Genomic DNA, 94,445 nt, shown 5'->3' on the forward strand with positions numbered 1-94,445 from the left:
GGAACGAGAAAGCGTGATTTAAAGAAAGGTAAAATAAAAGAGCTAAGCAAATAGTAAAGTAAAGAGCTAATCTCTAATTATTCTCCTTTAAATTGAATAAAAGACTATCTATTTTCCGGTGCAATTCTTCAATTGTTCCGGAATTTTTAATCACTACATCAGATTTTATTTCTTTATCTCTGTCAGGCATCTGTTTGTCCATTATCTTCTTTATCATATCTTCATCAAGATTATCTCTTTTTTTAATTCTTTTAACTCTTTTTTCCATGTCAGAACAAACCAGCCATATTTTATCAAAATAGTTCTCGTTATCTCCTCCATTTTCAAAGAAAAGAGGTATGGCAACAAATAGTATTTCTAGCCCTTTCTTCCTATAATCTTCAATCATTTTTTTGGTGTCGGAAATAATTATATCGGTAGTTCCTTTTTCAAGAAGCTTTTTCTTATTTTCATCCTGATAGACTAGCTTTCTTATCTTTCCCCTGTCCATGCTACCATCTTTTAAAATATATTCTTCACCAAAAACATCTCTTATATAAGAAATTGCCTTACCATTTTTTGAAGTTATCTCATGTGCCATTAAATCGGTATCGATAACCTTATATCCTTTAGATATTAAATAATCTGTTACTGCTGTTTTCCCCGAGCCGATGCCGCCTGTAATAACTATGACAATCATTTTAAATCATACCAACTTTCGCCTATATTAATATCTGTCGTAAGCTTAACAGGTAGTTTTGCTACATTTTCCATTCTTTCTTTTAGAATTTTTTTAACCTCTTCTATCTCATCATCATATGTTTCAATTATTAGCTCATCGTGTATTTGCAAGATAAGCTTTGATTTTAGTCCTTTTTCCACTAAATCATTATATACTCTAATCATTGCATACTTAATTATATCGGCGGCGGAGCCCTGAATCGGTGTGTTCATTGCTAGTCTTTTCGCCTGCTCTCTTTCCATAAACTTTCTCGATGAAAACTCAGGTATTTGCCTTATTCTTCCATAGATAGTCCGTACCTCTCCATCTTTTTTCCCAATCTCAACTTGATTATCTAGATATTCTTTAACCTTTGGATATTTATTAAAATAATCTTTAATATAATTATCAGCTTCATATCTTGAAACATGAATATCTTCGCTTAAGCCAAAACCGCTCATACCATATATGATTCCAAAGTTTACAGCCTTTGCTCTAGATCTCTGAGATGAGTTTACATCTTCAATAGGAATGCCAAATACCTTTGAAGCAGTTATCCTATGAATATCCTTACCTTGATTAAATGCTTCGATCATATCCTCATCTCCTGATAATGCTGCCATTATTCTAAGCTCTATTTGAGAATAATCCGCACTGATAAGCGTCCTTCCAGAGCCTGCTACAAACGCCTTTCTGATAAGTCTTCCATAGTCATCTCTGAAAGGTATATTTTGCAAATTAGGCTCAGTGCAACTTAGCCTGCCTGTAGCAGCTACAGTTTGCTGAAAATGAGGATGGATTCTTCCGTCGCTAGCGATAAGTTTTATAAGTCCATCTATATATGTGCTTTTTAATTTCGTATATTTTCTATATTTTAAAATTAAAGAAATTATCTCGTGCTCATCTATTATTTTTTCAAGTATTGTAACGGCGGTTGAATATCCATTTTTCCCCTTGCTTTTTTGAGGGTATGGCAAATTCATTTCATCAAATAGAACTATTCCTAGCTGTTTTGGAGAGCTTATATTAAATTCCTTCCCTGCTAACCTGGTAATCCTTTTAGATAATTCGGAGATCTTAATTTCAAGCTCTTCACCTATATTAATAATTGTTTTTTCCTCAATTATAATTCCATTTAGCTCCATGTCTGAAAGAACCTTTATAAGAGGTAATTCGCAATTATAATATATGTCATTTAGTCCCCTATCATCTATTTCATTTCTCTGATTTTCATAAACCTTACTTATTGCAAAAAGTCGCTTTTTTATAATATTTTCGTCTGCTTCTTTATTTTCATCTTCATCAAATAAGGTGAGCTGTTTATTTAATTTTGTATTTTCTTCGTACTCAATTACTTCCCCACAGTAACTTAAAAACATCTTATCTAAATCATATCTGGTCCTATTTGGCTCAAGAATATATTCAGCTATTTCTGTATCATGGCTTATTATTAAATTATTTGCAATATCGCTTGCTATTGATTTAAGTGAAAAAAATTGCTCCTTAAGTCCATGTCCAATGATTTTGCAATCTAATTTTACTAGAGCTTCTAATATCTTTTTTAAACCATCTATACTATCAACTTTATATTGGCTTATGCACTCAATTTCAGGTTTGTAGAGATATAAATTTCTAACCTTAACACAGTTTAAATGATCATTATTTGATTCAATATAGATAATTATTGAGTCATCTTTTTTTAGTTTTTCCAGAAAATTATCTATTTTAATATTTTTTATCTTGGAAAATTCTGAATTTAATTTTTCGTCTTTATTATTTGTATTTTGAGATATTTTTTTTAAAAATGAATTAAACTCAAGTCTTTTATATATCTCTATTAATTTTTCATAATTAGGCTCAATATATTTAATTTCATTCCAATTTATCTCAATTGGTACATCTCTATTAATTGTAGCAAGCTCTCTGGTCATAAGGGCTTCTTTAACATTATCCCTTATATTTTCTCCAAGCTTACCCTTTATTAGATCTTTATTTTTTATGACTTCATCGAGATTCCCATATTCTTTTAATAATTGGATTCCCTTTTTTTCACCAACACCATATACACCAGGTAAATTATCGGAGCTATCTCCCATTAGACCTTTTAAATCTATAAATTGGCTAGGCGTGAGCCCATATCTTTCTTTCATCGCTGCTTTATCATATAAATCAAAATCCGTCATTCCTCGTTTGTTAATTATGACCTTGACATTATCATCAATAAGTTGCAATTCATCCTTGTCTCCTGTAATGACGACGGATTCTATATTATTTATGCTCGCCTCTTTTGTAACAGTTCCAATAATATCATCTGCTTCATAATTCTCCATTTCCATTATCTTGATATTCATAGCTAAAAGAATCTCATGAAGAACTGGTATCTCATCAATTAATTCTTGAGGAGTCTTCATTCTTCCAGCCTTGTACTCGCTATAAATATCATGTCTAAATGTTTTTTTGCCCACATCAAAGGCTACAACTATATAAGTTGGTTTAAAATCATTTAATATCTTTTCAAGCATATTTATAAAAGCAAAGATACCCTGCGTATGAAATCCGTCCTTTGTAACCATTGGTCTCATAGCAAAATATGAACGAAAGAGCAAGCTGTTTCCGTCTATAATAACTAATTTATCTTTATTCATTTTCCCCTCTATTTTTCTAAAAAGGAGCTTGCTGACTTCAAGCCGTAGGCAGGCTCCGCATTTCTTGCTGAATTAATTATTGCATATTGTAAAATATCCGTTGATAATGCAGCTAATGAATCAAAATCAGCTTCTACTTTTCCCGTTGTCATAACAAAAATCGTATCACCATCAAGTGAGCTATGTACCGGCTTTATTGCTCTTGCATATGCATCATGAAGTATGCTAGAAAGCTTATTAGCCTGCACCTTTGTAAGCTTTGCATTGGTAATCAAGCATGAGATGGTCGTGTTAAATATCATATCATCTTCATCACTAAATAATGAATCTCCATCTAATATCTTAATTTCATTTGGCTTATTATTATCAGGAATAGGAAGTATCCCCTCTCCATTTCTTCCTTCTATTCTAAGTATTTCATCTCTAATTTTGTTATCTTCTATATTAGCTATTTTTTTGTTTTCAGATTCATCACCATTATCATTTTCTACACTATTTATTTCTAAATTATCTTTTCCTAAATTGTCTTTTTCTATAATATTTTTTAGATCATCATTTTCAGAAATATCATTTTTTAAAAAGCTTTTTTCTAAATGTCCATTTCCTGAAATGTCGATATTAGCATTAGAATTATTGTTTATTCCTAAGATTCTTTCTTTATGTGCCATAATTGTGCTTAATATTTCGGTCTTATCCTCGCTTAAAGGACCTGCTATTATTTTATTATTATCATCATATATGTCTCCTACTGCGTTTACTGCTGTTATAGCACCTATTTGGAGATTGTCAATCTGACAGGCAAATGTACCAAGACCTGTTTTCATTGATCTTTCAATTCCATAAATTTTACCTACAGTTGTTCCTGTTCCTGCCCCGAAATTTCCCGATTTGAACTCGTTCATATATGCGTTTTCTACTGCCCTTTTTCCCATCTCAATATCAGGTCTTACAAATTTTGAACCAACATTTAAATCGAATAATGAGGCAGAACAAACGATAGGAACATTTATACCAGAAGCCTTTAATCCAATATTTTTCTCATCGAGATAATTCATAACTCCTGACGCTGATTCAAGTCCAAAAGCACTTCCTCCGGTAATTACCACGGCATTAATCTTTTGAACTGTATTTTCGCTTTTAAGTAAATCTGTTTCTCTAGTTGCCGGTGCACCGCCTCTTACATCAACTCCTGCAAGAGCACCTTCTTCTGAAATGATTACCGTACAACCAGTGCCAGCTTTTAAATCTTCTGCATTGCCTAACTTAAATCCCTCAATGTCTGATACATTAATAATTTGAAATTTCATAATAATCACCCTAATAGCAATAGATATTTTTTTACAGTTTATCACATATATCTTTTATATCAAAATTAGTTTAAATAATTATAAATAAAACCCGAAATACCGTCAGGTCACATAATTGACGCCCTATCTAAGAAAAGGGTGGGTACCTGCTGCTTTTTATTATCTGAAGTCCCAAATGGGCATTTCATAAATAAATAGACCCGCAGTCCCGTGCAATATGTGTAGGTTCAATTAATATTCCCAACAAATATTTCAGGTAATTATTTATATAATATTTATTTCTTTGCTAATTAGAGCTCGCAATTATAATATACGCTCTGAACATCATCATTATCTTCAAGCGTGTCTATAAGCTTGCTTAATGATTTTATATCATCATCAGACACGCTCGCTTCCATAGATGGTATATGTTCTATTTCTGCCTCTGCAATTTCATATCCTGCATCGGACATTGCCTTATGTACATCGCTGAAAACTGAAGGTTCTGTCCTTATCTCATAATTATCTTCATTTGAAATAACATCTTCTGCTCCCGCTTCAAGAGCATCCATCATTATGGTATCTTCATCAATTTCTGATTTTGCTTCAATAATTATAACACCTTTTCTTGAAAACATATAAGATACGCAACCTGGTGTGCCCAAATTCCCACCATTTTTATCAAATGTAGATCTAACAAAAGATGCTGTTCTATTTTTATTATCAGTCAAAGCATTGACTATTATTGCAACACCACTTGGACCATATCCTTCAAATGTAAGTTCTTCAAAAGATTCTCCCTCGAGTTCTCCTGAACCTTTCTTCACTGCCCTTTCTATATTTGCATTAGGCATACCAATTGATTTTGCCTTTTCAATTGCAACCCTAAGCGTAGAATTAAATTCAGGATCTCCACCATCCTTTGCAGCAACCATTATCTGCCTTGAATATTTTGTAAATATAGCTGCCCTCTTAGAATCCTGTGCTGATTTTCTATTTGCTATTGTACCATGTCTTCCCACTTAAAGACTCCCTTCATATTTAAATTTTTTATTATTATATTGATATTATATATTAATGCAAAAATAAGAACAAGATAAGCTAATTAGATATTGGATCCATTACTATCTAGATAGCTTTGAAGTATTATAATAGCAGATTGCTTATCAATAACTTCTTTCCTCTTTTTTCTGCTTAAATCTGCATCTATTAATACTCTCTCTGCTATAACAGTAGTAAAACGCTCATCTTCAAATATACATTTTACTTTGGATAATCCTGTGCTTCTTAATTTATTTTCTAGCATGGTCTTAAAATCATAGACTTTTTTTGTTTGCACGCTATCAGTTCCATTTAAATTTATATTTAGTCCTATTACAATAGTATCGCAGTCATATTCTTTTACAAAATCAATAATCTTTGTCGTATCTTTCCTTATTCCAACTCGATCAATGGTTGTAACGCCTTGTGCAATAATACGCAAAGGATCACTAATAGCTACGCCGATGGTTTTATCACCGACATCAAGCCCGATAATTCTCTTATTCATATTTATAACCTTTAGATTTTAAGATAATCTCTTAATATTTCTTCAAGTAAATCATCTCTATCAACTCTAAGTATCAAATTACGAGCATCGTTATGACTTGTTATATATGATGGATCTCCAGATGTCATATATCCTACTATCTGATCTATCGCATTATATCCTCTTTCTTCAAGAGCTTTATATATTTTATTAAGAACTTCCTTATTTGTCATCTTTGATTTTGAATTTTTAAAATATAAGGTATCTTTATCCACTTTACTGTCCTCCTATTAATTCTTCTATCTTAGAAAATACATCTTTTATCTTTGACCTATCTTTTGCTCCTGCCTGTGCAAGATTTGGCTTTCCTCCTCCGCCACCTCCAGCAATTTTAGCAGACTCCTTAAGCATCTTACCTGCATTATACCCTTGGCTTACAAGGTTATCTGCAACTGATAAAATAAATACAATTTTGCCATCATTAATTGTTGATAGTGCAATTATAGATGATTCAATTTTAGATTTAATATCATCACACAAATTTCTAAGCTGTTCTACTTCAATATCCTTAAACTCATATGTCATATATTTAATATTGTCACCAATGTTTTTGGCAGAAGATATTATTTCATCTATGGAAGTAGATAATTCAGATTTTTTAAATTCCCTTATTTCTTTTTCATAGTCCTTATTTTGTATAACCAGCTGGTTTATCCTATGCAATAAATCATTTTCTTTTACCTTAAGAGCATTAGATAATTCATAGATGAGATCTTCTTTCAGTTCAAGCTTTTCCCATACCTTGGTGCCGACAACGGCTTCTATTCTTCTAATGCCACTTGCAATTCCTGCTTCACTTACTATCTTAAATGCACCTATCATGCCGGTGTTATTTAAATGCGTTCCTCCGCAAAATTCGATGCTAAAATCTCCCATCTTAACAACTCTGACTATCTTCCCATATTTCTCACCAAATATTGCTGTTGCTCCTAATTTTCTTGCTTCTTCGATTTCCATTTCATTAGTTGTTATAGGTAGAAATTCATCAATTTTTTCATTAACTATTTTCTGTACTTCATCTATCTGGTCCTCTGTCATAGCTTCATAGTGATTAAAATCAAACCTAAAATATTCATCATCTACAAATGAACCTGCCTGAACTACATGGTCTCCTAAAACATTTTTCAAGGCTTTATGAAGAATATGCGTTGCACTGTGACCTCTTGCAATCTTATGCCTTCTATTTTTATCGACAATTAATTTTGATCTAGAACCAATCGAAATAGCTTTAGCTTCGTTATAATCTTCAGAATTAATAAGATGAATAATAATACCATTTTCTTTTATTACATCTGTAACTTTTAATTTTCTATCTCCTCTAATAATTAATCCTGTATCATTTACTTGACCACCGCTTGTAGCATAAAATGGGGTTTTGTCATAAATAAGCAATCTTACATTTGATGAATAATCACCTGAGAAAATTAATTTTGCTTCAGTAGTCGTTTCTTCATATCCAGTAAAAATAGTTTTGTCTAAATTACTATAGTCTGCAGATTCTTTCCACGCTTCATCCTCTGTAGATTTTCTATTATTTCTTGCGAGATTTTTCTGATTCGTCATGCACTTATTGAATCCTTCAATATCAACGCTTATAGCTTTATCTGATAGAATTTCTTCTGTCATTTCAACTGGGAAACCATATGTATCATATAATTTAAAAGCATATTCACCCTTAAGCATATTATCATTTGATTTTTTAATATCTTTTATATATTCATTTAAAATATTTAAACCGCTATCAAGCGTCTTATTAAATTTATCTTCTTCAATTCCTAGTATTTTCTTGATATATTCTCTTTTCTCCAGCAATTCAGGATAAGCATCTTTACTTACCTCAATTACGCTCGTAGCAAGTGTGCTCAAAAATTTACCATCGATGCCAAGTAGCTTTCCATGCCTATAAGCCCTTCTTATAAGTCTTCTAAGAACATAACCTCGGCCCTCGTTGCTAGGCAATATACCATCTGAAATCATAAATGTAACAGATCTAAGATGATCAGTAATTATTCTAACGCTCATATCTTCTGAAGGATTTCCATCTTCATATTTTATATTTGCTAGCTTGCATACTGCGTCTACAGTATGCTTTATGGTATCAATGTCAAAAATCGAATCAACTCCTTGCATTATGCAGGCAATTCTCTCTAGACCCATTCCAGTATCAATATTAGGATGAGCTAGATTTGAATATGAACCGTCAACTTCCTTAGAATATTGAGTAAATACATGATTCCAAAATTCAATATATCTATCACATTCGCAGCCCGGTTTGCAATTCTCATCATCACAGCCATATTCTGGACCTCTGTCATAATAAATTTCTGAGCATGGTCCACAAGGGCCTAGTCCTATCTCCCAAAAATTATCTTCTTTTCCAAGTCTGACAATTCTTTCTTCTGGCATTCCTAAAGTCTTCCAGATTTCAAAGGCTTCATCATCATCTTCATAAATAGTTGCCCAGAGCTTGTCCTTAGGCATATTAAGCTCTTTAGTAATGAACTCCCAGCCCCAGCTAAGGCTTTCTTTTTTGAAATAATCTCCAAAACTGAAATTACCAAGCATTTCAAAAAAAGTTCCATGTCTTGAAGTCTTTCCGACATTGTCTATATCGCCCGTCCTTATACATTTTTGACAGGTTGTCATTCTCTTGCTCGGAGGAGTTTCAGTTCCTGCAAAATAAGCTTTGAGAGGTGCCATTCCTGAGTTTATTATTAGCAAGCTTTTGTCATTCCTTGGAATTAATGACGCACTCTTTGCAGGATAATGTCCTTTTTCTGTGTAAAAATCTATAAACTTTTTTCTTATTTCATTAAGCCCTAATTTATCCATAAACCTCTCCTAATAGTTTTAAATCTATTTCAAAAAACTATCTTAAATTATACATCCGAATATCTTTCTTGTCTAATTTTTTGCAAATTAATAAGCTATATCCTTATAATATAGTAATTTCATTCTTTGATTATCTAATCTACTATCTCGATAGATTCTAATTGATTTTTGACATCATTCCTAATCTCTGCCAAAAATTCCTGTCTAAGCTCCATTTGCTCAATAGTTTCATCAGGCGTTAGACCTATCGACTTTGATTTTTTAGCAAGTTCATTAATTCTATCAATCTTTTTCTTATCCATAATTAAATATTAACACCCATATTGTTTCATTTCAATTATATTCACTATATATTTTAATAACTCGGCATTGCTCGGTCTTTTTTTATATCTTTCAAAAAGACTTCCTCTAATTTGATTTTTTATTATTGTCTTTTTCCATGCTTCTGTAATTGCGTGCCTTATGTCATATTCAATAGAATACTCCGACAATCCTTTTTCCTTTGCAATTTCAGGATATATATGTTTAGACATCGTGCAGTCAGATCCATACTTTAAAATAATAATTTCAATGGCATTTATCATATGTGAAAATCCTAGGTGAGAAGTGGAAAAATTTGATTTAAGTAGCAATTTGTTAACTTCATTTAAAATATTTATTTTTCTATCTTTTTCAATTAAATTGTATGTCATTTTTCTTAATTTCTCATAATCTTTAAATTTTATATCCTCTTTTTTATTCTCAAATTTAATACCTAAGTTAAAGCAAGTACAATACATGGAAATTCTCGCAAGTATTGTATTCTTTGTAACAGGCTTATAAATAAAATCATTCGCTCCATTATTAATTGCTACTTCTGAAATGAAATCATCTCTAATATCAGACATCATTATCACATATGGTCTATCTTCTTTATTTAAGTTATTTAAATCTCTTAGGACATCAAATCCCCCTTTTATTGGCATTGCGTCATCTAAAACCAAAATATCCGGTTTATACTTCTCAATCATTTCTTGAACAAATGCTCCATTATTAAGCTTAAATAATATATTACATTGTTCATTTTCACTTATCCATTCTGATAACATTTCTCTAATTAAATCACTATCATCTATCAAGCCAATGTTAACCTTTTTTATATTTAAAATATTCATAATATCCTCCTTATTATCTTTATATACTTTAGATACTTCGAAAAATATATGTTTATACGCATATCAAGTCTTTTAATTTATTATATGTAGCCATTCCTATGCCGTTAACATTCTTTAGATCTTCTATCTTTGTAAAATTATTATTATCACGATAATTTATTATCTTTTCCGCAGTGACCTCCCCAATGCCTGGCAATTTTAGTAATTCTTCTTTAGAAGCTGTATTGATATTCACGAGATTATTTCCATTAGAAATACTTTCTTTATCCATACTTTGAGAACTTCTTGAAGATGGTATAATTATCTTCTCACCATCTTTCACATATCTTGCCTGATTGATAGAATTAATATTTGCTTCCTCTTTTAATCCTCCAGCTTTATCAATTATTTCATATAACCTCACCCTTCCTTTCATCTTATATATTCCTGGATTCTTTATTTCACCGCTAATATCAATTACGATATTATCTTCTATTTTTTCTGTTTTAACATCTTTATTTTTATTATCATCAGCTATAACCTTTGTATTTGGCTTTGCTGTCCACTTTATAATCAAAGATGAAATTAAAATTATTGCTAATATAATTATCTTAAAAACAGTTTTTTTATCTATCTCATATTTAAGCAATAAGCCTCTAATTTTTTCCATAGTAATCGCCTCCTCGTATTTTTGTAAATACTATAAAAGGCTACTTAAATTTTCAAATTTATAAAAATGTTAAATATCTATAAATCCTTTCCATATTTACTTAAATATTAACAAAGAATATTTAAGTGTTTAAAATTTGTTGATTAATAAATATATAAAAATTTTTAAAATAAATAAAAAAAAGATGCATGAATTAATACATCTTTTTCAAAAATACATATATCTAGTGTGTATATAAAAAATAAGAACAATTCTTTAAACAATAATTAAAAAAAGTAATTATATTTATTCTTCGCTATCTTCAGTATAATCAAGTTCAAAGTCATTAATTTTTATTGTATCTCCTTCCTTTAAACCTAATTTTTTCAATTTCTTTATACCGCCAGCTCTCACTATATACTTATATAAATATCTTAACGAGCTTATGTCATTAAAATTTGTTGAATTAAATATCTTAGTTAATTGTTTGCCTTCTAAAACAAAGGTGCCATTTTCGTCAACAGAAGCATATAAGTTTTTATAATCACTATCTATATTGTATTTTTCAAAGTCATATAGAGGAATTTCTTTATTTTCTGTGTCAGAATTCTGCTCTTCAATTTTTTGTTCTTCAAGCTTATTTAAAGCAATGCCCATCAACTCTTTTATGCCCTTATTAGTAGCGGCCGAAATAGGGACAACAATTTTACCTTCTTTTTTGACTTCTTCAATAAATTCATTATAGTTTTTTAAAATATCACTATCTAAATCATCAAAGTTTATTAAATCTATCTTATTTGCTGCAATAATTTTAACTTTCTTTTCTAATTTATCATCATATTGTTTAAGTTCATTATTAATAATTCTATAATCTTTAAGTGGCGTACTTCCTTCACTACCAGCTGCATCTACGACATGAATTAAAATTTTTGTTCTTTCAATATGCTTTAAAAAGGTTAGCCCTAGACCTTGACCTTTATGAGCTCCCTCAATAATTCCCGCAATATCGGCTAAAACGAAACTATTATCAACAAAGTCTACTATTCCTAAATTAGGATCAATGGTTGTAAAATGATAATTAGCAATTTTAGGTCTTGCACTGGTTGCAACTGACAAGATTGTAGATTTTCCTACATTAGGTAAGCCAACGAGGCCTACATCAGAAATTAATTTTAATTCAAGAATTATCTCTCTTTCCTGTGCAAGTTCACCAGATTCAGCAAAATTAGGAGCTTGCCTTGTTGAACTTTTGAAATGGACATTGCCTTTTCCGCCTTTTCCACCTTTTGCTACAACTACAAAATCACCAATTGCATTTAAATCTTTAATAAGTAATCCTGTATCTTTATCAATAACCATAGTTCCAAGAGGAACCTTTATTATTAGACTTTTTCCTTTTTTACCATATTTTTTTCGCCTCATTCCATCAGAACCATTTTCAGCTTTGTATTTTCTCTTATATTTTAGATCCATAAGGGTTCTTAAGTTGTTGTCAGCAGCGATAATAACATCTCCACCATCACCGCCGTCACCGCCATCTGGGCCGCCATCTGGAACATAAGGCTCTCTTCTAAATGTAACAGCTCCATTTCCTCCCTTACCAGAGGAAACTATTATCTCAGCTTTATCTACAAACATTTTATTATAATCCTTTAATTTAAATTTTTATTTAAAAAACCCCTGCTTATGCAGGGGTCTAAGTATGTAAATTTATGCTTCCTTTGCAGGTTCATATACACTTACTTTTTTGCGTTTCTTGTCATATCTTTCAAATTTAACATTTCCATCTACCTTAGAAAAAAGTGTATCATCTCCGCCAATTCCTACATTATTTCCAGGATGGAATTTAGTTCCTCTCTGTCTTACAAGAATACTTCCTGCACTTACATATTCTCCTGCACCTACTTTCAGTCCAAGGCGTTTGGACTCGGAATCACGACCATTTTTGGTACTACCTACTCCTTTTTTACTTGACATATTCGTACACCTCCCGTCCTAAAAATAATTAATTAGTGCCATTAATCGCATCAATGATTTCTTGTTTTGTTGCCTTTTTGCTTATATTTATATTAGCATTTTCAGCAATAGCAAGTAACTCATCCTTTTTCATAGACATAGATACTTTAACATCATTGTCAGCAGTAGCTGATTCTGATTTATTAGTTTTAATTTCAGCTTTCTTATCTTCTGAAGATATATTATCTAAGCCAATGCTTAAAATCTTCACAGCAGTATATGGCTGCCTATGACCATTCTTTTTTCTATAGTCTTTTTTAGCCTTATACTTAAAAACTATTATCTTCTTGCCCTTGCCTTGTTCCATAACCTCAGCAGTAACCTTATATCCATCAAGATAAGGTTTTCCTACTTTTAGATTATCATCACAAATAGCAACGACCTTGTCAAAGGTTATCTCATCTCCAACCTTTGCATTGATCTTCTCTACTTGGAAAACATCGTCCTTTTGAACTCTATATTGTTTTCCACCTGTTTTAATAATTGCATACATATTAATAATTTCCTCCTCATACCAGACTCGCCACACGAGGTGTGTATTTCACTAATTTATATCACTTAAAACCTCGATATGAGCGGCTAACCATTGCATTTTAACATTAAATGCTTGAATTGTCAATATTTTTATTATTCTATTACAACTCCGTCTTCATCTACTTTTATTTCTTCTTTTTCATCTTTTTTGGGCTTTAATATATCTAAAAGCTTGGTTTTAATCTCTTTAAGAATTTCTTCATTGTCTGCTAGGAATGTTTTTACATTTTCTCTGCCCTGACCAATTCTCTGTCCATCATAGCTATACCATGAGCCTGCCTTATCGATTATCTCATTATCTACTGCAGCGTCCATAATATCTCCTGTCACACTAACTCCTTCGCCAAACATAATATCAAATTCAGTCTTGCGGAATGGTGGTGCAACTTTATTTTTAACAATTTTAACCTTTGTTCTATTTCCAAGGGTTTCATCACCACTTTTTATTGCTTCACCCTTTCTAACCTCAAGCCTCATAGTAGCATAAAACTTTAATGCTCTACCTCCTGTTGTAGTCTCAGGATTTCCATAACTTATGCCTATCTTTTCACGAAGCTGATTAATAAATATTACGCAGGTGTTAGATTTATTAACAGCTCCAGCGATTTTTCTAAGTGCTTGCGACATTAGCCTTGCCTGTAATCCGACATGGGAATCTCCCATCTCCCCCTGTATCTCAGCTCTTGGAACAAGGGCTGCAACCGAGTCGATAACAATAATATCTATTGCTCCGCTCCTTGAAAGCATCTCGCATATCTCTAAGGCCTGTTCTCCAGTGTCTGGCTGAGAAACTAAAAGTTCATCGACATCAACACCTAGACTTCTAGCATAAACAGGATCTAGGGCGTGCTCAGCATCTATAAAGGCAGCCTTTCCATTCATCTTCTGTGCCTCGGCAACTGCATGTAGTGCAAGCGTTGTCTTACCAGATGACTCAGGACCATATATCTCTATAATTCTACCTCTAGGATACCCTCCTACTCCTGTTGCCATGTCTAGGCTTATTGAACCTGTAGGAATAACTTCGACATTTGTCTTGATGCTATCATCTCCCATTCTCATGATAGCACCCTTTCCATATTGTTTTTCAATCATCTCCAAGGCTTCTTTGAGTGCCTTATCTTTATCACTAGTATCTATATTTAATTTATTAATCTTATTTGACTTGTTTGCCATCTTTCCTCCTAATCCATTGATTTTTCACTAAATCTAAATTTTTATAAAACGATTCTAGATTATACATAATAAAAACATTGAATATTTTACAAGATAAAACTATTTAAGATTTTACATATATATATTTTTTTAAAATAGTAGATTTTTATTTCAACTTACTAAACTTACCACTTAATTATATAGGTTTACGAATATATGTTCAATTATATTTAAGCATATATTTAGCAAATTTAGTTTAATTTTGAGATCTCTTCACTTAATATGTCATTTGCTAATTTTAACATCATAAGAGAAAAATATCTTCGATTCCATTTTCTATTGTTTCTTCTGGTCTTTACTTCTTTATATCCATGTTTTTCCCCATAGGAATAACCAATGTAAGCAGTTCCAGCATCGCCATCCTTAGATTCTTCAGCAATTCCAGTGATTGAAAGTGCCAAATCACTGCCAGAAACCTTTCTTACCCCCTCTGCCATCTCGACTGAAACCTCAGGGCTTACTACTCCATACTCTTTTATTGTTAAAGGAGATACACCAAGTTCATCCACCTTTGAATTATTACTATAGGTAATAAATGATTTTTCAAAAATAGAAGATGCTCCTGAAACATCTGTAATCATTCCTGAAAATAGACCGCCAGTGCAGGACTCTGCAGAAGAAATCTTCCAACCAAGGATTTTTAGTTTCTTTAGAACTACTTCATTTAATTCTTCATCTTCATAGCTATAAATAATGCCAGGTGCTAATTTTTCTATCTTAGATATTATGTCATCTACTGCAATTTTTGCTTCTTCCATATTATCTCTCTTTGAAGCAATTCTGATTGTACACTCGCCTTCTTTGGCATAAGTTGCAATGGTTGGATCGGTCTGTTTATCTATGATTGGCATTAAAACAGTCTCAAGATTGGACTCACCAATTCCTATAGTTCTTATTACCCTGTAGTACATCTTTTTATTACCATGAGCGAGCTTCATCAAATAATCTTTTAATCCATTATTGAAAATCCAATTCACCTCAATTGGAGGTCCAGGTAAGCTTACGATAATATTATTATTTTTTTTAATTGCAAAAGCAGGAGCTGTACCCGCCTCATTGAGAAAAATCTTTGCATTAATGGGCATATTAGCCTGTTTTAGGTTGTTAGAAGTCATATTCCTATCTTTGAACTTTCTAAGAAGAAACCTATATGCTTCTTCATTCCTTTCAATTCCAATTCCCAAAGAACTTGAAATTACTTCCTTTGTCAAATCATCCTGTGTAGGTCCAAGCCCTCCTGTCGTTATTATCAGCTCTGTTTCATCCATTGCCCTATATAGGGTTTCTCTAAGTCTTTTGGGATTATCTCCAACGACAAAATGAAATAAGACATCGTAGCCCATCAAGTTAAGATGTCTTGAAAGATATGCAGAGTTTGTATTAACTATTTGACCGAACAAAAGCTCAGTTCCTACTGAAATAATTGATGCTCTCATGGCAACCCTTTCCTAAGTCAATTATTGCAAGTATATTTTGAGAAGGTATTTATTTATTTTTAAATACTTTTCTATTTTTTATTATATATTCAAAGCCCGAATAGACTGTCATTATTAGTGACGCATATAAGAAAATATAAGCTATTATGGTAATTATAGTTGAAGATATTACATTCAAAAATAAAAGAGTAATTACGGCAATCATCTGTAAAACAGTCTTTATTTTCCCGCTTTTTGCTGCAGCTATAACAAGTCCGTCTGAAGCAGCAACAGTCCTCATTCCTGAAACTGTAAATTCTCTAGCTAGGATTATAATCAAAATCCAAGCTGGTATCATACCATTCTCAACCATAAGAGCAAAGGCTGAGTAAACTAAAATTTTATCTGCAAGTGGATCCATTATCTTGCCAAAATTTGTTACAAGTCCTCTTGACCTTGCAATTTTTCCATCAAGCAAATCTGTTAGTGAAGCAAGGCAAAATAATAAAATCGCAATCCAAAAATGCTTTTCTATAAAAGCTAGTACAAAAAGAGGAACTGCTAAAACTCTTGCCATAGTTAATTTATTAGGTAAATTCATATCTTTAATCCTCCACTTCACTTCCAATAAGATCATATTCCATAGCATCTTCAATTATTACTTTAATAATATCACCTATTCTATGTTCCCTGTCGCTTGTAATTGTAATTTCACAGTCCACCTCAGGTGCATCGCTTCTACTTCTTCCGATATATGTGAAAATTGGTTCGGATGATTCAATGCTTTCCGCAATACTGCCCCCATCAATTTCATCAATTATCACTTCCATTATTTGCCCAATTTTTTCTTTATTCTTTTTTAAGCTAATTTTCATCTGTTCATTCATAATAGATGCAAGCCTTTGGTCTTTTATATCATCATCTATTTTATTATCCAACTTAAAGGCTTCTGTTCCATCTTCATCAGAATATTTGAACACCCCAACCCTATCTAGCTTATTTTCTTTAATAAAGTCCATAAGCTCACTGAAATCTTCTGATGTTTCACCTGGGAAACCAACTAGCAAGGTGGTTCTAATGCACATATCTGGTATTATTTCTCTTATCATATCAATTGTATTTTTAATGCTCTTTGAACTCGATTTTCTATTCATAGACTTGAGAATATTATCCGATATATGCTGAATAGGAATATCTAGATAATTACATATCTTTGGTTCGCTTTTAATGGTTTCTATCAGTTCTCTGGTAATATTGTCATCATACATATACATAAGTCTAATCCATCGAATTCCATCTAGCTTGCAAAGTTCTTTAATTAGACTTACCAGTTTTATTTCTCCATACAAATCTCTTCCATATACCGACAGATCTTGAGCAATTAAAATAATCTCTTTTACTCCTTTAGAGGCTAAATCATGAGCTTCTCTAATGACATTTTCTAATTTTTTACTTCTATATGGACCTCTTATTACAGGTATAACACAAAAAGCACAGGTATTATTGCATCCCTCTGCTACCTTGAGAAATGCTGAATGCACACCTGTTTCTAAATTCCTTTTATTATATTCAAGAGAGGTGCTTGGCTCATCACCTACAATATCTATTTCTTCAAATTCTAAAGATTGCTCAGAGGTAAGTTTAGTGATTATATCGGGTAATTTATCATATTCATTAACCCCTGCGAAAAGATCAACCTCAGGAATCTCCTTCAGTAATTCATCGTGGTATCTCTTAGAAAGACAGCCACATACGATAAGCTTTTTATCTTCGCCCTTTATCTTCCCCATTTCAAGTATATGATTTATTGATTCTATCTTAGCATCTTCAATAAAACCGCAGGTATTTACGATCAAAATATCTGCATCTTCTGGAGAGTCAATCATTTCAAAGCCTTTTTCAATTAAAGATGCTAAAAGAACTTCAGAATCATATTCATTTTTAGCACAGCCAAGCGTATCAATATATACACTTTTATTCATTTATTTTCTCGCTTTCATCTTCAGCATAATCGTCACCATAATAATCTTCTCTACTTATTAAGACTTCACGACCTCTGCTACCGTCTTGAGGCCCAATTATGCCCATTTCTTCGATCTCATCTATTATCCTTGCAGCTCTGTTATAACCTATCCTAAATCTTCTTTGAAGCATTGATACAGAGGCTGTTTTTTTATTTAATATAAAATCTATTGCTTCACCGGTTAGCTCATCTTCTGAATCGTTTGAACTGCCTTTCTCAGGTGTTTCAATCTTCTCAATTACTTCCTCGTTGTAATTTGCAGATTCTTGATTTTTAACAAATTCAATTATTCCGAAAATTTCTTCATCGCTAACATAAGGGCTTTGAACTCTTATAGCGGAATTATAATCCCCTGGCTTGAATAGCATATCTCCATTACCTATTAATTGCTCAGCACCTGATGAATCAAGTATTGTTCTTGAATCAACCTGTGAAGAAACCATGAGTGCAACTCTCGATGGGATATTAGCCTTAATTACGCCGGTAATAACATCTACAGATGGTCTTTGTGTTGCAATAATAATATGCATACCTGCCGCCCTACCTTTTTGGGCAAGTCTAGCAACTGCAGTTTCAACTTGAGCTGAAGCAGTCATCATCAAATCAGCAAATTCATCTATGATAATCACAATCTGCGGAAGCTTAGTCTCTTCTAGATTGTTTTTCTCAATATGTTTGTTAAATGATTTTAAATCCCTAACCCTGCATTCCGCAAACTTATTATATCTTTTATCCATTTCATTAACTGCCCAGTTTAAAGCTGCTGCAGCTTTTTTCGGATCAGTAACTACAGGTATAAGCATATGAGGTATTCCATTATAATTGCTTAGTTCAACCACCTTAGGGTCAACCATTATCAATTTTACCTCATCAGGCTTAGCCTTATATAAGATGCTCATTATTATAGAATTTATAAATACGGATTTACCTGAGCCTGTAGCACCTGCAACTAGCATATGAGGCATATCCTTGAGATTTGCAACTATATTTTTACCAGATACATCTTTTCCTACAACAAAAGAAATCTTAGACTCCGCATTTTTAAATTCATCAGAATCTATTAACTCTCTAATCGTTACAGGCGAAGGCTGTTCATTTTCAATCTCTATTCCGACTGCTGCCTTTCCTGGTATAGGAGCCTCTATCCTTAAACTCTTTGCTCTCATATTGAGTGCAAGATCATCATGAAGCTTAACTATGCTATTTACCTTAACGCCAAGTGCAGGCTGAATTTCATATCTCGTTACTGAAGACCCCTGTATAACCTGAACAATGCCCGCGTCTACGCCAAAATTTCTAAGCGTATCTTCAAGCTTTTCAGCACTATCCCTTAACTGCCTTGATGTCATTCCTCTGCTATTACTTTTTGACCTTTTAAGCAGGTTAATTGATGGTAACTTATATTTAATATCCGATTTTATATCAGAATTAAGATTTTCAATTTCTTTTTCAATATTTTCTTCATCATCTAAAATCTCTGATTTTTTTCTAGAATTTTTATCTTCCTTTTTAAGCTTTCCCATTCCATCAAGTCCATATGATTTTGGAATATCAACATAACCATCTAAACCATAGGATACATCTCTATCGTTGATAATAGGTTCATCTTCGATTTCATCTTTTTTCAGTTCTAAATCTTCATCTTTACCAATTGAAGAATCATCTTCTACATATCCGATAATCTTCTGTTGTTTTATACTGAGCTTTTCTTTTTCCCTATAATCCTCATATTGATTCTCATCAGTAGGAAGAATAATTTCGTCAGAATTAGTCAGATTGATAATCTCATCGTTATCATCTTTTTTTATCTTTGACAAAATTTTAGAAAATCTATGCTCATTTGAAGTTCTAGATTCTTTAAAAGACGCCTTGCTTAATATCTCAGGAAAAGTTTTATTTGCTATTAAAATAAAAGAAATTATAAGAATTGTTAAGGTTAAAAGAATTAGACCCGCTTTTCCAATCAACTTAATAAAAATACCGGAAAGCTCCATTCCTAAAACACCGCCACTATCTCCAATTATCCCACTTTCATAGTAGTCATGAATATAATCAGTGTTGATATTTACTTCATCACTATTTATAAATCTAATTGAATTTAGCATACAGAGATTTATAAAGATTAGAATTGCAAAAATAATTGTCTTATAATTACAGCTTATTAATTTTTTTGTAAATAAGAGCAGGGAAATAATGATAAAAATAATTGATATTAGAACAGCAACAACTCCAAAGGTGCCTCTCAGTGCATCATGAATGAACTCACCAACTGAGCCAGCTATATTTAGATTAACTGTTAAAAATAAGAATATACCTATAGCAAGAATAATTATTGCCTTAATATCTTCTCTAATATTATTATCATGAATTTCTTTTTGAACTTTTTTATTATTTTTAGCCATTTTTTCCCTTCTTTGAATAATATCTTATATGATAAAAAATGGTCCAAGGCTATTCGCCGGGACCATTAATTAAGCCTTATTATTCAGCTGCGTTAACTACATCTTTGCCGTCGTAGTAACCGCAATTCGGACAAACTCTATGTGGAAGTTTTGCTTCGTGACACTGAGGACAAATTGAAAGTCCTGGAGCGTCCATCTTCATATTTGCAGACTTCCTGCTACTGGTTCTAGCTTTCGATGTTTTCCTCTTAGGTACTGCCATCGCCTACACCTCCTTACTTATCAAACTTCGCTTGCGGGCGAAGTATTATGTCAATTGCAACATTCTAAATTATAAACATTTATATTCTAATTGTCAATTATTTTAACAATTTGTTTTCTAAGTTCGTGTTCTTTTTCAAGGTCATTATCACTAATAGCATTATATAGATTTGTTGCCTTGATTTCAAAATCAAAATTTTCTTTTTTATTATATTTATTTATATTGGTCACTATATCGAGATTTTGTTTTATCCTATCTTCATTATTTTCATAATCTTTACTATTTCGCATCTCACGCAGTAACTCTCTACCCTTATCATTAAATCCAAGCACTCTAATGCAATCAGGAGTTGAATAATCGAAGCTATTAATTCCGAGAAGAATTTGAAAAATAAGCCTTGATATTCTTGTATATGTATACCTCTTGCTTTTGGTTAACTCAATCAATTCATCGAAAGTTCTTGCCTTGATAGCTGATTTTCTTAGTCTATTCCCTAGGCCCTCTCCGCCTTGAGGACTTTTATCTATCATATTCGCCTCTGTTTTTAATATTTCAAATCTAGCAATCTCAAATAGATTTTTTTCTCTTTCCTTTAAAAAATTTGAATAATCCGAAAGACTTATATTTCTAAATAATATCTCTTCAACCGATTTTGGTAGGGTTCCGCATTTATAACTGCCATTTTTAATTAAATTTCTAATCTCAGTCGCTGAACTTCCATTCCTTTTAATACATAGAGCTGGTCTATTATTCCAAAAGCTTAGATATTCCATTCCAAGTGTATCATTGGCTGAGTTTAGTACATTTTCAAGCCTCTTATCACCCGATAGCATATTAAATGCAAACTGCCTTGCCCTCGGGAAGGAATATCCCTTATTTCTAAAAGATTTTATAATGTCATTAATCTCTTTCTTATTCTCATTGACAAGCGATGATGCCTTTTTTATCAAGTTAATATCGCCAATCTCACTTCCAAAGGATATAGCATCGATTAAGTCCATGCTCTTAAAAATCTCAATTCCTGCCCTAGCATATACTCCTGCATTGTTAAGGCAATATTGAGTCGGAATTTCTAAAACCAAATCAGCACCATTTCTAAGTGCCATCTCAGTTCTTTTCCATTTGTCACAAATAGCAAGTTCTCCCCTTTGCACGAAGTTTCCACTTATAGCAATTACAACAACATCCGCAAGAAAGCTCTTTGCGGATGTTTCAATTTGATACTTATGCCCATCGTGAAATGGATTATATTCGGCAACTATCCCTATTGCCTTCATATTATTCTTCACTTACTCCTGAATCTTGAAGTCCGTCTGCAAGTCTTCTCATCTCTTGACGATTGCTATTTACTTCTTCATTTATTTCGCTGAGCATTTGATTCATTTTATCATTCATCGGCTGGAGAAATTCGCCTGCTATTTTTTGTATCTCACTCTGCATATCATATAGTTGCTTATCTATATATTCAAAAGTCTTGAGTTTGAGAAATCTATTCCTATTCTCAGATTCAGCTGTAAGAGCATCAGCTCTCTTCGATGCTTCTCTTTTAATTGCTGCATCTTCGACAAGAAATTCCGCCTGCTTTTTAGCTGATAAAATGATTTTATCATACTCCGCCTTGGCTTCTGCCATTATTCTATCCTGCTCAGTATTTATCCATCTTGCCTGCTGTAAATCCTTAGGCATATTAGCTCTTATATCAACTATTATTTGCTCGATTTCGTCAGAATCAACAACCGCCTTATCTGAAAATGGAACCTTTGATGCATTAGTAATTAAATCTTCAAGCTCATCTAATAATGATATTACCTTAATTGAAGCATCGCTCATGACCTGTCCTCCTATTATTTAAAATATATTTTGATATGTTCTTTAAAATCCTATCTATTTATCTCGATATTTCTGAATTAATTCCATCTCAGAATAATCCGGAAGCAGTCCCTTCGTATCACCGCCATATAGAGCTACTTCTTTTACAAGTGAAGAACTTATAAATGAATATCTAGGGTCCGTCATCAAAAATATAGTTTCTGCAAACTCACCATAAAGTCTTGCATTCATTTGTGCCATCTGGATTTCATAATTGAAATCAGATGTATTTCTAAGCCCTCTTACAACGCAGTCAAATTTTTCTTTCTTTACATAATCAGCAAGAAGTCCATCAAAAGTAGTAACCCTAACATTTGGAAATTCTTTTGTAACAATTGATACGATATTCTTTCTCTCTTCCAATGTGAAAAGTGCGGATTTAAGACCTCCAATTATGCCTACGGTCAGTTCATCAAACATATCCGATGCACGACTTATAATATCCATATGACCATTTGTTATGGGATCAAAAGATCCTGCATAAAGGGCTCTTTTATTCATTAAATTTCCGCCTCCTCGCATACATTTTAGCAAAGGATTGCAGTGATTGCAATATGTTTGAAGTATTTGAGATATATTTAGAATGCTTTATTTTTGATATTTATATATATCTACACCAATTGTGCCATATTTTTTTATCTTAAATCTTACAAAAGAACCATATTTTTCTTCTAAATTATATTTTTCTAAATGCTCAGCTACTATAATTGTGTCATTTTTAGCAAGATTATTTTCTTCTATAAGTTTAAAACTATCTTGATACCAACCTTCATTATATCCATCTTTATATGGAGGATCTAAAAAAATTATGTCAAGTTTTTCAGGTAGCATTTTTATGCACCTCTTAAAATCATAATTAAATACTTCACTTCTATCGATAGCCTTACATTCATTTATATTTTTCTTTAAAATATTCAAAACTCCCTTATTATATTCGTTAAAATAGCATTTTCTTGACCCTCTGCTAAGCGACTCTAGTCCAAGTGAACCTGAGCCGGCAAATAGGTCTAGCACTATTGCCTCATAAATATGATTATTTAAAATACTAAAGATTGCCTCTCTGACTTTTTCGGTTGTCGGTCTAATATTATTTGGAATTTCTATTTTTCTATATTTAAATTCGCCTGATACTATCTTCATAATAAATTTTATTATTTCTCCTTCTTAGTTAGATTTTAATCAGATAAATGATTAAATGATATAACTGTAATCACCATAAATATTTGAAAGGTAAAGATTTAATTGCTCTTTATCGATGCCTTTATAATCATTTTCCACTATATCTTTTGCATCTTTTAAACAGATGTCTGCTAAGTCCTGATATTGATACATATCGGATATAATATTGCTAGCTATGCCATGCTGAATTGTTCCAGTTATGTCACCAGGACCTCTCAATCTAAAATCTTCTTCGCTTATTTCAAATCCATCAGAAAATTTTACCATGGCATTTATTCTAGATATTGCATTTTCTGAATTACTATATCTTACAAGATAACAATAACTTTGTATTTCGCTTCTTCCAACCCTTCCTCTTAGCTGATGCAATTGAGCAAGTCCATATCTTTCAGCATTCTCAATAACCATTATAGTGGCATTAGGAACATCAATTCCTACTTCAATTACAACTGTTGAAACGAGAATATCTATATTTCCTATTGAAAATTCCTGCATAATTCTTTCTTTTTCTTTTCCGGCAAGCTTGCCATGGATAAGTGCTACTTTCCTATCTTTAAACCTAGCCTTCATCTCTCTATAAAGCTTTTCTGCAGGCTCTAGTTCAAAATCATTTTCATCAATTGCAGAAGCAATTATAAAAGCCTGATGACCTTTTTCCACCTCTTTAGCAACAGCCTTATAAGCAAGTTCTCTGTTGCTATTATCAACTGCCCTCGTTATTATCTCTTTTCTACCATAAGGTTTTGTCTTTATTATAGAAAAATCCATATCGCCAAAAACTGTAGAGGCTAATGTTCTTGGGATTGGAGTAGCCGACATAACGATAATATTAACTGTCTCATTTTTATCTACTAAATTTTTTCTCTGATTAACCCCAAATCTATGCTGTTCATCTGTTATCACAAGCGTTAATTTTTTAAATGAAATATCGTCTTGTATCAGTGCATGTGTACCAACTATTATATCAATGCTTCCATCTTTTAGTTTATCTAATGTTTCTTTTCTCTCCTTAGCACCTGTATTGCCAGTTAAGATTGCAGTTTTAATTCCAAATCTATCAAATTCTTTTTTAAAATTAATAAAATGTTGTTTGGATAAAACTTCTGTAGGAACCATAAAAGCCACCTGTCCACCAGATTTTATAACTTTGTAAATGGCAGCTTGAGATACTACAGTCTTTCCACTTCCGACATCACCTTGAATTAACCTGTTCATTGGTTTTTCTGAAATTAAGTCCTTCTCAATATCATTTATTGCTTTTATCTGATCTTTTGTTAGCTCAAAACCTATACTTTTTATAAAAGGTGAAATATCAATATCCATGATGCTAGAATCGATACCATTTTTTGAAATTTGCTCCCTGCTTTTTAAAATTGCAATCTGATATGAGAGCATCTCATTGTAAAAAAGCTTATATCTTGCAGCCTGATATGCCTTAATATTTTCAGGAAAATGAATATTTTTATATGCAAACTCATCTTTACAAAGCTTTCTTTTATTTCTAATACTTTCATCTATTAGCTCATTTTCAAAATTAAGATTTTTAAGGGTTTCTTTTACCCATCTTCTTAAATCATTATTTGTAATCCCTTTTACGCATCTATATACAGGTATTATTCCCCTAAGCTGGTTATTTTCCGATTTTGTAATTTCAGGATTTATAAAAGTCTTTTTACCATTTGATATTCTTATTTCACCAAAGATTAGATAATCAGTTGAAATATTAATATTTTTAAGCAAATATGGCATATTAAAAAATCTAAGGTAGTATATTCCCATGCTGTCCATAATCTTGCAGTCTAACATACTGCGTCCCTTAGAAATTCTTATCAATTTTTTGCTAATAATCTTGCCGGAAGCTAAAACTTGTTTCCCCATTATAAACTTATCAGAAGTAATTTTATTTCTTCTATCTTGATATTTGAAAGGTTTATAATTGAGTAAATCCCAGATAGTATGTATCCCAAGATTTTCAAGCTTTTCCTTTTTCTTGCTTCCTATACCTTTTAATTTTTTAATTGAGTCCGAGTAATTCAAAGCTTTTCTACCTCTATGAGCCCCTTATGCCATATAAGTTTAATATCTCTACTAGCTATATTATCAGAAATTATTCCTCTAATATTTGCAATTATTTTTATAGGAGGCTTAATTCCCATTTTTATAAATCTATCTATGATTTTATTAAATATATTTTCCGCTGATTTCTTTAAGCTTTTTCCAAAAATTGCAATATAATTTATTTCTATCAAAAGACCTTCGTCAGTAAATGATGTAAAAACTACGCCTGAAGAATCCTTTGTTTTCATAAAATCTTTATTTTTAAATATATTTCCATTCTTGGTGCAAGGAATTATTATCTTATCATTCTTAATCATTTCAAATAAGATAATTTTTTCTATGAGCTCTTCAGAAATATCAATTGAACCAAGTTCGTTAATAACAATAGATTCCATATTTTCACCTATAAATAAAAAGCCCTGAACACAATACTGCGTTCAGGACCAAAACAACTTTTATCTCCTAAATGGCACGGTCTACCTTGCCCGACCTTAGGCAGCTTGTGCAGACATTTGCCTTTCTAACTGTGCCGTTGTCATTAATTCTAACAGATTGAATATTTGCATTCCATTTTCTTCTCGAATGTCTATTAGAATGGGAAACAGAATTTCCAGATGTTTGCTGTTTTCCGCATATTTCACACTTTTGGGACATCACCGCACCTCCTTACACTCAAAATCTGTGTGTTTCAAACACTGTCGTAGTATAACACAATAGTCTTAAGAAATGCAAGAAATATTTAATCGAGACCTTTTAAAAGCTTATTTACCTTTATATTGATAAAAAAAAATAGTATAATTCAAAATAATTGATTTATAAAAAATTATTTTTACAAAGGATTTTATTCATATGAAAAAACATCATCATATTCAACATAAAGGCAGAATTATTCTTGCTATCATAATACTTATTTCCATTATATTTTTCATTTCATTTAAACTTGTAAAAAGGTTTGATATGGTGAATAAGCAGGTTTATCACAATTATTCTCTCGATCTATCAGCAAATATAGAGCACCTAAATTCTACTGAAGATATTTTAACCTATATAAGCGACTGGGCTGAAAGGCAAGGTGTACCTAGCCAAATGGATGAATATAAGAATCTTATCTTTCAAAAGCCTGCGACGAATGGTAAAGAAGCTCTTCCTCCTACGATAATATGTGTTGATATTGATTACCAGACTATAAATAATAATTTATCTGATATATCAACTGCCCAGTACATAGTTGCTGCTGCTAATGATAAGAATCTTACAGGCGGACCACTAACTGTAATATTTTTAAATAATGAAAATGACTCAAAGATAGGTGCGGAAAATCTTGACCCTAAATTTATCAAGCCTGAATCAAATATTTTTTATTTGACCTCTAATGATATTTCTTATTCTTCTCGTTCATCTTTTGCAAGATCTATTTCACAAATTGAAATAAATAACGAAAATAATGTTGAAAATCGTAATTGTGATACTATGATCAAGATTAAAATTGATGGGATTAATCCTTCAGCAAATATAATAAGCAAACACAAGGAACCATCCGTTATTTCCCAGCTTCAATCTATCTTGACAAGGCTCAGATCTAAATCTACTAATTTTCAGATAGCTAATATTTCAGTTGATGACAATGGTAATTTGAATCCTCGTTCTCTTGAATTTGATCTTTTAATCAACAAATACGATCTTGATTCTTATACAAAATGGCTTGACAATAAATCGAATAAATTCGTAAAGAAGTATAAAAAGGATTATCCTGATATATCTTATAAATATGAGGTTGTTTCCGATGTTAATTCCTTACCTAATACAGTTTTTAACTCTGAAAATATTAAATCTCTTTCAAATATTCTATATACGATAAAAAATGGTGATTACTCTTTCAATGACAACGAAGAAAATAATACAAAAAATCAGGACTTGCGTATATATGGGAAAAATTATATAAGCGGAATAGAAACAAAAGATTACTCAATTAAATTGAATATTTTGACAGAGGCATATGATAAGACCTATCTTGAGCAGATAAATACTGAAAATAGCACGGCTGCATCAATTTTTAATGCAAAATATACTATCGAAAAAGATATTCCTTCTTTTGAAAACAAAAATGAACTTCTTATAAAAATGCTTGCTAAGGCTTATACCAAGGTAAATCTATTTACAAATAGAAATGCAACCTTACCTGAGAAATGGGATGAGGAATTTACAACCTGCTCATATCTCCTTGAAAAAAATGATAACCTTAATATAATTCATCTTTCAATCTCAAGGAATGACGGTTTAAATATAACAAATGTCCTACTTAATTATCATAAATGGCCGACTGGAAAGTGGATATAAACTCACTCATTATTAATTAATTCTCTGATTTTTAATATGATATTTATGCTATAATTAATATCTAAATTTTCATTTTCTATATATTTACATATTTATATATTTTGCTTGGAGGTAGCATTTAGATGCGAAAAGAAATTGATACGAGATCTGAAAATGATAAAGAAATTGAAGAATTTCGTTCTTCAATTAGTGATAGTGATAAGAAGATAAGCCATAAGTCAACCGGACTTGATGGTTTTGTTGATATTTCCTCAAATAGCAAAGGACTTAAAAGAGAAGCAGAAGTCCCAGTAAATAATGATGGCATAGAAACTGGGATTCCCGATGAAGTTGCCGAAGAAATTATTAATAATTATAAAAATAAAAAATCAAATGAAGATACATTGCAAGAGCCAAAAAATGCTTCAAGCAAAGTTTCATATAAAGAAAAGTTTTTAATTTTTAAAAATAGTTTAAATAAAGATAAGTCTTCAAACATTAAAAATGATAAAAATTCAAATATAGAAGAAAAGTCTTCAAGCATAAACAATAATTCTAATAAAGAGAATTTTTCTAATTTAAATAATAACTCTAAGACAGCTAATTCTTCTAATTTTATAAAAGATCTAAAAGATAATTTAAAGAAAAAGAACGAAGCTATATATGCCTATCTTAGAAATCTTAATTCAAAAATAAATGATAAGAGAGGTTCTAAAGAAAAAAAATCAAATCCTAACTTAAAAAAAGCCTTTAAGTATATTTTGATTTTTATCTTATCTATATTTATATTGTTTTCTCTCTACTCATTTATAATCGTTACAACAGCCCCAAAAATTCATCCTGAAACGATATATAAATCGGTTGCTCAAACTACAAAAATCTACGATGATTCAGGAAATGAAGTAGATAAATTATATTATACACAAGACCGTACTCTTGTTAGCAGGAAGGATATTCCTGATAATCTCGTAAATGCGTACATCGCTTTGGAAGATAAGACTTTTTATAAGCATCATGGTTTTAACTGGACAAGAATGGTTGGTGCAGTCTTAAATGCACTCACAGGTTCAGATAATATCAGTGGTACCAGCACAATTACCCAGCAATTAGCTAGGAATGTTTATTTACCGGAAATAAAAAGTCAGCGAAGCATTAGACGAAAAATTCTTGAGATGTATTATGCAGACCAAATAGAAAAAGTCCTTAATAAAGACCAAATTATTGAAGCATATCTTAATACTATTTATCTTGGATTTGGTAATTATGGTATTCAAACTGCAGCCAAGTCATATTTTTCAAAAGATGTAAAGGATTTAAGTCTTATAGAATGTGCGTCCCTAGCTGCCCTTCCTCAGGCTCCTGACTCATATGCTTTGATTAAACACGCAGATGCAAATAATCTGCCAGATGATTCATCAAATATTATAACGAGAGATCCTGAGACTTATATAGCTAATGATATATCCAAAGGAAGAAGGAATACCTGTCTTAAATTAATGAAGAATCAAGGTTATATTGATGAAAAAGAATTTAAAGAAGTTTATGACAAGAATTTGATTGATTTTATAAATCCAAATATAACAACTTATTCCAATATATATACATATTTTTCTGATTATATGATTGATGAAATAATTCATGACTTAAAAGAAAAATATAAGATGTCTGAAAAAGATGCAAAAAGGATGATTTATACTGGTGGACTTAAAATTTATTCAACACTGGATTCAAAAGCACAGCAAGCGATTGCAAATGAATTTTCAAATGACAATAACTTCCCTGACCTTCAGTGGCTAAGAAAGGATCGAAATGGCAATATAATTTCAGATTCAGGAGAAATAATTTTATATAGCCACGATAATATAATTAATAAGGATAATAATATTGTTCTAGGCTCTGATGAGTTTACAATTAATAAAGATGGTTCTATCACTATAAAGCGTGGCAATAGGCTAAATATTTATACTACAAAGTCCGGAGGAGTTGTCGACTACAGCCTTGAATTAAAACATACATATATTCGCGAACACGGCGTCCTTTATACATATGCAGGAGGTTTTATAAATATCCCTGCTAAATATAAATCACTTGATGAAAATGATGACCTTCTAATATCAAAGGACTTCTTTATTGACAATAAAGATATTTATGTATCTGATTCGTCTCTTGTCATTACTCAAAATGCGTATACCTTACCTGCAAAGACAATACAGCCTCAAGCTGCAATGGCAATTGTTGAAGTTGGAACCGGTCAAATTAAGGCAATGATGGGTGGACGAGAAACACTTGGAAAACAGTTATACAATAGAGCTACAGGGTTAAGGCAACCTGGGTCATCTATAAAACCACTTGGTGTATATGGTGCTGCTTTACAAAAAAGCAAGGATTATGCAGATAAGGGTGAGACATGGCCATTTGTAAATTATAATACGGATAGTCAGGGAGCGAATTTTGGAAGTTATATGACTACAGGAACGCATATTATGGACCAAGCACAGAAAATCAACGGAAAAACTTGGCCTACAAATGCTGACAGGCGTTATCATGGAGCAGTCACTCTAAGGCGAGCAATTCAGCAATCGTTAAATGTTCCAGCAGTTAAAATCCAATTGCAGGTTGGAAATGAATATTCTGCCAATATAATTAAAAAATTTGGCATCACCTCTCTTGTTAGCGAGGGTGATACTAGTGATATGAATCCTGCAGCACTCGCACTTGGCGGAATGACTAAGGGTGTGTCCCCTCTTGAAATGGCTCAGGCTTATGCTGCTTTTCCAAATGGTGGCGTAAGGCAAAGCTCTATTTCATATACAAAGGTCGTGAATATAGATGGAAAAACAATCTTAAAGTCAAAGTCCAAATCATATAAGGTTCTTGACGAAGGTGTAGCTTGGATAATGACAGACCTACTTAAATCTGTTGTTTCAAATGGTATTGGCTCATCTGCAAGGCTTTCAGGCGTGAGCTCAGGTGGTAAAACTGGTACAACAAGTGATTCTTATGATGTGTGGTTTGACGGTTTTACGCCTAAATACGCAGGAGTTGTATGGATAGGAAGCGATGTTAATATTGCCCTTGCAGGAGGTTCGTATATGACAGCCAGATTATGGGGTAAAATAATGGGTCAAATACCTAAGGCATTGGAGGGAGAATATAAAAAACAACCTGATAGTGTAATATACTATGGCGGTGATTATTATTCAAAGGGTACAGAAAAAGGTGTCTATAGATATGTACCACCTAAGCCTAAGGAAGATGAGGAAGATAAGGATAAGGAAAAGAAAGAATCAAATTCAAGCCAATCTAATGATACAGAAAATCAAAATCCTTAATCAGTAAAAAGCGGTGAATTAACACCGCTTTTATTATCTCTAAGAATATTTTAAAATTAATGAATATTTTATAATTAATAAATTATGAGATTAGCATAAAATAAATTATTACTAGAATTCCTAGAGCAATCCTATACCAGCCGAATACTTTAAAATCGTGCTTTCTTATATATTCTATTAAGAACTTTATTACAAATATTGAAATTATAAAGGCAATTAACATTCCAATAATCAAAATAATTATTTCAGCTGTGCTAACAGTATATCCTTTTGCGAAAAATTTTACTATCTTTAATAAGCTAGCTCCTGCCATAACCGGAATAGCGAGTATAAATGTAAATTCCGCAGCGACCTTTCTTGAAACACCAAGCATTAGGCCCCCAAGAATTGTTGACCCTGACCTTGAAGTACCTGGTAGAACTGCTGATAATATTTGGAATATTCCTATCTCAAATGCCGTCTTATATGACAAATCTTCAAGCTTATCAACCTTTTTAACTTCTAAGCCATTTCTTTTATTTATATTTTCAATTATTATAAATGCTATTCCTATGATAATAAGCATTAATGATACGACAAACCAGTTATACAAGTGTTCATCAATCCAGTCATCAAATAATAATCCTATAACACCTGCAGGTACGCAGGCAATGATTGTCTTTCCCCAGAGAGATAATACCTTCTTTTTTATAATAAACTTAGGATTTCCTGATTTTGATTTTTTAAATGGCCAAATCTCATTCCAGTAGATTATTATAGCAGCAAAAATTGCTCCAAATTGAATTACAACCAAAAATAAATTCCAAAACTCCTTTGATACATCGAGTTTGATAAATTCATTGAGGAGAATCATATGTCCGGTGCTACTTATAGGTAACCATTCCGTAATTCCCTCTACAATTCCAAAAAAAATTGCCTTGATAATATTTAGCATTAATAACTACCTTTCTATACTTAAATAATTCTAATGATTTTTATTACTATATTAAATTAATATGTTTATTTGATAATTTTTATATTTTATATTTTTAATTCTAACAGATTATACCGCCACCGAGAACAATTTTCTCATCGTTATAAAAAACTGCTGATTGACCGGGCGTAATTGCTTTTTGCTTCTCTTTAAATATAATAAGTGCCTTATTTTTTCCCAAAATATGAACCCTGCATTTTTTTAACTCCTGATGGTATCTAGTTCTTACATTGGTATCAAAGACTGCCTCACTTGGCTTACCATTTATCCAGTTAATTTCATTAACATAAATATTAACCTTGAAAATATCATCTTTAGTGCCTAAATAAATCTTATTATCTTGTGCTGAGATCTCTTTAACAAAAAGAGGCTCTTTATATGAAATACCTAGTCCCTTTCTCTGCCCAATCGTATAATGAATAATACCCTTATGTTTTCCAAGAATTTCACCATTAGGTCCTATAAAATCACCACAATTAATTTTATTATAAGCTTTTTTCTCAATTACCTTAGTGTAATCACCATCTGGAACAAAACAAATATCTTGGCTTTCGTTCTTATAAGCCGTTGGTAAATGTGATAATTTGGCAAGCTCCCTTACCTCCTCCTTATCCATCTCTCCTAAAGGAAATAGTGTCTTTGATAAAATCTCTTCACTTATATTATATAAAAAATATGATTGGTCTTTTTTCTTATTATCTGCTTCTTTAAGATAATATCTACCATTATTCTTAACTACCTTTGCATAATGTCCTGTGGCAACATAATCACAGCCTATCTCCTTGGCTTTTTCATATAATAAACCGAATTTCAGATGCTTATTACAGTCAACGCATGGATTTGGCGTAAATCCATCAAGATATGAATTTACAAATTTTTCTACAACATAATTCTTAAATTCCGAGGTGAAATCAAATATCAAAAATGGAATATCTAGACTATTTGCTACATTTTTTGCTCCCCTAACTTCTTCGCTATTTATATCATTTGTATGAAGAAGCATGGTGGAACCAATACATTCGTAACCCTCTTTCATCAAAATGCTTCCCGCAACACTTGAGTCAACTCCTCCTGAAAGAGCTAAAAGTACCTTCCCTTTACTCATAATAAATCCTTATAATAAATCTATATGTAATATTTATATCAAAATTTTGCCCTAATTTATTCACTTATTTATTATACAATATATGTTATAATTCATGTTGAAAAAAATAGCTAAGGGGATGATTTTATGAAGAGAACAGCTTTAACAGATAGAACTTTACCACCATATACTAGAGGTGAAGAAATCTTTAACATGGTCACCCATGTCGTTGGTGCATCAATCGGTGTTGCTGTTCTTGTTCTTTGCATAATTAAAGGTGCCTTAAATCATAGTGGATATGACATTGGTTCTGGAATAGTTTACGGAATATCAATGATACTCTTATTTACGATGAGTTCTATATATCATGGATTATCAAGCAAGCACTCTACAGCGAAAAAAGTTTTTCAAATCATGGATCACTGCACTATTTTCATCCTTATAGCAGGAACATACACTCCAATACTTTTAAGTGGAATTATGAATTATGATCCAAAATGGGCGTGGATACTATTCGGCATTATCTGGGGAGTTACTATCATTGGCATTGTTTTAAATGCGATTGATATTAAAAGCTTTTCAAAATTTTCCATGTTTTTATACCTTATAATGGGCTGGTGCATAGTGTTTAAAATGAATCTTCTTCCTGCTGCACTAGGAAAAGGTGGTATAATTCTACTAGTGTCAGGAGGGGTATCATATACTATAGGCACAATTTTTTATGGACTTCAGAAAAAGGTTAGATATATGCACTCCATTTGGCATCTGTGGATAATTTTCGGTGCCATTCTCCATGCTCTTTGTATTCTCATATATGTTTTTTAGCCTTAAATCTTTTTGATATTTAATTATTTATAATTATTTATAATTTTTTTATATTTATTTTTTTATGATTATCACTTTATAGTTTCGAGCATTATCATATTTGTTTTACCTATGCCATGCTCTATATAGCCACCTGTAATAACTATGCGATCGCCCGTCCTTAGTCCAAGTCTATCAATCGCTATCTTATCTACAGGTTCAACATTTTCTTTAAAAAAAGTGTCATAAAACTCCTCGTCGCTTGACTTCATAATAGGCAGAACCCCCCAGCACATTGCGAGCTTTCTATATACTTTTTCATCTTTTGCTATGCCAACAACTTGCACAGGATTTCTGAATTTGCTAATTATTCTTGCGGTATTCCCACTTATTGAATTAATTATTATAGCACTTGACTTTGTATCTATAGCCATCTCACAAGCTGATTTTGATATAGCATCAAGGTTATTATTTATATTATATTTTGTTCTATTGAAAATCTCAGAATAGTTCATCATCTTCTCAGTCTCAAATATAATCTCTGACATGGCACGAACTGATAGCTCAGGATAGTTTCCAGCAGCAGTTTCTCCCGAAAGCATAACAGCAGTTGCTTCATCGAATATAGCATTTGCGACATCGGACGCTTCTGCTCTCGTAGGTCTTATATTAGTTATCATGGATTCTAGCATTTCAGTTGCTACTATAACCCTTTTGCCTAATCTTCTGCAAATTTTAAGTATCTTTTTTTGAACCGATGGTACCTTTGAATAATCAATTTCTACTCCGAGATCTCCTCTTGCAATCATTATCCCGTCCGCTACTTCGCAGATTTTTTTTATATTTTTTACCCCTTCACTATTTTCTATCTTTGCTATAATATCTATCGATTTTCCACCATTTTCATCCAAAAACTTTCTAAGGCTTTTTGCCTCATCTGCGTTTGACATAAATGATGCAGCTATAAAATCTACACCTTCTGAAATTCCAAATAAAATATCTTTTTTATCCTCTTCTCCAAGATATTCACCTGAGATAAGCTTACCTGGGAAGCTCATGCTTTTGTGATTTTTTATTTCTCCACCTGTGATTACCTCGCATATAGCTGATTTGTTTTTTATTTCTTTTATAAGAAAAACTACAAGCCCATTGTTTACAAGAATTTTATCTCCTGCTTTGAGATTATCAGTAAAACCTTTATATGATACAGAGACTTTTTCTTCATCCCCTATTATCTCATCTTCCGTAAATGTGTATACCTGCCCTTTTTGTAGATTTATGCTTCCATTTTTTAACTTGCCAATACGACACTCCGGTCCCTTCGTATCAAGCATGATTGGAATAGGAAGAATTTTTTTATCCCTAACCTCTTTTATTTTATCCATAGTAATCTTGTGCTCAGAATGATTACCATGAGAGAAATTAATCCTCGCAACATTCATCCCTTCGTCGCACAGCTTTGAAATCATTTCATATGAATCGCTTGCAGGCCCAATAGTACATATTATTTTAGTTTTTCTCATTTTTAATCTCCTATCATAAATCAGGCATTATCTGACCTGGTCTTTGCCCCCACACTTGCCTTTGTCCGGTTTCCGGAGGACTTACTTCTAAGCTGCGCCATGATCACTATTATCATCGTAATAGCTTACGTGGGTCCCTTTGCCCGCAACTGGCATGGACTTTCAACCACAGACATAACACCTGATACTTTATGAAAATATCATAAATTACTTATAATTTCAATTTAGTATTTAATATGCTTGTGTTAATATTAGCTTAAAAATAAGTCTATATTAAAAAATATATAAAGGATTGAACATATGAACATAATAGAAGAAAGGCTAACAAAACTTAGAAAACTGATGAAAGATAATGCTTTAGATTTTTACCTTATAACGATTTCAGATTATCATCAGAGTGAATTTATAAGTGATTATTTCAAGACCTTAAAATATATGAGCGGTTTTACCGGCTCAGCCGGAACCCTAATTGTTGCTAAAAATGAGGCATATCTATGGACTGATGGAAGATACTTCATTCAAGCTGAAAAAGAATTAGAAAACTCAAGCATAATTTTAATGAAATCAGGCGAAGATAATGTTCCTAGTATTTTTGACTTTATAATTATTAATTTAAAAAAAGGAATGAGGCTTGGATTTGACGGAAGAACTATTTCTGCAAAAAATGGTCTTATATATAAGATAATTGCTGATGAAAATGAAGCTGATATAGTAATAACAGATGATTTAGTAAGTATGATTTGGCTCTCTCGACCTGACTTTCCTCATTCTAAAGTATTTTCAAACGATCTATTAAAAAATAGCTATCCTTCTAATATAAAATTAAAAAAAATCCGCAAAATTCTAAAATCAAATAGAGCAGATTTACATTTGCTATCTGCCATTGATGACATCTGCTGGACCTTAAATATAAGAGGCAGTGATATTCCTTATTCACCACTTTGCCTCTGTCATGCTCTTATTGGGAGAGATTTTTATTATTTATACATAGATGAAGATAAATTAAGCTCAGATATTAAAGATTACCTATCTTCCTTAGGGATCGAAATTAGAGAATATAGCAAGATATATGAAGATATTAAACTTATTGATTCCGAAATAAGATTAATGCTCGATATGGAGAATATAAATTATCTGATGTATCAAAGTCTCTCAAAAAAAATTACAATTATTGATGAGATAAATCCTGAAGCCTACTTAAAATCTATAAAGAATAAAAAGGAAATTGAAAATATTAAAATTGCTCAGTTAAAAGATAGCATTGCTCATATAAAATTTATGAAATGGTTTAAAGAAAATATTGGAGGCAAAGAGTTAAGTGAAATATCTGTTATTGAAAAGCTAGAATCTATAAGAGCTTCTATGGGTGGTTATATTTCACCAAGCTTTGAACCAATAAGTGCTTCTTCATCAAATGGTGCAATCATTCATTACTCTCCATATGCTCAGGGAAATTCAGAGGTAAAACTTAACTCATTTTTGCTTATGGATACTGGTGCAAATTATTATGAGGGTACTACGGATATTACTAGGACTTATGCAACAGGTTCTTTATCTATAGAAATGAAGAATCATTTTACTCTGGTTGCCCTTAGCAATCTATATCTTGCAAATGCAATATTTCCATATGGATGCACGGGCATAAATTTAGATACCTTCGCAAGGAAACCTCTCTGGGATAGACAGATTGATTTTAAACATGGTACCGGTCATGGGCTAGGCAATCTATTAAATGTACACGAAGGGCCTATTGGAATAAGAACCCATTATATTGAAAATCAAACAGAAGTATTTGAAAATGGCATGATTGTGACAGACGAGCCTGGTATTTATATTGAAAACTATTATGGCATTAGACTTGAAAATGAATTGCTTGTCAAGAATTTTAAAAAAAATAATTTTGGGTCATTCTTAAATTTTGAAATTTTAACCTTAATACCTTTTGACCTCGATGCTATAAATCCTGATATTATGACTAAAGAAGAAAAAAATATGTTTAATGAGTATCACTATTTAGTATTTAAAAAAATAAAACCTCATCTTAATAATGATGAGGCTGAATGGCTTAAATATTATACAAGACCAATTTAATACTTGTCATCTATCTACACGCAGTGCAAATTTCTGATTTATCGGGCAATTTTATCTCTCTAAAACTCATTTTTAGAGCGTCAAAGGTTAATAATCTTCCTATAAGTAAATCTCCTATACCAAGCAAGTATTTTATAGCTTCCGTAGCTTCAATACTTCCAATTATTCCGGTAACAGTACCTAAAATGCCTAGCATGTCCGGTCTTTTCACCAAATCATCTTCCGGAATATTACCAAAGATGCACCTATAGCAAGGTCCAGCATTAGGTATATATGTCATTACTTGACCCTTGAACCCCATTACACCTGCGTGAACAAAGGGCTTTCCTAAATTGACACAGGTATCATTTATCAAGAATTTCGATTTAAAATTATCTGTGGCATCTATTATAAAATCATAATGCGAAAATATTTCATGAACATTTATTTCTGTAAGCCTTTCATCATATTTATCAATTATTATTTTGGAATTAATATCTTTTATTGATTTGCTTGCAGATTCAACCTTGGATTTACCTATATCCTTCTCATAGTGAAGAATCTGCCTTTGTAAATTTGATATTGAAACGATGTCATCATCTACCAATCCAATTCTTCCTATACCAGAACTAGCAAGGTATATCGCAGCAGGAGAGCCAAGTCCGCCGCAGCCAATAACTAAGACAGAAGAATTACCTAATTTTTCTTGCCCCTCTTCTCCTATTTCGCTTATTACAATCTGTCTGCTATATCTTTCTTTTATTTTACCATTCATCTTTTCTCTATTTTTACGAATTTGTATGATTTATTTTATTTATTAATTTTTTTATTATTCGCTTTAAAATTTATAATTATTAATTTATATTTAAATTAAATAACTCATATTTTGATTTTTCTAAACTCTTTTATAAGCACAGCAGGGTTTTCAACCTCCATTGCACTGCTCATTATAGCAATACCTTTAGATCCTGCCTTCATAACCGACTTGCAATTATGTGGAGTAATTCCTCCAAGTGCATATATCGGAAGGATTGAACTTTCACAAATTTTTTCTAAAGAATCTAAGCCCCTAGGTGACAAATCCTTTTTGCAATTTGTATTAAATACATGACCAAAGGTTATATAATCTGCATTATGTTTTTCAGCAATCTTAAGCTCCTCAAGAGAGTGGCATGATACGCCTAATATTTCAAGCCTATCATGTGCATTTAATTTTGAGATTGGCAGGTGGATTTTTCTATGGTTTAACTCTTTTGCTACATTAATAAAATTATGAATAATTATTTCGGTACAATATCCCCTGCATACATCAATTGCTTTGTCAGCAAGCGTTATATAATCATATGGATTTAGATCTTTTTCTCTCAAAATAATAGCATTTACTCCGCAGTTAGCTAATCTCTCTATTCTGCTATAAAAATTTTCACTGCATAATTTTCTATTTGTAATTGCAATAATCTTATCCATGGTATGTCCTATTATAAATCTATTATAAATAAAGATAATCATTTAGGACCGGTTGCAATCCCTCTTGAGTCATATCATTAAACATCTTGTCAAGGCTTCTATCGTCAGCAATTTCAAATTGCTCGCCACCCTCTTTTGTGTCTCCCGAGTCACCCGTATACTTGCTTTTGTGATCTCCTATACCGGTAGAAACACCTGCAGAAACTTTGGTCGCGGCTATTTTTGTTATACCATTTCTAAATTCTTCACTTTCTCTAGAAGAAACAACTATTCCAGCAAAAGGCAGAAATAATCTATATGCACATAGTATTTGACATAATTCTTTTTCATGCACATCTTTTGGATTTATTTTATTATTATTTATAATCGGTCTAAGCCTAGGGCATGATATTGAAATTTCTGCTTCTGGATATTTACGCTGAATTAAATACGCATGATAGGCAGTGGCAAGAGCATCTTTTCTAAAATCAGATAATCCAAGAAGTGCAGAAAATCCTACTCCTCTCATCTTACCCATCAAAGCTCTTTCTTGAGCTTCAAATCGGTATGGCCACACTCTTTTTCTTCCCATGAGATGAAGTTTTTCATATTTATCTGTATCATATGTTTCTTGAAATACTGTTACATAATCAGCTCCGCACTCGTGAAGATATTCATAATCCTTTACATTTACAGGATAAATTTCAAGAGATACATTGCGAAAATATTTCTTTGCAAGCTTGCACGCCTCTCCTATGTATTCTATACTGCTAAGATTTCTGCTTTCCCCTGTCAATATCAATATCTCCTCAATTCCAGAGTCGGCGATAATCTTCATTTCTTCTTCTATCTGTTCGCTATTTAATTTTAATCTTTCAATATGATTGTAACAATTAAATCCGCAGTAAATACAATAATTCTCACAGTAATTAGCTATGTATAATGGTGTGAAAATATTCACTGAATTTCCAAAATGTTTACTTGTTTCTCTATTCGCCTTTACTGCCATTTCTTCTAAGAAAGGTTTTGCAGCAGGTGAAAGTAAGGCTTTAAAATCTTCAAGAGTACATAAATCATGTTCTAATGCTTTTTTTACATCTTTTGCACTATATATGTTTTCATCATAATTATCTATTTCTTTTTGGACTTTTTCAATAATATCGCTATCTATTTTATCCATATCTTCAAGATATTTCATATGGTCAGTCCTTGACGATGGGTCATTCTCAATTTGATGTTTTTTCTTTAATGCTTCAGAAGAAAGAAATTCTGAATCGACAAAATATTGCTCGTACGAATTGTCCATAATTTTCTCCATTTATAAATTAGAATATAAATTAATCTCTTAGAAATCCGGTAAGGGGATCTGAGGGTGAAGCACCTCTCGTTAATACTCTTCCTAATCCTGATAAATAAGCTTCTCTTCCTGCTAAAATTGCCTTATTAAAAGCAGATGCCATAAGCGTTAAATCTCCTGCCGTAGCAAGTGCTGTATTTGCCATTATAGCTGAAGCACCCATTTCCATTGCCTCACAAGCCTCAGATGGCTTTCCAATCCCAGCGTCTACTATTATCGGTAGATCAATTTCATCAATTAATATTTTAATGAAATCTTTTGTAGAAAGTCCCCTATTAGATCCAATAGGAGAGGCAAGTGGCATAACAGAAGATGCACCAGCATTAACAAGATCCCTTGCAACATTTAAATCTGGATACATATAAGGCATAACTATAAATCCCTCATTTGCTAGTACATCTGTGGCTTTAATAGTTTCATAATTGTCAGGCAATAAGAACTTGGTATCCCTCATTATCTCAATCTTAATAAAATCACCGCACCCAAGAGCTCTAGCAAGCCTAGCTATTCTAATAGCTTCATCTGCATTCCTTGCACCTGAAGTGTTTGGAAGAAGAGTTATATTTTTTGGAATATAGTCTATTATGTTATGTTGCTCCTTCGTATTAGCTCTTCTTAAAGCAACAGTGATCATCTCTGCTCCTGCATATTTTATAGCTGCTTCGATTAGGTCAAGCGAATATTTACCTGAACCCAAAATGAATCTCGAATTAAATTCTTTATTTCCAATAATTAATTTATCGTCTTTCATCTTTTCCCTCTTTTTATATTTCAGCATTAATCATAACCAATACGCTATCATTTTAACCCCCACCCATAAAATGAACTATTTCCATTTTATTTTCGTCCTCTAAAAAAGTATTCTCATATTCTTCTTTTGGAAGAATTTTCATATCTATTTCAACAACAATAGCGTCCTTCCTATATCCATTTTTTTCTAAATATTCGCTTACTTTTATAGGCTTATTTAGTTTTATTTCTTCCCCATTTACTATCATTTTTAATCCTTTTATATATTTTACTTCTTTTACCAAATAAAAAAGCATATATCAAGGAGATATATGCCACAATATACAAATCAACTCTCGAACTTCCTACGGTGGCATTATCCACATCAGGTTAAGGGTAAAAGCTATGCTTACTCTCAGCCAAAAGGCTCCCCTGTCGATATTTATTTGCTTGTATTTTATTACAAATATTTTTTTAGTTCAAGTTTATTGATGATTTTCATTATAAAATTTTATATATTCTTTTACAATTTCTACATCTGATGGGTAATCAACATATGATTTACCTATCTTTGATTGTCTTTCATCTCCTTTTCCAAGAATTAGATATATTGACTTAACCTTATGATCATCAAGTGCTTTTATTATTGCATCTTTTCTCTCAATAATTATTTCAATCGGCTTATCATATTTCGAAGCATATCTATATATATCATTAGCAATTTCCCTTGGATCTTCTTCGGCAGGATCATCACTTGTTAAGTAAATTTTATCAGCCATCTCTCCTGCAACAATTCCAAGGTCTTTTCTTCTTCCTATGGCCTTTCCTCCTGCAGAACCGAAAATTACAACTATTCTTCTGTCCGGATAGTCCATCTTTACTGAATCAAATATTCTAGCAAATGATAATTTATTGTGTGCATAATCTACAATTGAAATAATCTGCCCGTCATCCGATGAATAAAGTTCCATTCTTCCAGGGCATCTAGCAATTATTAAACCTTTTCTGATATATTCAGCTGGAATATCAAATTCAAGAGCAGTAGCAATGGCTGCAAGTGCATTTTCTACATTAAATATACCGGGCATTCCTATCTCAAAATCTTCATCAATTTCCTTTGTTTTAATTCTAAATTTAATTCCATTTGCTTCTGTTTTCTCAATATTATATGCATAAATATCTGCTTCCTTAGACATTCCAAATGTTATAATTTTATCGCATTTTTTAGCTCTTCTAAGGATTTCATCAATATAATCTGAGTTTATATTAATTATTGCATTTTGTGAAATATCAAAGAGTTTAAGTTTTGAATTAAAATAGTCATCAAAATCCTTGTGTTCAATTGGACTGATATGGTCTTCAGATATATTCATGAAAATTCCATAATCATAATTTAATCCGCTTACCCTGTCATATTTTAGTGCTTGTGATGATACTTCCATTTCAAAATATCTTGTTCCCGAATCTACTGCAGTCCTTAGAATCTTCTGTAACTCAACAGATTCCGGTGTTGTATTCTTTGATTCCTTTGTTTCAATTCCATCATAGTAGTCAACTGAAGATGTATACCCACTTAATGGTTTTTTTAAAGACTTAAAATATGTATCCAAAATAGATTTTAAAAAGTAAAGCGTAGTTGATTTACCTTTTGTCCCAGTTATTCCAACCATTTTTAAATCTTTGCTTGGATTTTCAAAGAAGATATTTGCCACTATCGACATAGCCTTCCTAATATCTTTAACTATTATATGTGGAATATTTAATTTATAGTCAAACTCACTTATATAAAATTTAGCACCGAGATTAATCGCTTCACTAAGGTAATCTCTTTTGAATGTGCTTCCCTTACAAATAAAGAGAGTTCCTGATACTACCTCTTTTGAATTAAATGTTAAATTATCTATGAAAATTGAATTATCACTGATATTAGTTCTTACTAAAATCTGAGCATCATATAGTGCATCTAAATATTTTTTTATTGTATGTTTTTTCATATTTCTAATTCCTTTGAGAATTACAATATTTTTTCTTGGACTAAAATATTAATAAATTTATCTAATTGATTATTATATTTTTCAAATAGTAAACCCTCCATCTACTCCTACAACCTGCCCTGTTATAAAAGAAGATTTATCAGATGCAAGAAAAGAAACTATTTCAGCTACATCTTTAGGCGAGCCAAGCTTTCTAAGAGGAGTTTCTTCTGCTAGGTTTTCCAGCGTTTGTTTAGAAAAATCATCCATCATATCCGTATGTATAACTCCAGGTGCTACTGAATTTACTCTAATTCCGCTTGGTGCTAGCTCACTGGCAAGAGATCTTGATAATCCAATAATCGCAGCCTTTGAAGCAGAATATGCACTTTCGCAGGAAGCACCTCTTAATCCCCACATTGATGATATAGTAATTATGGATCCTTTCTTTTCAGATAGCATATATGGAAGTGCACATTGAATAACATTAAATGTACCCTCCACATTAGTGCTAAAAATTTGCCTCCACTCCTCCTGCGTAATATCTTGTATCTGAGATACATAAGATATTCCAGCGTTGCTAACAAGTATATCAACATTTCCAATTGAGCGTCTAATAGAATCAAACATCTCCTCTACCTGAGCTCTATTAGAAACATCAGCTTTGATCATTATCCCTTTAACGCCAATATCCTTAATTCTTTCAATGACTTTCCTTGCTTGTTCTTCACTTTTATTATAATTAACTGCTATATCATATCCGTCTTTTGCAAGGCGAATTGCAATTTCTGCACCAATTCCTCTAGATGAACCAGTCACCAGTGCAAGTCTTCTTGGCATAAATACTCTCCTATAAATAACAATTAATATCAATTAACCATTATTCACTTACAATAACAATAATTTGAAAAATTTTACAAAATAAAATGCTATATAATATTATATAGCATTTTTAATAATATATCGAATTAAAATTTATTTTGAAAGTTTTGATGCTGCATCTTTGTCCAAAACAACAGTTACATCATTATGGTCTTGAAGAATTGAAGCTGGGCAGTCAACAGTCTTTTCTCCCTCTATCATATCCTTAATTGCCTGTGCCTTATTAGCACCTGTAGCTATGAGGATAATTTTCTTTGCTCTCATGATAGAAGCAAGACCTTGAGTTATTGCAAGCTTTGGAACTTCATCAATATTGCCATCAAAAAATCTTGCATTATCCTCTCTTGTCTGCTCTGTTAGCTCCATTATATGAGTTTCGCTGTCAAAAGGACAACCAGGTTCATTAAAAGCTATATGACCATCTGAGCCTATTCCAAGGATTTGAATATCAACTTCATATTTCTTTAATTCGTCCTCATATTCCTTCGCAGATTTTTCAGGATCTTCGCAATCGCCGAGTGGAACATGGGCGTTTTCTTCTTTAATATCAATGTGATTAAATAGATTCTCGTGCATAAATGTGTAATATGACTCTCTATGTGATTTTGGAAGTCCAATGTATTCATCAAGATTAAATGAAACTGTGTCCTTATATGAAGTACCATTTTCCTGATGATCTCTTATCATCTCCTTGTATAATCCAACGGGTGAACTTCCTGTTGCAAGTCCAAGAACTGCTTTATCTTTCCTTACTATATCTTTCATAACATCAAAAGCAGCCTTAGATACCTCATCATAATTGTCTTTAATTATAATATTGAACATATAATATTTCTCCTATCTGTCTATAAAAATATTTTTTACAAAAATAATACTGAGAGATTTTACCACAAGAAAATATCTATTACACTTGTTTTTTTTGTGAAAATTTATATTTATTTCTAAAAATATAATTTTATATTTTAATCACTATTTTATTTAATTTTATTCTTAGATTATTCGATACATTTTCTAAATTATTAAAAAAGCTATAACCTTTATCAGTAACGGTCATAGCTTTTAAAAAAGTTGGCGGAGGACACGGGACTCGAACCCGCGGGGCTGTTACACCTTACCTGATTTCCAATCAGGCTCCTTAGCCGCTCGGTCAATCCTCCATCTTATAATACTTGTAAATTTAATATATTTAATATATTTTGTATATCTACTTGTTTTATACCTTATAAATTCCTTTGAGATGTTAACATAATCTCGTAAATTAAGCAATACTATTGATTATATTGCATATTTTTCCTTATATTGCTCATACATTTTAATAAATCTCGCATCATTTTTATTTCTGATCGCATCAATATATTCATGCGAATTTAAGTCATGTTCTTTTTCTTCAATTACAACCAAGGCTATATTACTGCAGTGGTCTGCAATTCTTTCATAATTAGTCAAAAGGTCATTAAATACAAAACCATTTACAAGCGTACACTCCTTATTTTTTAGCCTTTCAATATGCCTAAATTTCATCTCATCGCAGATATTATCTATGAGTTCCTCAAGAGGCTCAACCTGAACTGCTAAATCAATATCATTATTTATGAAAGCTTCTATACTAATTGACAGTATTTCTTTAAGTGCGGACTCAAGCGTCATAAGCTCTTCATTTGCTTTATCTGAAAAGATAATTTTTTTAGTATATATTTCCTCTCCAGCTTCACCTACATTTTCAGCATGATCGGATATTCTCTCAAAATCTGATAAACTGTGCAAATATTTGCTAACCTCTCTCGTCTGTGCATCATTAAGCTCGATAGCAGTTATTTTCATCAAATAATTTCCAAGTTTATCCTCATATCTATCAACGCTATCCTCAATTTCATTTATTCTCTTTAACTTCTTTTGAGAAAAATCTCTTCTCAAAGAAATAGCTTCATATATGCTCATCTTAGCCTTTTGTGCCATAGATGTAATTGTCAAATGGGTTTGCTCAATTGCTATTGCAGGATAATTTAAAAATCTTGTTTCAAGCCTGTCCATATCCTCTTGATCCATGATTGCTGTTTCGTCATCTTTAAATATTTTGCATACTAGCTTTTCTAAAATCTTTATAAATGGTGAAAGAATAACAACCATAATTAATCTGTATATGGTGTTGGTAAGTGCAATCATTACCATTGTCATAGAAATATCTGTAACATTTATTATTGATAAGGAAGATAATATATAAAAAACAGTGCCGCAAATCAAAGCACCAAGCACATCAATAATGAGATAGATCCAAGCAGTTCTTTTTCCATTTACGCTAGCTCCTATTGAGCTTAGAAGTACAGGAACAGATGCACCTATCCCTATTCCCATTATGAGTGGAAAAGCAATATCAAAATTAACCGCTCCCGTGACTGCTAATGCTTGAAGTATTCCAACAGCTGCACTTGAACTTTGAATTATGCTTGTAAGGATGAGCCCTGCTATTATGCCTATAAAAGGATCTGAGAACTTTGTAAGAATACTTATAAATTCAGCACTTTCCCTCAGTGGCGATACAGCAGAAGACATAGCACTCATTCCATACATTAAAATTGCAAATCCAAGAAGTATTTCGCCAATATTCTTAACCTGTTGCCCCTTCATAAAGGTCCTAAGAATAATTCCAATAACAGCAACAAAGCTTGTTATCATCTGAGTGCTCAGAATTGAAGCAATGCTTGAACTTTGTCCATTTATACTATTTAAACAGAGAATCCAGCCCGTTACACTTGTTCCTAGAATGGCTCCCATGATAATTCCAATAGCTTGATCAACTTTCATCATTCCTGAATTTACAAAACCAACTACCATAACGGAAGTTGCTGATGATGATTGAATTACAGCCGTAACCCCTGTTCCAAGGAGGATCCCCTTGACCGGTGTTCCTGAAAGCTTATATAGAATAACTTCAAGCTTATTACCTGCAACTTTTTTAAGCGAATCTCCCATGACGGACATTCCAAATAGGAAAAGTGCAACCCCTCCTAGCAAGCTTGCTATTCCAACTACTCCCATTCTAACTCCTTATATATCAGATTATTATATGTAAAATAATAAATTTTTGTTTTAATTTTAGACATTTCACTAAATTGGTTGTAATGCGATGGCTTATATATTATCATATGTTTCATAAAAAATCGTTTTAAATTATCAATTTCGAGCGGAGTAACAAAATGAAAAATAAACTAAGTTCTAAAGAATCTCTTTTAATAGCAATAATGCTCTTTGGTATGTTTTTTGGTGCAGGAAATTTAATTTTCCCTGTGCACCTCGGTCAGCTGGCTGGATATAATGTCCTTCCTGCTGCTCTAGGCTTTATATTCGTTGGCGTAGGCATTCCAATTTTGGGTGTTGCCTCTATTGGAATAACAAAGAGTTCTGGCCTGCTTGAATTAAGTAGCAATGTTTCAAAAAAATATGGTGTCTTTTTCACCTGTCTGCTCTACCTAACAATAGGACCTTTTTTTGCAATACCCCGTTGTGCAACAGTCCCTTTTTCGATTGGAGTTGAGCCCTTAATCTCGTCAGAGCATACGCGTCTCTTCTTAATAATTTTTACAATAATTTATTTTTCCTTAGTACTCTATTTTTCACTAAAACCGGGTGAAATACTTATATGGGTTGGTAAGGTATTAACGCCTTTATTTCTAATCCTATTAAGTATTATGATAATTGCAACCTTTATCAAACCAATGGCTTCAGATATTTCTGCAATAACACCTGACCCGAATTATTTACACGGTGCTTTTGGTCTTGGATTCCTCGAGGGTTATAACACTATGGATGCCATAGCGGGTCTTGCCTTTGGTATAATAGTAGTAAATGAGATTAAACGCCTTGGCGTCGATAACCCAAGCGACATAGCTAAATGCACATTAAAGTCAGGTCTTATCAGTGCTTTAATAATGGCATTTATTTATATCCTCATAACCATAATGGGGACACTTAGCCGTGGACAATTTGAAATAAGCGAAAATGGTAGCATTGCACTTGCTCAAATATCAGGTCACTATTTTGGTACTGCAGGAACTATTCTGCTCGCAGGAATTACCACCGTTGCCTGTTTAAAAACATCAATAGGTCTTGTGACAAGCTTCGCAGAGACCTTTTCAGAAATGTTTAAATCCGGTCCAACATATAAAGGCTGGACATTTATAACCACCGGTGTTTCTTTCGTTATAGCTAATGTCGGCTTATCATCTATAATAAACTATTCAATTCCTGTATTGATGTTATTATATCCTTTGGCTATTTCGCTAATTTTACTCGGATTGCTAACTAAATATTTTAAAGATGCAAAGCCCGTTTATCTCAGCGTAACAATTTTTGTTTTAATATCCGCAATCTTCGATTTTGTAAAGTCTATATCACAAATATTTGATATAAAATCTTTAAATCCAATTATTAATTTCGGTTCTAAAGTTTTTCCATTCTTTAACTCTGGTTTTGGCTGGGTTATACCGTCTTTAATAGGATTTATAATAGGAATTATTATTACAAAAATTAAGCAAAATAAAACAAGTTACTAATAAGTATTTCTGCTTATAATATAAAATTCAATAATAAGATAAATAAAAAGGGCATCGCTTATATATTTTAATAAGCTGATACCCTTTTAAATATTACTTTATTTATATGTTTCCCATTTTCCGCTGTGAAGAGCTCTTAAAGCACCCTCTGCCAAAGACCTCATCTCTTCTTCACCAGGTATTCTGATAATTGGTGCAATCTTATTTATATAAGAGCTAATTTCATTACAGAATTTCTCGCTATGAGCCATTCCGCCAGTGTATACGATTGCGTCTACATTGTATCTTAGAACTGCACTCATTGCACCAATATCCTTTGCTAATTGATATGCAATGGCCTTAAAAGCTCCCATGCATACTTCATCATTATCATCAAAGGCCTTGTTTTCTACTGTTCTAAAGTCCTTTGTACCAGTATATGAGAACACTCCACCCTGATCTCCGAACTTCTTTCTTGCTTCCTTATGCGTTACACCTGAGAAGCAGTAATCGATAAGCTGACAAACAGGTACTCCTCCAGCTCTATCCATGCCCATAGCACCTTCGTCCTTAACATTGTTTACATCGATAACCCTGCCCTTGTGATGTGCTGCAACAGAAACTCCTCCACCAAGGTGTACAACTATAAGATTGAGCTCCTCATATGACTTTCCAATCTGCTTTGAAGCTCTTCTTGCAACTGCCTTCTGATTAAGGGCGTGGAAGAAACTCTGTCTTTCAAAACCTTTCATTCCTGAATATCTTGCAATATCTTCAAGCTCATCTGTACATACAGGATCGACAAAGAATGATGGAATTGATACTGTGTCAGCAAGTTCTTTTGCAATATAAGGTCCAAGGTTTGCAACATGCTCACCATATGGATGATTTATTACATCTTGAATTACTGCATCATTTACAGCATATGTTCCTGATGGAATATGTTTAAACATTCCTCCTCTTCCGCAGACAGCGTCAAAGTCCTCGAGCTTATATCCTTTTTCTGTAAGTGTCTTTAGGATAACCTCCTTGCGGAAAGGCATCTGATCAGATATTGATTTGTAAGGGGCAAGTTCTTCGGCAGTGTGGTCCAAATTAACCTTTAGCTCCTCTTTCTCCTCCTCAAATACCGCAATCTTGGTAGATGTTCCACCCGGATTTATCACTAGAATTTTCATTTCGTATTTCTCCTTTCAATACGCTAAAAGTATTTAAATTTAAATCCAAATAATAATTTCATTTAGTACAAAACACAGCTTTTATTATACATCTATTCCTCCAGCAAGGCAATAAGTTGCCCTGACTTTACCATATCTCCCTCTTTAATATAAATCTTCTCTATCGTTCCATTCTTTGGTGAAATAACATTTGTTTCCATCTTCATAGCTTCAATAATGGCAATTGGTTGTCCCTCTTTTACTTCATCACCCTTAGCAACCAATATCTTTATAATATTTCCCGGTATATTTGCACCGATTTCATTAGGGTCCTCTGTATTTGCATATTGAATACTGCTTCCCGATATTACAGACTTAGTGAGTGCCTGATTATCTTTGATGGTTACTACCCTTCTATTTCCATTGATAGTATATGTGAGATCCCTATTTCCTGCTTCATCTGGTTCTTTTATCTCTTCAAATGAAACTATGAGTGGTTGACCTGCTTTTAGCTTTATCTCTGCAGTTTCTCCTATGTTTAAACCGTGGAAAAAAATGTCTGATCCCATATTTCTAAAATCACCTTTTTCCCTGCGATCCAGTATGAACTTATCAAATACCTTATCATACATAGCATAAGCTATCTGCTCTTTTTCATTTCCATCAAGCCCAAGGTCCTCTTTTAGATGTTTTTTTATAGATTCATAATCATCTGGTGGAAGAATTTTGCCCGGCCTACAGGTAATAGGTTCTTTTTCTTTTAAGACTGTTTTCTGTAAATCTTTAGGAAACCCACCCTCAGGCTGCCCAATCATTCCGCTAAAATAAGATACTGAAGAATCAGGGAAATCTATATTTTTCCCTTTTTCAACTATATTTTCAGGTGTTAAATCATTTTGAACCATGAAAATCGCTAAATCTCCAACTACCTTTGACGATGGTGTTACCTTAACAATATCACCAAGCATCTTATTAACTTTTACATACATATCCTTTACTTCATTGAATTTATGACCAATTCCAAAACTTTCAACCTGTGGTTTGAGATTTGAATACTGACCACCAGGTATCTCAAGTCTGTATATTTCAGCAGAAGAAGTTTTTAAATCGGATTCAAACTTATTATAAACAGGTCTAACATCTGCCCAGTAATCAGAAATAAGTTGTAAACCGTCTGGATCAAGTCCAGTGTCCCTATCGCTATTCTGAAGTGCAGCAACAATTGAATTGAGTGCAGGCTGTGATGTTAAGCCTGACATACTATTCATAGCTGCATCTATAACATCTACACCTGCCATTCCTGCCATAAGAAGCGTCGCAACTCCATTTCCCGATGTGTCGTGGGTATGAAGATGAATTGGGATTTCTACTTCATTTTTTAATGCCTTTATAAGCTTGTAAGCAGCCATCGGTTTTAAAAGACCTGACATATCCTTGATTCCGATGAAATGTGTACCCATTTTTTCAAGTCTTTTTGCCATCTTAACATAGTAATCAAGGTTGTATTTTTCTCTTGTATTGTCCAATATATCGCCCGTATAACACATGGTCGCTTCTGCAATCATTCCTTGGTTAAGCGTTTCATCAAGAGCAATTTCCATACCTTCAATCCAGTTTAATGAATCAAATATTCTAAAAATGTCAATTCCCGACTTAGCACTCTGCTTTACAAATTTCCTTATTGTATTATCCGGATAATTCTTATACCCTACAGCATTAGCTCCTCTAATAAGCATCTGAAATAATACATTAGGAACAATGCTTCTAAGTGTTTCAAGCCTTTCCCAAGGGTCTTCATTCAAAAATCTCATCGATACATCAAAGGTAGCACCACCCCACATCTCCATGCTGAACAGGTCTTTGCCATAATAAGCCATTGCAGGAGCTATTTTTTCAAGGTCCTTGGTTCTCATTCTGGTTGCTATAAGGCTCTGCTGTGCATCTCTAAATGTAGTATCAGTTATAAGAAGTTTATTCTGCTTTAAAGCCCAGTCAGCGACTGCTTTAGCACCTTTTTCATCAAAAATTTGTTTTGTTCCCTTGAAGCTTCTTATCTTTTCTGTATCGACCCGAGGAACTAGAGGTACATTAAATTCGCTTACTCCGTCGCCCGCTTCATTTACAAATTTATTGCCGAGGAAGTCAAGTAGTTGTTGTTCTCTATTAGTAATCTTTCTTATGTTGAGAAGCTCAGGATTTTCTTCAATAAATCCTGTACTACATTTTCCTGCTCTAAACTTCGGATGATTTAAGACATTTATAAGAAAACCAATATTAGTCTGTACGCCTTCAATCTTCATCTCTCTTAAGGCTCTTACCGACTTATTAATTGCATCATTAAAAGTCCTTGCCTCTGAACACACCTTAACAAGCAAGCTGTCATAATATGGGGAGATAATAGCACCTGTAAAACCTGTGCCTCCATCAAGCCTTATTCCATTACCCGAAGCCGATCTATACATGGTAATCGTTCCTGTATCAGGAGCAAAATTATTAGCGGGATCTTCTGTTGTAACACGGCACTGAATTGAATATCCACTCTGTACAATATCGCCCTGATCTTTAATAGCAATTTCATCTGAATATAACGGATAACCCTCAGCAACCAATATTTGAGCTTGAACCAAATCAACTCCAGTAACAATTTCTGTTACGGTATGTTCAACCTGTATTCTTGTATTCATCTCGATAAAATAATGGTTACCACTTGAATCGAGTAAAAATTCAATAGTTCCTGCTCCTCTGTAATTAACAGCTTTTGCAATCTTTAATGCGTCAGAGCACATCTCTTTTCTTTTTTCTTCTGAAAGGCAAAGGGCTGGAGTAAATTCAATTATTTTTTGATGTCTTCTTTGAACAGAGCAATCTCTTTCATATAAATGTACGATATTGCCATATTTATCTCCCAAAACTTGAACTTCAATATGTTTTGGATCTTCAATATATTTCTCAATAAAAATATCCCCATTTCCAAAGGCCTTTATAGATTCATTTTTTGCACTTCTAAACTGAGGAAGCATCTCCTCGTCATTTCGTACAATTCTCATTCCTCTGCCACCACCACCTGCAGCAGCTTTTAGCATTACAGGATAACCTATTTTATGAGCTATCTCTATAGCCTGTTCTTCTGAATCAATTGCTAATTGGTCTCCTGGAATTGTTGGGACATTTACCTTGTTTGCTACAATTTTTGATTGAATTTTATCTCCAAGACTATTCATCATCTGATGAGTCGGTCCAATAAATTCTATGCCAGCATTTTCACAAGCTTCTGCAAAATCAGGATTTTCAGAAAGAAATCCATAACCGGGGTGAATAGCTTCAGCACCCTTGCTTTTTGCCAAGCTAATTATTTCATCAATATCAAGATAAGCTTCAATCGGGCTTTTACCCTTGCCAATTTCGTATGCCTCGTCAGCTTTTGTTCTGAATAGAGAATTTTTATCTTCTTCAGAATAAATCGCTATAGTTCTAATGCCCAGTTCCTTACAAGCTCTTATTATTCTAATTGCTATTTCTCCCCTGTTGGCAATTAAAACCTTTCTAAATTGCTTATTTACAACCATCTTACTTTCCTTTCTGTCAAAAATATTTGGCTTAAGCTATTGGCCTTTTTTATATTTCTAAATATATATAAAATATAAACTAATTATTTTTTATATTTACATCAATTTTACGATATGGAATTTCAATCCCTGCTTTATCAAATTCTTTTTTTGTATTTTCTTCTATAAAATATTTAACATCGAAGTAATCATCTGTCTTGCACCAAGCTTTTATATCAATGATAACTCCATCTTCTGCAAGTGTGCTTACTCCTATAATCAAGTCCTCTGATTTAATTACCTTAGGACAAGAATCCGCTATATCCCTTAGAATTTCCTTAGCTTTGTTAATGTCTGCGTCATAGCTTACCATCTCTTGGCAGTCTACTCTTCTAATATCTTCTCTTGAATAATTCATGACAACAGAATTTACTATCAATGAATTAGGAACCGTAATTTTTTTATTGTCTAATGAATGCATATGCGTTGTCATAAGGTCAATATTATCAACTATTCCTAGCATATTTTTTCCTTCTATCTCAATTAATTCTCCTCTTAAAATTGGCTTAGAAAAGAGAATAATTAAGCCTGATGCGACATTTGAAAGGCTATCTCTAAGTGCTAATGCAATAGCTGCACCTGTTGCTCCTAAAAGAGTTACAAGCGGTGCTGTTGGAACATTTAGAGCAGATAAAATTGTTATTATAAGCACTACCCAAAGCCCAATTTTAATAATCATCAAAATAAAAGCATGAAGTGCTGGATCAAGCCTCGATCTATGCAATAATCTCTTTGAAATAGCTAAAAGAACTTTCATAATTATTAAGCCTATTATGAGGATAATTATGGACATAAAAATCATTCCGCCGTAGGTAGTATCTAATATTCTCTCAATTCGTTCAATTCTATCCATTGGATATGCTGCTCCTTGATTTTCTTCTGTCAAGCTCTCTAAGAAGTTTTTTTCTAAGTCTTATATCATCAGGTGTAATTTCCACAAGCTCATCGTCATCAATAAACTCAAGTGCTTCCTCAAGTGAAAAAACTCTTGGAGGTGTAAGCTTAATAGTGTCGTCACTACCTGCCGCTCTCATATTGCTAACCCTTTTAGCCTTGCAAGGATTTACTACCATGTCTTCTTGTCTATGGTTCATTCCTACTATCATTCCCTCATACACATGGTCGCCCGGTTTTACAAACATGGTAACTCTTTCCTGTATATTAAAGATTGCATAAGGAGTACAATTACCCTCCTCCTGTGCAATTGCGACTCCATTGGTTCTCTTTGGAATATCACCCTTCCATGGTTCAAAGCCGGTAAACCTTCTTTCCATGCTACCTTCTCCATGTGTACTATTGATAAATTCACTCCTATATCCCATTAGACCTCTGGTTGGAGCATTGTATTTAATTCTTGAATATCCATTGCCTTCGCTAAGCATTTGAATCATCATGCCCTTTCTCATGTTTAGCTGTGAAATAACGGTCCCTGAATACTCGTCTGGAACGCTTATAGCAACTTCTTCAATAGGTTCAAGAACTTCTCCATTTTCGCCCCTTTTTATTACAACCTCAGGCTTTGATACTGCGAGTTCATATCCCTCTCTTCTCATATTTTCAATCAATATGGAAAGATGTAATTCACCTCTTCCTGACACCTTAAACGAATCAGTTGAATCTGTAGGCTCTACTTGAAGTCCGACATTTACCTCAAGTTCCTTTTCAAGCCTTTCCTTTATATGCCTGCTCGTTACATACTTACCCACTTTTCCCGCAAAAGGAGATGAATTTACCATGAAATTCATCGAGAGTGTTGGTTCTTCAATTTTTATATTCTCCATTGCACATGGTTTTCCAATGTCGCAAATCGTTTCTCCTATAGATATATCATCAATTCCTGATATTACAACTATATCGCCTGATTTAGCTTGTTTTACAGGCACTCTGCTAAGCCCTCTATATATAAAAACTTGATTTATCTTAGCATTATAAAATTCTTCTGCTCCTTTCATGACCATTACCTGCAAAGCTTCTTTTATTATGCCTCTGCTAATTCTACCTATTCCAAGTCTTCCAATATAGTCATCATAGGCAAGTGATGATACCTGCATCTGTAAGCTTTCATTATCATGATCAGGATATGGCTCGCAATGCTTAGTTATTATATCGAGTAAAGGCTTTATGTTTAAATTCCCATATCCCTTAGGACTTTTCTTTATCTTAGTATCACCTTCACCAATTAAAATGTCATCTACCTCTTTTGGGTCATTTACGGCAATCCCCTGCCTTGCAATTCCATAGAGAATTGGAAAATCCAGTTGTTTATCATTTGCTTCAAGATCCATAAAGAGCTCATATACCTCATCAACAACCTCATCAATTCTTGCATCTTTTTTATCAATTTTATTAATAAAAAGTATCGGATTTATGCCCTGCTCAAGTGATTTATTTAAAACGAATCTAGTCTGTGGCATTGGTCCCTCGCTTGAGTCAACCAAAAGGATTACAGTATCCACTGTTTTCATTATTCTTTCAACTTCAGAACTGAAATCCGCATGGCCTGGAGTATCGACAATATTGATTTTATAATCGTTATACATGATAGAGCAATTCTTTGAGTAGATTGTAATGCCCCTCTCTCTTTCAATATCATCGCTGTCCATAACGCAATCTGCTATTTTTTCATTATCTCTAAATACCTGAGATTGAGCTAAAAGTGCATCTACAAGGGTTGATTTCCCTGCATCTACATGAGCAATAACAGCAATATTTATAATCTTTTCTTTACTATCCATAATTCTCCTATTTGTTAATACGCTTGTCCATAAGCGAAATATATTCATTTTGAAGCGTTCTTCCGAAGTTATCAATATTCTTAGAAAATTCTATAGAATTTTCATTTTTATTATTAAATTTCATCTCATGAGCTCCTTTATAAGATTCAAACCAATAAGCTCCCCCAATATCAGCATCTTTGAATTTTGTTCCCCATTTACCTGTCAAGAGAAATGCGTAGGCATATGGAACTAATTCATAGAAATAATCGCTTTTACTCATATCGTTATTTTTGAATTTTTCCTCATCAAGGTGAATAATTTCATTCTTTAAAGCCGTTACTTTAGATGTAAGCCTTGCATTTTGAGCTGTTCTGGCTTTCATTATATAAATCATAAACAGACTTAATAATGTAATAATAATATATAAAGCAAGCACTCTAAGATTATTAAATGTCCGATATATATCAAGTGAAACATAGGCCGTTGCCAAAATGAAAATTATAGCACCAATTAATAAAACTAAGATATTTACAAGCTTATTAGGTCTATAGAAATTATCAAGCCCCATTATTATTAACAAAGTGGATATTAGAGTTAATGTCAAAATCGTAATGACTGTCACATAGTCAATAAATATATATCGGCCTACAAAGCATATTGAAACGATAATCGCATTTACTATAGATATTAAAATAATGCTCATCAATCTATAGAACTTAGATTTTTCTGTGATTGAGACCATATCCTTACTTGCATATATGCTTTTAACGCTTTGCGAGAGTAGTTCATCAAGATTCTTAAATTTCTTTAAAAAATCTTTCATTTTAATAGGGGTGCCCTCGTATACACTGTCAAATAATTTATTATATAAACTTCTTATATACCTAGGTTCTGTGTCAGGATTTTTCAAAGCTGTTAACTGATACTTCTTAGGCTTATACTCAGTTATCTTCAAAAATCCCTTGCTTCCTAGATATATAATCATCGATATTAAATCGTGAATTCCTATATTTCCATTTAATAGATAATTAGCTTCAGCGGGTGGAATCATATCTTTGTATGAAAAATCACTTTCAGATGTTACCTTAGGGTCCTTTCCACCATTAAGCCATAGGATTAACATTATCAATATCGAAATCAAAGAGAAACCACAAATTAAATATTTTAGCCACGAATAATCAAGTTCACCTCTCCAGTAATTTTCCGGAAGGTCAGATTTTAAAATAATACTGAAATTCTGCGGGATATTTGTTCCAGACATTATCAATTCGTTATTATTTATACTTGCATTCACCTTGTTTGAAACATCTTGAACACCAAATTGTCCGGCAAAAAATTGCATGTTTTCAAATGGAAAATTTTTAGGAAATAAGACACTTATCTTAATATTGTCAATAGGCGTGCTAAAGGTACTCGGCAATACATTCATATAAAATATATCAGCTTTTTCACTCTTATCAACATATGTATATATCTTATATGTGAGCTTAATCTTGTGCTCCCCAAGCCCAAGCTCTTGAAGTGAAGTTAAATTTATATTGTAATCATACTCAGCATTTTTTACGCTAAATTTTGCTCCCTCGACATTAATATCTTTAACCCTGTAATTTCCCTTAGGTATATAAAGGCTGTATTCATTTGATTTGCCATGAATATCAATCATTAGTGTCTCGGAAATATCATAAGTATGATCTCTATCAACTACCGCATCAAAATTATATGATTTGATAGATATTGGCGAATCAATTTTTTCTTCTGCAATCACTGGGTCGTAAAATAAAATTGAAAAAAAGACGACTATAACCCCAAAAATCGTCAACAAATTATATTTAATAAAGCTTTTCAAAAATGAATTCATGCTTATTACCTTTCTATTGAAAATTAATTTATTATACTATAGGAGAGTTGATAATTCCAGCCTCATATTGTAGAATACAGTCTGATAAAGGAGCTGAAAATCAATGAAAAGAAATGATTACATATCTTGGGATGAATACTTTATGGGCGTATCAATTCTCGCTTCAAAGAGGAGTAAAGATCCAAATACTCAAGTTGGTGCGTGTATCGTTGATGATCACAATATTATACTATCTACGGGATATAATGGATTCCCTCTCGGATGCTCTGATGATGAATTTCCATGGGAAAGAATAGGTGAAGATACAAAATATCCATATGTGGTTCATGCAGAGCTTAATGCAATATTAAATTCAGGTGGAAAAGACCTTAGAGGCTCTAAGATTTATGTTAGTCTATTTCCTTGTAACGAGTGTGCAAAAGCTATTATACAGTCAGGCATTCGTGAAATCATTTATATAAGTGATAAACACGCTAATGACCGAGGCACAATCGCCTCAAAAAGGCTTCTTAAAGCTGCCGGTGTAAAATGTACGAGGCTAGAACCTAAAAGCCACAAAATCGAACTGGATTTTGATATTGAATGATTGGGTATTAAATATAATTAGATTTAATAGATTTGATTTTTATCTTAACTATATCTCATTTCTTGAATAAAAAAATAGACAGATTTCTCTGTCCTTAGATTTAACTATCTGTAGTTTTAATTTATTTATCTATTACCTGTACTCCCAATATCTTTCTTCTGAGTTGCTTATTATATATGGAACTTACCTAGTATTTATAACCATCCTGTCGGATTTTCTTCATTTTTCTTTTTTGCTATTCAATATTATTTGTGCATGAAATAATATTGATAGACAGTTACCCTCAAATTAGGGTTATTTTTTTGAGAATCTATAAACTAAATGCCTAGTATAAATCGCTATGTGTGCCTGTCCTTGTTAGATATAAATATAATTCATCTTCTGTTTTTTCGTAAATTAGAAGCCAATCGGGAGTTATATGGCATTCTCTACAATTTACAAAGTTTCCCTTTAGTGGATGGTCTTTGTATTTTGCTGGCAATTCTTCCTCTCTTGCTAAAATATTGATGACATTTTTTAATAAAGATAAATCATATCCTCTTTTACTTATTTTCTTTAAGTCCTTTTGAAATTTTGATGTTGGCTTTATTTTATACATCAAGTAGATCCTTCATCATATCATCAACATTGGTATATTCTTTCCCTAAATTAGGATTTTCTTTCATTTTTTCTACTTCCTTAATCGCCTGTATTGTTTCAGCATTCGGGGTTCCATATTCAATAACAGACTTCATATATCTTACAAGATTCCCTTTTACATTTTCGCCACAACTAGATACAATGCTTTTATACGCATTATATGTATCTCTATCCATTGAAAAAGAACAGGTTACTGTATTATTCTGCATAATAGTCCTCCTTTAATTACTAAGTTTACTAAGTCATATTACTTAGTAATTAAAGTATATCTACTATGGAGAAACTGTCAAGATTAAATTTCACATTTATTAAAAATAATTTAAACATTTATACTTAAATTATTTATCAAACATAAAAAATACTAAAATAACAGTAGGTATTTTAATCGTTTGTATTAAAACTTTTATCATTTGTAAAAGTTAAAACCTATGATTAATGAGATTACCATTTAAAGATACAAAAACTAATAGCAACATAATTAGCGTTTATTTTGTATCTATATTATCGTTATAACTGTATTTTACAACCTATTTTTTAAGTTCTTTCATAAATACTTCATAAGAACATTTTTATCAAACATTTTTTTGGATAGAAATTTATCAACTCACATATCTAACATCTTTTTCAGTAATTTATCAAAATCTGCACCTTTTGGAAAAAGCGTCTAATCGATAAATATCATTTTTGTCTCTCAAAACCCTTGCCAAGTCTATCCACTGCACCTCTTGATGCCCTAATACCGCTTGCGAACGCGTTAGTTAAATTATATCCTCCGCATGGACCGTCATAATCTATAACTTCTCCTGTAAAAAATACTCCGCTTTCTTTCTTTGACTGATAATTTTCATCTAACTCATTTAAGTCTACCCCGCCTGAAGTGCACTGAGCTTCTTTCCAGCTTCTTATATTTACAGGATTAAATTTAAGATTATGCACAAGATCAGAGATAAGTTCAAGATTATTTTCATCTGATAAATTTTTAGTATTTTTTATTTTAAGCTTGTCAATGATAAATCTTGAAATTTCAGGCTTTGTAATTGTGGCTAATATATCCTCTTCATTCGCTCCGTTTATGGTCTTAGCTCTTAAAATTGGCAGTATATCAATGCCATTACAAATATCGATACTAATTTCAAAATCATTAAAGCTCTCCCCTTCATTAAGCCTCATAAATCTCGTCATATTAAAGACTGCAATACCCGAAATGCCATACTTTGTAAATTGGACCTCTCCATCTTCTGTAAAGATATTAATTCCATTCTTAAATAAATTAATTCTTCCCTTTACCCTCACTCCTTGAAGATATTTAAATTCATTACCTCTGCATTCAATCCCTGCCAAGATTGGAATTGTTTTAACTACTCTATGGCCAAAGGCTCTTGCAAATCTATATCCGTCTCCTGTGGAGCCAAATTTAGGACCAGCCTTTCCACCTGTCGCAATTATTATGTTCTTTGCACAGACTGTAAATTTATTTTTTATGCCATCTTCCTTTTCTTCCAATATATCTATCTCAAATATTTTATTATTATTCTTATCAAATGTTTTATCAATATTTAAAACTGTAGATGATAGTAAAATTGGTATTTTATGTTTTTTTAAATTGCTGAAAAGCATATTTGAAACATCTGCGGCGGACTCGGAATATGGATAAACTAGCCCATTTTCATATGTCCTTGTAACAATACCTACGCTATCAAAAAATCTTGATACGAGCTGATATTCTTTTGCATTTATATTAGTAATATTACACTTGCCATTTCCAGTTGCCTTAATTTTTCTACATACAAATGAATTTTTTTCTATTATAAGGAGCGATGCCTCAGGTTTAATCTTCTTAGCACTTATAGCAGAAGCCGTTCCGGAGGCACCTCCCCCAATTATACAAATATCATAAATTTTATCTGGTAAATCGCCCATATCTAATATATTTTTTCCCTTATAAATACTTATTTAAATCTTCCCTTAGCTTATCTGCCATGTCTGTTTCTTCCCATTTAACTCCAAGTGTCGTTCTGCCAAAATGCCCATAGGAAGCAAGTTTTCTATATATAGGCTTTCTTAAGTCAAGTTTTTTTATAATTGCAGATGGTCTCATATCAAAATTATCTATAACTATCTCTGCGATTTTTTCATCTGATATTAATCCTGTTCCCTCTGTATTAACATATACCGAAACAGGTCTAGCAACTCCGATTGCATAAGCGAGCTCAATTTCACACTTCTTTGCAATTCCGGAAGCGACTATGTTTTTCGCTATATACCTAGCCATATATGTAGCACTCCTATCCACCTTTGTCGGATCCTTTCCTGAGAATGCTCCACCGCCATGCCTAGCATAACCGCCATATGTATCAACTATAATTTTTCTTCCTGTAAGCCCTGAGTCACCCATTGGTCCACCGATTACAAATCGCCCTGTTGGATTTACAAATATCTTTGTCTTTTCATCAATATAATCATTTGCTATAGTTGATTTGATAACCTTGTCTATAATATCCCTCTTTATTTCTTCTATGCTTACATCGGGATCGTGCTGGGTTGAGACTACAATTGTATCGACTCTTATCGGCTTTCCATTATCATATTCAACAGTAACCTGCGTCTTGCCATCAGGTCTTAGATATGGAATACTATTATTTTTTCTTACCTCGGCAAGCTTTAGAGCAAGAACATGGGCTAAAACGATTGGAAGTGGCATTAATTCTTCCGTTTCATCGCAGGCATATCCAAACATCATTCCCTGATCTCCTGCACCTATCTCAAAATCTAATCCATTATCATCTTTATCTGAATACCCATTCTTATGCTCTAGAGATTCATTAACTCCCATAGCTATATCGCCTGACTGCTCTTCTATATTTACTAAAACAGCACAGGTATTTCCGTCAAAACACATTTCGCTTGAATTATATCCTATTTCATTTAAAACTTTTCTTACAATCCCTTCAATATTAACAGTGCATTTTGTTGAAATTTCACCAAAAACCATTATAAATCCTGTCTTTGTAACCGTCTCGCAAGCTACTCTGGCTTCCGGATCTTCTTTTAATAAAGCATCTAAAATTGCGTCTGATATTTGGTCGCAAACTTTATCAGGATGTCCCTCTGTTACTGATTCTGAAGTAAAAAATTGTTTCATGTCTTATACCTTCCTTTAGCATCTAAAAATAATAATTTGACACGAACCCTTTATTTCAGTCACAAAAAATCCCTCCACGGCAGGAGAGAGTAGTAACTTTCCTCATCTGCCGGCATATTAGCCGCGGGAATTGGCACCTTCGAAGTATTCCTCGTGGTTGCCGCGAGTTCACAGGGCCCGTCCCTTCCTCGCTCTTAATAAGGTTCGTATGTGATAATTATAATCTTTTATAATTTGCTGTCAAGTTGCCTGCTATTGTATAATCTATACCAAGGAGGAAGATGATATGTCATTTAAGCTTTATGAAGGCAGTTTATCTCCTAGATATAATATATTTAACGATTATACTTTTAAAGAATGTTATGCAACTAACACAAGGCTCATGGGTGCTCTTGCTATGCGTATAATTTGGGTATCTAAAGAAAATCATAATAAATATTTATATCAGCTCATTCATCTTGATTATTCAGAATATGGAATCGATGATTATAGAGAATTTATAGTTGAAAAAAATAAAGAAAGTCTTTCATTAAATAGCAAATTTGCTGAGCTATGGACTATTTGGGAGAATATGTCAACTTGCCTTGGGGGCTTTGAAAAGAAAATTTCTCTTGAAACAGCCATTAATTTCATATGCACATCTATAAAAATTGGTGAAAAATATTATAAATTACATGATAATCATATAAAAGAATTCCAAAAATATTCAAATAGAAGAATAAATTTCATGTTATCTACTCTAGGTTTTCCTGATTTTTCTAATGGCTTTTCAGAATTTAAAATAAATGACTTCTCATTTATGTATGAGCTTTTCCCCGATGATATGACATCTGCTGAAATAATAAATTATTTTATCATGAGACTCTCTGATAAGGATTACCTTCCTGCGAGTATGCTTTCAGACTTTGACGTAGATTATTTAAAAAATCTTGAGCTTGCTCCTTTGGGCATTTTGTCGCTTATGAGAAATACACTACTTGACCCTAAATCTGTAAATTTATCTGATAAAAAGACGCTATATTATACTTGTAAAACCCTCTTATTGGGTAAAAAATACTATTATGCTCTAAGCGAGATTGGCATAAGGAAATCATCAACTATACTTAATTACAAGGTAAATTATTTTAATATATCCTTTATAAATGAAATATCAGAATATGAAGCTGCAATGCAATTAAAGCACAGTGAGTATATAACTACTTTTTCTATATGCGATAAAAAAGAGGATTTTCCTTTGGATAGCCTCTTAATGATGATAAAAACCACCCCATATAAAGTTCCAGCTGGAATGATTTATATGATATATAATGATAATAATTCTCACGTTAAGAATAATGATTATTATTTAGACCAAGATGTTTATGCTGCTATACTTATCACTCAAAATGATGAGGTAGTAATAATGAGTCAAGAGTTAACTAAGATTGATATGCTTGAAAAGATAATACTAAGCTCACCTTTAAGAGCAGACATCGATTTGTTAGATAGGTATAAATTTGAGAATCAAGTATTTCAATCCTTTTCAAAGACAAGGCATCTAAATTTTAGTGCTTTTATTGATGGATATATATAATTTTTTGCAATTTACAAGAATAAATATTATGTAAAATTTTGTTCGCTTTATGAAAATGTTTTTTCAACACACTTTTGACCGTGAAAAATATAGGTTTAAGCTTTTATCCACAGGTTTTTAAACTTTTGTATACTATTTTGTCAACAAGGGTATGTTGATAATTTCAATCAATATAAGCCTTTATTTGCAAGCTGTATAGCTTGATAGCATAAAAGTCAATACAAGTTTTCAACATATTTATTCAAGATTTTTTACACATTTTGTTCGTCATATAATAATTAAGTTTATTATTATAAATTTTAGAAGAAAACGCTGTTAATTTCAGCCTTAAACTGAATTTAAATCAAGATTATATTGGAGGATAAATTGAAAACAATTAAAACATATCAGGAAGATGTATATCTAAAAAACCTATCTGCAATAGTGATAGACATATCTTCTGAAAATGGGATTACAAATATAATTTGCGATAGGACTATATTCTTCCCTACGGGCGGAGGTCAACCTTGTGATAATGGATATATAGATAAATATTTTATTTTTGATGTTTATATAAATCAGAATGGAGAAATAGTTCATAGCACTCGTGATATAAAAAATATCGACTCTGCTTTATCATTACTCGGATTGGAAATCAAAATGAAAATTGATTGGGACAGGCGTTTTAGAAATATGCAGCGTCATCTTGGTGAACACATATTATCAGGGATTTTTTATAAACTTTTTTCCGGGAATAATAAAGGTTTTCACATGGGTGATGAGTATATTACTATTGACATACACCTCGCTCATGGAATGCTAACAAAGGAAATGATTAAACAAGCAGAGATTGAAGCAAATAAGGCAGTTCAGATGAATCTTCCTGTCACTACTTCCTTTTTTGATGATAGGAGTGAAGCTTCTTTAATGCCGGTGCGAAAGCCAATAGATATTGATGGAGAAATAAGCGTTGTAACTGCTGGAACTGACAATAATATTATAGATTGCGTTGCTTGCTGTGGAACTCACCCCTCTTCTACCGGAGAACTTGGTCTTATTAAAATTTATAAATTCGAGCCCAATAAAGGAATGACAAGGATATATTTTGATGTCGGTATGGATGCCCTAAATAAATGCATAGATAGTATGGATATATTAAAAGATGTCAGTAACCACTTATCATGCAATGAAAATGATGTGTATAAGTCTATTTTAAAAAAAGAAGAAAGCGAAACCATATTAAAAAATTCTATCTCAAAACTCTCCTCCTCCCTTATGGATATTAAAATCAATAGTTTTTATGAAGATATAATTTCTTCAAACATTAAAGGTTTATATGAAATAAAAGAAGAAGATCTTGATGCTGAAAGAGCAAATAAGATGGCTTACAAGCTAATTGGTAAACTAAAATCTTATCCGATTATTGATGAAATACTAATAGGAATAATTACACAGGATAATAATCTAATTCTTGCATCAAATGGGAATATATCATGTGGAAGTCTTGTAAAAAATAATATTAAAAAATATAATGGAAAAGGTGGCGGAAGAGATGATAATGCCCGCGGAAAGTTCGATGACATAAGTTCACTAAAGTCTTTCCTAGGTCAAATTAGGCTTGAATTAAATTGATATATGTGAGTATAATTAATTGATATATAAGATTATAATAAATTGATAGATTAGATTACAATTATTGGATAGATGCGAATATGTTAAGTTAATAATAGTTTTAAATTTTATATTAATTGATATTAAGAGCTTTAAGTGAGGTATAGATGTGAATGACAATAAATTTATCATTACGATAGGAAGAGAATTTGGAAGTGGTGGTCATGAAATTGGCAGAAGGCTTTCTGAGGTATTAAACCTTGATTTTTACGACACTGAATTTATCAAAATGGCTGTCGAAAAAACCGGTTATAGTGAAATGTATATAAAAAATAATGATGAAAAAGCCCCTGATTTCACCGGTAGCACCTTTATGTCAGGCTTTGATTACTATCACCCATCACCATATGACAGGATTCAGGAAGAAGAATATAATATTGTTAAATATCTTGGTGAAAAAGGTGGTTGTATAATAGTCGGTAGAGCCGCTGACTACATTTTAAGAGATGAAAGATTGATTAGAATATTTATATATGCTCCATTTGACGATAGGGTTAAAAGAAAGATGGCACTTCTATCTTCTGATATGAAAGATAAGATTACCATATCGCAGATGGAAAAAACTGTAAAGCAAATGGATAAACAGCGTCGAAAATTTTATGAATATTATACTGATAACAAATGGGGTTCTTCTGACTCCTATGATCTTCTCATTAATAGCAGTAGTGCTGGCGTTGACGGCTCTGTAAAAATTATCAAAACTTTTGTAGAGGAATGTAAGGGTGCAAGCAATATGCCTGACTAAGTAAATTTAATATATTTATTATAAAAATAAGACGGAGTGATAATCATCTCTCCGTCTTATTTCATAAGTCAATATTGTAAAAATTATCGATTATTGTGCTTCAAATTTTTCCTTTGGTACTCCGCATACTGGGCAAACCCAATCTTCTGGAAGATCTTCAAATGCTGTACCTGGTGCTATATCATTATCAGGATCACCCTTTGCTGGATCATAAACAAATCCACATACTTGACATTCATACTTTTTCATAATCATACCCCCTAATCACATGGCATAATAGCCATAAAATAATAAATTTTATATTCTGCACTTAGCTACATATTCTGCATTCTCAGGAAGTTTTAAGTCTCCTTCCCACTTTTCAAATGTCCAATTAGGAGCATCTTTTCTTGTAGCAGATAGAACTGCATAAAAGTCGAACATACAGATACCGTAGTTAAGATGTGCATCATAATCACCTGTGAGCTCATCTTTTAGCCCAATTAATGCAACCTCCGCGTCGTCAACTATAATTCTATACGGCTGGCGATTAAAGAAAGATTGTGAACGACTTGCTGCCAAAAGAGCATCTTCAAGCCCTGTATATAGCTCGCTCTCATCAAAAAGTCTTCCATATGACTTATCAAAGATAAATTCACTCAAATCGATCTTTGGTGCAGCCTTTGATTCCGTTTCAACCATCTTTACATGAGATGGATTCTTTATATCAAGTCTTTTCTCAATTTCCTGTTCCTTGCCGTATCCAAAAGCTATCAGGGCGGCAGGTACCTTATTCCCATTAATATCAAGTGCCTTGTTCAATGCTTCTTGATTAACAATTGTCATCCAGCAGGTATCAAGCCCTAGCTCTGTGCATTTTAATGTTATTCCCTGCCCAATATAACCAGCATTTTCTAGATAGTGCTCGCTTTCATCGGATAAGACCAAAACATACTTTGGTGCTTCCACTAGGAAGCCATTATATCCAGCAGCATTTATCATTCCATGATATTTACTTCCATCAATTATTTTTATTTCTATATCAGCATTTGTAATGCCTTTAATATCCTTAAAATACTCTTCAAGATTAGCAATCATATCATTGTTAACAGGCTTATCCTCGTATTCCCTTACAGAATGTCTTTTGCTGACAATCTCTTCATAATATTTAACTATATCCATATTGCTCCTCCTCAACTTATTACCTATACAGATTGTAGTATAAAATTGTGAACAATTCAATATTCATATCGTGTAATTTAATGATACTTATATCTATATATTGTGTTCAATATGTGTTTTATAAGTTTATCTCAATATTTACTTCTTATATCTTATTCTTGTCCTTAATTTTTATATAATTGATATATCTATTTATCATTTTTTTAAAATTATTTGCTATATATGAATTTCTTTTTAAAACAACCGGAATACCCATATTCATTGACATTCTTATATTAATATCTGTCTGCACTATGCCGAGCATCTTAGATTTCATTCTGGAATCAATAATCTTTGGTGTGAGCTCTAGATTTTTATCCAAAAGGTCATACATAACATTATTCAGAACATAATACCTACTTATAGCAAATCGCCTAATAATATAATCTTCCATGGCATCTGCATCTCTAAGCGATGATGATTCCGGTGTTAAAACAATAATAATATCATTAGATGCTTCTGCAATATCCTCTATCGCACCGCCAATCCCAGGAGGTGAGTCTATTACCACAAAATCGTATCCATGCTTAGAAATTAACAAATCTACTAAGCTATGAATCCCCTTCCTAATCACCTTATCAGAATCTATATCCTGACAACCTGGAATAATTCCAAGATTTTCATTGTATGCGGGGCGGATAATGGTATCATCTATGGTTGATACTTCCTTAATAATATCACACACATCAAAAATCGAGCGGTTCTCAACTCCCGCAGCTAAATCAAGTGACCTAAGCCCTGTATTCATATCTATGAGGGCTGTTTTATATCCCTCATTTGCAAGCATTTCAGCAAAGTTAAGAGAAAACATTGTTTTCCCAGTACCACCTTTGCCTGACGCCACCATTATTACTCTGCCCAATATGCCCTCCATAATTTCTTGTTTAATCATTATAACAGAATTTATTCGTTTTTAGCAAAAAACTATGATAAACTTTAGAATATAAATTAAAAAAACTTAAGGAGGAATTATGATTTATCCTAATTTTATAAAAAAAGACGAGATTATTGGAATTTGTGCTCCAAGTGCGGGAGTTGGTGGTAAAAAAGAATCTTTTGACTCATCTATAAAAACTATAAAATCGTATGGGTTTAAAATAAAAGAAACTGAATCTGTTAGAAATGATAGCGAGCCATCGGCAGACGCAAAAATTAGAGGCAAAGAATTTAATGATTTAATAAAAGATAAAAGTGTTAAGATGATAATGTCTGCTTCTGGCGGAGATTATAATATTGAGATGCTACCTTTTATAGACGAGGAAGCTGTTAAGGCTAATCCTAAATGGGTTATGGGGGCAAGCGATCCTACAAATATCTTATATTATCTGACAACAAAGCTTGATATAGCAACTCTTTATGGACATAATGCAGGAAGCTTTGATATTCTTCCACTTCATGAATCACAGCTTAACACATTTAAAATTATTCAGGGTGATTTGGTTAAGCAAAACTCATGCGATAAATATGACGGAAATCCTAGTTATGACAAGGAAATGATTGATTATAATACTGATGTTTATTGGACAGCACTTGCTAAGTCAAATTCAAAATTAAATACAAAGTTAAATTTTGATGATATTAATATTATTTCAAGCGAAATGACAATTGAAAAGCAAGGTGACGAGATAAATCACGAAATAAATGATGATATATATAAAAGCTTAATAAAAATCTCAGAATATAAAACCCCTGCCAATATACGCCATCTTATACCCGCAAATGGTTATGGTGAAGCAAATACTCTAGAAGTAAGCGGAAGGCTCATTGGTGGCTGCTCTGACTGCATACTGAATTTAATAGGAACTCGATATGACGGGACAAGAGATTTTATAAATAAATATCATGAAGATGGTATTATTTGGTACTTTGATCCTTTTATGACAAGTGCTCCAGATTTGTACAGACTGATGCTTCAAATGAAATACTGCGGATATTTCAAATATACCAAGGCGATCATCTTTGGCAGAATTATGTTTAAAGAGGGGTCCTCTGATTCAGAATTTATAGAAAAGATTACAAAATGTTTTACAGAATATGACTCAGGCGACGGATATGTAATACCAATTATATGGAATGCTGATATAGGTCATGTTAAGCCTTCATTTACATTGATAAACGGAGCTATGGCAAATCTGAGATGCCAAGGTGGAAATGCGAGCATAGAAATGTTTATTCGATAAAGTCTTTTGTAAGGTGCCTTTTGAAATTACCTGATATTCCCTCTCCCTCTGTATATATCATAAATGCAGAGGGATCAGTTTTTAATACGATATTTTTTAGCTGCGAAATCTCATACTTGCTTATAGCAGAAATCAAGATGTGAACATCTTCATCTGTATAAGAGCCTTTACCATTCCATGCAGTTACACCTCTACCTAGTACTTTATTTATAGCCTTATCAACCCCATCTACCTTTGTTATTATAATGACCTGAACATTGATATTTTGAGTGTGCATTTTATCTATGAATACTGCCTTGATGGCTGCATATATAAATGAATAGACGGCAACTTGTACATCAAAGGCAAATAAGCATATCCCATATACTATGAAATTGATGTAGGTGTTTAGCCTACCTACGCTGGCGTCAGTATTTGTCTTAATACGGCACATAGCTATAATATCAGCTCCTCCGCTTGAACCTCCGCCTCTCAGCATCATGCCTGTCCCTATTCCTCCAATAACTCCCCCTACAATGCAGGCAGTTAGAAAATCATCTATCTTAGGATTCGTAGCTACCGGAATAAATGCAAGGAAAATGGAAGAAAGAGTAATTGAAACTATATTATTAAATGTAAATTTTTTTCCTACAATTTTATTTGAATAAATCAAAAGAGGAATATTTAAGAGTAAATTAAATATTCCTGTAAAATCAATCCATGCGGGCATCTTAACCCCAAGTCCCATTATCATAAATGCTCTTATAAGCTGTGCTATTCCGGTAAATCCACCATTATATAAGCCTATAGGAGCAATTATGAAATTGACGCTTGCTGCGAAGATAAGTGATCCCATGACAATATAGATATAGTCTATTACAGCATCATAATTGCCTTTTCTATCAATTACATATAAATCTCTTGGATTATTCATGTCTTGAAAATATCACTTATTAAATATTATTTCAATATCTTCTTGCAAGATTTATTTTGTATTTCCTTTTTAATTCTTATTTTCTGAATTTCTTAGCGTTGCCTGTGCAGCTGCAAGTCTTGCAATAGGAACTCTAAATGGTGAACATGATACATAATTTAAACCTGCTCTATAGCAGAACTCTATAGATTTAGGATCTCCACCATGCTCTCCGCAGATGCCTAGCTTGATGTTTGGACGAGTCTTTTTACCGCCTTGAACTGCAAATTCAACAAGCTTACCAATACCATGCTGATCTAGGCTCTGGAATGGATCCTCTTCTAAAACACCTCTGTCCACATATTCACTTATTATCTTACCTGTATCATCACGGGAGAAACCGAATCCCATCTGGGTTAAGTCATTTGTACCAAATGAGAAGAATTCTGCATCTTCAGCAATTTCATCAGCTAAAAGTGCTGCTCTAGGAATTTCAATCATCGTTCCTACAAGATAATCGAGCTTTTCGCCTCTTTCCTCAAATATCTTCTTTATTGTTTCATCTATCGTCTTTTTAACCTGCTTTAACTCGTTAGGAATACCAACGAGAGGAACCATGATTTCAGGCTTGATGTCAATGCCGGTTTCTTTCTTTACATCAAGAGCAGCATTGATTATAGCTGTTGTCTGCATCTCCGCAATTTCAGGATATGTTACTGCAAGTCTACAGCCCCTGTGTCCTAGCATTGGATTGAACTCGTGGAGCTCAATTGTCTTCTTCTCTATTACTTCCATAGGAATATTAAATTGCTCACAAAGCTGTTTTCTCTCTGCTTCATTATGTGGCAAAAATTCGTGAAGAGGTGGATCAAGAAGTCTTATAGTAACTGGTCTTTCACCCATTACCTTATAAATTTCTCTAAAGTCCTCTGTCTGATATGGCAGAAGTCCTTTTAATGCCTCTCTTCTCTCTTCTTCAGTATCAGCCAAAATCATTCTTCTTATCTTTGGAATTCTTTCATCTTCAAAGAACATATGCTCAGTCCTGCAAAGTCCAATACCCTCTGCTCCAAAGTCAACAGCCTGCTTAGCATCTCTTGGATTGTCAGCATTTGTCCTTATTCCAATCTGCCTTATATCATCAGCCCAGCCAATTACAGTTGCAAAATTTCCTGAAAGCTCTGGTGGAATTGTCTTAATTTCTTCGGCATAAACGCTTCCATCCGTTCCATTGATTGAAAACTTATCTCCTTCTTTATATACCTTTCCTGAAACCTTCATAGTTCTTGATTCTTCATCAACTATGATAGCTGAGCAACCAGCTACGCAACATTTACCCATACCTCTTGCAACAACAGCTGCATGAGATGTCATACCACCTCTAGCTGTGAGTATTCCCTCAGCTGCAACCATTCCAGCAAGGTCTTCAGGAGAAGTTTCCTCTCTAACGAGAATAACTTTCTTTCCGTCTTTCTTCCATTCAGCAGCATCTTCAGCATGGAATACCAATTGTCCTGTGGCAGCTCCCGGTGAAGCTGGAAGTCCCTTTGCAATCGCCTTAGCCGATGAAAGCTCAGCTGGATCGAAGTTAGGATGAAGTAGCTGATTAATTTGATCTGGCTCTATACGCATTATCGCTTCTTCTTTGGTAATAAGTCCATCATTTACCATATCAACTGCAACCTTAATAGCAGCTGCAGCAGTTCTCTTTCCAGATCTTGTCTGTAGCATGAATAATTTACCATCTTCAACAGTAAATTCCATGTCTTGCATATCCTTATAATGGTTTTCAAGAATATGTGCAACCTCATCAAATTGCCTATAAACATCTGGAAAAGCCTCTTTCATTTCAGCTATTGGCTGAGGGGTTCTTATTCCAGCTACTACATCTTCACCCTGTGCGTTAACAAGAAATTCACCAAATACTCTATTCTCTCCATTAACAGGGCTTCTTGTGAATGCTACTCCAGTTCCGGAATTATTTCCAGTATTACCAAATACCATAGACTGAACATTTACTGCCGTTCCTAGGGAATCAGGAATATCATTGAGCTTTCTATATAAGATGGCTCTGTCGTTATTCCATGAACGGAATACCGCATTTATTGCTTCCATAAGCTGATCCATAGGATCTTGAGGAAAATCTCTTCCGAGCTCTTTTTTTACAACCTTTTTATAACCGTCAATGATTGCTTTTAAATCTTCAGTAGTTAGGTCAACATCAAATTCAGCTCCAACTTTCTTCTTCTGTCCGTCAAATACTTCGTCGAATTTCTTCTTGTCGATTTCCATAACAACATCGCCGAACATCTGGATAAATCTTCTGTAGCTATCATATGCGAATCTATCATTTTCAGTCTTTTTTGCAAGTCCTTCTACCGAAACATCATTAAGTCCGAGGTTAAGGATTGTATCCATCATTCCCGGCATAGAAATTGGTGCTCCCGATCTAACGGATACTAGCAATGGATTTTTATCATCTCCAAATTTCTTTCCAGCTACCTGCTCTAGTTCTTCAAGATGAGCATAAACATCTTTGATAATTTCATCGTCAAGCTTTCCCTTGTCTGAATAAATTTTGCAAGCCGATGTAGTGATAGTAAATCCAAAAGGGACAGGAAGCCCAATCTTTGTCATCTCTGCTAGGCCAGCACCCTTACCTCCAAGAAGATTCTTCATGTCTTGAGACCCTTCATTGAAAGAGTAAACAAATTTTTCCATAGTAATAACCTCTCCTTAATGTTAAAAAATTTTAAAAATTATTAAAAATTAATTTTTTCTTCAATATATTCTCTAATACCCTCAAGAGGCACTCTTACCTGCTTCATTGTGTCTCTATCGCGTATAGTGACTGATTGTGTTTCATCTGTGTCAAAGTCAACGCAGATACTAAATGGCGTGCCAATTTCATCTTCTCTTCTATATCTCTTTCCTATAGAACCTGATTCATCGTAGTCAACGCTGAAATATTTGCTTAGTTCTTCATAAATTGGCATTGCTGCATCAGATAACTTCTTAGAAAGCGGAAGAATGGCAGCCTTATACGGTGCAAGTGCAGGATGTAAATGCATGACAGTTCGTACATCTTCCTTGCCATCATTTCCCTCTAGCTTCTCTTCTTCATAGGCATCAATTAAAAATGCCAGTGCAACTCTATCAGCTCCAAGAGATGGTTCAATGCAATAAGGAATATATCTCTCATTGGTCTCTGGGTCAAGATATGACATGTCCTCACCTGAGTGCTCCTGATGCCTTGTCAAATCAAAGTCAGTTCTATCAGCAAGTCCCCAGAGTTCACCCCAGCCAAATGGGAATAGATATTCAAAGTCCGTCGTTGCATTGCTATAGTGAGAAAGTTCTTCAGGTGAATGATCCCTCATTCTAATATGATCCATATTCATTCCTAGGTTTTCTAAGAATTTATAACAATAGTCTTTCCAATACTCAAACCATTTAAGGTCCTCACCAGGTTTACAGAAGAACTCAAGCTCCATTTGTTCAAACTCTCTAGTTCTAAATGTAAAATTACCTGGCGTTATCTCATTTCTAAATGACTTGCCTATTTGACAAATTCCAAAAGGTAGCTTCTTTCTCGATGTTCTCTGAACATTTTTGAAATTAACAAATATGCCTTGAGCTGTCTCAGGTCTTAAGAAAATCTCAGATTTGCTATCTTCAGTAACACCCTGAAATGTTTTAAACATAAGATTGAATTTTCTTATGGAAGTAAAGTCAGTCTTTCCGCAGTCAGGACATGGAATTTTATTATCTGCTATGAATTTTTCTAGTCTTTCATTATCCCAGCCATCACAGCTTGACTCCTTGCCATCTCTATTAAGAAGAAAATCTTCAACGAGTTTATCTGCACGAAATCTAGATTTGCAATTTTTGCAGTCAATTAAAGGATCTGAAAACCCGCCAACATGACCGGACGCAACCCATGTCTTTGGATTCATCAAAATTGCGGAATCCAGTCCTACATTGTATCTATTCTCATTTACAAACTTTTTCCACCATGCTTTTTTTACATTGTTCTTAAATTCCACACCGAGTGGACCATAATCCCATGTATTTGCTAGTCCTCCATAAATCTCAGAACCGGGGAATATAAACCCCCTTTTTTTGCATAGGGAAGTTATCTTGTCCATCGTCACTATATTATCTTTATTATCTTTCGTGGCACTCTTGTTAGACATAACGCTCCTTTATAAAAAACTACTTATGATCATCTAAATCGATACCATTCTCATTAGCTATCTCTTCAATAACCTCATCAAGCTCGCTTAACTCTTCCTCTGCTTCTTTTTTAGCTGGTTTTAGCTTCTTCTCGATAAATTCCTTACCCTTGTTTTTAATTTCTTCTAGGTTTTCAGAATCCTTTATCTGTTCAAATTTCTCACCTGCAACATCTCTAATGCTCTCGAATTTGTCTCCATAATTGTCTTTAAAATCTTCGATTGCACCCTCAGCCTTTTCTTTTAAGTCTACAAATGTTTCCTGACCTTTGCCATAAACATCTTTGCCTTTTTCTACAGCCTTATCATAACCGCTCTTAACCTTGCCATTAACATCTGTAGTCTGTCCCTTATCATTTACAAATTCGATGTGGCAGTTAAAACCAAAGGCTGCTATAGTTCCGAAGATAACGCCCCATGGTGCAATTACGGCACCTAGGACTCCAACCGTAAGAGGTAAATTCAAAATTACATCATCATCTTTCTTGATGATAATTCTTGACATATTACCTTTTTCAGCTGTTTCTTTAACCTTATTAAATATCTTCGTCTTTACATCTTCTTCGTAGTTTTCGCCATCTATATTTATCAATTCTTCAATTTCTATGATCGCATCAACTACGCTACCATCGTTATGTTCTAGAGCTTCCTTAGCTTCTTTATAGCTAACTCCAGTCCTATCCTTAACAATTTCAATCTTTTCTAATGTAATTTCCATTATTTACCTCCTAATTTAGGGCTACCCCATTCCTCATTCAATATATCAACATCTAAGTAATATCCGACATATGAATTGAGAATCTGCTTTAATTGCAAAATAAACTGCCTCTTTAGAGAAATTTTTAAAAACTTGTTCATTCGATTATTTGCAAAATAATCTATAGTGCCAATAATATCAAAAGTCGGTCTAAAAATCAATCTATCACCAGCTTCTATGGTTTTAATATTTGTACATTTATTGCATAAACCGCCACCTGCTTCAACTGAAAAAATATAATCCAAGCCGTCTATTTTTTCTCCACAGTTAACACATTTTTTTAGCTCCGGCATGATGCCAAGATATTTTAAGCTTTGAATATAAAAAGATAATAGAATTGTATCAAAATTATCATTTGCTTTTGAAATTACTTCCAAAAATTCTATTGATAAATCAAATATCTTTGGGCTAGGCTGTTCTTCCTGAATAATTTTTTCTAAATAACTTATCATGTCGGAGGATGCCATAAAGCGATCGAGCTTTTCACCTATTGAATAATGACTCTTTTTAAGGTCACTGCCATTTATATTGTAATAACTGCCTTTTTTATATAATTCAAAATCAGAGTATGCAAACGGTCTAAGTGCAAGTGCAGATTTTCCCCTTCTGCCTTCATTCATATTAGTTCCAGCACTTATCTTCCCATATTTCTTTGTAAAAAGGACAATCATTCTTCTATTATTTGCAATTTTATGCTGTTTCAAAACGATTGCTTCAGTTTGTACAATCATTTACTCATCCTTAAATCCTAAATTTTTTATCATGGTATCCGAATTTCTCCACTTGTCCTTTACCTTAACCCATAGATTCAAAAAAACCTTTGTGCCGACAAGCTCCTCTATCTCAAGGCGGGCAGACTTTCCAATTCCCTTTATCTTCCTACCGCCCTTACCAATTATAATACTTTTATGTCTAGGATTTTCACATATAATAACTGCACCTATCCTCGTAATTGAATCCCCCTCATCATATTCTTCTATCTCAACAGCCACTCCATGTGGAATTTCCTGTTCAAGATACATAAGGATTTTTTCTCTTATTATCTCACTGACCAAAAATCTCATAGGACTATCAGTGGATATGTCATCAGGAAAATACATAGGTCCATCTAACATATACTTTTTAAGATTCTCGATAAGCTCACTTACATTTGTACCATTTAAGGCCGAAATTCCAAAGACATCATCGAATAAATCTTCCTTCATATATTTTTCATATATGTCTATATACTCCTCAGGACTTATAAGATCAATCTTATTTATTATTAGAATCCTCGGTACCGATATATCTTTCATAAGGCTTATCATATGCTCATCTCCCCTGCCAAATGGTTTACTTCCATCTATGACAAGCAAAGCAACATCAACGCCTCTATATGTGTTTATTGCGGTTTCATTGATTGCATTTCCAAGCTTGTTCTTAGGCTTGTGTATTCCCGGCGTATCGAGAAAAATCATCTGAACATCCTCTGTACCCTTGCCTATCTCAGTATATATGCCCTTTATTCTATTTCTTGTAGTCTGTGCTTTCTCAGATGTTATTGCTATCTTTTCTCCAAGAATCTTATTGAGCAGGGTTGACTTTCCTACATTAGGTCTTCCTATGATGCCTATAAATCCGGATTTCATTTACTACTTAACTCTCCATTTTCTTTAGTTCAAATGCGTGAGGAAAGAGGGCTTCCAAATCATATTCTTCAATTTCTCCATTTTCACCCTCTACGAATATCTTTATATTATCAATTATATCATTTTTAACTTTTTCAACTTTTGTATCTTTTGTAACTTTTTTTGAACTTTTACTCTTTGTAATATTCAGTGTGTTTTGGATATTTGGGGTATTTTGCGTATTTTCGATATTTTCGGTATTTTCGGTATTTTCGGTGTTTTTATTATACCCCGCAAATTCCGACATAACCTGCCTGCATATCCCGCAGGGAAAAGCCCTAGGTGTATCTGCTTTTATAGCAATGGCTTCTATCACCTTTGCTCCATCATAAATTGCCTTAAATATGGCAACTCTCTCGGCACAAATGCTCGCACCATAACTTCCATTTTCTATATTTGCTCCTGAATAGAGTTTGCCATTATCTGCAATAAGGCAGGCACCCACATGATAGTTAGAATAAGGTGCATATGAATGTTCTCTTGCTTTATCAGCGAGGTACATTAATTCCTCTTTTAATGATTTTGAAAAATCGCACATTTCCTTTACCTTTCAAGACCTATTTTACGCATTACATCTTCTTCTTTTTTTCTCATAATCCTTCTTTCATCATCTAGCATATGGTCATACCCCATGAGATGAAAAAGACTGTGCACAAAAAGATATACAAATTCTCTCTCTATTTTATTTCCATATTCCCTTGCCTGTACTTCTGCAATTTCATCGCATATTACCACATCTCCAAGCATAATAATCTCGGGCTTCTTAGCAAGTTCCTCTTTAATCTCTTTGATATTTTGATATTGTGGAAAAGAAAGCACATCTGTAGGCTTATCAATTCCTCGATACTCATTATTAATCTCTCTTATTTCACCTTTGCTTACTATAGTCAAGCTGATTTCAATTTCTGATGGCTTAATATCCCCAATTTCATCTTCCAATGCAAGTTCCGAAGCCTTTTCAAAAATATGCCTAAGTTCTTCGCTTATTTTATTATCCTCATCTATATAATTTAGAATCATATCTAATATATCACTTTCTAATCTTCATATTTGTTATAGGCATTTATTATTCTCTTGACTAGCTCATGCCTTACGACATCGACATCGGTAAAATATACAAATTCAATTCCCTTAACTTTTTTTAGAACCTTAGAAGCTTCTATAAGTCCAGATGCCTTGCCTTTTGGAAGGTCTATTTGAGTAATATCGCCCGTTATGACGACCTTTGAATTATATCCCATTCTTGTCAAAAACATCTTCATCTGTTCTCTGGTTGTATTCTGTGCTTCGTCTAAGATTATAAAAGAATTGTCAAGCGTTCGCCCTCTCATATATGCGAGCGGTACAATCTCAATAGCACCCCTCTCCTCTAACCTTGAAGCACCAGCACTACCCATTAGCTCATTTAAAGCATCATAAAGGGGTCTGAGATATGGATATACTTTTTCCTTTAAATCTCCCGGCAAAAATCCAAGGCTCTCACCTGTTTCAACAGCAGGTCTCGTTAAGATAATTCTTGACACATCCCTATTCCTAAGAGCATTTACCGCTAGTGAGCAAGCCAAAAATGTCTTGCCAGTCCCAGCCGGACCTATGCCAAAGACCATGTCATTGTCTATTATTTTATTTACATACTCACCCTGCCTATCAGTTCTCGCCCTGAGAGGCTTACCATCATGGGTATAACAAATTATATCTCTATATTCTACCATCTAATTCCTTATTATATAAATATTAATGATTTTCTATTTACAAATTCTCTAATAAAAAAACTATCGCAAACAAAAGTAATACGATAGTCTATATAATTCTATTCATCTATTTTAGAATTTTCTTGCCTTCTTTCTGGCTGCTTCAGATTTCTTCTTGCGTTTAACGCTAGGCTTTTCATAATGCTCTCTCTTTCTCAGCTCAGACATAACTCCGTCGCGAGCACAAGATCTCTTAAATCTTTTGAGTGCACTTTCAAGGCTTTCATTCTCTTTGACTATGATTTGTGCCATTTTCCCATTTCACCTCCTGCCTTAGCTCGAATATCGCCGAACAATTAGTTCACGCGACGCCAGTTATTATATCATTCAATACCCAATCTATCAAGCTATAAGCTAAAATAAGTTTTCTATTATATCTCCCGCTACCATTCTTCGTTTTGAATTATCATCATTTCCATATTTAATTGCAGTTGCAGCATGAATCATTGTCCCATACAAGAGGCTGTTATTCATTGAATTATCCTGTGCTATGAGTGACGCAATAATTCCAGAAAGGACATCACCTGAGCCCGCTGTCGCTAAGCCTGAATTTCCCATAGAATTTAAGAAAAGTAGCTGTTCATCATTGATAAGCAGTGAAATAATTGATACATCTGATTTGAGCACCATGCTAACCTTATATTTTTCCGAGAATTTTTTTGTAAATCCAATCCTATTTTTTAAAATAACATCAGTTTTTTCCCCGCATAGCCTAGCCATCTCTCCTATATGAGGTGTGATAACGCATTTACATTTTCTATTAATAAATGGTCTCATATCTCTTGCGATAAGATTTAAAGCTCCTGCATCAATGACTGCATTCACATTTTTATGTAAGATATATTTTAAAATTTTTATTGAAGAATAATCTTCACTTAAGCCGGGGCCTATTAGAACTACATCGACTAGTTCAAGAAATTCAGCTAGTTCAGATATGTAATTTTCATCTGTATATGGAACTGCAATCGCTTCCGGTACAGAAACATTTAAAAATCCTAAATACTTGGCAGGGCAAAATATCTTTACGAGGCCGCAGCCCGTCCTATATGCAGCCTTTGAAGCCAAAATCCCCGCTCCCATCATTCCAGCATCACCGATTATAATGCCTACTGTGCCATAGGTTCCCTTATGCGATTTTTCCTTTCTCGGCTCAAGTGCCATATCCTTTGAACCGTCGAAGAATTTTTCATCGCAGACAAATAATTTTTCATTTATGTTATTATATGCTTTCTTATCAATCCCTATATCGATAACCCTTATATTTCCACAGTATTCCTTGCCATCTTCAAAAAACATTCCCGTCTTATAGCTTGAAAAAGTAACTGTTATATCCGCCTTAAAAGCACCATTCATCTTCTGCCCTGTAGTTGCATTTAGACCTGAAGGAATATCAATTGCAATTTTAAGGCCATTTTTTTCATTTATAAAATTAATAAATTTGACATAATTATCTCCAAGTCTTCTATTGAGCCCTATGCCAAAAATTCCATCTATTATCACATCGTATTCAATCTTCAAATAATCATAATTTGAATTTATACCTTCTCCTGCAATATCAGCATCGGGATACATATTTCTAAGTATTCTTAGCTGGCTGATGCAACCTAAGGATGAATTGCCAAAATCTCCGAGGCAATAGATTTTAACATCATAACCATAGTGTATAAGCCACCTTGCAGTGCAAAGAGCATCTCCACCATTATTCCCTGTCCCAGCTAATACTAAAATCCTAGTGCTTACATCCGGAAAAATCTCTTTGACAGTATTTACAACACCTTTAGCAGCATTTTCCATTAAAACTGCACTATTTACACCTTGATTAATAGTATATTCATCTATGTATTTCATGCCCTTTGCTGTTATTGCATACATATTATCAAGCCCCCAAAAATAATCCGTTAATTTCATATATTCTAGCATTTTAATATATAAAATTTCAAGTATGCTGGATTTTTTAGATTAAGTATATTGCTTAAAGTTTATTTGCATTGCATTATATGTTTTTTATATGCTCATTATATATTTTATAGCTTGATTTTGCAATTTATTTAATATATAATGCACAAATAATAGATTGCAGAGGTGAATTATGGATAAGGTTAAGACTACAAACTTCAGTGTTCGCATGGATTCTGATATAAAAAAAGAAAGTGAATATGTATATGGCAGGCTTGGTATAAATCTAACCACTGCTATAAATGTTTTTCTCAGGCAATCAATTCGTGCAGGAGGTTTCCCTTTTGATGTAAGAATTACTGAAACAAATGATAAAAAGCTTTTTAATAATTCTGATAACTAGAATTTGGGGAGTAAATGATGGGTACATTAAAAAGAAAAAATAAGAAAAAAGGCATAATCTCAATCGCTGGAAATAAGCATAAAAAAAAGCATAGCGTTAAAAATAATACTAATAGTCATAACGCTTTAACAAAAAAGCAAAATGTAAGAAGAAAAAAGAGAGCAAATAATAGCTTTGCTAATATGCTTAAATTTTCATCAAAAATTATAAGTATTCTAACAATTTTTTGCCTCATAACCGGCTTCATAATAAGAATAATACCAACCTCTCGCCTAACCCCAAAGGCTATTGCTAATGCAAAAAATCAAAAAGGGATTATTTATTTAAATCCTGTTGCTGGTGGTAAAGACGATGGTAATGTTTATAAAGATAGAAAATCCAAAGATGACAATTTAGAAATAAGTTTAAAAATTAAAGACAAGCTTGAGAAAAAAAATTACAAGGTAGTAATTTCAAGAAATGATGATTCTCATGTAAAGAAAGCTGATAGAACCGAAGAAGCAAATAAGAAGAAATGCGACCTTATGGTTAGTATAGATAGAGACAAAAAAGATGATGATAAGGCAAGCGGAATAAATGCCTATGTGTCTACATCAAAGAATATTAAGTCCGAATATCTTGGTGCTTCAATAATAAATGAGCTAAATGGAGTATCAAATTATGCTTCTACCGGAGTTTTGCACCTTGGAAAATCTGAAGATTCAGATGAGAATTATATAGAAAATTCAAAAGCTAAGATGCCATCATGTATGCTACTATTAGGCTCTATTTCAAGTAAAGATGATAATGAAAAATTTGATAAATATATAGACGATTATGCTGAAGCAATTGCAAATGGAATAGATTCAGCATATTATAAGATTTGCTTAAGCGGAGAAACAATTAATCAAGAAGATGTAAATAAGCTTTCCGAGAATGATTTTATTGAAGAAAAAAAATCTGGCGAAGATGAGGAAGATAAGAGCAATGAAGAAAATGAAGTAGTTCGTGATAGTGAGGAGAAAGAAGATAAAAAAGACCATGATAGCAATTATAATAATCCGAATAAGTATGAAGATGATGCTGATTCATATGGTGATTTAGCCGGATAACATCTTATATTATATTTGTATATCTACTATCTATATCTATTTCGAAATAAATGTCAAAATCAATCTAGAAAAAATTATATAAAATAAAAAATTAAAATAAAAAATGCTTAAGCGATTGCTTAAGCATTTTATTGTACAAGTCTGTCTTATTATAATCTATATTGATTACTCAACAATCTGCACATCAACAGCTCTCTTCTTGTCGCTGTTCTTAGGGTCTTCTTCCTCTTGGAATGTGACCTTCTGACCTTCTTTTAATGTCTTAAAGCCATCAACCTGAATTGCTGAGAAATGTACAAAAATATCTTCTCCGCTCTCATCGTTAGCTATAAAGCCATAGCCCTTGTCATTGCTGAACCATTTTACTGTACCGTTCATCAGGTACCTCCTAAAAAATCTATCTCTAGCTACACTTACAGGCTGATTATATCGCCAAAGAATAGCAATGTCAAATCAATATTATCACTCTATATCATTATCTATGTTTTCAATATTTTCATCGATAATGTCTTTAAGACTTATCTTGCTCAAATAATCGCTTATGGTGCGGTCAAGCTCAATCCAAAGCGGTAATGTCATACAGCTTGTCGCCTTGTCACAATTGACCCCCTTAGAGCCTATGCAAGTAACAGGTGATAAGCTACCCTCTGTTATTTCAAGAATCTCATTTATATTGTATTCTTCAGGACTTTTTACAAGCTTATAACCACCATTCTTCCCTCTTCTACTTGTTATAAGTTTTCCCTTGTTTAACATTGCTACTACGATTTCAAGATATTTCATGGAAAGGCCCTGCCTTTCAGCAATATCAACAAGCGGTATATATTCATCTTGGACATTTTGTGCAATGTCTATAAGCACCATGAGTGCATAGCGACCTTTTGTAGATACCATCATCTTGGAAAGCACCTCCTAAATAGGTTTAATATCTGTTATTATCGGTTTTTTATTGACTTTAATGATTATAATCTTATAATAAAAGTTAATTCCTATTATTTCAATAGGAATTATTATATATTTAATAATACTATTTCGTCAATGGAGGCTAATATGAATTATACACCCGAAGAAATTGAATGGATTGAAGTGGTAAAGGAACGAGATCCTGCAATACATAGTGAGGAAGAAGCGTTCTTATATCCATGTTATGATGCGATTATGACCTACAGAAAAGCTCATGAATTATATGAACAGGGGCAATTTGTTCGTGCTAGAAGGCTATCTCTTGAGGCGGCAAGCAGAACGAATATTGAAATTCATCCGGGTGCAACCATTGGCAAGAGGTTTTTTATCGACCACGGTTTTGGAGTTGTAATTGGAGAAACTGCAATTATAGGTGACAATGTTACCCTTTTTCACGGTGTAACTCTCGGTGGTACTGGAAAAGATGCGGGAAAAAGGCACCCTACGGTGGGCAACAATGTTACAATATATGCTGAATCAATGATACTTGGCAATGTAACTATAGGAGATAATGTTATAATAGGAGCCGGTACCGTATCTCTTAAAGATATACCCGCGAATACCACTGTCGTCGGTGCTCCAGCTAGAATTGTAAAGATTAGGCATGAAGACGGACGAGAAGAAAAAGTAAATATCAAATTATAGTTTTAAATTGAATTATAAATATAATGATTCTATTTTGCATTTATAAAAATATAAGTATAAAAATTGAATTTCATATTTATAAAAATTTTTATTCGTATTTAAAATTTATATTTTAAATTTTTTAATTTTTTAACTTTTTAATTTTTAATCATTTATTTAAAGGAGATAAAAATGGATACAGTCGCTAAATCTGGATTTCGTTCCTTTCTAGAAAGAAAGGACATCATTTTCAGCTGGAAAAGATATGCAATTGATGCAATGAGTGCCATGGCTCAGGGTCTTTTCGCTTCCCTACTCATAGGCACTATTATTTCTACTCTTGGCTCACAGCTACATATTGAAATTTTAAGTACAGTAGGAGCTTATGCAATGAAAGCAGCTGGACCTGCTATGGCTGTTTCGATAGGATATGCTCTTAACGCCCCAGCTCTAGTATTATTTACCTTGGCAGGAGTTGGTGTTGCTGCCAATGAATTTGGCGGTGCAGGAGGACCTCTTGCAGTATTAATAATTGCAATAGTTGCTACCGAGCTTGGTAAGGCTGTATCAAAAGAAACGAAAATTGATATACTTGTAACACCTTTTGTAACAATTCTATCAGGAGTTGCCCTATCCGCTCTAATCGCACCTGCAATAGGAAATGCTGCATTTAGCGTAGGAAAAGCTATAATGTGGGCAACCGAGCTTCAGCCTCTATTAATGGGAATCATTGTTTCCGTAATTGTTGGAATAGCCCTAACCCTACCTATTTCTTCTGCAGCTATATGTGCAGCTTTAAGTTTAACCGGACTTGCAGGTGGAGCTGCGGTAGCCGGTTGCTGTGCTAACATGGTTGGTTTTGCGGTAATGAGCTATAAAGAAAATAAAATTGGTGGTTTGATTTCTCAAGGTCTTGGAACTTCAATGCTCCAAATGGGTAATATTGTAAGGAATCCTAAAATCTGGATTCCACCTATCATCGCTTCCGCAATAACAGGGCCTATCGCTACCTGCCTATTTCATCTTGAGATGAATGGTGAACCTATAGCCTCAGGAATGGGAACCTGCGGTCTTGTTGGACCTATAGGAGTATGGACCGGCTGGCTAAAAACCGGAACCGGCATAACAGGTTTTGATTGGCTTGGTCTGGTATTAATATCTATTGTTCTACCTGCAATAATTTCTTACCTAGTATGCTCATTTATGAGGAAAAAGAATTGGATAAAGGAGAATGATCTAAAACTTGATTTATAATATGCATTTGTAATGATTTTATAGATTCATAAAAATTAAATGCCTTTTAATTCATTATAGTTATACAAGACAATTTCATAGAAATAATAAACGAAAAGAGTCGCAATCGCGACTCTTTTTCTAGATGTAATGTTGATTAAGGTAATGTGAAAAAAGGTAATGCTATCATGGTAAATAGATAGTTGAAAGTTTGCAACTAATTGACAAGTGCAATTATCGAAGCTCCGGCTTTCCACTTTGAATAACAAAATTTGGTGGATCTTCTAAAGGCATTAAACCTAATCTTAGCTCTTTCGACATCTCCATAAACCTTCCAGTAATCCGCATACTTGCATTTTTTAGCTTGATTTTCTATAAAGCCTTTAACATCTTCAGGTGGATAACCTAGAAATAATCCAATCTCATGCGGAAATTCACTTGAGTTATAAAGTCTTTCAATCAATCTATCAATGCAGGATTTGCAATCATAAGATTTGTACCCATTAATAGATAAAATATCTATACTTTCAGGCTTGCTAATATCTTTTAAAAGCAGACTTGGTCTATATACATAAACGATTCCCTTTCCTTTAGAATATTTAAGAGCTGAAAACCTTATTTGAGTTTTATTAAATTTTAAATTTGCCCTTTCTACATCTTTCTCAAACTCATTTTTTGAAGTATATGAGGCTGTAAAAATGCTTCCAGCTTTTATACCCCTTAGAGTTGGAGAACAATGAAGAATCATCTTGTCCTCTGACATTAACCTCCCCTCGTATTTGAAGTTAGAGAACTCTAACCTAAGCTTCAAAAAAATTGACCTCATTAGTTGCTATTAATACTGGTGAGATTAGTCTTAACTAACCTCACCAGTATTTTAATCTAGTCTAATTTAATTGTCAAGCTTTTTTTATTATATTTTTTTAAAAAATTAGGTTGCACTTTTTTATCTGTAGCTTAGTTATAAAGCTCAGTTTATAAAGACCATTATATAAAACTTTCTACTTGATATATTTTTTCATGCTTCCTATGCTTATACCAAGTGTTGATGCGTTGTGAATTAGCGACGCAGTTGTCGGCTGAATTAGCCCAAGTACATTTAGACAAATTAAGGATCCATTAATTCCAATTATTCTCTTATAATTTTTATCTATTCTCTTCATCATCTTTTTAGATAATTCTTTCAAAACAGATATTTCATTTAAGCTGTCAGCAGCAATGGTAATATCTGCAATTTCTCTCGCAATTGCTGCACCATCACTAATTGCTATCGCAACATCAGCTGCGGATAATGCCGGTGAATCATTTATACCATCACCAACCATTACTACTTTATTCCCTAATTCTTTTTCCTTCTTTATTAGCATTGCTTTATCTTCAGGTAGAAGCTCAGAATAATAGATGTCAACTCCAACTGCCTCAGCTATTGCCTTTGCAGTTCTTTCACTATCACCGCTCATCATGATTATTTTGTTAAAACCTTGATCTCTCAGGTCTTTTATAGCTTGTGATGCTTCCTCTCTAACAGGGTCTTCTATCAATATAACAGCTTCTAAAATATTATTTATTGCCATGTAGAGATGAGAGCAGTCAACAGGTAGTGATTTAAATAATTCTTTTTTATCATCCCTTATACTGCATTTTTCATCTTCAAACACAAAATGGTTACTACCTATAATAACTCTTTCGGATCCTATTGAAGATACAATGCCATGTGCCACGATATAATTTACCTGTGAGTGCATCTCTGTGTGTTCAAGATTTTTAATTTCAGCTTCTCTTACAACGGCTCTTGCCATTGAGTGTGGAAAATGTTCTTCTAGGCAAGCCGCAATTTTTAAACATTCATCTTTATCCATTTCATTAAAGCTTATCACATCTCTAACTCTTGGCTCTGCCTTTGTGAGAGTGCCAGTCTTATCAAAGACTATAACGCTTGATTCTGCCAGGGCTTCGAGGTATTTTCCTCCTTTTATAGTAGAATGTCTATCTGCCCCTTCTCCAATAGCAGAAAGTACCGATATGGGCATAGCAAGCTTTAATGCACAAGAAAAATCAACCATGAGTATTCCGAGAGTTTTTGTAAGATTCCTTGTGAGAGCATAAACAAGTCCTGCCCCTAGGAAGGTATAAGGGACTAGCTTATCTGCGAGATGTGAATACCTATCTTCTATATCAGATTTTAGCTTTTCACTATCTTCTATCATCTTAACAATTTTTTCATATTTTGTAGCTCCAGAAGCTTCTTTTACAAGTAGAATTATTCTTCCTTCTTCTATAACAGTTCCAGCATAAACTGAGCTTCCAATGGTTTTCCTTACCGGTTCACTTTCACCTGTCATCGATGCCTGATTAACCATTGCATCACCTGCTGTGACAACTCCATCGAAAGGTATCTGTGAGCCTATATTGACAGCTACCATATCTCCCGAACTTATCTCATCTGCATTTACTAAGACTTCTTGTTCACCATCTTTTTTCCATACTTTTCCGGTATTTAGTGACATAGCTCTTGCAAGATCATCTATTGATTTTTTTCTTGTCCAGTCCTCAAGTATTTCTCCTAAACCCAGCAGGAACATTATATTTGCTGCAGTTCCAAAATCTCGCCTAAAAATTGAAATAGAAATTGCTGTAGCATCTAAAACAGGAACTTCAATCTTTTTATTTTTCAAGCATAAAAGCCCTTGCCTAATATATCTAAAAGCATTTATCATAAGCAATAAATTTCCAATTGGCATAGGAATAAAATTTTTGTATATGAACCTTCTTAGAAAATGCCAAGTTAGTCTATCAATATACACATTATCCTTATTTCTACCTAACTGCTCAATTTCGTCTTTCGAATAGTTAATCATACTAAGGTTTAGGCAAGAAAGCTTATCTAATATAGGAACAAGTGATTCTTTATAAAAAATAACTATATCATTAGTCCTATCATAGATTTTCACCTTATCTACTGTGCTTATTGACGAAATAAAAATATATAGAGAGTCCGCATCAGCATTTGAAAGCGAATTTCCATCAATATGAAGTCTAATTCTACCCTTTGTTTGGTGTTTAATAATTAATTTCAATAATGTTTCCTCGCTTCTAACTTGTTTTATTCGATAATAAGATCAGATTTATCATCTGTAATATTAGATTTATCTCCAATAATATTAGAATTATCCTTGATAATAGAAGATTTATTTTTTAATGATTTATTTTCGTTGATTTCTTTTGCATCAGCATATATATCTCCGGCATTTTCCTGAATGATTGTTGCCTTTTCCATTATCTTATCCTTTGCCCTCATTCCAATTGCAGTAGCATTGGTATAAACTTTTTTTGCTTCTTCTGATGCTAAAATAGCAATACCAGCAGTACCAAATACCACTCCACCTAAGAATGAACATACTTCCTTTGTCTTTTTTAATTTGAGTAAATTTTTCATAATTATCTCCTTTTTAATATTTTTTAATGATTAGATAAAATTTGAGTTATCTCTATCTATTTCCTACTTATAATACACTTTATTATAATAGTTAGTAAAGATAAATTTTAGTTAAATATATTAAATTGTGATATTTTTTATTGATTTGAAGATGTTTTATATTATAATTTGAAAATATTTTTTATATTATGGATTTTAACGCTAATAAATAAATTTTATATAACAAAAAAGGCTTAAAAAGCCTTATTTTTGGTGCGAGACGTGGGACTCGAACCCACACGGTCTCCCACTAGAACCTAAATCTAGCGCGTCTGCCAGTTCCGCCAGCCTCGCATATATTTAAAAATGGTGACCCCACCGGGAATCGAACCCGGGTTACCGCCGTGAAAGGGCGATGTCTTAACCGCTTGACCATGGGGCCTTATAAAAAAACCGGCGACGACCTACTTTCCCGGGCGGCTGCCCACCAAGTATCCTCAGCGCAAAGGAGCTTAACTTCTGTGTTCGGGATGGGAACAGGTGTATCCTCCTCGCTATTGTCACCGGATATTGAGGTTTGTACCCTCAAAATTGAATAACACTAAAGTGTTCTCCTAAACCATTTGGTCAAGTTGTCGACCTATTAGTATCGGTCAGCTAAATACATTACTGCACTTACACCTCCGACCTATCTACGTGGTAGTCTCCCACGGGTCTTACCTTACGGAGGAAATCTTATCTTGAGGGGGGCTTCGCACTTAGATGCTTTCAGCGCTTATCCCGTCCATACTTAGCTACCCAGCTATGCCCTTGGCAGAACAACTGGTGCACCAGAGGTATGTCCATCCCGGTCCTCTCGTACTAAGGATAGCTCCTCTCAAATTTCCAACGCCCACAGCGGATAGGGACCGAACTGTCTCACGACGTTCTGAACCCAGCTCGCGTACCTCTTTAATGGGCGAACAGCCCAACCCTTGGGACCTACTTCAGCCCCAGGATGAGACGAGCCGACATCGAGGTGCCAAACACCATCGTCGATGTGAACTCTTGGATGGTATAAGCCTGTTATCCCCGGGGTAGCTTTTATCCGTTGAGCGATGGCCCTTCCACTCGGAACCACCGGATCACTAAGCCCGACTTTCGTCCCTGCTCGACCTGTATGTCTCGCAGTCAAGCTCCCTTTTGCCTTTGCACTCTTCACGCGATTTCCGTCCGCGTTGAGGGAACCTTTGGGCGCCTCCGTTACTCTTTAGGAGGCGACCGCCCCAGTCAAACTGCCCACCAGACACTGTCCCCATACCGGTTAACGGTACCAGGTTAGAATTCCAACATTACAAGGGTGGTATCCCAACGGTGACTCCTTATATACTGGCGTACATATCTCTCAGTCTCCCACCTATCCTGTACGTGCAATGCCGAAACTCAATATCAAGCTACAGTAAAGCTCCACGGGGTCTTTCCGTCCTGCTGCGGGTAATCGGCATCTTTACCGATATTTCAATTTCACCGAGCCTATTGTTGAGACAGTGTCCAGATCATTACGCCTTTCGTGCGGGTCGGAACTTACCCGACAAGGAATTTCGCTACCTTAGGACCGTTATAGTTACGGCCGCCGTTTACTGGGGCTTAAGTTCACTGCTTCGCTTACGCTAACACTTCCCCTTAACCTTCCAGCACCGGGCAGGCGTCAGCCCCTATACTTCAGCTTTCGCTTTAGCAGAGACCTGTGTTTTTGGTAAACAGTTGCCTGGACCTATTCACTGCGGCCTGCAAAAGCAGGCACCCCTTCTCCCGAAGTTACGAGGTTATTTTGCCGAGTTCCTTAACAATAGTTCGCTCGCTCACCTTAGGATTCTCTCCTCATCTACCTGTGTCGGTTTGCGGTACGGGCACCTTGGATCTAATTAGCGGCTTTTCTTGACAGCGTGAAATCAGTTGCTTCGTCTCTATCGACTCCCCATAACAGACCAGCCTTTCAATATGCGGATTTGCCTACATATTAGCCTCTCTGCTTAGACACGCTCGACCAACGGCGTGCTCAACCTATCCTTCTGTGTCCCCACTTCATTCATGCAATCCTCGGTGGTACAGGAATTTCTACCTGTTGTCCATCGCCTACAGCTTTCGCTCTCGGCTTAGGCCCCGACTAACCCTGAGTGGACGAACCTTCCTCAGGAAACCTTAGATTTTCGGCGGACGGGATTCTCACCCGCCTTACGCTACTCATGCCAACATTCTCTCTTCTATACAGTCCACCTCGCCTTTCAGCTCAACTTCTACCCGTATAGAATGCTCCTCTACCAATTATTTCTAATTCCAAAGCTTCGGTGGTAAGTTTTAGCCCCGTTTATCTTCGGCGCAACATCACTCGACTAGTGAGCTATTACGCACTCTTTAAATGTATGGCTGCTTCTAAGCCAACATCCTAGCTGTCTGTGCAATCTCACATCCTTTTCCACTTAACTTACTCTTTGGGACCTTAGCTGTTGATCTGGGCTGTTTCCCTTTCGACCATGGAACTTATCTCTCATAGTCTGACTCCCAAGTTTAATATCACGGTATTCGGAGTTTGAGAGTTGTTGGTAGCCGGTGAAGGCCCCGCGAACAATCAGTGCTCTACCCCCGTGTATCGTATCTTGAGGCTAGCCCTAAAGCTATTTCGAGGAGAACCAGCTATATCCGAGTTCGATTGGAATTTCACCGCTATCCACAAGTCATCCTAACCTTTTTCAACAGATATAAGTTCGGTCCTCCATAACCTTTTACGGTTACTTCAACCTGCTCATGGATAGGTCACCCGGTTTCGGGTCTACAGCATATAACTTTCGCCCTTTTAAGACTCGATTTCTCTTCGGCTCCGTTACTCCAGTAACTTAACCTCGCTACATACCATAACTCGTTGGCCCGTTCTACAAAAAGTACTAGGTCACTTTCGCTCCCTACGCTTGTAAGCATTAGGTTTCAGATTCTATTTCACTCCCCTCCCGGGGTTCTTTTCACCTTTCCCTCACGGTACTTTCCTCTATCGGTCACTGGGTAGTATTTAGGCTTGGAGGGTGGTCCCTCCTGCTTCAAACCGGGTTCCTCGTGTCCGGTCCTACTCCGGTGCCACCTGTCTTGACTTCGCTTCGCTTACGGGAATTTTACCCTCTTCGTTTGTACTTTCCAGTACTATTCAGCTCACTAAGTCTTCAACTTTCTGGTGGTCCACTACCCCTAACTGCAAGCAGTTAGGTTTGGCCTCTTTCCATTTCGCTCGCCGCTACTTTGAAAATCGATTTTTCTTTCTCTTCCTAGGGCTACTTAGATGTTTCAGTTCACCCCGTTCCCTCCGTATGACTATGTGTTCACCATACGGTACCAGTGCATTACCACTGGTGGGTTCCCCCATTCGGATATCTATGGGTTAATGGATATGTGCTCCTCACCATAGCTTTTCGCAGCTTATCACGTCCTTCTTCGGCTCCCAGTGCCAAGGCATCCACCTGATGCTCTTCTTTACTTGACCTTGCCTGATTTGCGTTAATCAGGTCTTTCTTCACTATTGTTTCTCGTGTGAATCTCTTTCTGGTTTTCTCTCAACAAATTCTTCTTCGAAATTTACCCTTACTCTGATTTCTCAAGGAAATCAGGCTTCTCTCGATTTCGTTGTCTATTTGTCTTTTCTACACTTCTGTGTTATTCAATTTTCAAGGTGCTAACCGTTATTTTATAAAAAAATAACATGGTGGAGAATAAGGGGCTCGAACCCTTGACCCCCTGCGTGCAAGGCAGGTGCTCTCCCAGCTGAGCTAATTCCCCAAATAAAACTAACATAGTATAGAGACCTTAGTCTCCTTAGAAAGGAGGTGATCCAGCCGCAGGTTCTCCTACGGCTACCTTGTTACGACTTCACCCCAGTCATCGGATTTGCCTTAGGTAAACTGTTTTTGTCCAACTTCGGGCACCCCCAACTTCCATGGTGTGACGGGCGGTGTGTACAAGACCCGGGAACGCATTCACCGCAGCATTCTGATCTGCGATTACTAGCAACTCCATCTTCGTGCAGGCGAGTTTCAGCCTGCAGTCCGAACTGAGATCGGTTTTTATGTTTTGCTCCGCATCGCTGCTTTGCTTCTCTCTGTACCGACCATTGTAGCACGTGTGTAGCCCAGAACATAAGGGGCATGATGATTTGACGTCATCCCCACCTTCCTCCGAGTTAACCTCGGCAGTCTCGTCAGAGTCCTCAACTTAATGTTAGTAACTGACAACAAGGGTTGCGCTCGTTGCGGGACTTAACCCAACATCTCACGACACGAGCTGACGACAACCATGCACCACCTGTCTCCTCTGTCCGTAGAAAAAAACGATTAAGTTCCTGTCAGAGGGATGTCAAGTCCTGGTAAGGTTCTTCGCGTTGCTTCGAATTAAACCACATGCTCCGCTGCTTGTGCGGGTCCCCGTCAATTCCTTTGAGTTTTAGTCTTGCGACCGTACTCCCCAGGCGGAGCACTTAGTGCGTTAACTGCGGCACCGAAGTCTATCGACCCCGACACCTAGTGCTCATCGTTTACGGTGTGGACTACCAGGGTATCTAATCCTGTTTGCTACCCACACTTTCGTGCCTCAGTGTCAGTTGCTGTCCAGAAAGCCGCCTTCGCCGCCGGTGTTCCTCCTAATATCTACGCATTTCACCGCTACACTAGGAATTCCGCTTTCCCCTCCAGCACTCAAGTAACCCAGTTCGCATGGCAATTAACGGTTGAGCCGTTAGTTTAAACCTTGCGCTTAAATTACCACCTACGCACGCTTTACGCCCAATAATTCCGGATAACGCTTGCCCCCTACGTATTACCGCGGCTGCTGGCACGTAGTTAGCCGGGGCTTCCTCCTTGGGTACCGTCATTTTTTTCTTCCCCAAGAACAGAAGTTTACGACCCTAAGGCCTTCTTCCTTCACGCGGCGTTGCTGCATCAGGCTTTCGCCCATTGTGCAAGATTCCCTACTGCTGCCTTCCGTAGAAGTTTGGACCGTGTCTCAGTTCCAATGTGGCCGTTCACCCTCTCAGGTCGGCTACTGATCGTCACCTTGGTGAGCCGTTACCTCACCAACTAGTTAATCAGACGCAGGCCCATCTCTCACCGATAAATCTTTGGTCAGCTTAACATGTGTTATTTTGACTTTATGGGGTATTAATCACCGTTTCCGATGGCTATCCCCCTGTGAGAGGCAGGTTGCCTACGCGTTACTCACCCGTCCGCCGCTTTCCATCACTTTACTTCTTCCGAAGAATTAGTAATGTGACTTCTCGCTCGACTTGCATGTATTAGGCACGCCGCCAGCGTTCATCCTGAGCCAGGATCAAACTCTTAATTAATTGTATTTGCTCTGACCTTCTTCGTCAGTTCAAATCTATCCTCTCAGAACGACTTTTGACTTGCGTTCTCTCGAATTACTCTCGAATTGTACGTGAACCTGTTTGTTCTTTGTACTTCATCAATTCATTTCGAAGATTTTATCTTCTTTTTATTGACTAGGTTCTATACTATGTTGTTTTCAAGGTTCTCTGCCACTTTTTTAGGGGCTACCTTGTACCCCCTGCCTTAGTGACAGCTTATACAGTATAGCCCCTTTTCTTTTACTTGTCAATCTCTTTTTTT

Annotated in this window: 79 protein-coding genes, 4 tRNA genes, 3 rRNA genes, 2 pseudogenes and 2 riboswitches (1 of these 90 running past the window's edge); of the genes and pseudogenes, 15 read left to right on the plus strand and 73 right to left on the minus strand. The window is 33.8% G+C overall.

Going from position 1 to position 94,445, the window contains the following annotated elements:
• Positions 1 to 54, plus strand: the 3' portion of a protein-coding gene (gene nhaC / locus BQ5371_RS06335; RefSeq protein WP_071133011.1) for a Na+/H+ antiporter NhaC. 1,398 nt of this gene lie to the left of the window's left edge; the window shows 54 of its 1,452 coding nt (coding positions 1,399-1,452); the start codon falls outside the window, past its left edge; its stop codon occupies positions 52 to 54.
• Positions 55 to 73: 19 nt separating this feature from the next.
• Here the strand turns inward: nhaC and coaE are convergent, their stop codons facing one another.
• From coaE to rpmB, 26 genes and pseudogenes are all read right to left on the minus strand, one after another.
• Positions 74 to 679 carry a dephospho-CoA kinase gene (coaE, locus tag BQ5371_RS06340; protein ID WP_071133012.1) on the minus strand — a complete coding sequence of 202 codons (606 nt, stop codon included), beginning with the start codon at positions 677 to 679 and terminating at the stop codon, positions 74 to 76.
• Positions 676 to 3,345 carry a DNA polymerase I gene (polA, locus tag BQ5371_RS06345; RefSeq protein ID WP_071133013.1) on the minus strand — a complete coding sequence of 890 codons (2,670 nt, stop codon included), beginning with the start codon at positions 3,343 to 3,345 and terminating at the stop codon, positions 676 to 678. Before polA ends, coaE begins: the two co-directional genes overlap by 4 nt.
• Positions 3,346 to 3,353: 8 nt before the next feature.
• Positions 3,354 to 4,652, minus strand: a complete 1,299-nt coding sequence (locus tag BQ5371_RS06350) for a P1 family peptidase (RefSeq protein WP_071133014.1) — start codon at positions 4,650 to 4,652, stop codon at positions 3,354 to 3,356.
• A gap of 290 nt (positions 4,653 to 4,942) precedes the next feature.
• On the minus strand, positions 4,943 to 5,653 hold the full coding sequence (locus BQ5371_RS06355) for a YebC/PmpR family DNA-binding transcriptional regulator (protein WP_071133015.1): 711 nt from the start codon (positions 5,651 to 5,653) through the stop codon (positions 4,943 to 4,945).
• An 83-nt stretch (positions 5,654 to 5,736) separates the two neighbouring features.
• Positions 5,737 to 6,180, minus strand: a complete 444-nt coding sequence (gene ruvX, locus BQ5371_RS06360) for a Holliday junction resolvase RuvX (RefSeq protein ID WP_071133016.1) — start codon at positions 6,178 to 6,180, stop codon at positions 5,737 to 5,739.
• 11 nt (positions 6,181 to 6,191) lie between these two features.
• A complete protein-coding gene (locus tag BQ5371_RS06365; RefSeq protein ID WP_083377459.1) occupies positions 6,192 to 6,434 on the minus strand; it encodes an IreB family regulatory phosphoprotein in 243 nt (80 codons plus the stop codon).
• Between the two features lies 1 nt (position 6,435).
• Positions 6,436 to 9,051 (minus strand): alanine--tRNA ligase, encoded by a 2,616-nt coding sequence (gene alaS / locus BQ5371_RS06370; protein ID WP_071133017.1) that lies wholly within the window; start codon positions 9,049 to 9,051, stop codon positions 6,436 to 6,438.
• Positions 9,052 to 9,185: 134 nt separating this feature from the next.
• The gene (locus BQ5371_RS06900) at positions 9,186 to 9,353 is read right to left on the minus strand and encodes a DUF896 domain-containing protein (protein WP_135354799.1); all 168 of its coding nucleotides are present in this window, start codon (positions 9,351 to 9,353) and stop codon (positions 9,186 to 9,188) included.
• 9 nt (positions 9,354 to 9,362) lie between these two features.
• Complete coding sequence (locus tag BQ5371_RS06375; RefSeq protein WP_071133018.1) at positions 9,363 to 10,205, minus strand: response regulator; 843 nt, start codon at positions 10,203 to 10,205, stop codon at positions 9,363 to 9,365.
• A 52-nt stretch (positions 10,206 to 10,257) separates the two neighbouring features.
• Positions 10,258 to 10,854 (minus strand): ComEA family DNA-binding protein, encoded by a 597-nt coding sequence (locus tag BQ5371_RS06380; protein WP_083377460.1) that lies wholly within the window; start codon positions 10,852 to 10,854, stop codon positions 10,258 to 10,260.
• 285 nt (positions 10,855 to 11,139) lie between these two features.
• On the minus strand, positions 11,140 to 12,471 hold the full coding sequence (obgE, locus tag BQ5371_RS06385) for a GTPase ObgE (RefSeq protein ID WP_071133019.1): 1,332 nt from the start codon (positions 12,469 to 12,471) through the stop codon (positions 11,140 to 11,142).
• Positions 12,472 to 12,543: 72 nt separating this feature from the next.
• Positions 12,544 to 12,810: a 50S ribosomal protein L27 gene (gene rpmA, locus BQ5371_RS06390; RefSeq protein WP_071133020.1), complete on the minus strand. Its 267-nt coding sequence runs from the start codon at positions 12,808 to 12,810 to the stop codon at positions 12,544 to 12,546.
• 232 nt (positions 12,811 to 13,042) lie between these two features.
• Positions 13,043 to 13,342, minus strand: a pseudogene (gene rplU / locus BQ5371_RS07135) (50S ribosomal protein L21); the annotation flags it as partial.
• 134 nt (positions 13,343 to 13,476) lie between these two features.
• Complete coding sequence (gene recA, locus BQ5371_RS06400; RefSeq protein ID WP_071133022.1) at positions 13,477 to 14,559, minus strand: recombinase RecA; 1,083 nt, start codon at positions 14,557 to 14,559, stop codon at positions 13,477 to 13,479.
• A gap of 230 nt (positions 14,560 to 14,789) precedes the next feature.
• Positions 14,790 to 16,034 (minus strand): competence/damage-inducible protein A, encoded by a 1,245-nt coding sequence (locus BQ5371_RS06405; RefSeq protein ID WP_071133023.1) that lies wholly within the window; start codon positions 16,032 to 16,034, stop codon positions 14,790 to 14,792.
• A gap of 49 nt (positions 16,035 to 16,083) precedes the next feature.
• Positions 16,084 to 16,614, minus strand: coding sequence for a CDP-diacylglycerol--glycerol-3-phosphate 3-phosphatidyltransferase (gene pgsA, locus BQ5371_RS06410; protein ID WP_071133024.1), 531 nt, complete (start codon positions 16,612 to 16,614; stop codon positions 16,084 to 16,086).
• 4 nt (positions 16,615 to 16,618) lie between these two features.
• The gene (gene rimO, locus BQ5371_RS06415) at positions 16,619 to 17,995 is read right to left on the minus strand and encodes a 30S ribosomal protein S12 methylthiotransferase RimO (protein WP_071133025.1); all 1,377 of its coding nucleotides are present in this window, start codon (positions 17,993 to 17,995) and stop codon (positions 16,619 to 16,621) included.
• Positions 17,988 to 20,438, minus strand: a complete 2,451-nt coding sequence (locus BQ5371_RS06420) for a DNA translocase FtsK (RefSeq protein WP_071133026.1) — start codon at positions 20,436 to 20,438, stop codon at positions 17,988 to 17,990. The genes rimO and BQ5371_RS06420 overlap by 8 nt, the downstream gene beginning before the upstream one ends.
• A 79-nt stretch (positions 20,439 to 20,517) precedes the next feature.
• A complete protein-coding gene (rpmF, locus tag BQ5371_RS06425; protein ID WP_071133027.1) occupies positions 20,518 to 20,700 on the minus strand; it encodes a 50S ribosomal protein L32 in 183 nt (60 codons plus the stop codon).
• An 86-nt stretch (positions 20,701 to 20,786) separates the two neighbouring features.
• Positions 20,787 to 21,989, minus strand: coding sequence for a tRNA(Met) cytidine acetate ligase (locus tag BQ5371_RS06430; protein WP_159428263.1), 1,203 nt, complete (start codon positions 21,987 to 21,989; stop codon positions 20,787 to 20,789).
• Positions 21,979 to 22,530, minus strand: a complete 552-nt coding sequence (locus BQ5371_RS06435; RefSeq protein WP_071133029.1) for a hypothetical protein — start codon at positions 22,528 to 22,530, stop codon at positions 21,979 to 21,981. The genes BQ5371_RS06430 and BQ5371_RS06435 overlap by 11 nt, the downstream gene beginning before the upstream one ends.
• A gap of 54 nt (positions 22,531 to 22,584) precedes the next feature.
• Positions 22,585 to 23,070: a pantetheine-phosphate adenylyltransferase gene (gene coaD, locus BQ5371_RS06440; RefSeq protein WP_071133030.1), complete on the minus strand. Its 486-nt coding sequence runs from the start codon at positions 23,068 to 23,070 to the stop codon at positions 22,585 to 22,587.
• A gap of 87 nt (positions 23,071 to 23,157) precedes the next feature.
• Positions 23,158 to 23,709, minus strand: coding sequence for a 16S rRNA (guanine(966)-N(2))-methyltransferase RsmD (gene rsmD / locus BQ5371_RS06445; RefSeq protein WP_071133031.1), 552 nt, complete (start codon positions 23,707 to 23,709; stop codon positions 23,158 to 23,160).
• 51 nt (positions 23,710 to 23,760) lie between these two features.
• A complete protein-coding gene (recG, locus tag BQ5371_RS06450) occupies positions 23,761 to 25,785 on the minus strand; it encodes an ATP-dependent DNA helicase RecG (protein WP_071133032.1) in 2,025 nt (674 codons plus the stop codon).
• Entirely contained in the window at positions 25,782 to 26,201 is a 420-nt protein-coding gene (locus BQ5371_RS06455) for a hypothetical protein (protein WP_071133033.1), read from the minus strand. Before BQ5371_RS06455 ends, recG begins: the two co-directional genes overlap by 4 nt.
• Before the next feature lie 67 nt (positions 26,202 to 26,268).
• Positions 26,269 to 26,460, minus strand: a complete 192-nt coding sequence (rpmB, locus tag BQ5371_RS06460) for a 50S ribosomal protein L28 (RefSeq protein WP_071133034.1) — start codon at positions 26,458 to 26,460, stop codon at positions 26,269 to 26,271.
• 195 nt (positions 26,461 to 26,655) lie between these two features.
• On the opposite strand from rpmB, the gene BQ5371_RS06465 reads away from it, so the two are divergent.
• A complete protein-coding gene (locus BQ5371_RS06465; protein WP_071133035.1) occupies positions 26,656 to 28,143 on the plus strand; it encodes a zinc-binding metallopeptidase family protein in 1,488 nt (495 codons plus the stop codon).
• A 122-nt stretch (positions 28,144 to 28,265) separates the two neighbouring features.
• On the plus strand, positions 28,266 to 31,454 hold the full coding sequence (locus tag BQ5371_RS06470) for a transglycosylase domain-containing protein (RefSeq protein ID WP_071133036.1): 3,189 nt from the start codon (positions 28,266 to 28,268) through the stop codon (positions 31,452 to 31,454).
• Positions 31,455 to 31,536: 82 nt separating this feature from the next.
• Here the strand turns inward: BQ5371_RS06470 and BQ5371_RS06475 are convergent, their stop codons facing one another.
• Together BQ5371_RS06475 and mnmA are read right to left on the minus strand one after the other, a co-directional pair.
• A complete protein-coding gene (locus BQ5371_RS06475) occupies positions 31,537 to 32,388 on the minus strand; it encodes an undecaprenyl-diphosphate phosphatase (protein ID WP_071133037.1) in 852 nt (283 codons plus the stop codon).
• A gap of 100 nt (positions 32,389 to 32,488) precedes the next feature.
• The gene (mnmA, locus tag BQ5371_RS06480; RefSeq protein ID WP_071133038.1) at positions 32,489 to 33,532 is read right to left on the minus strand and encodes a tRNA 2-thiouridine(34) synthase MnmA; all 1,044 of its coding nucleotides are present in this window, start codon (positions 33,530 to 33,532) and stop codon (positions 32,489 to 32,491) included.
• A gap of 126 nt (positions 33,533 to 33,658) precedes the next feature.
• On the opposite strand from mnmA, the gene trhA reads away from it, so the two are divergent.
• Positions 33,659 to 34,336, plus strand: coding sequence for a PAQR family membrane homeostasis protein TrhA (trhA, locus tag BQ5371_RS06485; RefSeq protein ID WP_071133039.1), 678 nt, complete (start codon positions 33,659 to 33,661; stop codon positions 34,334 to 34,336).
• Positions 34,337 to 34,407: 71 nt separating this feature from the next.
• Here trhA and pyk read toward each other — a convergent pair whose 3' ends face one another.
• Positions 34,408 to 35,838 (minus strand): pyruvate kinase, encoded by a 1,431-nt coding sequence (gene pyk, locus BQ5371_RS06490; RefSeq protein ID WP_071133040.1) that lies wholly within the window; start codon positions 35,836 to 35,838, stop codon positions 34,408 to 34,410.
• Between the two features lie 300 nt (positions 35,839 to 36,138).
• On the opposite strand from pyk, the gene BQ5371_RS06495 reads away from it, so the two are divergent.
• Complete coding sequence (locus tag BQ5371_RS06495; protein ID WP_071133041.1) at positions 36,139 to 37,929, plus strand: M24 family metallopeptidase; 1,791 nt, start codon at positions 36,139 to 36,141, stop codon at positions 37,927 to 37,929.
• Between the two features lie 10 nt (positions 37,930 to 37,939).
• Here BQ5371_RS06495 and BQ5371_RS06500 read toward each other — a convergent pair whose 3' ends face one another.
• From BQ5371_RS06500 to BQ5371_RS06545, 10 genes are all read right to left on the minus strand, one after another.
• Entirely contained in the window at positions 37,940 to 38,683 is a 744-nt protein-coding gene (locus BQ5371_RS06500; protein WP_071133042.1) for a HesA/MoeB/ThiF family protein, read from the minus strand.
• 104 nt (positions 38,684 to 38,787) lie between these two features.
• Positions 38,788 to 39,375 (minus strand): thiamine phosphate synthase, encoded by a 588-nt coding sequence (locus BQ5371_RS06505; RefSeq protein WP_071133152.1) that lies wholly within the window; start codon positions 39,373 to 39,375, stop codon positions 38,788 to 38,790.
• A gap of 22 nt (positions 39,376 to 39,397) precedes the next feature.
• A complete protein-coding gene (gene thiH, locus BQ5371_RS06510; RefSeq protein ID WP_071133043.1) occupies positions 39,398 to 40,660 on the minus strand; it encodes a 2-iminoacetate synthase ThiH in 1,263 nt (420 codons plus the stop codon).
• A 31-nt stretch (positions 40,661 to 40,691) separates the two neighbouring features.
• Positions 40,692 to 41,462 (minus strand): thiazole synthase, encoded by a 771-nt coding sequence (locus BQ5371_RS06515; RefSeq protein ID WP_071133044.1) that lies wholly within the window; start codon positions 41,460 to 41,462, stop codon positions 40,692 to 40,694.
• A 52-nt stretch (positions 41,463 to 41,514) separates the two neighbouring features.
• Positions 41,515 to 41,709, minus strand: coding sequence for a sulfur carrier protein ThiS (thiS, locus tag BQ5371_RS06520; protein WP_071133153.1), 195 nt, complete (start codon positions 41,707 to 41,709; stop codon positions 41,515 to 41,517).
• A gap of 75 nt (positions 41,710 to 41,784) precedes the next feature.
• Positions 41,785 to 41,884: riboswitch (TPP riboswitch) on the minus strand.
• Between the two features lie 41 nt (positions 41,885 to 41,925).
• The gene (locus BQ5371_RS06525) at positions 41,926 to 43,434 is read right to left on the minus strand and encodes a Mur ligase family protein (protein ID WP_071133045.1); all 1,509 of its coding nucleotides are present in this window, start codon (positions 43,432 to 43,434) and stop codon (positions 41,926 to 41,928) included.
• A gap of 81 nt (positions 43,435 to 43,515) precedes the next feature.
• A complete protein-coding gene (ymfI, locus tag BQ5371_RS06530; RefSeq protein ID WP_071133046.1) occupies positions 43,516 to 44,253 on the minus strand; it encodes an elongation factor P 5-aminopentanone reductase in 738 nt (245 codons plus the stop codon).
• A gap of 135 nt (positions 44,254 to 44,388) precedes the next feature.
• A complete protein-coding gene (gene nagB, locus BQ5371_RS06535) occupies positions 44,389 to 45,120 on the minus strand; it encodes a glucosamine-6-phosphate deaminase (protein WP_071133047.1) in 732 nt (243 codons plus the stop codon).
• Positions 45,121 to 45,364: 244 nt separating this feature from the next.
• Positions 45,365 to 45,452 (minus strand) — tRNA-Ser (locus BQ5371_RS06540).
• 118 nt (positions 45,453 to 45,570) lie between these two features.
• Entirely contained in the window at positions 45,571 to 47,331 is a 1,761-nt protein-coding gene (locus tag BQ5371_RS06545) for a Na/Pi cotransporter family protein (protein WP_071133048.1), read from the minus strand.
• Positions 47,332 to 47,489: 158 nt separating this feature from the next.
• Here BQ5371_RS06545 and brnQ point away from each other — a divergent pair, with 158 nt between their 5' ends.
• Positions 47,490 to 48,845, plus strand: coding sequence for a branched-chain amino acid transport system II carrier protein (brnQ, locus tag BQ5371_RS06550; protein ID WP_071133049.1), 1,356 nt, complete (start codon positions 47,490 to 47,492; stop codon positions 48,843 to 48,845).
• Positions 48,846 to 48,943: 98 nt separating this feature from the next.
• Here brnQ and buk read toward each other — a convergent pair whose 3' ends face one another.
• From buk to BQ5371_RS06575, 5 genes are all read right to left on the minus strand, one after another.
• Entirely contained in the window at positions 48,944 to 50,002 is a 1,059-nt protein-coding gene (buk, locus tag BQ5371_RS06555; protein WP_071133050.1) for a butyrate kinase, read from the minus strand.
• A gap of 92 nt (positions 50,003 to 50,094) precedes the next feature.
• Positions 50,095 to 53,547, minus strand: coding sequence for a pyruvate carboxylase (locus BQ5371_RS06560; RefSeq protein ID WP_071133051.1), 3,453 nt, complete (start codon positions 53,545 to 53,547; stop codon positions 50,095 to 50,097).
• A gap of 79 nt (positions 53,548 to 53,626) precedes the next feature.
• Entirely contained in the window at positions 53,627 to 54,439 is an 813-nt protein-coding gene (locus tag BQ5371_RS06565) for a mechanosensitive ion channel family protein (protein ID WP_071133052.1), read from the minus strand.
• Positions 54,432 to 56,321 (minus strand): translational GTPase TypA, encoded by a 1,890-nt coding sequence (gene typA / locus BQ5371_RS06570; protein ID WP_071133053.1) that lies wholly within the window; start codon positions 56,319 to 56,321, stop codon positions 54,432 to 54,434. Before typA ends, BQ5371_RS06565 begins: the two co-directional genes overlap by 8 nt.
• A 7-nt stretch (positions 56,322 to 56,328) precedes the next feature.
• Positions 56,329 to 58,161, minus strand: coding sequence for a DUF2207 family protein (locus BQ5371_RS06575; RefSeq protein ID WP_071133054.1), 1,833 nt, complete (start codon positions 58,159 to 58,161; stop codon positions 56,329 to 56,331).
• A 103-nt stretch (positions 58,162 to 58,264) separates the two neighbouring features.
• Between BQ5371_RS06575 and BQ5371_RS06580 the strand changes: the two genes are divergently transcribed.
• Positions 58,265 to 58,747 carry a deoxycytidylate deaminase gene (locus BQ5371_RS06580; protein ID WP_071133055.1) on the plus strand — a complete coding sequence of 161 codons (483 nt, stop codon included), beginning with the start codon at positions 58,265 to 58,267 and terminating at the stop codon, positions 58,745 to 58,747.
• Positions 58,748 to 59,072: 325 nt separating this feature from the next.
• Here the strand turns inward: BQ5371_RS06580 and BQ5371_RS06585 are convergent, their stop codons facing one another.
• The 4 genes from BQ5371_RS06585 to metK form a co-directional block, all read right to left on the minus strand.
• Positions 59,073 to 59,345, minus strand: a complete 273-nt coding sequence (locus BQ5371_RS06585; RefSeq protein ID WP_071133056.1) for a type II toxin-antitoxin system YafQ family toxin — start codon at positions 59,343 to 59,345, stop codon at positions 59,073 to 59,075.
• Positions 59,338 to 59,595 carry a hypothetical protein gene (locus tag BQ5371_RS06590; RefSeq protein ID WP_071133057.1) on the minus strand — a complete coding sequence of 86 codons (258 nt, stop codon included), beginning with the start codon at positions 59,593 to 59,595 and terminating at the stop codon, positions 59,338 to 59,340. Before BQ5371_RS06590 ends, BQ5371_RS06585 begins: the two co-directional genes overlap by 8 nt.
• A 469-nt stretch (positions 59,596 to 60,064) precedes the next feature.
• Complete coding sequence (locus BQ5371_RS06595; RefSeq protein WP_071133058.1) at positions 60,065 to 61,306, minus strand: aminoacetone oxidase family FAD-binding enzyme; 1,242 nt, start codon at positions 61,304 to 61,306, stop codon at positions 60,065 to 60,067.
• Positions 61,307 to 61,325: 19 nt separating this feature from the next.
• The gene (metK, locus tag BQ5371_RS06600; RefSeq protein ID WP_071133059.1) at positions 61,326 to 62,528 is read right to left on the minus strand and encodes a methionine adenosyltransferase; all 1,203 of its coding nucleotides are present in this window, start codon (positions 62,526 to 62,528) and stop codon (positions 61,326 to 61,328) included.
• Positions 62,529 to 62,627: 99 nt separating this feature from the next.
• Positions 62,628 to 62,732, minus strand: a riboswitch (SAM riboswitch).
• Positions 62,733 to 62,814: 82 nt separating this feature from the next.
• Between metK and BQ5371_RS06605 the strand changes: the two genes are divergently transcribed.
• The 3 genes from BQ5371_RS06605 to BQ5371_RS06615 all read left to right on the plus strand — a co-directional run bounded on the left by BQ5371_RS06605 (position 62,815) and on the right by BQ5371_RS06615 (position 66,496).
• Positions 62,815 to 64,101 carry a hypothetical protein gene (locus BQ5371_RS06605; RefSeq protein WP_071133060.1) on the plus strand — a complete coding sequence of 429 codons (1,287 nt, stop codon included), beginning with the start codon at positions 62,815 to 62,817 and terminating at the stop codon, positions 64,099 to 64,101.
• Positions 64,102 to 64,467: 366 nt separating this feature from the next.
• Complete coding sequence (locus BQ5371_RS06610) at positions 64,468 to 65,712, plus strand: alanyl-tRNA editing protein (RefSeq protein WP_071133061.1); 1,245 nt, start codon at positions 64,468 to 64,470, stop codon at positions 65,710 to 65,712.
• Positions 65,713 to 65,860: 148 nt separating this feature from the next.
• A complete protein-coding gene (locus BQ5371_RS06615) occupies positions 65,861 to 66,496 on the plus strand; it encodes a cytidylate kinase-like family protein (protein ID WP_071133062.1) in 636 nt (211 codons plus the stop codon).
• A 90-nt stretch (positions 66,497 to 66,586) separates the two neighbouring features.
• Here the strand turns inward: BQ5371_RS06615 and rd are convergent, their stop codons facing one another.
• The 3 genes from rd to BQ5371_RS06630 all read right to left on the minus strand — a co-directional run bounded on the left by rd (position 66,587) and on the right by BQ5371_RS06630 (position 68,558).
• On the minus strand, positions 66,587 to 66,745 hold the full coding sequence (gene rd, locus BQ5371_RS06620) for a rubredoxin (protein WP_071133063.1): 159 nt from the start codon (positions 66,743 to 66,745) through the stop codon (positions 66,587 to 66,589).
• Between the two features lie 48 nt (positions 66,746 to 66,793).
• Entirely contained in the window at positions 66,794 to 67,657 is an 864-nt protein-coding gene (locus tag BQ5371_RS06625; protein ID WP_071133064.1) for a nitroreductase family protein, read from the minus strand.
• A 145-nt stretch (positions 67,658 to 67,802) separates the two neighbouring features.
• Positions 67,803 to 68,558, minus strand: a complete 756-nt coding sequence (locus BQ5371_RS06630; RefSeq protein ID WP_071133065.1) for a P-loop NTPase — start codon at positions 68,556 to 68,558, stop codon at positions 67,803 to 67,805.
• A 109-nt stretch (positions 68,559 to 68,667) separates the two neighbouring features.
• Here BQ5371_RS06630 and BQ5371_RS06635 point away from each other — a divergent pair, with 109 nt between their 5' ends.
• Positions 68,668 to 69,876 carry a S66 family peptidase gene (locus BQ5371_RS06635; RefSeq protein ID WP_071133066.1) on the plus strand — a complete coding sequence of 403 codons (1,209 nt, stop codon included), beginning with the start codon at positions 68,668 to 68,670 and terminating at the stop codon, positions 69,874 to 69,876.
• Here the strand turns inward: BQ5371_RS06635 and BQ5371_RS06640 are convergent.
• The 11 genes and pseudogenes from BQ5371_RS06640 to BQ5371_RS06690 form a co-directional block, all read right to left on the minus strand.
• The gene (locus BQ5371_RS06640) at positions 69,866 to 70,789 is read right to left on the minus strand and encodes a YitT family protein (protein ID WP_083377465.1); all 924 of its coding nucleotides are present in this window, start codon (positions 70,787 to 70,789) and stop codon (positions 69,866 to 69,868) included. The genes BQ5371_RS06635 and BQ5371_RS06640 overlap by 11 nt on opposite strands.
• Positions 70,790 to 70,858: 69 nt before the next feature.
• Positions 70,859 to 73,489: a pyruvate, phosphate dikinase gene (gene ppdK, locus BQ5371_RS06645; RefSeq protein WP_071133067.1), complete on the minus strand. Its 2,631-nt coding sequence runs from the start codon at positions 73,487 to 73,489 to the stop codon at positions 70,859 to 70,861.
• 41 nt (positions 73,490 to 73,530) lie between these two features.
• Entirely contained in the window at positions 73,531 to 74,964 is a 1,434-nt protein-coding gene (locus tag BQ5371_RS06650; RefSeq protein ID WP_071133068.1) for a glycine--tRNA ligase, read from the minus strand.
• 19 nt (positions 74,965 to 74,983) lie between these two features.
• Positions 74,984 to 75,721, minus strand: a complete 738-nt coding sequence (locus tag BQ5371_RS06655; protein ID WP_071133069.1) for a DUF4342 domain-containing protein — start codon at positions 75,719 to 75,721, stop codon at positions 74,984 to 74,986.
• Positions 75,721 to 76,491: a DNA repair protein RecO gene (gene recO, locus BQ5371_RS06660; RefSeq protein WP_071133070.1), complete on the minus strand. Its 771-nt coding sequence runs from the start codon at positions 76,489 to 76,491 to the stop codon at positions 75,721 to 75,723. The genes BQ5371_RS06655 and recO overlap by 1 nt, the downstream gene beginning before the upstream one ends.
• Positions 76,492 to 77,388 (minus strand): GTPase Era, encoded by an 897-nt coding sequence (gene era, locus BQ5371_RS06665; RefSeq protein ID WP_071133071.1) that lies wholly within the window; start codon positions 77,386 to 77,388, stop codon positions 76,492 to 76,494.
• A gap of 7 nt (positions 77,389 to 77,395) precedes the next feature.
• Positions 77,396 to 77,965, minus strand: a complete 570-nt coding sequence (gene cdd, locus BQ5371_RS06670) for a cytidine deaminase (RefSeq protein ID WP_083377466.1) — start codon at positions 77,963 to 77,965, stop codon at positions 77,396 to 77,398.
• A 5-nt stretch (positions 77,966 to 77,970) separates the two neighbouring features.
• Positions 77,971 to 78,447 (minus strand): rRNA maturation RNase YbeY, encoded by a 477-nt coding sequence (gene ybeY / locus BQ5371_RS06675; RefSeq protein ID WP_235821180.1) that lies wholly within the window; start codon positions 78,445 to 78,447, stop codon positions 77,971 to 77,973.
• A 17-nt stretch (positions 78,448 to 78,464) separates the two neighbouring features.
• A pseudogene (locus BQ5371_RS06680) lies at positions 78,465 to 79,133 on the minus strand (PhoH family protein); the annotation flags it as partial.
• Between the two features lie 117 nt (positions 79,134 to 79,250).
• Positions 79,251 to 79,430, minus strand: a complete 180-nt coding sequence (rpsU, locus tag BQ5371_RS06685; protein ID WP_071133074.1) for a 30S ribosomal protein S21 — start codon at positions 79,428 to 79,430, stop codon at positions 79,251 to 79,253.
• Positions 79,431 to 79,532: 102 nt separating this feature from the next.
• Entirely contained in the window at positions 79,533 to 81,050 is a 1,518-nt protein-coding gene (locus BQ5371_RS06690) for a bifunctional ADP-dependent NAD(P)H-hydrate dehydratase/NAD(P)H-hydrate epimerase (RefSeq protein ID WP_071133075.1), read from the minus strand.
• Positions 81,051 to 81,267: 217 nt separating this feature from the next.
• On the opposite strand from BQ5371_RS06690, the gene BQ5371_RS06695 reads away from it, so the two are divergent.
• Positions 81,268 to 81,477, plus strand: coding sequence for a type II toxin-antitoxin system RelB/DinJ family antitoxin (locus tag BQ5371_RS06695; protein WP_071133076.1), 210 nt, complete (start codon positions 81,268 to 81,270; stop codon positions 81,475 to 81,477).
• A 17-nt stretch (positions 81,478 to 81,494) separates the two neighbouring features.
• Complete coding sequence (locus BQ5371_RS06700) at positions 81,495 to 82,568, plus strand: N-acetylmuramoyl-L-alanine amidase family protein (protein ID WP_071133077.1); 1,074 nt, start codon at positions 81,495 to 81,497, stop codon at positions 82,566 to 82,568.
• Between the two features lie 165 nt (positions 82,569 to 82,733).
• Here the strand turns inward: BQ5371_RS06700 and BQ5371_RS06705 are convergent, their stop codons facing one another.
• Positions 82,734 to 82,946: a cold-shock protein gene (locus BQ5371_RS06705; RefSeq protein WP_135354802.1), complete on the minus strand. Its 213-nt coding sequence runs from the start codon at positions 82,944 to 82,946 to the stop codon at positions 82,734 to 82,736.
• Positions 82,947 to 83,030: 84 nt separating this feature from the next.
• A complete protein-coding gene (locus tag BQ5371_RS06710) occupies positions 83,031 to 83,465 on the minus strand; it encodes an RrF2 family transcriptional regulator (RefSeq protein ID WP_071133079.1) in 435 nt (144 codons plus the stop codon).
• Between the two features lie 153 nt (positions 83,466 to 83,618).
• On the opposite strand from BQ5371_RS06710, the gene epsC reads away from it, so the two are divergent.
• Together epsC and BQ5371_RS06720 are read left to right on the plus strand one after the other, a co-directional pair.
• Positions 83,619 to 84,176 (plus strand): serine O-acetyltransferase EpsC, encoded by a 558-nt coding sequence (epsC, locus tag BQ5371_RS06715; protein WP_071133080.1) that lies wholly within the window; start codon positions 83,619 to 83,621, stop codon positions 84,174 to 84,176.
• Between the two features lie 171 nt (positions 84,177 to 84,347).
• Positions 84,348 to 85,409: a PTS transporter subunit IIC gene (locus tag BQ5371_RS06720; RefSeq protein ID WP_071133081.1), complete on the plus strand. Its 1,062-nt coding sequence runs from the start codon at positions 84,348 to 84,350 to the stop codon at positions 85,407 to 85,409.
• Between the two features lie 196 nt (positions 85,410 to 85,605).
• Here BQ5371_RS06720 and BQ5371_RS06725 read toward each other — a convergent pair whose 3' ends face one another.
• From BQ5371_RS06725 to BQ5371_RS06765, 9 genes are all read right to left on the minus strand, one after another.
• On the minus strand, positions 85,606 to 86,151 hold the full coding sequence (locus tag BQ5371_RS06725) for a DUF3793 family protein (RefSeq protein WP_071133082.1): 546 nt from the start codon (positions 86,149 to 86,151) through the stop codon (positions 85,606 to 85,608).
• A gap of 238 nt (positions 86,152 to 86,389) precedes the next feature.
• Positions 86,390 to 88,465 carry a heavy metal translocating P-type ATPase gene (locus BQ5371_RS06730; RefSeq protein WP_071133083.1) on the minus strand — a complete coding sequence of 692 codons (2,076 nt, stop codon included), beginning with the start codon at positions 88,463 to 88,465 and terminating at the stop codon, positions 86,390 to 86,392.
• A gap of 26 nt (positions 88,466 to 88,491) precedes the next feature.
• Entirely contained in the window at positions 88,492 to 88,824 is a 333-nt protein-coding gene (locus BQ5371_RS06735) for a DUF6110 family protein (RefSeq protein ID WP_071133084.1), read from the minus strand.
• 250 nt (positions 88,825 to 89,074) lie between these two features.
• A tRNA-Leu gene (locus BQ5371_RS06740) sits at positions 89,075 to 89,157 on the minus strand.
• A 13-nt stretch (positions 89,158 to 89,170) separates the two neighbouring features.
• Positions 89,171 to 89,245: transfer RNA gene (locus tag BQ5371_RS06745), tRNA-Glu, on the minus strand.
• A 9-nt stretch (positions 89,246 to 89,254) separates the two neighbouring features.
• Positions 89,255 to 89,371: ribosomal RNA gene (gene rrf / locus BQ5371_RS06750) — 5S ribosomal RNA — on the minus strand.
• A 55-nt stretch (positions 89,372 to 89,426) separates the two neighbouring features.
• A 23S ribosomal RNA gene (locus tag BQ5371_RS06755) occupies positions 89,427 to 92,311 on the minus strand.
• Between the two features lie 217 nt (positions 92,312 to 92,528).
• A tRNA-Ala gene (locus BQ5371_RS06760) sits at positions 92,529 to 92,604 on the minus strand.
• Positions 92,605 to 92,644: 40 nt separating this feature from the next.
• Positions 92,645 to 94,162: ribosomal RNA gene (locus tag BQ5371_RS06765) — 16S ribosomal RNA — on the minus strand.
• The 16S, 23S and 5S rRNA genes sit together here with 3 tRNA genes alongside, the layout of an rRNA operon.
• Positions 94,163 to 94,445 lie beyond the last annotated feature (283 nt).

It is taken from the genome of Alterileibacterium massiliense (assembly GCF_900104645.1).
Lineage (GTDB): Bacteria > Bacillota > Clostridia > Peptostreptococcales > Anaerovoracaceae > Alterileibacterium > Alterileibacterium massiliense.

What these genes read in the sequence shown, in the direction of transcription:
- BQ5371_RS06515 (WP_071133044.1), bottom strand. Translation starts at nt 41,462, where the DNA reads ATGAAAGACGATAAATTAATTATTGGAAATAAAGAATTTAATTCGAGA.
- BQ5371_RS06420 (WP_071133026.1), bottom strand. Translation starts at nt 20,438, where the DNA reads ATGGCTAAAAATAATAAAAAAGTTCAAAAAGAAATTCATGATAATAAT.
- obgE (WP_071133019.1), bottom strand. Translation starts at nt 12,471, where the DNA reads ATGTTTGTAGATAAAGCTGAGATAATAGTTTCCTCTGGTAAGGGAGGA.
- BQ5371_RS06350 (WP_071133014.1), bottom strand. Translation starts at nt 4,652, where the DNA reads ATGAAATTTCAAATTATTAATGTATCAGACATTGAGGGATTTAAGTTA.
- BQ5371_RS06455 (WP_071133033.1), bottom strand. Translation starts at nt 26,201, where the DNA reads ATGGAATCTATTGTTATTAACGAACTTGGTTCAATTGATATTTCTGAA.
- BQ5371_RS06625 (WP_071133064.1), bottom strand. Translation starts at nt 67,657, where the DNA reads ATGGATATAGTTAAATATTATGAAGAGATTGTCAGCAAAAGACATTCT.
- BQ5371_RS06375 (WP_071133018.1), bottom strand. Translation starts at nt 10,205, where the DNA reads ATGAATATTTTAAATATAAAAAAGGTTAACATTGGCTTGATAGATGAT.
- ymfI (WP_071133046.1), bottom strand. Translation starts at nt 44,253, where the DNA reads ATGCCAAGAAGACTTGCACTGGTGACTGGTTCATCTAGAGGAATTGGT.
- rd (WP_071133063.1), bottom strand. Translation starts at nt 66,745, where the DNA reads ATGAAAAAGTATGAATGTCAAGTATGTGGATTTGTTTATGATCCAGCA.
- pgsA (WP_071133024.1), bottom strand. Translation starts at nt 16,614, where the DNA reads ATGAATTTACCTAATAAATTAACTATGGCAAGAGTTTTAGCAGTTCCT.
- trhA (WP_071133039.1), top strand. Translation starts at nt 33,659, where the DNA reads ATGAAGAGAACAGCTTTAACAGATAGAACTTTACCACCATATACTAGA.
- BQ5371_RS06635 (WP_071133066.1), top strand. Translation starts at nt 68,668, where the DNA reads ATGATTTATCCTAATTTTATAAAAAAAGACGAGATTATTGGAATTTGT.
- ruvX (WP_071133016.1), bottom strand. Translation starts at nt 6,180, where the DNA reads ATGAATAAGAGAATTATCGGGCTTGATGTCGGTGATAAAACCATCGGC.
- BQ5371_RS06495 (WP_071133041.1), top strand. Translation starts at nt 36,139, where the DNA reads ATGAACATAATAGAAGAAAGGCTAACAAAACTTAGAAAACTGATGAAA.
- mnmA (WP_071133038.1), bottom strand. Translation starts at nt 33,532, where the DNA reads ATGAGTAAAGGGAAGGTACTTTTAGCTCTTTCAGGAGGAGTTGACTCA.
- BQ5371_RS06590 (WP_071133057.1), bottom strand. Translation starts at nt 59,595, where the DNA reads ATGCAGAATAATACAGTAACCTGTTCTTTTTCAATGGATAGAGATACA.
- BQ5371_RS06580 (WP_071133055.1), top strand. Translation starts at nt 58,265, where the DNA reads ATGAAAAGAAATGATTACATATCTTGGGATGAATACTTTATGGGCGTA.
- BQ5371_RS06465 (WP_071133035.1), top strand. Translation starts at nt 26,656, where the DNA reads ATGAAAAAACATCATCATATTCAACATAAAGGCAGAATTATTCTTGCT.
- BQ5371_RS06720 (WP_071133081.1), top strand. Translation starts at nt 84,348, where the DNA reads ATGGATACAGTCGCTAAATCTGGATTTCGTTCCTTTCTAGAAAGAAAG.
- BQ5371_RS06405 (WP_071133023.1), bottom strand. Translation starts at nt 16,034, where the DNA reads ATGAGAGCATCAATTATTTCAGTAGGAACTGAGCTTTTGTTCGGTCAA.
- BQ5371_RS06560 (WP_071133051.1), bottom strand. Translation starts at nt 53,547, where the DNA reads ATGGTTGTAAATAAGCAATTTAGAAAGGTTTTAATTGCCAACAGGGGA.
- BQ5371_RS06605 (WP_071133060.1), top strand. Translation starts at nt 62,815, where the DNA reads ATGTCATTTAAGCTTTATGAAGGCAGTTTATCTCCTAGATATAATATA.
- BQ5371_RS06705 (WP_135354802.1), bottom strand. Translation starts at nt 82,946, where the DNA reads ATGAACGGTACAGTAAAATGGTTCAGCAATGACAAGGGCTATGGCTTT.
- polA (WP_071133013.1), bottom strand. Translation starts at nt 3,345, where the DNA reads ATGAATAAAGATAAATTAGTTATTATAGACGGAAACAGCTTGCTCTTT.
- coaE (WP_071133012.1), bottom strand. Translation starts at nt 679, where the DNA reads ATGATTGTCATAGTTATTACAGGCGGCATCGGCTCGGGGAAAACAGCA.
- alaS (WP_071133017.1), bottom strand. Translation starts at nt 9,051, where the DNA reads ATGGATAAATTAGGGCTTAATGAAATAAGAAAAAAGTTTATAGATTTT.
- BQ5371_RS06500 (WP_071133042.1), bottom strand. Translation starts at nt 38,683, where the DNA reads ATGAATGGTAAAATAAAAGAAAGATATAGCAGACAGATTGTAATAAGC.
- BQ5371_RS06655 (WP_071133069.1), bottom strand. Translation starts at nt 75,721, where the DNA reads ATGGAAATTACATTAGAAAAGATTGAAATTGTTAAGGATAGGACTGGA.
- BQ5371_RS06700 (WP_071133077.1), top strand. Translation starts at nt 81,495, where the DNA reads ATGGGTACATTAAAAAGAAAAAATAAGAAAAAAGGCATAATCTCAATC.
- rpmA (WP_071133020.1), bottom strand. Translation starts at nt 12,810, where the DNA reads ATGTCAAGTAAAAAAGGAGTAGGTAGTACCAAAAATGGTCGTGATTCC.
- BQ5371_RS06545 (WP_071133048.1), bottom strand. Translation starts at nt 47,331, where the DNA reads ATGGGAGTAGTTGGAATAGCAAGCTTGCTAGGAGGGGTTGCACTTTTC.
- epsC (WP_071133080.1), top strand. Translation starts at nt 83,619, where the DNA reads ATGAATTATACACCCGAAGAAATTGAATGGATTGAAGTGGTAAAGGAA.
- BQ5371_RS06735 (WP_071133084.1), bottom strand. Translation starts at nt 88,824, where the DNA reads ATGAAAAATTTACTCAAATTAAAAAAGACAAAGGAAGTATGTTCATTC.
- BQ5371_RS06435 (WP_071133029.1), bottom strand. Translation starts at nt 22,530, where the DNA reads ATGAGCGATGCTTCAATTAAGGTAATATCATTATTAGATGAGCTTGAA.
- era (WP_071133071.1), bottom strand. Translation starts at nt 77,388, where the DNA reads ATGAAATCCGGATTTATAGGCATCATAGGAAGACCTAATGTAGGAAAG.
- thiH (WP_071133043.1), bottom strand. Translation starts at nt 40,660, where the DNA reads ATGGACAATTCGTACGAGCAATATTTTGTCGATTCAGAATTTCTTTCT.
- rpsU (WP_071133074.1), bottom strand. Translation starts at nt 79,430, where the DNA reads ATGGCACAAATCATAGTCAAAGAGAATGAAAGCCTTGAAAGTGCACTC.
- rsmD (WP_071133031.1), bottom strand. Translation starts at nt 23,709, where the DNA reads ATGAAGATAGTATCAGGCGAATTTAAATATAGAAAAATAGAAATTCCA.
- buk (WP_071133050.1), bottom strand. Translation starts at nt 50,002, where the DNA reads ATGAAAATTCTAGTGATAAATCCGGGTGGAACATCTACCAAGATTGCG.
- metK (WP_071133059.1), bottom strand. Translation starts at nt 62,528, where the DNA reads ATGAAACAATTTTTTACTTCAGAATCAGTAACAGAGGGACATCCTGAT.
- recA (WP_071133022.1), bottom strand. Translation starts at nt 14,559, where the DNA reads ATGGCAAACAAGTCAAATAAGATTAATAAATTAAATATAGATACTAGT.
- BQ5371_RS06565 (WP_071133052.1), bottom strand. Translation starts at nt 54,439, where the DNA reads ATGGATAGAATTGAACGAATTGAGAGAATATTAGATACTACCTACGGC.
- cdd (WP_083377466.1), bottom strand. Translation starts at nt 77,965, where the DNA reads ATGTGCGATTTTTCAAAATCATTAAAAGAGGAATTAATGTACCTCGCT.
- rpmB (WP_071133034.1), bottom strand. Translation starts at nt 26,460, where the DNA reads ATGTCCCAAAAGTGTGAAATATGCGGAAAACAGCAAACATCTGGAAAT.
- BQ5371_RS06585 (WP_071133056.1), bottom strand. Translation starts at nt 59,345, where the DNA reads ATGTATAAAATAAAGCCAACATCAAAATTTCAAAAGGACTTAAAGAAA.
- BQ5371_RS06710 (WP_071133079.1), bottom strand. Translation starts at nt 83,465, where the DNA reads ATGATGGTATCTACAAAAGGTCGCTATGCACTCATGGTGCTTATAGAC.
- BQ5371_RS06575 (WP_071133054.1), bottom strand. Translation starts at nt 58,161, where the DNA reads ATGAATTCATTTTTGAAAAGCTTTATTAAATATAATTTGTTGACGATT.
- thiS (WP_071133153.1), bottom strand. Translation starts at nt 41,709, where the DNA reads ATGATAGTAAATGGGGAAGAAATAAAACTAAATAAGCCTATAAAAGTA.
- BQ5371_RS06470 (WP_071133036.1), top strand. Translation starts at nt 28,266, where the DNA reads ATGCGAAAAGAAATTGATACGAGATCTGAAAATGATAAAGAAATTGAA.
- BQ5371_RS06900 (WP_135354799.1), bottom strand. Translation starts at nt 9,353, where the DNA reads ATGGATAAGAAAAAGATTGATAGAATTAATGAACTTGCTAAAAAATCA.
- rimO (WP_071133025.1), bottom strand. Translation starts at nt 17,995, where the DNA reads ATGAATAAAAGTGTATATATTGATACGCTTGGCTGTGCTAAAAATGAA.
- BQ5371_RS06650 (WP_071133068.1), bottom strand. Translation starts at nt 74,964, where the DNA reads ATGTCTAACAAGAGTGCCACGAAAGATAATAAAGATAATATAGTGACG.
- BQ5371_RS06695 (WP_071133076.1), top strand. Translation starts at nt 81,268, where the DNA reads ATGGATAAGGTTAAGACTACAAACTTCAGTGTTCGCATGGATTCTGAT.
- brnQ (WP_071133049.1), top strand. Translation starts at nt 47,490, where the DNA reads ATGAAAAATAAACTAAGTTCTAAAGAATCTCTTTTAATAGCAATAATG.
- BQ5371_RS06725 (WP_071133082.1), bottom strand. Translation starts at nt 86,151, where the DNA reads ATGTCAGAGGACAAGATGATTCTTCATTGTTCTCCAACTCTAAGGGGT.
- typA (WP_071133053.1), bottom strand. Translation starts at nt 56,321, where the DNA reads ATGGATAGTAAAGAAAAGATTATAAATATTGCTGTTATTGCTCATGTA.
- pyk (WP_071133040.1), bottom strand. Translation starts at nt 35,838, where the DNA reads ATGAGAAAAACTAAAATAATATGTACTATTGGGCCTGCAAGCGATTCA.
- BQ5371_RS06380 (WP_083377460.1), bottom strand. Translation starts at nt 10,854, where the DNA reads ATGGAAAAAATTAGAGGCTTATTGCTTAAATATGAGATAGATAAAAAA.
- recO (WP_071133070.1), bottom strand. Translation starts at nt 76,491, where the DNA reads ATGATTGTACAAACTGAAGCAATCGTTTTGAAACAGCATAAAATTGCA.
- coaD (WP_071133030.1), bottom strand. Translation starts at nt 23,070, where the DNA reads ATGAATAAAAGAGCCCTTTATGCAGGATCTTTTGATCCCATAACAAAT.
- ybeY (WP_235821180.1), bottom strand. Translation starts at nt 78,447, where the DNA reads ATGATTCTAAATTATATAGATGAGGATAATAAAATAAGCGAAGAACTT.
- ppdK (WP_071133067.1), bottom strand. Translation starts at nt 73,489, where the DNA reads ATGGAAAAATTTGTTTACTCTTTCAATGAAGGGTCTCAAGACATGAAG.
- BQ5371_RS06595 (WP_071133058.1), bottom strand. Translation starts at nt 61,306, where the DNA reads ATGGGCGATTTACCAGATAAAATTTATGATATTTGTATAATTGGGGGA.
- BQ5371_RS06525 (WP_071133045.1), bottom strand. Translation starts at nt 43,434, where the DNA reads ATGAAAAAACATACAATAAAAAAATATTTAGATGCACTATATGATGCT.
- BQ5371_RS06640 (WP_083377465.1), bottom strand. Translation starts at nt 70,789, where the DNA reads ATGAATAATCCAAGAGATTTATATGTAATTGATAGAAAAGGCAATTAT.
- BQ5371_RS06475 (WP_071133037.1), bottom strand. Translation starts at nt 32,388, where the DNA reads ATGCTAAATATTATCAAGGCAATTTTTTTTGGAATTGTAGAGGGAATT.
- nagB (WP_071133047.1), bottom strand. Translation starts at nt 45,120, where the DNA reads ATGTTCAATATTATAATTAAAGACAATTATGATGAGGTATCTAAGGCT.
- rpmF (WP_071133027.1), bottom strand. Translation starts at nt 20,700, where the DNA reads ATGGCAGTACCTAAGAGGAAAACATCGAAAGCTAGAACCAGTAGCAGG.
- BQ5371_RS06690 (WP_071133075.1), bottom strand. Translation starts at nt 81,050, where the DNA reads ATGTATGCAATAACAGCAAAGGGCATGAAATACATAGATGAATATACT.
- BQ5371_RS06505 (WP_071133152.1), bottom strand. Translation starts at nt 39,375, where the DNA reads ATGGATAAGATTATTGCAATTACAAATAGAAAATTATGCAGTGAAAAT.